We start from the raw sequence: 83,035 nt of genomic DNA, 5'->3' as shown, positions 1-83,035 counted from the left end.
GGGGGTAGGGCGTTTTCTGCAGGATCTGCAGGTTCGTGGCCTTCCCGAAGTTGGATGACGCGGTGGACGTGCCGCCCTGAACGAACCCGTCCGCGACCACCGACGACACCACCTTCAAGGCGTCCGTGACGATGATCGTCTGACTCGCGATCACGTGATCGCGGTCGATATCGGCTGCTGCGGAGATGCGGGCCGTTCCTGCAGCGATGCCCGTGACCCGTCCCTGCGAGTCGACAGTCGCCGCCGCGGGATTCGATGACGACCACGTCACGGAAGGCGAGACGGAGGCGCCGTCTGCTCGCGCGAAGGACGCGAGCATCGACTCGGAACGACGCGCTTCGATCGAGCTCCACGTCGTCCGCATGGCGGCCGAGGCGTGGCGAGTGACAGGGGCAGGTGATTCCGAGACGAGATCGGGACCGATGGCGCTGAACTCGTCGACTTTCGCAGTCCTGTCGCCGGCTCCATCACCGTGTACCGAGAGCTTCAAGTATCGATAGGGGGTCGGTGAGGTCCACAGCCAGGACCACTGTGCGGTCTTCGCGACCTTGCTCGTCCCTGTGAAGGCCGTCCGCCACGTCGAGTTGTCCTGAGAAGCGAGGATCTCGTACTTGGCCCCGAGCTGCGGAACGACGTCCCAGACGATCTCGACGTGTTTGACGGACACAGGACGGCCGTAGTCGAACGTGACGGACTGGTCCCCGCTCACCGCCCACGGTCCATTGACTCGGCCGTCGGAGAGGAGCGCAGTCGTGGCCTGCGAAGCGGTGGCCGTCACGCTGCGAGGACGGATCGCACCCGGATGAAGGCGGATGCTGTACACCGTCGGCGCCTTCCCTGCCTCGGTCACGGAGACGGTGGCGACGCCCGGGACCGCTCCGGCTTGCTTGATCTCGACGGAAGCGCCGCTGACCGAGGGCACTGCAGTGATCGTGGGAACGGCATCTCCGGCCGAGACGGGAACGGAGTACGAGGATCTCGACGGCCTGAAACCCTGCACGGATTCGCCGCCGACGGAGATGGTCTGAAGACCGCTCTGGGTGAGAGTTCCCGGCCAGCTGCTGAGAGGCGTCACGGAAGACGGCGACGGGATCTCGGTGCCGACGACAGGCACCAGTTCCACGGCGAGCGTGAAGTTCGACGCGCTCGGCAGGTGGATGGCCAGTTTCTTGACGCGCGGGACGACGGGTTGGCCTGTGGGCCACGGCGAAGCCGGCAAGGGCGTGGCTGCCATGTAGCTGAATGTCGGACCGTCTCCCGAGACGATCCGCGCAATGACCTGTTTTCCCTCTTGCGTGAGGACGGCGGAGCGGCCATCAGCGCTGACGGCGACGTCCGCGTTCGTGTGCATGAACCACCATGCGTCGGATGCTTTCGAGAGCGTCACCTCGTCCTGAACGAGGAGACGCTGCCGCGAATCGAGGAGCGACAGCCCTCGCTTCCACGACGAGACGAGCCCTGGATGCTCACCGTTCAGAGTGGCGATCGCGGATCCGCTCTCGGCATCCGAGCGCTTCAAGGCGACTGCGGACACGGAGGTCAGGGTCGGCAGGGCGGCGCCATTACCGAACGCGAGTGTGTTCTGGCCCTCCGGACGAGTCACGTAGTAGTCCCAGCGCGAACCGCCCGCCGCCGAATCCTCGAAACCTGCGAGATCGTAATTCTCCGGATTGGTCTCCGTCGCCCAATTCACCCCGAGAGCGTCGAAGGTGAAGTCGCCGTTGTCGAGATTCCCGTGAGACCGCCGAGCGCTGCTCGACGCCCTCATCGCGGCGCTCGAGGCGAGCTCATCCGTCCAGGACGACCGCAGCGTGGCGACGCCGACATCCTTGTACTCTGCGTCGAGCGGTAGTGCGTCCTGGGCTGCACGTGTGGTCTCGGTCGGCGGCTGGTACCACAGCATTGCGCGCGCGGAGATCTCGTCCCTGTCCTCCGCCCGCGAGCCACTGACGGCCCGCTCGACGAGACTTGCATCCTTGTAGAGCTTCGCGAGCCCCAAGAGCTGCAGAGTCATCGGGGAGTCCGGCCAGGCGTCTCCGAAGTTGAAGGAACGGCCGCTGGCGCCCGTCATTCGGACGGCGAACTGGCCCGTCCGCGCGAAGCCGGGGTTCGAGAGGATCCCCTGGTCGGAGCCTGTCGCCGAGACCAGCGCACTCGCCAACGTAGTCAGATACCCCGTCGCGTAGGACCAGTAGGAGATCCCCTCTTCGTAACCACCGTCGGAGTTGTAGCCGGCGAGGCCATTGGGCAGTGATGTCGACATCTTGGACAGGATCGTCTGCGACTCTGCGGGAAGTTCCGCCGAGAAGGAGAGGGCCGCGAGGGTGAGCCCCCCGTTGCTGATCACGTTCCAGTTCGTCTGCGTGCCTACCCAGTAGGACCCGGCGTTGTACTGCTCTATTCCGGGCTTCATTCCCAAGTTCTTCACTGACGTCGTCAGCTTCGTTCTGCGTTCGTTCGACCAGTACGGCTGCAGCCAGTCGTATCCGATCGCGAAAGCATGACTCATCTCCGCCGTGTCCAGGAAGTGCGACGGGTTCCAGTCCGGGAAGGTTCCCGCTGCTTCCAAGTCGGACCACAACCTCTCGGCATATCTGCTCTCGCCAGTCATCTGGTAGACGAAGGCAAGGGTGTAAGCGCGATCGACGAGCGTCTGGCTGACGCTGAGCAGACGTCCCCCGGTCTTGTCGTACCGCACCGTCGGCGCCGTCAGCATTCCGTCCGCAGTCCTCTTCAGCTGTCTGTACCAGCTGCCGAGTGTCGGTTGCGTCGAGAGCCGGCTCCGCATGTCTGCGAAGCCGGAGGCGTCGACGAGGAGTTTCGGATGCGACGTCTTGACAGCCGAGACGGAGACGCTCTTGACCTCGGTCACGGCGGCTTCCGCCGAATGCTGCGGAACCAGTACTGTTCCCGCGATCACGCCCACGAGAGCGATCGCACTCATCACCTTGACCGCCCTCATCCGCGCGAGGGGAGTTCTCGTACTGAGGCTTCGGCCTCTCGGACGCGCCAGAACTGCTCTGAGTGACATTCGTTCCTCTTCTCCGCTTGCGCGAAACGAGGAGGAGTCGAGGCGAGATCCTTCCGAAGAACGTCGAGAGCCGAAGGGCGTCCTCGATCCTCCTTTCTGAGGCTAGGTCGCACGTCCTTTCAGCAGAGCCCGGCAAACGAGTGCCAAGGCGGGCGAATAATCCTCGTCCTCCGGAGCGGTCGGCGGAAGAGCTCGAGAAGCGGAGACCCGATCGCGCGAGAGAGCCGATGAGAACTCGGCCGACTCTCACGACCGGGGTGCATTTCCTCGCCGAGTCCGCTCTCGGACCGAGGAGACGTCATCTCGACGTCGAGTCGAGTCGAGTCGTGCCCTTCAGGAGCGACGGCGATGGCCGCGCGCTACTCCACTCAGCTGGACTGCGAGCACCGTTGCTTCAGCGAGCAGCTCGCCCAGCACGGCGCCCGCAGGTCCCAGAAGCGAGGAGAACCCGAGGATCGAGGGCACCCCGACTATCGTCCCTGCCAACGCGCTGTATGCGATGACGTCGATGCGACGGAGTGCCACCAGGGCGAGGTTGCCCGTTGCGCGCGATGTGCAGACGACGAAGATCATCGCTCCGCACAGCGCCGCCACCTGCCAGGGGATGGTCGCGACGCCGGAGAAGATCAGCGATGAGGCGAAGGGTGCGATAGCTGTGAAGATTCCACCTGCTACGAGTCCGAATCCGGCATTGAGGAGAATCCCGCGGCGCGCGCGAGCCAGCCGCTCGTCCGCCGTCGATGCTCCGCCGACCCACGACTGCATGAGATTGGGAACGGCGATGAGAACGGTCAGATACATCCGCTGCAGGCGTTCCGCAGCGGCGAACACGGAGACTGCTCCGGGAGCGACGATCGAGACGAGCGCTACGGGGAGTGCGATGTAGACCGCGCTCAGTGCCCGTCCGCTCAAGGCGGCGAGTTGACTGCGGACCGTGCGTGCGAGCCTCCCAACGGAGAGCCTCTGGAAGTCCGCGAATCGGACTCCGGTCCGCTGGAGGCCGAGCAGGGGGGCCGCAACACCGGGCAGGATCAGAGCCACCGCGCCGTACACCCACAGGCCGAGTCCGCTCAACATGAGGAGGGAGGCGACGACGACGGCGATCACTCGGGGGATCGCGTCGGTCACGACCAGTCGCCCCGGCTCACGCGTACCCACGAAGAACCAGGACAGGCTCAGGCCGGCTCCTGCAGTCCCTGCCGCGACCAGGGCTCCTTCGACTCGGAACGAGTCAGCGAGGAGGAACGCGATGGATCCGGCCGCGACCGCCAGGGGTGCGTACACCAGCGCTTTCGTCGAGGACGACAGGGCGAGTGTCTGTCTCCTGTTCCGGAGAGAAGCGCGGGCGACCCGTTGCGGACCGTTCAAGCCCCAGCCGAGCTCGACGAGTACGGCCGCCGCTGAGCCGATGGAGGTGCCGATCGCGACGCTCTGCCACCCGGGATCGCCGAAGCGGGAGGTGATCACCGGCAGTGCCAGGAGTGGACTGACCGCGCTGAGCATGGGAACCAGGAGGAAGCCGACCAGGCTCTTGACTCTGCTCACCGGGTCGGATCTCCGCCGGATGCACGCCCCTTCACTGGGCGCCCTGACGCGACCAGCTGAGCCAGGCCCGCCCGCTCTTCGCCGCTGCCGCGTCGAGCTGATCCGCCATCTCCGCCGGGGTGACGAGTGCGGCTGCATCGACAGCACGTATCCAAGCGTAGACATCGCTCGTGTCGTCGACGAGGAGAGGCGAGTCTTCGCGGTAGAGGTCCCTCAAGCTGCTCTGGCGCGGGCCTACGAACGGGGTTCGACTCTCGAGTGCTCGTATGGCGATACCGCTCTGGTAGAAGCGCTTGTAAGGGATCAGCACCACTGCCGCGGTGTCGATGAGCGCGTCGAGCTCCTCCTCGCTTACATAGCCGTCGTGCACCTCCCACCCCTCGACAGCGGGCCACCCGCGGCCCCAGATCTCGAAGCCGAAACCGTTCGTCGAGCGAGGCAGTGCAGCGAGGAGTTGCAGGTCCCGGTCGGCCTTGAACTGGCCGAGGACTCGCACCGCTGTTCTGGGCGAGGTCTTCGCCGACGGCCGTGCACGGACAGGCAGGACGGGATGCGGGACAACTTCGGCCAGATCCGCCAGCCCCTGTTCCTCGAGGACCGCGAAGGCGGCGGAGCTGTGGACGATGGCCGGGCGACCGCTGAAGAGGCTGCGCGCAAGCATCCGCCAGAAGCGGGAGTAGCCGACAGCCCGTACGAGCGGCTTGGGGTCGTGGAGGACGACCCCTACCCTCACCCCTGCCAGCCCGAGCATTCGGAGCAGTGCGAGGTCGATGTATCCGAGAACCGGCCATGTGACGATGAGAGTGCCGCCTCCGTCGCGTCTGAGACGGTGTCCTTCGCGCCAGACCGCGACGATGTAGTCGCGTATCCACGCGATCCGGCCGTTCTGCGATGCGGAAGGTTCGAAGACGGTCGTCACCGTCACGCGTCCGCCCGCGGCTTCGAGTGTGTGCCGCAAGGCCTCCGTGTAATGCAGGAGAGTGCCTCCCAGCGAATTCACGACGGCGATTTCATTCTCCCGCCGGGCGTTCATTTGTCGTTCCCTCTCAGATGTCCGCGGTGAAGCCATTCGTCCGCCACGTAACGTCCCTGGCGTGCCGGCAGACTGCTGCGGACCTGGCTCCTGCTGAGCGGGGTGCGGAGGGCCTCGAGGATGCTTGCGGCGAGCCCGGTGACCAGCGCCGACTCATCGACCTCGACCTCGACGACGTGATGACCGTGCTGCGCCAGCCAGTCGGCGAGACCGGTCTGCCGGGTGGTGACGATGGTGAGACCTTGCGCGAGCGCCTCCTTGATCGGTAAGCCGATCTGCTCTCTCCACCGCCCGTGGGGGAGCGAGGGAGCGACGAGCACGGAAGCGTCTCGCAGGCGGTCGAGGACGGCCGTTCGCGGGAGACGTCCTTCGTACAGCCTTGTCGAAGGCGATTCGTCCGCCCATGCTCCGACGCGCGAGGACAGGGGACCCGGACCGATGATGGTGAGTCTCGCTCCATCCGAAGCACTCTCCACGAGCTCCCAGGCATCGAGAAGGACCTCGATCCCCTTGCGGGTCTCGAGAACGCCGATGAAGACGGCGGCACCCGATTCGGCCGTGGTGTCGATCGCGGCACTCGCTGAAGGCAGTTCTTGGACCGTCACGTTCTCGATGGATCCGACCAGGGGGATCGAGTGGTACACCGACCTCGAACCCTCGCTGGCGAAGGCGATCCGATCGATCATGACCGTCATGTAGAGACCCAGGGCACCCCCGAACAGCCGCGCCACCCACCGGGGAACCGGCCTGACGCCGCCTATCAGGGTCGGCAGATCATTGTTCTCCATCGCATAGGTCACGATCGTGCGAGGACGGCGGCGGAGGTGCCCGGTGAGTCGAAAGGCTGCTGCGATCACAGCCCCTTTCGGCAGGAACCTCATCCAGAGTGGTTCAGGCATCTCGAGGACGGTGCTTGTGGACCTCCAGAAGAGGCTCCACACGTCGCGAAGCGAGATCTTCTGAATCTCGTCAGGAACGTTCTCCCGATCGAGATCGTAGTTCTCAGTGAAATAGACCATCCTGGCGGGCGTCATCTCTCGATACCGCTCCAAATGGACTGCTCGCAGCTCCGGAACGAGACGGATCGAGTGCGGTTCAGGAGCAGTCAACGCAGCATGCCAGTGCGTCGACGCTTCTTGGGCAAGCGGATCGCCTCGAGAGCGGACTCGTAGCCGGCGCAGACGGCTTCCCACGAGTAGACGGAACGGCCGCGAGCGTAAGACTCCGAGCTCAGGCGCTCCTGGCGGGACTGATCGCGCATGAGGGAGCTGATCGCCGACACGATCGATGTCGGCGTCGGTTCGGCGAATTCCGCCGTGTCCGCGAGGACCTCGCGGTTGTACACCGTGTCACGCGCCACAGTCGGCGCCCCGCACGACATCGCCTGCACGAGAGCCGGATTCGTCCCTCCGACGCTGTGCCCATGGAAATAGACGCCCGCGTGCTGCCACAGAGCGAAGAGTTTGCGGTCGTCGCTGACGTGACCGAGCCAGGTGACCTTCTCCTCGGAGGCGGCCAGGTTCTCGGCCATCTCGTCGAGCTCGCCGCCGTAGCCGGAGGAGCCGACGATCACGACGGGCCACGTCTTGCCGATAGTTGCGGCAGCTTCCAGGAACTCGGGGACGGTGTTCTCGGGAACGAAGCGGGCGACGATCAGCACGTAGCCGCGGTGAGGAAAACCCTCGACTTCCGGAAGCGGCCCCGGGTCGTCGCCGCCGTAAGGGATGAACGTGCCGTCGCGCTTGAAGTCCTTCTTCCACCGCCGTGAGATCTCGACAGCGTCGTAGATCAGCTCGTCGCCGAACATCGCAGTCGCCTTCGCGCCACTGCGGAAGACGCCCTTCGCAAGCCGGCCCCATTTGGCGCGATCCCATTCGATCCCGTCGACGTTCACCGCGGTCGGGATGCCTCGCCCCCGGAGCAGCGGCAGCCAGAAGCCGTTGGCGACGTTCATCACCAGGGCGACATCCGGCTTGCGGCGGACGGCGTCCAGACATGCGGTGAGGCCGTAGGTGAGGGTGCTCAATGATTTGGACTCGATACCGCGTGTCACCCGAGTGCTCACCCGCGGATCGCGGCCGGGGTCGTCGTCCTTGGTCGAGCCGTCTCGGCCGTAGACCGTCACGTCCCAGCCCCGTTCAGCCAGGTACGGAGCGAGTCTGCGGACCGCGGTCTCGAAGCCTCCGTAGTAGCTCGGGTACCCGCGGGTCCCGATGATCGCAACGGACTTCGACATTCCGTCTCCGCCTCTCGATGAAGTGCTGGATGGATGGGTGTTGGGCGCGGACGTCCCGCTCGTGAGCGAGCCCGCCCCGGTCCGGTCGTTCAGCGGTGGCTTGTACAGCCGTCGCGCCTGCAGGATCTGCGCGGCCGCGGGAGCCAGTGTCCGTGCACCGTTGAGGCTGCGTCGCGCGATCGCCACCGCGAAGTCCCTGCGGCTCGGCCCGATCTCGGGGTGCTCGAGTCGGTACTCGCGCTCCGGAGGAAGGAGCGCCCGCGACACCAGGCGCGGCCGCTCGCTCCACGGTGCGGTCGTGATCGCCGCGAGCCACGCCGCGGCTCTGCCCGCACCGACGGAGGAGGCATGCAGATTCCATGCGGCGAGAGCGCGCGGGTCGAAGGGGGCTTCGGGCGTCTCGAGGCCGATCTGCTGCAGGAACGGTCGAAGGGTCTCGACGGACCCCGTCCTGGTTGCGAATTCGACGAGAACCTCCGCATCCAGATCCGCCCGGCCGCCGGACCACTCCTCGACGAGCTCGGCGAGTTCGGAGCGGTTGCGTGCGACGTGCATCTCGCGCAGGCAGTGGAGGGCGAGCATGGCGGAATTCGCGACGGGGTCAGCGCAGACCACCTCGGTCTCGGCGATCCGAGTGGTCCCTCGCCGGGCCCAGATCGTCTCGAAGACGTGTTTCTCCGGAGCGAGGAACCCGAGGAAGCCGTGGTGCACGTCGATGTCGCAGGGCCATTCCGGGTGGAAGAGAGTGACGGCGTGATTCTCCAGAATCCTCGGCACATCGGCGACGAACCTCTCCTGCCACCCTCGGAGTCGGAGTGCGGTGACGAGATCCCCGATCTTCTCAGGGTCGACGAGCACGTCGGCGTCGCTCGACATGCGAGGAGAGCGCAGCTTCTGCTCGGAGAGCACCGGACCCTTCACACAGAGCGACCGGACGCCGATGCTCTCAGCGACGTGCGCGGTGAGGGCATGGGCCAGTTGGACGGCCGTCGCGACGCCGAGCGCTCGTGCGTCACTCACGATGCCCTCCGTGCGGCGTCGACGGACGCTTCCGCCGCCGAGACGATGATGTGGGCGTCCGCCAGCTGTACGAGGAACGCGGAGACGTCCTCGAGGATCGCCGCCCGCCCTCTATTGAAAGCCCCGGCGAGGTGGCGAGCGATGTCCTCCTGAGAGGAGACGCCGTCGATCTCATTCCAGACGGCGAGAGCCGAGCCCGTGAGCACGAGGGGACGAGATTCCTCGTGGTCGAGCTCGAGGAGAGTGACCTTGGAGGTCTCCTCGATGACGGCGATCGATGCCGCCTTCCTCCATGCTCGACTACTCGCGGTCAACAGCCCACTCGCTCCGTATTCCACCTGGTGTCGTCAGTGCGCCGCGGTCTGAGCCGCGTACTTCGCCTCGGTCGCAGCCTTCTGCGGACGCCACCAGGACTCGTTCTCGCGGTACCACTTCACGGTCGCGGCGAGGCCGGACTCGAAGTCGGTGTAGCGGGGCTCCCAGCCGAGCTCGGAGCGCAGGCGGGTCGAGTCGATCGCGTAGCGGAGATCGTGACCGGGGCGGTCGGTGACGTGGTCGAAGGCGTTCTCGGCGAGGCCGAACTCGTCGAGGATCAGCGTGACGACCTCGAGGTTGTTCTTCTCGCCGTCGGCGCCGATGAGGTAGGTCTCGCCGATCTCACCGCGGTCGATGATCGCCCAGACACCGCTGTTGTGGTCGTCGACGTGGATCCAGTCGCGCACGTTCTCGCCGGCTCCGTAGAGCTTCGGGCGGATGCCGTCGATGACGTTCGTGATCTGGCGGGGGATGAACTTCTCGACGTGCTGGTAGGGCCCGTAGTTGTTGGAGCAGTTCGAGATCGTCGCCTTCACGCCGAACGAGCGGACCCAGGCGCGTACAAGCAGGTCGCTGCCGGCCTTGGTCGAGGAGTAAGGGCTCGAGGGGTTGTACGGCGTCTGCTCGGTGAACTTCGCCGGGTCGTCGAGTTCGAGGTCGCCGTAGACCTCGTCGGTCGAGATGTGGTGGTAGCGGACGTCGTGCTTCCGGACGGCCTGCAGCAGGGTGTAAGTGCCGATGATGTTGGTCTCGAGGAACGGGGCCGGGTCGTTCAGCGAGTTGTCGTTGTGCGACTCGGCGGCGAAGTGGACGACCAGATCGGACTCGGCGACGAGCCGGTCGACGAGATCGGCATCGGCGATGTCTCCCTCGACCAGGGTGATGCGGTCGGCGACGGGCGCGAGGGAGTCGCGGTTGCCGGCGTAGGTCAGCTTGTCGAGCACGGTGATCTCGCTGTCCGGGCGCTCGCTCAGCGTGAGGTGGACGAAGTTGCTGCCGATGAAGCCGGCGCCGCCGGTGACGAGGATTCGCACGAGTGCTCCTGCAGGTGGTGTGGGCTGGTGGACTGAGGGAACGGAGGCGGTGTCGCTCGTCATCGACGGTAGTGCAGGAGCGATGCGCGGCTCGTCGTCAGAACGACGAGGACTCGAGCGCGAGGAGCCGCTGGAGGTAGGCACCGTAGCCGCTCTTGACCAGCGGTGCGGCGAGCTCGGCGAGCGCGGAGTCGTCGATCCAGCCGTTGCGCCAGGCGATCTCCTCGATGCACCCGATCTTGAAGCCCTGGCGCTGCTCGATCACCCTGACGAACTCGGTCGCCTCGATCATCGAGTCGAACGTGCCGGTGTCGAGCCACGCGGTGCCGCGGTCCAGGACCTGGACGTTCAGCCGGTCGGCTTCGAGGTATCGCTCGTTGATCGTCGAGATCTCGAGCTCGCCTCGGGCCGACGGACGGATCGTCTTGGCGATCGCCACCACGTCGTTGTCATAGAAGTACAGTCCGGGTACCGCGTAATTGCTCTTCGGCCTCGCCGGCTTCTCCTCGATCGAGAGGGCGTGGAAGTCCGCGTCGAACTCCACCACGCCGTACGCCCGCGGGTCCGCGACCTGGTAGGCGAAGATCACGGCGCCCTCGACATCGGCGTTGGCGGCGAGGGCGGTGCCCAGCGCCGTCCCGTGGAAGATGTTGTCGCCCAGGACGAGTGCGACCGAGTCGTCGCCGATGAACTCCTCGCCGATCAGGAACGCCTGCGCGAGCCCGTCCGGCGACTCCTGCACGGCGTAGGAGAGCGACATTCCCAGCGAGGCGCCGTCGCCCAGCAGCGACTTGAACTGCTCGTTGTACTCGGGAGTGGTGATGACGAGGACCTCGCGGATCCCGGCCATCATCAGCGTCGACAGCGGGTAGTACACCATCGGCTTGTCGTAGATCGGCATCAGCTGCTTGGAGATGCCCTTGGTGATCGGCCAGAGCCGCGTGCCCGAACCGCCCGCGAGGATGATGCCCTTCACGAGGACACCCCGATCGCGGGGACGAGGGCGGGCGCGGAGGAAGCGGGAGGGGTCCCGATCGCCGAGGAGGAGGAGCGCTGATGGATCTGCACGGTGCTCGACACTAATCGCTGCGTGTTTCGTCTCCGTTGCCTGGCGCGCTCCGGGAGCGCTTTCCGAGGGCGAGGCCTGGCCCCCCTTCGTATGGCACGCGACGCCTCCAACGCTCGCGAAAATCCTCCGAGTATCATTGCCGCGTTATGGCACGCATCTACGACTGCTCCGTCGACACGGACCTCCTCACCGGCACTCGTCTCGCGCGGACGGCGATCGGGCGGGGTGAGCTGGTCGTCCTGCCGACCGACACGGTCTACGGAGTCGCCGCGAACGCCTTCGACGCCGCGGCCGTGCAGCGCCTGCTCGACGCGAAGGGACGTACGAGGCAGTCGCCTCCGCCCGTGCTCATCGGAGACGTGGCGGCACTCGACGCTCTCGCCGAGAACGTCCCCGACGCCGTGCGCGAGCTCGCGAAGGCGTTCTGGCCCGGCGGTCTGACGATCGTGCTGCACGCGCAGCCGTCGCTCATCTGGGATCTGGGGGAGACCCGGGGGACCGTGGCGCTGCGGATGCCCGACAATCCTGTGACGCTCGAGCTACTCGCCGAGACGGGGCCTCTGGCCGTGTCCTCCGCGAACCGGACCGGCCGTCCCTCCGCCACCACCGCCCAGGAGGCGTTCGAGCAGCTCGGCGACGCGGTCGACGTGTACCTCGACGCGGGGACTGCGGGGACCGGCTACGGGGAACGTCCCGCAGGAGCGAGCGAGTCGTCGACGATCGTCGACGCAACGGCGCTCAGCTTCGACGGCGGCACCCTGCGCATCCTGCGCCAGGGCGTTGTCTCCGCCGAGCGGATCCGCGAGGTGGTCGGTGCGCTGCTGCCCGGCGAGACCGACGACGTGCCGACGTCCGGCGACACCACCGAGGCGACGGACGACTCCGTCTCGACGGAGGCGCGGGACGAGCCGGCTCCCTCCGCCCGACCCGACTGGGCCTCCGGAGCGCGCCTGCAGGACGAGCCGAGCGGCACCGCGCGCCCCGACTCCGCCCCGGGTGAGTAGCCCGTGATCGCCTTCGTCCTCGTCTCGCTCGCCTGCGCGGTCGTGACGTTCGTTCTGTCCTTCGCGATCTGGCGGCTGGCCCTGCGCTACCGGCTCTATCCGAAGATCCGCAATCGCGACGTGCACACGCGGCCCACGCCCCGTCTCGGCGGGATCGCCATGTTCCTCGGGATGGTGGCGTCGTTCGGTATCGCCTCGCAGGTCCCGTACTTCCGGCTCGTGTTCGCGAACCCCGAGCCGATCCTCGCGATCCTCGGGGCGAGCCTCCTCATCGTCCTGATCGGGGTCGCCGACGACATCTGGGACCTCGACTGGACCACGAAGCTCGCCGGTCAGCTGATCGCGGCCGGTCTGATCGCCTGGAAGGGCGTGCAGATCGTGTCGCTGCCCATCGGCGGGCTCACGGTCGGATCGCCGTGGATGTCGCTGATCATCACGGTGCTCGCCATCGTCCTCGTGACCAACGCCCTGAACTTCATCGACGGCCTGGACGGTCTGGTCGCCGGCGTCGCACTGATCGCCAACGGCGTGTTCTTCCTCTACAGCTACCTGCTCGTCCAGCGGACGTCGCCCACCGACTACTTCAACCTCGCCTCGCTGATCGCGGTCGTGCTGGTCGGGGCGTGCGCGGGCTTCCTCCCGATCAACTGGCGGCCCGCGCGCATGTTCATGGGCGACGGGGGAGCGCTGCTCGTCGGGATGCTGATGGCCACGGCCGCGATCGCCGTCACCGGGCAGATCGACCCCGCTCAGTTGAAGGCGAAGGAGCTCCTGCCGGCGTTCATCCCGATCATCCTGCCGTTCGCGGTGCTGATCGTGCCGCTGATGGACTTCGGCCTCGCCGTGATCCGCAGGCTCCGCGCGGGGAAGTCGCCGTTCAGCGCCGACCGCAAGCACCTCCACCACCGTCTCCTCGACATGGGGCACTCGCACCTGCACGCTGTCCTGATCTTCTACTCCTGGACAGCGGTCGTCGCTTTCGGCTGCCTCCTGATCTTCGTCGTCGACGTGATCTGGATCCCGCTCGCGTTCCTCGGTGTCGGGCTGCTCGCCTGCACGGTCGTCACGCTCGCTCCACTGAGCCGCCGCAAGAAGCTCGAAGCCGCCGCCCAGTCGGCGGAGGCGTCCCCCGTACTCGATCCCCTCGACCGCGCGTCCGCAGCAGACCCGGTCGACACTCCGGTCGGCCTGCCGATCGGCCTGGACACCGCAGCGCCCTCCGCGGCGCGGAAGGAAGCATCATGACCGGAGACACCCCGGCCACCACCCGTCCCCAGCCCGCCTCCGTGCCCATCCTGCGCCGCACCCTCGTGCTGGGCGGCGTGTTCATCGCCGCTCTCGCCGTGGTCGGCGCGATCGTCGGCGCCCTGGTCGCCGGGGGAGAGGGCGCGATCGGCGCGCTCGTCGGGGCGGTCATCGGCGGAGTGATGGTCGCGCTCACGGCGGTGAGCATCCTGGTCGCGAACCGGCTCGACATCGGCGGCTTCTTCGCCGTCGTGCTCGGCATGTGGCTGGCGAAGTTCGTGCTGTTCGTCATCGCGGCCCTGGTCCTCCGCGACCAGCCGTGGCTGAACAGCACGGCCATGTTCGTGACGATCATCGTCGCGGTGCTCGGCTCACTCGCGATCGACGTCCTCGTGGTGTCGCGTTCGCGGATGCCGAACGTGAGCGACATCGCCAGGTGAACGCCACCCGTGCACTGTCTGAGAACGAGACGATTCGGCTCTCAGGCCGTTCTGTTGCTACAGTAGGGACGAATCCGCAGGCGAACGTGTGCCCGTCCTCAGGTCGTCTCATCGTTGATGTCGGTCGTCGAGTACGAGCGTCGTCCGAGCGGAAAGACCCCCACCTTTCGTCGTCGCGAGAGCGTTGTGTCCGAATGATGAAGATCATCCGGTTGCCGCGTGCCACGCCCCGAATTCCAGGAGCTAGCGCTGTTTGCTAACGCTGTGACCCTGTTGGTCTCTGCCTCGACCGGTGAGAGTGACTTCCACACCCCGTCGATCTCTGAGTTCTTCCCGCCCGGTTTCCTCTTCGTGGACACCCCCTTCGAGATCAACCGCGTCATGATGGTCCGCTTCATCGCGGTCATCGCGCTGATGCTGTTCTTCTGGCTCGGGACGCGCAAGATGCGCATCGTGCCCGGACGCTTCCAGAGCGTCGTCGAGATGGCCTTCGACTTCGTGCGCGTCACGATCGCGAAGGACATCCTCGGCGAGAAGGACGCACGCCGCTTCCTGCCGATCCTGGTGACGATCTTCTTCGCGATCATCGCGATGAACCTCACCGGCATCGTGCCGTTCCTCAACATCGCGGGAACGTCCGTCGTCGGCATGCCGCTCTTCCTCGGTCTGGTGGCCTACGTCACCTTCATCTACGCCGGCATCAAGGACCGCGGGATGGGCTTCTTCAAGAACGCCCTGTTCCCGCCCGGAGCCCCGTTCCTCATCTACTTCATCCTCACGCCGATCGAGCTGCTGCAGACGTTCATCATCCGTCCGCTCTCGCTCGCCCTGCGACTGGTCATGAACATGATCGTCGGGCACCTCCTGCTGGTCCTCTGCTTCTCGGCCACGCAGTTCTTCCTCTTCAGCTCGCAGGTCGACCCGGGCTTCAAGCTCTTCGGTGTCGTGACCTTCGCCTTCGGAGGCGCCTTCACGCTCTTCGAGCTGCTCGTCGCCGTCCTCCAGGCGTACATCTTCACTCTTCTCGCTGCGGTCTACATCCAGTTGGCCGTCGCCGAGGAGCACTGACACCTCAACTCACGGGCTCCCACCCGTTCATACGATCACCCCACTGAAAGGACCCACTCGTGGACTCAGTCACCGTTCTCGCCGAACTCACCGGCAACATCGCGACGGTCGGTTACGGCCTCGCAGCGATCGGCCCCGGCATCGGTGTCGGCATCGTCGCGGGCAAGACCGTCGAGGCGATGGCGCGCCAGCCCGAGATGGCCGGCCGCCTCCAGACCACGATGTTCCTCGGCATCGCGTTCACCGAGGTGCTCGCCCTCATCGGCCTCGCCACCTACTTCATCTTCGCGGCGTAGTCGTGTTCAGCACCGCTGTGAACATCGCTGCGGAAGAAGGTGACGTCCCCGCGGTCATTCTGATCCCGGAGTTCTACGACTTCTTCTGGTCGGGGGTGATCTTCCTCATCCTCCTGTTCTTCTTCTGGAAGCTGGTCCTGCCGCGCATCCAGAAGCTGCTCGACGCGCGGTCCGCCGCCATCGAGGGGAACATCGCCAAGGCCGACGAGGCTCAGCGCCAGGCGGAAGCCGCTCTCGAGAAGTACACCGCTCAGCTCGCGGAAGCGCGCGCCGAAGCCGGAGTGATCCGCGAGAAGGCCAACGCCGACGGCAACGCGATCGTGGCGGCGAAGAAGGAGCAGGCTCAGGCCGAGGCCGAGCGCATCCTGCACAACGCGCACGCCCAGATCGAGGCGGACCGTCAGGCCGCCGTCGTCGCCCTGCGCTCCGAAGTCGGAACCCTCGCCATCGACCTCGCCTCCGGCGTGATCGGCGAGAGCCTCAACGACGACGCGAAGGCGTCCGCGATCGTGGACCGCTTCCTCGCCGACCTCGAGGCCTCGGAGAAGGCGAACAGCTGATGGGGAGCGCGTCACGACAGGCCCTGGCTGCCGCGAAGGCGGAGCTGTCCGCGTTCCACGGCCACGTGTCGCTCGAGGACGCTCAGCAGCTCTTCGAAGCGGCGCGGGTCATCGACTCGCAGGCCCAGCTGCGTTCGGCCCTCTCGGACCCGAGCGTGGACGCGGCGACCAAGCGGGCTCTCGTGGCTCGCGTGTTCGCTCCGTTCGGGGTCAACGCGAAGCGCCTGCTGACCGTGATCGCGGGCCACCGCTGGTCGAGCCCGAGCGACCTCGTCGCCGGGATCGAGGAGGTCGGGGTCCGTGCGATCGCGACGTCCGCTCCGGAGGGCGTCTCGATCGAGCGCGAGCTGCAGATGTTCGGCGCGGTCGTCTCGTCCGACGCCGAGCTCGAGCTGGCTCTCGGCAGCAAGCTGGCCGCGTCCGACTCGAAGGTCTCGCTCGTCCAGCGCCTCCTCGAGGGCAAGGCCTCGGCTGAGACCCTCGCGATCCTCCGGCAGCTGATCGCGCACCCGCGCGGTCGCCGCATCCCGGAGCTCGTCCGATTCGCCGCCGGCGTCGTCGCCGACCAGGGCGGTTTCACCATCGCCACGGTCTCGGTCGCGTCCCCGCTCCCGCCGCACCAGCTCGACCGGCTCCGGTCCGCGCTCTCGCGGCAGTACGACCGGCCCGTCTCCGTCAACATGCTCGTCGATCCCTCCCTCCTGGGCGGCATGCGACTGCAGGTCGGCGACGAGGTCATCGACGGGACCGTGTCCGCACGGCTCTCCGACCTGAAGCTCCAGCTCGCGTCCTGACGGACGCACGTATCCTCAGGAAGCGGCTCGCGCCGCCTCCGACCTCCGCACCACCAGGTCAGGCCCCGACGACCGCTTCGGCTCGCACGGACCCAACGAATAGGAATTCCCATGGCAGATATCACCATCAGCCCGGATGAGATCCGCGACGCGCTGAAGGACTTCGTCTCGTCGTACGAGCCGGGCAAGGCCTCCACCACCGAGGTCGGCTACGTCATCGACGCCGCCGACGGCATCGCCCACGTCGAGGGACTCCCCGGCGTCATGGCCAACGAGCTCATCCGCTTCTCGAACGGAGTCCTGGGCCTCGCCCAGAACCTCGACGAGAACGAGATCGGCGTCGTCGTCCTCGGCGAGTTCTCCGGCATCGAGGAGGGCATGGAGGTCACCCGCACGGGCGAGGTCCTCTCCGTCCCCGTCGGCGACGGCTACCTCGGCCGTGTGGTCGACCCGCTCGGCAACCCGATCGACGGCCTCGGCGACATCGCCTCCGAGGGTCGCCGCGCTCTCGAGCTGCAGGCGCCCGGCGTCATGTCGCGCAAGTCGGTCCACGAGCCGCTGCAGACCGGCATCAAGGCCATCGACGCGATGATCCCCGTCGGCCGCGGCCAGCGCCAGCTGATCATCGGCGACCGCCAGACCGGCAAGACGGCGATCGCGATCGACACGATCATCAACCAGAAGGCCAACTGGGAGTCGGGCGACACGAACAAGCAGGTCCGCTGCATCTACGTCGCCATCGGCCAGAAGGGCTCGACCATCGCCTCGGTGAAGGGCGCGCTCGAGGACGCCGGAGCCATGGAGTACACGACCATCGTCGCGTCCCCGGCCTCCGACCCCGCCGGCTTCAAGTACCTCGCCCCCTACACCGGCTCGGCCATCGGCCAGCACTGGATGTACGGCGGCAAGCACGTCCTGATCATCTTCGACGACCTGTCGAAGCAGGCCGAGGCCTACCGCGCCGTGTCGCTCCTCCTGCGCCGCCCGCCGGGACGCGAGGCGTACCCGGGTGACGTCTTCTACCTGCACTCCCGCCTGCTGGAGCGTTGCGCGAAGCTGTCCGACGAGCTCGGCGCCGGATCGATGACGGGTCTCCCGATCATCGAGACCAAGGCGAACGACGTCTCGGCGTACATCCCGACCAACGTGATCTCGATCACCGACGGCCAGATCTTCCTCCAGTCCGACCTCTTCAACGCCAACCAGCGTCCGGCGGTCGACGTGGGCATCTCGGTGTCGCGAGTCGGCGGCGACGCCCAGGTCAAGTCGATCAAGAAGGTCTCCGGAACGCTGAAGCTCGAACTCGCGCAGTACCGCTCGCTCGAGGCTTTCGCGATGTTCGCGTCCGACCTCGACGCGGCATCGCGCCGCCAGCTCGCTCGTGGCGCGCGCCTGACCGAGCTGCTCAAGCAGCCGCAGTACTCGCCGTACCCCGTGGAGGAGCAGGTCGTCTCGATCTGGGCCGGCACGAACGGCAAGCTCGACGAGGTGCCCGTCCCCGACGTGCTGCGCTTCGAGCGCGAGCTGCTCGACTACCTGGGCCGCAACACGCAGGTCCTCTCCACGCTGCGCGACACCAACGTGCTCTCGGACGACGTCGTCGCCGAGCTGTCCCGTGCCGTCGACGGTTTCAAGCTCGAGTTCCAGACCGGCGAGGGCAAGCCCCGCGCCTCGGTCGGGCGCGAGGAGCACCAGGCGATCTCGGCCGACGAGGTCGGCCAGGAGAAGATCGTCAAGGGCCGTCGCTAACAGCGGCACCCCGGCGATTCGTCACACAAGGACTACAGGAGACACATGGGAGCGCAACTTCGGGTCTACCGGTCGAAGATCCGTTCGGCCCAGACGACCAAGAAGATCACTCGGGCCATGGAGCTGATCTCGGCCTCGCGCATCCAGAAGGCGCAGAACCGCGTCGCCGCCGCGGCTCCGTACTCGAACGCCATCACGCGGGCCGTTTCGGCCGTCGCGACCTACTCGAACGTCGAGCACCCGCTCACGACCGAGCGCGAGAAGCTCGACACGGCCGCGATCGTGATCTTCACCTCCGACCGCGGACTCGCGGGAGCCTTCTCCTCGAGCGTGCTCAAGGAGGCGGAGGAGCTGGCCTCGCTGCTGCGCAGCGAAGGCAAGGAGGTCGTCTTCTACCTGGTCGGCCGCAAGGCCAACGCGTACTTCTCGTTCCGGAAGCGCCCCAGCGTGCGCGTCTGGACCGGAGGCACCGACCAGCCCGTGTTCGAGACGGCGAAGGAGATCGCGGACGCGGTCGTCGAGTCGTACAACCTCGATGACGAGGAGGGCGGCGTGGACGAGATTCACCTCGTGTACAACCGCTTCGTCAGCATGGTGACGCAGCAGCCGACGGTCGTCCGTCTGCTGCCGCTCGAGGTCGTCGAGGGCGCGGAGGACCAGAACAGCGAGCTCTACCCGCTGTACGAGTTCGAGCCCGACCCCGAGACGGTTCTCGACCGCCTCCTCCCGGTCTACGTCGAGAGCCGCATCTTCAACGCGATGCTGCAGTCGGCGGCGTCGGAGCACGCGGCGCGTCAGAAGGCGATGAAGTCGGCGAGCGACAACGCCGACACGCTGATCAAGACGTACACGCGACTGGCCAACAACGCGCGCCAGACCGAGATCACGCAGCAGATCGCCGAGATCGTCGGCGGCGCCGACGCCCTGTCGTCCGCCAAGTAGACGGCTCACCTCCCAGACACGAAGACTCCGCGCCCCTGGTGCGGTGAGACCAAGAAGGAAGAAGCAATGACACTGACCGCACCTGAGGCGGCGACCGGGACTTCGGGCGGGGCCATCGGCCGCATCGCCCGCGTCACCGGCCCCGTCGTTGACATCGAGTTCCCCCACGACGCGATCCCCGAGGTCTACAACGCGCTCTACACGCACGTCGAGGTCGAGGGCGTCTCGAGCAAGCTGACCTTCGAGGTCGCGCAGCACCTGGGCGACGACCTCGTCCGCGCCATCTCGCTCAACCCGACCGACGGACTCGTCCGCGGCCAGGAGGTCCACGACACCGGCCTGCCGATCTCGGTTCCCGTCGGCGACGTGACCAAGGGCAAGGTCTTCAACGTGATCGGCGAGGTCCTCAACGCTGACGCCGACGGCAAGATCAACGGCGAGTCGTTCGAGATCACCGAGCGCTGGCCGATCCACCGCAAGCCGCCGGCGTTCGACCAGCTCGAGTCGAAGACCGAGTTGTTCGAGACCGGCATCAAGGTCATCGACCTCCTCACTCCGTATGTGCAGGGCGGCAAGATCGGCCTGTTCGGTGGAGCGGGCGTCGGCAAGACCGTCCTCATCCAGGAGATGATCCAGCGCGTCGCGCAGGACCACGGTGGAGTGTCCGTGTTCGCCGGTGTCGGCGAGCGCACCCGTGAGGGCAACGACCTCATCGCCGAGATGGAGGAGGCGGGCGTCTTCGACAAGACCGCCCTCGTCTTCGGCCAGATGGACGAGCCGCCGGGAACCCGCCTCCGTGTCGCCCTGTCGGCGCTCACGATGGCGGAGTACTTCCGCGACGTGCAGAAGCAGGACGTGCTGCTTTTCATCGACAACATCTTCCGCTTCACACAGGCCGGCTCGGAGGTGTCGACCCTCCTGGGCCGCATGCCCTCCGCGGTGGGATACCAGCCGAACCTCGCCGACGAGATGGGTGTGCTCCAGGAGCGCATCACGTCGACCCGCGGTCACTCGATCACCTCGCTGCAGGCGATCTACGTCCCCGCGGACGACTACACCGACCCGGCGCCGGCGACCACCTTCGCGCACCTCGACGCCACCACCGAGCTCTCGCGTGAGATCGCGTCGAAGGGCCTGTACCCGGCTGTCGACCCGCTCACCTCGACCTCGCGGATCCTCGACCCCCGCTACCTGGGCGCCGACCACTACCGCGTGGCGACGAACGTGAAGCAGATCCTGCAGAAGAACAAGGAGCTGCAGGAGATCATCGCGATCCTCGGTGTCGACGAGCTCTCCGAAGAGGACAAGATCACGGTGTCGCGTGCGCGCCGCATCCAGCAGTTCCTCTCGCAGAACACCTACATGGCGAAGAAGTTCACCGGTGTCGAGGGATCGACCGTGCCGCTCAAGGACACGATCGAGTCGTTCGACGCGATCACCAAGGGCGAGTTTGACCACGTGGCCGAGCAGGCGTTCTTCAACGTCGGTTCGATCTCGGACGTCGAGGAGAAGTGGGTCCAGATCCAGAAGGAGAACGGCTGACCATGGCCGGGACCCTGAAGGTCAGCGTCGTCTCCGCCAACGCGGAGGTGTGGTCGGGAGAGGCGAAGCAGCTCACGGCCCGCACCGTCGAGGGTGAGATCGGTATTCTCGCCGGCCACGAGCCGCTGCTCGCGATCCTCGCCACCGGCGAGGTGCGCGTCACCGCGGCCGACGGCACGCGCATCACCGCGCAGGCCGACGACGGATTCCTGTCCGTCGAGAACGACGTCGTCACGGTCGTCGCCCGCGAGGCGGCGCTCGTCTGAGACACCCGCCGCACTCCGCGGCACCGGAGGGGCCGGGCGATCATCACGATCGCCCGGCCCCTCCGTCGTGCGCCGTCCGCGGCGCGAGAACCTGCGAGGAGATCCGTGCACGTCCTGCTGCCGCCGTCCGAGACGAAGCGCTCGGGCGGATCCTCCGTCTTCGTACTCGAGGACCTGGCGTTCCCGGAACTCGCGGGGCGCCGACGAGAGCTGCGGGACGCGCTGGTGCGGCTCGCGCACGATCGCGAGGCGTCGGCGCGTGCTCTGAAGCTCGGGCCGCGGCAGCTCTCCGAGATCGATCGCAATGCGGCGCTGACGACGGCACCCGCGATGCCTGCGGTCGACCGCTTCGACGGGGTCCTCTACGACTCGCTGGACGCGGTGGGTCTGGGGGCGGCGGGGCGGGCTTTCCTCGGCCGAACCGTCCTGATCCAGTCCGCCCTCTGGGGGCCGGTACGGGCATCCGACCCGATTCCGGCGTACCGGCTCTCGCACGACTCACGAGTCCCGGGTATGCCGTTGAAGCGCTGGTGGGCGGCGGAAGCGGGTCGCGCTCTGGCGCCGCTGAGTGGTCTCGTGCTCGATCTGCGCAGCGAGGCCTATGCGGCGCTCGGACCGCTCTCGGGGGAGTCGCAGCGTTTCGTGCGCGTGCGGTCCCGGGGCGCCGACGGGTCGCTCCGCAATCTGAACCACTTCAACAAGCAGAGCAAGGGGCTCTTCGTCCGAGCACTGGCGGAGGACGACTTCGCGACCGACTCGATCGAGGAACTCGTGGAGTGGTCCGCGGGCCGGGGCTTCGAGCTCGGGGTCAACGCGCAGTCAGGGGAGCTCGACCTGGTCGTTCCCGAGGCGTGACGCTCAGTCGGCGGCTCGGAAGCATCCTGGGAGATGGTCGTCGACGATGCCGGCGGACTGCTGCAGGGCGTACATCGTGGTGGGGCCGACGAAGCGGAAGCCGGCCGAGCGGAGGGCGCGGGACAGGGCGAGTGACGAGGCCGTCCTGGTCGGCACCTGCTCGCGGGTCGCGGGCCTGCCTCCCGACCGGTCGTCGCGGAACGACCAGACCAGGCGGTCGAGCGCGCCGTCTCCCTCGCTGTCACGCAAGGCGAGCGTGGCCCGGGCGTTCTCGATCGTCGCCGTGATCTTCGGGCGATTGCGGATGATCCCCGGATCGGCCATGAGGCGCTCGACGTCGTCCTCACCGAACCCCGCCACCGACTCCAGGTCGAAGTCGTGGAAGACCTCTCGGAATCGAGGACGCTTCCGGAGGATCGTGATCCAGGAGAGGCCGGACTGGAAACCTTCCAGGCAGATCTTCTCGAGGAGAGGCCGGTCGCCGTGCAGGGGAACGCCCCATTCCTCGTCGTGGTACCGGCGGTACTCCGGATCCCGGCCTGCCCACGCGCAGCGGGCCGTGCCGTCCTCGTCGACGAGGATCCCCTCGTCGTCCGTCATCGGTGCGCGATCCCCTCGTGGTCGAGGAGCCACTTCTTCGTCGCGATCCCCTCACCACCGCTGTACCCGGTGATCCGGCCGTCCCCTGCGAGGACACGGTGGCATCCGACGATGATCGGAACGGGGTTGCGGCCGACGGCGCCGCCGATCGGGCGCCCGGAGTGGAGTCGTCCCGTCGCCAGGCCGAGTGCACCGTAGGAGGTGATCTCGCCCCAGCGGAGGGACTGCAGCGCCGTCCAGATCTCGAGCTGGAAGGCGGTGCCGGTGAGGCTCACCGGCAGGTCGAAGGAGCGGCGCGCTCCGGCGAAGTACTCGTCGAGCTGGTCGACGGCCGCATCGAGCACCGGATCGGTGCTCTCCTCGAGGTGGTCGTGGGGGAGCACGTCGGCCCGCGCGATCGCGAGCGACACGATCGCGCGGCCGTCGCTGCCGATCTCGATCCGGCCGAGCGGGCTCGCCGTGCGGCGCAGGTGGAGGGGAGTCGTTCTCATGCCCCGAGGGTATCCGCCGGCCGCGTGACCGACCGGCGGGAAACGGACATCGGTGGAGCGATCGACGAGGCCGCGTCTGGGGAGGAGGCAGCCGTTCGGTCCTCCACAGCGGCGGGCCGGACGCGGCTCTCCTCCACTGCGGGAGGAGAGCCGCCGGAGGGTCGCACCGGAGCGCCACTGTGCTCCCATGACTCCTCTCGACACGTCCCCGCCCCTCCACCACGGAGCGCTCCTGTCCCGCATCCCGCAGCTCGTCGGCTTCCAGCCGCGCGAGAGCGTCGTGCTCGTCCCGGTGCGTGACGGTGCGCCGACCGGTGCGCTCCGATTCGACCTGCCCGGAGGAGACCCGGTGCTCTCGGCCCGGGCCTTCCTCGGTGCGCTGGGTCGCTTCGGTCGCGCCGACTCCGTCGTCGCGGTGCTGTACGCGGACGATCCGGCGAGATCCGGCGCGGTCGCCTCGGCACTGCGGGCTCGCGCCCGTGAGACGTCGCTCACCTCGTTCGAGGCGATCGGTGCCGAGCCCGAGCCTGCACCGATCGTCGACCCGGCCGGAGGACTCCGGTCAGCGCGGAAGGCGGTGGCGGAGCAGGTCGACCTGCTGCTCGATCGGCATCCGCGGGCCGAGCTGCCAGGAGGGGACCGTGCGAGGGTGGAACAGCTGCTCCGGCGAACGGCGGACGGTCGGGAGATCCCACCCGGACCGGAGCTCACCGCTGCACTGATCGTGAGCGCGCAGCGTCCGGCCTGGGTCGAGCACGCCCTGACGATCCTCCTGGCACCACGGGCGCAGGCGCACCCGGATCACGTGGTCGAGGCGATCGCGCGCGTGGCGGATCTCGCTCCCCGGACCGAGCGGGCTCGCGTCCTCGTGCTTCTCGCAGCGCTGCACTGGTCGTCCGGCGACTCCGCCGCGGCACTCCGTGTCGCCCAGGAAGCGGGCCGCACGGACCCGCACGAGGAGGGAGGACGCCGTCTCCTCGCCGCACTCGAGTGCGGCGAGCGCCCGCCCTGGCGGTTCGCGCACGAGCGCGCCGCCTGAGTCGGCGACGCACGCGTGCCCTCAGAGACGGGCCCAGGCCTCCGTCAGAACGCCTCGCAGGATCTGCTCGATCTCGTCGAACTCCCTCGGACCCGTCGTCAGCGGCGGAGCGAGCTGGACGACCGGATCGCCGCGATCATCCGCTCGGCAGTAGAGACCCGCGTCGAACAGCGCCTTCGACAGGAACCCCCTCAGCAGGCGCTCCGACTCGTCGTCGTCGAAGGTCTCCTTCGTCGCCTTGTCCTTCACGAGTTCGATGCCGAAGAAGTACCCGGCTCCGCGCACGTCTCCGACGATCGGGAGATCGAGCAGCTTCTCGAGGGTCGAGCGGAAGACCGGCGAGTTCTCGCGGACGCGCTCGTTCAGCTTCTCCTCCTCGAAGATGTCGAGGTTCTCGAGGGCGACGGCGGCCGAGACCGGGTGGCCGCCGAAGGTGTAGCCGTGGGGGAAGGAGACCTGGCCATGGCGGAAGGGCTCGTACACGCGGTCGCTGACGATCGTCGCGCCGATGGGGGAGTACCCGCTCGTCATGCCCTTCGCGCAGGTGATCATGTCGGGGACGTAGCCGTACTCGTCGCAGGCGAACATGTGGCCGATGCGGCCGAAGGCGCAGATGACCTCGTCCGAGACGAGGAGGACGTCGTGGCGGTCGCAGATCTCGCGGACGCGCTGGAAGTAGCCGGGCGGGGGCGGGAAGCATCCTCCGGAGTTCTGGACCGGCTCCAGGAACACGGCGGCCACGGTATCCGGCCCCTCGAACTCGATCATCTCCTCGATCCGATCGGCGGCCCAGACGCCGAAGGCCTCGAGGTCGTCGCCGTGCTGGGGAGCGCGGTAGAAGTTCGTGTTCGGCACCCGGAAGCCTCCCGGGACCAGCGGCTCGAACATCGACTTCATCGCCGGGATGCCGGTGATGGCGAGCGCTCCCTGCGGAGTTCCGTGATAGGCCACGGACCGAGAGATGACCTTGTGCTTCCCCGGCTTCCCCTGGAGCTTCCAGAAGTGCTTGGCGAGCTTGAAGGCGGTCTCGACCGCCTCGCCCCCACCGGTGGAGAAGAAGACCCTGTTGAGATCGCCCGGAGCGTGGTCGGCGAGACGGTCGGCGAGCTCGATCGCGCTCGGCGTGGCGTACGACCAGAGCGGGAAGAAGGACAGCTCCGACGCCTGCTTGGCCGCGGCCTCGGCGAGTCGACGGCGACCGTGGCCGGCGTTCACGACGAACAGGCCGGAGAGGCCGTCGATGTACTTCCGGCCCGTGCTGTCCCAGATGTGGTGACCCTCGCCGCGCGTGATGATCGGCACCCCTGCGCCGGAGTCCATGACGGACTGCCGGGTGAAGTGCATCCAGAGATGGTCCTTCGCTTTCTTCTGGAGGTCGGCGTCGTCGATCGGGGCGGGTGCGTCGTCGGCTCGGAACGTCTCTCCGGCGTCGACCGCGTCGGTCGAGAAGGCTGTGTCAGTCATGGCTTACCGCGTTCCCCAGTTGTAGAACTGCTTGTGGAGTTTGAGATAGACGAAGGTCTCGGTCGAGAGGACGCCCGGCAGCGAGCGGATCTCCTGATTGAGCAGTGCGATGAGGTCGTCGTCGTTCTCGCAGACGACCTCGGCGAGGATGTCGAACGTGCCCGCCGTCAGGACCACGTAGTCCACGGCGGGGATGGCGGCGAGGCGATCCGCGACCTCGCGGGTGTCGCCCGTGACGCGCACCCCGATCATCGCCTGACGGTAGAAGCCCAACTGCATCGGGTCCGTCACGGCGACGATCTGCATGACGCCGGATTCTGTGAGCTTCTGGACCCGCTGGCGCACGGCCGCCTCGCTCAGGCCGACCGCCTTGCCGATCTCGGCGTAGGAGCGCCGCCCGTCGGCCTGCAGCTGTTCGATGATCGCCTTCGACACGTCGTCGAGCTGGACCGGGCGCTGCGCAGGAGGGCGGTTGGGACTCATGCGACGATCCTGGCAGTGCGGAACACTCGCAGCAAGTGATTCCGCACGCAGCGGGGGTGTGGAATCACGGATTCCCCCGTCGATCCGGCGCGCTCCCGCCGTCCGTGACAGTCGACGCCGCACGTCGGAACGGAGCGGAGCGCGTGCGAACGGGGTGGAGCACGGGCAGCAAGTAGCATCGGAGGGTTCCCCGCGCCCGGACGGCTGCGGGGGAGCTCAGACGAGGAGTCGCGATGACGCAGATCGGCCGCAGCCGCGCCAGCGTCACCGTGCCCGTCTCGGCCTGGAGCTCGGACACCCCGGCGGCCGAGGTGACCCTGGGGTGGGCGGCCCGCACGGACACCGGTCGGGTCCGCAGCGCGAACCAGGACAGCTACCTCGCGAAGACACCGCTCTTCGCCGTGGCCGACGGGATGGGCGGGCACGCGGCCGGGGAGATCGCCAGTGAGGCCGTCGTCTCGCGGCTGTCGGTCGCCGCGACGGGGACGACCGTGGGAGCCGAGGAGATCGATCGTGCTCTCCGCGACGCGGTCAGCGACATCGCGCGCCACTCCGAAGCGGCCGACCGTGGAACCGGCACCACGGTCACCGGAGCCGCGCTCACCGCCGTCGGGGGAGAGCCGTACTGGTCGATCTTCAACATCGGCGATTCCCGGGTCTACCTGTGGGTGCAGGGATCGCTCGTGCAGCTGACGGTGGACCACTCCGTGGTGCAGGAGCTGGTGGACGCGGGGCTGATCTCCCGGGACGAAGCGGACGTGCACCCCCACAGCAACGTCATCACCCGGGCGGTCGGCTTCCACGAGGCGCCTGTCCCCGACTACCGGCTCGTCCCGGTGATCGCTCCGTCACGCCTCCTGCTGTGCTCGGACGGGTTGACCAAGGAGCTGACGGACGCGGGGCTCGAGCACCTGCTGTCCTCGACCACGAGTGCCCAGGACGCCGTCGACGCGCTCGTGGATGCGGCCCTGGAGAACGGCGGGCGCGACAACGTGACGGCGATCGTCGTCGACGTGCTCGACGTGGTGGGCGACCCCGGCTGATCGCGGCCACCCGGCCGGTGCCGCGCCGTCGCCGGATAGCATGGAGGGAGGAAAGGGCGTTCTCGGTGATCTGCAGCACGTGTGGCTCCACCCTCGCCCCGGGGGCGATCCTCTGCGGTGAGTGCGGTTCCCCGGTGGCGACGCACGCGACCCGCGGGACGTCCGGTCCGACCGCGTCCGGGGACACGACGGTCCTCGATCCGTCACGGCGCGCGTGGCTGCCGGGCCTGGCGCCCGGGCGGCACCGACGGCCGGCCCCGGGAGCACCTCTCGCACCGCCGGCGCAGGGGCTCGTCCGGCTGAGCTTCGCCACCGGGCACCACGCCATCGTCACCGGCACGGGTCTCGTCGGCCGGCAGCCGCTGCCGGATCCGGGTGAGACCGTCCGTCACATCCTCGCGATCCCCGATGAGACGAGGTCGCTGTCGAAGACCCACCTCGAGTTCGGCTTCGACGAGGTCGGGCTCTGGGTGAGGGACCGCTGGTCGGCGAACGGCACGGTCCTCGTCGCTCCCGCCCAGGCACCGCTGCCGTTGGAGGCGGGGCGCCGCTACCGCGCCAAGATCGGCAGCCGACTGCTGCTCTCCTCCGTCGAGATGGCGGTCGAGCGGGTGGACGGCTCCTCCACAGGCTCCGGGCGACCGCCGATCCTCCGCTGACGCTCCACGGGCGTGCGTCCTCCGTTCTGATGGGGGGATGAACCACCTCCCCGAGCTCTCCGCGCCCCGACCGCCCGCTCCCGCGCCGCGTCCGCCGTTCCCGTGGATCGCTGCTCTCGCCCCGGTCGTGTAGGCGGCGGTCCTGTTCGCGGTGACGCGGTCGCCGACGGTGCTGGCGTTCGCCGCGCTGGGGCCGGTCGTCGTCATCGCCTCCTCCCTCGACGCGAAGCGCGTGCGACGCAGAACCGAGCGCGCCGAGGACGAGCGCTACGCGCGGGAGTCCGCCGCCTACGAGGAGGCGCTCGCGCAGTGGGAGAGGAACCGGCTCGCCGAGCTGCGGGCGGAGGCACCGGACGCGCGGGAGATCCTCCGAGGAGGGCTTCCCGCCGACACCAAGTGGCGGCGACGCGCGGAGGGATTCGCCGTGGTGCTGGGGAGGGGCGTGCTCTCGTCCGGGACCGGTGCGCCGATGGCGGAGGTGCCGCTGCGCACGCCGGCGACCGTGGGGATCGGAGTGGCGGGTCCTCCGGTGCTGACCCGCGCCTTCGCGCGGGGGCTCCTGATCCAGGCACTGGAGCTCGTCCCACCGGAGGAGCTCGCCGTCGTCCTCCCTCCGGGTCCGGAGTGGGACTGCCTGCGCAGCGCACCCCACGCGCGTGGCGATGCTTCGGGCGCGGTGTGGCGCGTGGTCGAGGTCGACGACGGCGCCGTGGGAAGCGAGAGCGAGCGGCTCGTCGTCCTGGCGAGCCGTTCCTCGGACCTGCCGCCTGCGTGCCGGTGCGTCGTCGAGCTCGGCGGGCCGGGCGGTGATCGGGTCATCGGAAGAGAGGCCGTCGGTCGGACGGAGGACCTGTCGGTCGGCTACGTCTCGATGCAGGAGGCGCGCCGCTACTCCGACGCTCTCGCCGGCGCGAGCTCCGCCGTGAGCGCACGCACTGTTCCGGACACCGTGAGCCTGGTCGAACTAGGGGCACTCCGCCGCGTCGGCGGCGGACCCGGTCTGCCCGTCGTCCTCGGCATCGGCGCGGACGGTCCGGTCGAGGTCGATCTCGTCGCCGACGGACCCCACGCGATCGTCGGAGGGACGACCGGCAGCGGGAAGAGCGAGCTGCTCGTGGCCTGGGTGCTGGCGCTCGCCGCCCGGTACGACCCGGCGGCCGTGACGTTCCTGCTGGCCGACTTCAAGGGCGGCGCGGGATTCGCTCCGCTCGCGGGCGTGCCGCACGTCACCGGAGTCATCACCGACCTCGATCCGCACGGTGCCGACCGCGCCTTCGCGAGCGTCGCGGCGGAGCTGCGGAGGCGGGAGGTGGTCCTGGCCCGTCACGGTGTGCCGGACATCGCACGTCTGCCGCGGGGTGCGCTGGCCCGCCTGGTCGTGGTGGTCGACGAGTGCGCGGTCGTCCTCGAGCGGTCACCGGACCTGCACCGCGCCTTCGCGGACATCGCGGCGCGGGGCCGATCGCTCGGTGTCCACCTCGTGCTGTGCACGCAGCGTCCTATCGGGGTCGTGCGCGACGCCGTGGCGGCGAACTGCGGGCTCCGGATCGCGCTGCGCGTGCACGACGCCGCCGACTCGCGGGCGCTGCTCGGCACGGATGCGGCCGCGAGGATCCCGCACGCCTCTCCGGGGCGCTGCGTCGTGTCCGCCGGTGGACGACGGACGCTCGTGCAGACCGCGCTCGCGGGGCCGGGAGACGTCCCACTCGCTATCGCGGCCGGCGACGCCGACGTGCCGGTCCACCGGCCGTGGCTCGATCCTCTTCCCTCGCATCTCGGCGTCCCGCCCGACGACCGCGCCGGTCTGCTGCTGGGTGTCGTCGACCGGCCGACCGAGCAGACCCAGGAGGCGGTCGTCCTGACTCGCCCCTTCCTTCTCGTGCTCGGCGCGGCCGGAACGGGCCGCACGAGCACTCTGCGGATGCTCGCCGAGCAGCTCGGCGCTCCTCCGGTGCTCGGTGCCGAGGACGCCGAGGAGATCTGGGACGAGGTGGTGTCCGATCGAGGGGGAGAGGCGCCCCTGCTGCTCGACGACCTGGACCTGCTGCTGCGTCGATGCTCGGACGAGGAGCGGCGCCGTCTGCTCGATTCGCTGCAGACCGCCGTGCGGGCGGGGCGGCGGCGGATCGTCGTCTCCGCGAGACGGACCACCGACGGGATCGCCGCGCTCCGCGACGGAGTCGACGACGTGCTGCTGCTGAGGGCTGCGAGCAGACAGGACCATCAGCTGCTCGCCGTCGACGGTGAGCCGTTCCGCTCCGAGCTCCCTCCGGGCGGGGGATGGTGGCACGGGGACCGGCTGCAGGTCTTCGAGTGCAGCCGGCCGACTCTCGCGCGTGAGCGGCGCCTCCCTCCTCCGCTACCGGTCGGTGCCGCCCGGGTGGCGATCCTCACGAACTCGGCGAGAGCGCTCCGCACGATGCTGGACGGTACGGCTCCCGTGCTCTCCGTCGAGGAGGCGCTCGCCGCGGACGGCGGGGAGCGCTCCTCGGTCATCCTCGGGACGGTCGCCGAGTGGGCGACCGCCCGAGGACTGCTCGCCGGGATCCGCAGGGACGGGGCCGTCGTGCTGGACGTGCCGCCGCTCGAGGCGCGGATCGTCCTCGGCCCGCTGCCGGTCGCTCCGCTCTGCACGCCCGGCAGCCTCGTGCTCGAGGAGGGCGGACGGTTACGGCGGTCGCGGTGGCCCGACAGCTCGAGGAACGAGGCGGCGACTTCGGGAATCCGTGGTCTGAAGGACGTATGAGCGCGGAATTCGTGACGATCATGTTTCCGAATGCCCGATTCCGTCCGTCGCGCGTCGACAGGCCGATCGGTGCTGTGCCAGTATTTCCCCACGTTCACGCCGGTGAGCACGCGCACCGACGAAGTCAGGAGCCGCAGCCATGACCCGTCCCCTCCCGAGGGATCCCGTCCTCCGCGAGGCGATCGCCGTCGCCCGCTCCCGGGAGCGCGAGCGGCGCGCGATGCTGTCACGGCGTGCCGTCCTCGGCGGACTGGGGCTCGGAGCGGGCGCGCTCGCTCTCGCCGCCTGCGCGCCGGTCAGCCGACCGGCTCCCACCGCGGCCGCCGACGGATCGGCCGCCGACCCGAGACTGGTCTGGGACAACTGGCCCGCCTACCTCGACGAGGACGACGACGGCGCCTACCCGACGCTGCTGGCCTTCGAGGAGCAGTCCGGGATCTCGGTCACCTACAACGTGGCGGTCGATGACAACAACTCCTACTACGGCAAGGTCAAGGACCAGCTGGCCCTCGGCCAGTACATCGGTGCCGACACGGTGTGCCTGACCGAGTGGATGGTCTCGCGGCTCGTCCGGCGCGGCTTCGTCCAGGAGCTCGACCACGCCAACATCCCGAACATCGCCAATCTGAGCGCCTCGCTCGCCAACCCCGACTTCGATCCGGGCCGTCGGCTCTCGCTGCCGTGGCAGGCGGGGTTCGCGGGGATCTGCTGGAACAAGGAGAAGCTGCCGGACGGACTGCGCAGCGTCGACGACCTGTGGGATCCGGAGCTGCGCGGACGCGTCGGCGTGCTGAGCGAGATGCGGGACACGATCGGACTCATCATGCAGGCCCAGGGCACGGACATCGCCGGGACCTGGGGCGACGACGAGTTCATGAACGCGATCGACGTCTTCCGCAAGCAGGTCGACGACGGCCAGATCCGCAACATCAAGGGCAACGCCTACCTCAACGACCTGCAGAACGAGGACACCCTGGCGGCGATCTGCTGGTCGGGCGACATCACGCTCATCAACGCGGAGGCGGGCGACAAGTGGGAGTTCGCTCTCCCCGACTCCGGCGGCACGCTCTGGAACGACACGTTCGTCGTGCCGATGGGCTCGAAGCGGAAGGCCAACGCGGAAGCCCTCATGAACTACTACTACGAGCCGGAGGTCGCCGCCGAGGTGGCCGCCTGGGTCAACTACATCACCCCCGTCGACGGAGCGAAGGACGCCATGGAGAGCATCGACCCGGAGCTGGCCGAGAACCAGCTGATCTTCCCCGACGAGCAGACGCTGTCGCAGGCGCACGTGTTCCGGACGCTCACGGCGTCGGAGGAGAAGGACTACCAGGCGGAGTTCCAGAAAGTGCTGCTGGGCATCTGATGGCGACGGGAACCTTCGCCGAGAGCGGCGCCGACCTCCAGCTGGTCGGGATCAGCAAGCAGTACCCCGGATTCACCGCCATCGACTCGCTCGATCTCACCATCCCCGCCGGCTCGTTCTTCGCGCTGCTCGGCCCCTCGGGCTGCGGGAAGACCACGACGCTCCGACTCGTCGCGGGGCTCGAGGAGCCCTCCGCCGGCCGGATCCTCATCGGCGGGGAGGACGTCACGGCGACGAAGACCTACCAGCGCCCGGTCAACACCGTGTTCCAGTCGTACGCGCTGTTCCCGCACATGTCGATCCTCGAGAACGTCGCCTTCGGGCTCAAGCGCCGGAAGATCGACGACCCCGTCGGCAAGGCGCACGAGGCGCTGCGACTGGTCGAGCTCGACCATCTCGCGCAGCGCCGCCCGGCCTCCCTCTCGGGCGGGCAGCAGCAGCGGGTCGCCCTCGCCCGGGCCATCGTCAACCGTCCGGCACTCCTCCTGCTCGACGAACCGCTCGGAGCCCTCGATCTCAAGCTCCGGCGGCAGATGCAGCTCGAGCTCAAGTCGATCCAGGAGGAGGTCGGCCTGACCTTCCTCCACGTCACGCACGACCAGGAGGAGGCCATGACCATGGCCGACACCGTCGCGGTGATGAACAAGGGCCGCATCGAGCAGATGGGCGCTCCGGAGGAGCTCTACGAGCTGCCGCGCACGGCGTTCGTCGCGAACTTCCTCGGCCAGTCCAACCTGTTCACCGGCGAGGTCGTGGGCTCGACCGACCGCGCTCTCACGGTCGAGGCGGGCGGTCACCGCATCACCGTCCCGGCGGCCCGGTCCGCGCGCACGAGCGGCGAGGTCACGATCGGCATCCGTCCTGAGAAGCTGCTGCTGCTCACCGAGGCGCCGGGGGACCTCCCCGACCGGAACGTGCTCGGGCCCGGTGTCGTCGTCGACGTGTCCTTCAGCGGCGTCAGCACCCAGTACACCCTCCAGATCCCCGGCCTCGGTCCCGTCGTCGTGTTCGCGCAGAACATGGTGTTCGGCCCGGTCGTAGGGGAGGGAGCGCAGGTCTGGGTGAGCTGGAGCACCGAGCACGGCTTCGGCCTCGCCGACGAGCCCGGCTCCGTGCCGCGCTTCGACGCCGACGACTCGACCCGCGCGATCGCGCTGCAGAAGCGCGGCCTGCTCGCCGGGCGAGCGGGAGCGTAGGGATGGCCTTCGCCGCGTTCGCGTCCGGACCCGCGAATCCGCTGGACGCGCCGGTCCGCAAGCGCTCGACCCTCGCGCTGGTCCTGCTGCTGCCGGGCATCGCGTACATGCTGCTGTTCTTCCTCGCGCCGCTGATCTCCCTGGTGCTCACATCGTTCCAGGCCGAGATCCCGGACGGCGACATCGGCGAGTACGCCCCCGGGTTCGCGTGGCAGAACTACCTCGTGGTGATGGCCGACTACTGGCCCCACGCGCTGCGGTCCTTCGGGTACGCCCTGATCGCGACGGTCCTCGCCCTCGTCATCAGCTACCCGCTCGCGTACTTCATCGGCGTCAAGGCGCGGCCGTGGCCGCTGCTGCAGAACCTGCTGCTGACCCTCGTCATCGCCCCGTTCTTCATCAGCTTCCTGCTGCGGACCCTTGCGTGGAAGCAGATCCTGGCGGACGAGAGCCCGCTCGTGCAGGGGCTCAAGGCCGTCGCGATCCTCCCGGCCGACGGCCACCTGACCGGGACGCCGATCGCGGTGATCTTCGGCATCACCTACAACTTCATCCCGTTCATGACGCTGCCGCTCTACACCTCGCTCGAGCGGCTCGACGTTCGGTTCCTCGAGGCGGGCTCCGACCTCTACGCCCATCCCGCCTCCGTGTTCTGGAAGGTCACCGTGCCGCTCTCGATGCCGGGCATCGTCTCGGGCACCCTGCTGACCTTCATCCCGGCGGCCGGCGACTACATCAACGCCAGCCGCGACTTCCTCGGATCCTCGCAGACGTCCATGGTGGGCAACGCGATCGAGGCCAACTTCCTCACGCTCGAGAACTACCCCGCTGCGGCGGCGCTCTCGATCGTGCTGATGGCCGTGATCCTCGTCATCGTCGGCTTCTACGTGAAGCGCAGTGGAACGGAGGACCTGCTGTGACCGCTACCGCCGATCGGCCCGTCGCCAGCGCGCAGGAAGCCCTCGGGGCCCCGGCGCCGGCGCCCGTGCGAGGCCCGCGCCGATTCACGGGACTGGGCCTGGGCGTCTACACCGCCCTCGCGCTGATCTTCCTGCTCATCCCCATCGGCTACACCTTCGTGTTCTCGTTCAACGACTCCGTGAAGAGCAACATCGCCTGGCGCGGGTTCACCTTCGACAAGTGGATCTCGGCGTGGACGAGCGAGGAGGTGATGACCGCCTTCGGCAACAGCCTGCTCGTGGGGGCGGTTGCGACCGTGCTCGCGACGGCGCTGGGCACGATGATCGCCATCGCGCTCGTGCGCTTCCGGTTCCGGTACCGGTCCGCGATCAGCCTGCTCCTGTTCCTGCCGATGGCGACCCCGGAGGTCGTCCTCGGTGCGGGACTCGCCGCCCAGTTCCTCACCGTGGGAGCGGAGAAGGGCCTCGTCACGATCATCCTGGCGCACACGATGTTCTGCATCAGCTTCGTGGTGGTGACGGTGAAGGCCCGCGTCGCGAGCCTCGACCCCAAGCTCGAGGAGGCGGGCCGCGATCTCTACGCCTCGCCCGGGCAGGTGTTCTGGCGGATCACGTTCCCGCTGCTGCTCCCCGGGATCCTCGCCGCGGCGCTGCTGTCCTTCGCGCTCAGCTTCGACGACTTCATCATCACGAACTTCAACTCCGGCTCGGTCACGACGTTCCCGAAGTACATCTACATCGCCGCGGCCCGCGGGATCCCGGCGGAGGCGAACGTCATCGCCTCGGCGGTGTTCCTGCTGGCCATCGTGATCGTCGTCGTCACCCAGGTGTCGTCGGCGGCGCGCGCCAAGCGGCTCGCGAAGGAGCAGTGAGAAGCGGCGAGGACGGGCGGCTCAGACGTAGGAGGCGCGGATCGCGCCGACCGGACGTCCGCCGCCCGTGACGACCGGGTTCAGGCGGACGAGCACCTCGTTCGCCGCTGCACGCTCGACCGTGCCCGCCTCGACGAGGAGCTTCAGCGCGACGACCGTCGCCGCGCGCAGGCTGCCGTCCAGGATCTTCAGCGCCACGGTCGTGCCGTCCGGCGAGGCCATGATCAGCACGCCCTCGGCGCCCAGCTTGGCGACGAGTCCGAGCCGCTCGATCACCACGGTGTTGTCGCGCCCCGGTCCGTCGAGCGCCCAGGCGTTCTCGAGGATCGCGTTCGTCAGCACCCCCGCCTGCCGGTAGAGGCCGAACGGCGACGACGGAGAGGAGGAGACGATCCGCGAGATCCCCTTCGCGAGTGCGGTCAGCGGCAGCGCGTGCACGGGTGCGCCGCAGCCGTCGATCGCCGTCCCCGCGATCCGCTCGCCGGTCAGCCGCTCGATCGTGTCGACGATGTGCTGCTGCAGCGGGTGGGTGCGCTCGAGGTAGTCGTCCGTGCTCCAGCCGTTCTGAACGCACGCGAGCAGCATTGCCGCGTGCTTGCCCGAGCAGTTCATGTAGAGCGGGTCCTTCGCCGCACCGGCCCGGAGGAGCTGCGCCCGGCTCGCGGAGTCGCTCGGCCAGTCGGCGGGGCACTGCAGCGCCGTGTGGTCGAGCCCCGCGCGGAAGAGCAGGTTCTGCACCAGGGCGACGTGCTGCGACAGGCCGGCGTGACTCGCCGTCGCGATTACGGCCTCCGCGGCGTTCAGCTCGACCCCGGCGGTCATGACGGCGAGGGCCTGGAAGGGCTTGAGGCAGGAGCGGGGGAGGATCGGCGCCGCCGGGTTCCCGAGGGTCCGGGCGACCCGGCCGTCGCTGTCGAGGAGGACGGCCGAGCCCGCGTGGCGGGATTCGACGAATCCCGAGCGCTCGACGACAGCGAGCTCGACGGACTCCGCGACGGTGAAGGTTCCTGCAGACATCCCCCCATCTTGCCCGACGGCCCGGCACCCCTCGTGCGGGGTCCGGGCCGTCGAGTGCGGAGGAGTCCCGTCAGAGAGTGGCGAAGGCGTCGCGGAGGACCGACACCGCGTCGTCGAGCAGCTCGTCGGTGAGGGCGAGGCTGGGCAGGAAGCGGACCACGTTGCCGTAGGTGCCCGCGCTGAGCACGAGGACGCCGTGCGAGGCCGCGTACTCGGTGATCGCGGTCACGGCCGCCGCGTTCGGGATCTTCGTGGTCGTGGCGGTGCCGGGCAGGACGAGCTCGATCGCCATCATCGCGCCGATCCCGCGCACGTCGCCGATGATGTCGTACTGCTCCTGCAGCTCTCGCAGAGCGGCACCGAGACGGGCGCCGATCCGGTCGGCCTCGGCGAGCAGCCCCTCGCGCTCGATGCGCTCGAAGACGGCGACGGAGGCCGCGGCGGCGACGGGGTTGCCGCCGAAGGTGCCGCCGAGCCCGCCCGCCTGCGCGGAGTCCATGATCTCGGCGCGACCCGTCACTCCGGCCAGCGGTAGCCCGCCCGCGATGCCCTTGGCCGAGAGCACGAGGTCGGGGACGAGGCTGAAGTGCTCGCTCGCGAACCAGGCTCCGGTGCGGGCCATGCCCGACTGGATCTCGTCGGCGACGAAGACGATGCCGTTCGCGGTGCACCACTCCTGCAGTGCCGGGAGGTAGCCCTCGGCGGGCACCATGAATCCACCCTCGCCCTGCACCGGCTCGACGACGAGGCAGGCCAGAGCGGAGGCTCCGACCGTCTTCTCGAGGTAGGAGATCGTGCGCTCGGCCGCCTCGGCGCCGGAGAGACCGTCGTGGTAGGGGTAGGAGCTCGGCGCGCGGTGGATGTCGCTCGCGAAGGGGCCGAAGCCGAGGCCGTAGGGCAGGGCTTTGAAGTTCATGGCCATCGTCAGGTTCGTGCGGCCGTGGTACGCGTGGTCGAGGACCGCCACCCCGGGGCGACCGGTGTGCTTGCGCGCGATCTTGACCGCGTTCTCGACCGCCTCCGCGCCCGAGTTGACCAGGACGGTCTTCTTGGGGAAGTCGCCGGGGGTGTGCTCGCCGAGCAGCTCGGCGACCCGGATGTAGGGCTCGTACGGCGTGACGGTGAAGAGGGTGTGCGTGAGGCGGCCGAGCTGCTTGGTCGCGGCGGCGACGACCGCGTCGTCCGTGTGGCCGATGGTGGTCACTCCGATGCCCGCACCGAGATCGATGAAGCGGTTGCCGTCGACGTCGACCAGGATCGCGCCGTGCGCACGGTCGATGTAGACGGGCAGGGCGGTGCCGACTCCCGTGGGCACCACGGCCAGGCGTCGCTCGTGCAGGGCCCTCGAGCGCGGTCCGGGGATCTCGGTCGAGACGAGCCTCTCCTGGGGGACTGCCGACGTGGGAACCTGGGGGGCGAGCGTGTCTGTCATGGTCCTGCGATCCTACCCGCGGCACTGCCGGGGGCAGGGGTCCAGACCGACGAGACCGGCCCGATCCAGCCAGGGGAAGAAGGAATCCGATGCAGATCGATCACCACTACGCGGTTTCCGTCGTCTGGGACGGCAACCGCGGCACCGGCACCAGCGGGTACCGCGACTACGGGCGGCAGAACACGGTGCGGGCGGAGGGACGCGAGGCGATCGCGGGGTCGGCCGACAAGCCCTTCCGCGGGGACGCCGACCGGTGGAACCCCGAGCAGATGCTGATCGCCGCCCTGGCGCAGTGCCACCTCCTCTCCTATCTCCACGTGGCCGTGAAGAACGGAGTGGTCGTCACCGACTACTCGGACGACGCGGTCGGCCGGATGGTGCAGGAGGGCGACGGAGGGCGGTTCGCCTCGGCGACCCTGCGCCCCCGGGTGACGGTCGCGGACGCATCGATGATCGAGCTGGCGCAGTCGCTGCACGGTGAGGCCGCACGACTGTGCTTCATCGCGAACTCCGTCGCCTTCCCCGTCGCGCACGAACCCGAGACGGTCGCCGCCGGCTGACCGTTCCCGCGGGGCTCAGCGGCGCTCGTGCGGCAGCGCGCGCCGGATGCGCTCGGCCGTGGTCGTCGGCGGCGACTCGTTGTAGACGCCGGCCGCTTCCTGCCCCGAGAGGGCGTGGATCGCGGTCATGACCTCGTCCGTGGCGTGCCGGCGGGCGCGACCGGAGTCGGCGGAGCCGTGCCGCGAGAGGTCGAGCGCGTCTCCGAAGCGCACCGTGATGCGGTGCAGGCGCGGGATCACCGATCCGACGGGCTGCAGCTCCTGAGTGCCGATCAGCCCGACCGGAACCACGCGGGCGCCGGTCGTCAGCGCGAGCCACGCCACTCCCGTGCGGCCCCGGTAGAGCCGGCCGTCGCGCGAGCGGGTGCCCTCGGGGTAGACGGCGAACGCCTCGTCGCGCTCGAGGATCGCGCGCCCGAGGTCGAGCGCCTCCTGCGCTGCCTGTCCGGCCCCGCGCTCGACCGGGACGGCGCCGACCGCCGTGAAGAAGGACCGGGAGAGTGCGCCGCGGGGTCCGGTGCCGGTGAAGTAGTCGGCCTTCGCGAGGAACTGCACCGGGCGCGGCGCGAGGAGCGTCAGCACGGGGGAGTCGATGAACGACAGATGGTTGGCGGCGAGGATCACGCGGCCCGTCAGCGGAACGTTGTCGCGCCCCTCGACGATCGGGCGGTAGACCACGCGGCCGACCCCGCCGATCGCGAAGCGGGCGAACCTCGCCGAGAGGCCGATGCCGGGTGGGGTCGGCGCGTCGTGGTCGTCGTCGGTCCGCATCCGCCCGACAGTACCGGCGGTCGCATGCCCCGCCGGTCATGCGCGCGACCGGCGGAAGGGGAGGCTCAGCCGAGCTGCGCGAGCGCCTCCTCGATGACCGACATCGCGTCGTCGATGAGCTCCTCGCTGATGACGACGCTGGGCATGATGCGCAGGACGCTGTCCCAGCTGCCCGCGTCGAGCGGGATGACGCCGTTCGCGGTCGCGTGCTTCAGGACCGCGGTGAGCGCCTCCGGATTCTGCTTCTTCGTGCCGGGGTGGACGAGCTCGACGCCGAACATGGCACCCTTGCCGCGCACCTCGCCGACGACCGGGAAGCGCTCGGCCCAGTCGCCGGTGCGCGCCCACAGCGCGCGCTCCACGCGCTGCGCCTCCTCGAGCAGGCCCTCGGTCTCGATGGCCTCGAAGGTCGCGAGCGCCGCCGCCGTCGAGACGGGGTTGCCGCCGAAGGTGCCGCCGATGCCGCCGGGCTGCACGGCGTCCATGATCTCGGCGCGACCGGTGACGGCCGCGAGCGGGAAGCCGCCCGCGATGCCCTTGGCGGTCGTGATCAGGTCCGGGACGACTCCGTGGTGCTCGATGGAGTACCACGCGCCGGTGCGGGCGATGCCGGCCTGGATCTCGTCGGCGACGAAGACGATGCCGTTCTCGGTGCAGAACTCGGAGAGGCGCTGGAAGTAGCCGGGCGCCGGGATGATGATGCCGCCGTCGCCCTGGATGGGCTCGACGAACAGCGCCGCGAGCTCCTGCGCGCCGATGTGCGTGCGGATGTAGTCGATCGAGCGCTCGGCCGCCTCCTCGCCCGTCATGCCCTCGGGGTCGCGGAACGGGTAGCTGATCGGGAGGCTGTAGATCTCGCCGGGGAAGGGGCCCATGCCGGCGCGCTCGGGCCAGGGGCGGTAGGTCATCGCCATGGTGAGGTTCGTGCGGCCGTGGAAGGCGTGGTCGAGCGAGGCGATCGCGCGGCGGCCGGTGTACTTGCGGGCGATCTTCACGGCGTTCTCGACGGCCTCGGCGCCGGAGTTCACGAGGATCGAGCGCTTCTCGAAGTCGCCGGGGGTGATCTCGGCGAGCTTCTCGGCGACCCGGACGTAGTTCTCGTAGGGGGTCACCGTGAAGAGCGTGTGGGTGAGCTTCTCGGCCTGGGCGGCGGCCGCGGCGGCCACCGCGGGGTGCGCGTGACCGATCGTCGTGACTCCGATGCCGCAGCCGAGGTCGATGAGGCGGTTGCCGTCGACGTCGACCAGGACGGCGCCCGAGGCGTGGTCCATGTAGATGTTCGCCAGGGTGCCCGCACCGCGCGAGACGCTCGCGACGCGACGCTCCTGCAGGGCGATCGAGCGCGGGCCGGGGAGCTCGGTGACGAGCGCGCGGGACTGGGGGACCGAGAATTCACGCATGCCCCAATCGTAGGCGGCGCTCCCGCGGGGGCGCTCCGACGCTCCGCGCCCAGGTCGTCCAGAGGCGCGTGGCGGACCATGGAGGCATCCCCGAACGTCGTCCGGCAGTACCGGACAGGAAAGGCACCCCGTGCGCAGAGCATTCGCGATCCTCGCCGTCGTCGGCGCGACCCTGGGCCTGACGGCCTGCACCGGCGGTGCGGAGGAGGCGGCGCCGAGCGCGTCGCCCACTCCGTTGACCTGCGTGTCGGAGGGGGACGCCTCGGCGGCCGTCGAGACGAGCGGCGACTTCGCGACGAAGCCGGTCACCGTCTTCCCCTCGCCGCTGAGCGTCGACGAGACCGAGCGCACGACCGCGATCGAGGGCACCGGCGACGAGGTCGAGGAGGGCGACACCGTCCTGGTCGACTACACCCTCTACAACGCGACGAGCGGAGCCGAGTTCTCGGCGAGCACCTACGCCTCCGGTGGCCGCGCCGCGTTCGCCGTCGACACCGACCAGTACCTCTCGGGCCTCGTGAAGGCCGTGAACTGCGCGACCGTCGGCTCGCGGGTCGTGGCCGTGGTGCCTCCGGCGGACGCCTTCGGCGACGCGGGCAGCGCCGACTTCGGCGTCGGGGCCGACGACTCGATCGTCATGGTGATCGACGTCGAGGCGATCGTCCCGACCACCGCGACCGGGGCCCCGCAGCCGCCGGTCGACGGCCTGCCCACCGTCGAGCTCGCCGAGGACGGCACCCCGACCGTCACGATCCCCGAGACCGACCCGCCGACCGAGTTGCAGCTGGGCGTCCTGAAGAAGGGCGACGGCCAGGTGGTCGCCGACGGCGACAGCCTGATCGTGCAGTACCAGGGCACCGTCTGGGGCACCGGCGAGGTGTTCGACCAGAGCTGGGGGACCGGCACGCCCGCCTCCTTCGGCACCGGCGACGTGATCGAGGGCTTCAAGGCGGCGCTCGTCGGGCAGACCGTCGGCTCGCAGGTGCTCGTCGTGATCCCGCCGGCCCAGGGCTACGGAGAGGCGGGCAACGCGAACGCCGGCATCTCCGGCACCGACACCCTCGTCTTCGTGATCGACATCCTCGCGGTGAGCTGACCCGGGAGCGGCTCTGCGCGCCGTGCCAGGATGGGCGGATGCGCAGGGTCATCATCCTCGGCTCGACCGGGTCCATCGGCACGCAGGCCCTCGACGTCATCGGGGCGAATCGCGACCGCTTCGAGGTGGTCGGCCTCGCCGCAGGCTCCCAAAGGGAGGCGGTGGCCGAGCAGGCCCGGGCGTTCGGCGTCGAGCACACCGCGTTCGGCGCGGACGAGGCGGAGCAGCTCGTCCGGAGCGTCGACGCCGACGTCGTGCTGAACGGCATCACCGGCTCGGTCGGGCTCGGCCCGACCCTCGCCGCGCTCGAGGAGGGGCGGAGCCTCGCCCTGGCCAACAAGGAGTCGCTGATCGTCGGCGGCGAGCTGGTCACCTCGCTCGCGGCCCCCGGTCAGATCGTGCCGGTCGACTCCGAGCACTCGGCGATCGCGCAGGCCCTTCTGGCGGGCGAGCACCGGGAGGTCCGCCGCCTGGTCCTCACCGCATCCGGCGGGCCGTTCCGCGGGCGCGACCGCTCCTCCCTCCGGGACGTGACCCCCGCCGAGGCGCTCGCGCACCCGACCTGGGACATGGGACTCGTCGTCACGACGAACTCGTCGACGCTCGTCAACAAGGGCCTCGAGGTCATCGAGGCGCACCTGCTCTTCGACATCCCCTACGAGCGGATCGACGTGACCGTGCACCCCCAGTCGGTCGTGCACTCGATGGTCGAGTACGTCGACGGCTCGACGCTCGCCCAGGCGTCGCCGCCGGACATGCGGCTGCCGATCTCCCTCGGCCTCGACTGGCCGCACCGCGTCGCAGGAGTCGGTGTGCCGCTGGACTGGACCCGCTCGCACACCTGGACCTTCGAGCCGCTCGACGAGGAGGCGTTCCCCTCCATCCGCCTCGCGAAGAAGGTCGGCGTCGCCGGGGCGTCGTACCCGGCCGTCTTCAACGCGGCGAACGAGCAGGCGGTGCAGGCGTTCCACGCGGGCCGGATCGGCTACCTCGACATCCTCGCGACGGTGGAGGCCGTCGTCGACGCGCACTCCGTCGACGGGGCGCTGACGAGGGAGTCGCTCGCCGCGGCGGAGACCTGGGCGCGGCGAGCGGCCGACGCGAGGATCGCCGCCGCCTGACCCGAGTCGGGCGCGCTGCCCGACTCATCGGGATCGTGCAGGCGCACCCCAGCGTGCACGCGTCGCTCCGGCCTACAGTGATGCGGTGGAATCCGTGCTGCTCTTCGTCCTCGGCGTCGTCATCATCGCCGTGGGCGTCGCCCTCTCGATCGCCCTGCACGAGGTGGGGCACCTCGTGCCGGCCAAGCTCTTCGGGGTGAAGGTCACGCAGTACATGATCGGCTTCGGCAGGACGATCTACTCGCGCCGCCGCGGCGAGACGGAGTACGGGATCAAGGCCCTGCCGCTCGGCGGCTACATCGCGATGATCGGCATGTACCCGCCGAAGCACCCCGGCGACCGGGTCGCGGAGTCGAGCACCGGCTTCTTCAACGGGCTGAACGGCAACGAGTCCGCACCCGAACCGCGACGCGGCGCCTACTCGACGATGATCGACGAGGCGCGGGCCGCCAGCGCCGAGACCATCGGCGAGGGGGAGGAGCACCGCGCCTTCTACCGCCTCCCGGTCTGGAAGCGGGTGATCGTGATGTTCGGCGGCCCCTTCATGAACCTCCTCATCGCGACCGTCCTCTTCACCGTGCTGCTGTGCGGCATCGGAGTGGCCCAGAACACCTCGACGATCTCCACCGTCTCGCAGTGCGTCGTCCCCGCTTCCCAGTCCAGCGCGGAGACCTGCTCGCCCGACGACCCGCTGGCTCCGGGCGCCGCGGCGGGGCTCCTTCCGGGTGACAGGATCGTCTCGATCGACGGCACCGCGGTCTCCTCCTGGGACGACCTGACCCCGATCATCCGCGAGTCGGCCGGCACGCCCCTCGCCGTGGAGATCGACCGGGACGGCACGAGCCTCACCCTCTCGATCACCCCCGCCGAGAACGAGGTGGCCGTGCTGGACGACGCGGGCAGCCCCGTGCTCGACTCCTCGGGAGCCGTCCGGACGCAGACCGTCGGCTTCATCGGCATCTCGCCAGCGCAGGCGCTGGTCCAGCAGCCGATCACCGCGGTCCCGGAGACCGTCGGGCAGAACGTCGCGAGCGTCGCCGGCGTGATCCTCAACCTGCCGCAGCGGCTGCTCGACGTGGCGCAGGCGGCCTTCGGCCCGGAGGAGCGCGACGCGAACGGGCCGATCAGCGTCGTCGGCGTCGGCCGCATCGCCGGCGAGATCGCCGCCTCCGACCAGCTGCCCGTGGTGTCGAAGGTGCAGACCATGGTGGGCGTGCTCGCCTCGCTCAACGTGGCGCTGTTCGTCTTCAACCTCGTCCCGCTGCTCCCGATGGACGGCGGTCACATCGCCGGAGCCCTCTGGGAGGGGCTGCGCCGACGCACCGCGAAGCTCTTCGGGAAGCGCGACCCGGGCCCGGTGGACATCGCGAAGCTCCTGCCGCTGACCTACGCGGTCGTGCTGCTGCTGGGCGGGATGAGCGCCCTGCTCATCTACGCCGACATCGTGAAGCCGATACGGCTGTTCTGATTCGCACGCCGGTCCCTGCCCGGCGTGCCGCGGTCGGCTTGTCGGGGTGGTTGCGTTCTCGAGAGCGTCCCGCGTACGGCTAGAACGGATCGCTCGCACGCGATCCGTCCGTTCGCCTCGCCTGCGGCGACGGCGGTCACGGGCGGCGTGCCGCGGTCGGCTCCGCAGGGTGGTTGCGTTGCCAGGAGCGTCGTGCGGTCGGCTAGAACGGATCGCTGGCACGCGATACGTCCGTTCGCCTCGGCTGCGGCGAAGGAGCTTCTCGGGCGGCTCGGGGCGGGCCGCTCTGTCCGCTGAGCGCCGCGGGAGTCGGGCGGCGGCTGGGAAGACGCGGCGAGCGGACGGAGGGTCGGGCGGCGCGCGTACGATGGGCGGGTGCCAGCAGTGAATCTGGGTCTTCCCAAGGTGCCCATGACCCTCGCCCCCCGCCGCAAGTCCCGCCAGATCAAGGTCGGGAAGGTGCTCGTGGGTGGTGACGCCCAGGTCAGTGTGCAGTCGATGTGCACGACCCCGACGACGAACATCAACGCGACGCTCCAGCAGATCGCCGAGCTCACCGCCTCCGGCTGTGACATCGTGCGGGTCGCCGTGCCGAGCCGCGACGATGCGGAGGCGCTGCCGATCATCGCGAAGAAGAGCCAGATCCCGGTGATCGCCGACATCCACTTCCAGCCCAACTACGTCTACGCGGCGATCGACGCCGGGTGCGCCGCGGTCCGCGTGAATCCGGGCAACATCCGCAAGTTCGACGACCAGGTCGGCAAGATCGCCGCCGCCGCGAAGGCCGCCGGCGTCTCGATCCGCATCGGCGTCAACGCCGGCTCGCTCGAGCCGAGCCTGCTGCAGAAGTACGGCAAGCCCACCCCGGAGGCCCTCGTCGAGAGCGCCGTCTGGGAGGCGAGCCTCTTCGAGGAGCACGACTTCCACGACTTCAAGATCTCGGTCAAGCACAACGACCCCGTCGTCATGGTGAAGGCGTACCGCCTGCTCGCCGAGCGCGGCGACTGGCCGCTGCATCTCGGCGTGACGGAGGCGGGCCCCGAGTTCCAGGGCACGATCAAGTCGGCCACGGCGTTCGGCATCCTCCTCGGCGAGGGCATCGGCGACACCATCCGCGTGTCGCTGTCCGCTCCGCCCGCGCAGGAGGTCAAGGTCGGTCTGCAGATCCTGCAGTCGCTCAACCTCCGCGAGCGCAAGCTCGAGATCGTGTCGTGCCCGAGCTGCGGTCGCGCCCAGGTCGACGTCTACACGCTCGCGAACGACGTCACGGCCGGCCTCGAGGGCATGAGCGTGCCGCTGCGCGTCGCCGTGATGGGCTGCGTCGTGAACGGGCCCGGTGAGGCCCGCGAGGCCGACCTCGGCGTCGCCTCCGGCAACGGCAAGGGCCAGATCTTCGTCAAGGGCGAGGTCATCAAGACCGTCCCCGAGGCCGAGATCGTGAAGACGCTCATCGAGGAGGCCAACCGCCTGGCCGCCGAGATGCCCGCGGACGACACCTCGACCGGTGCCCCGGTCGTCACCGTCGGCGCCAACTGAGTCGGAGCGGGGCGCGATCGTCGTGGTCCGCCCCGTCCTCCGCCTCGCGCTCACCGTCGTCGTCGCGACCCTCGCCGCGGCGGGCGTCGCCTCGCTCCGTCCGGCCGCGGCCGTGCGCATCGACGGCTGCACCGATCGCCGCACCGCCGCGGATCCGTTCGGCTGCGACCGCTGGGTGCTGACGGCCGCGTCGGGGGAGGGGCCCTACTCCGCCTGGGTGGAGGACGCGCGGGTCCGCCTGCGCACCGAGCGCGTGGACGGCTACGAGACCCTCGTGATCGGCACCGAGTGCTCGAGCGTCGTCGCTCCGTTCACGATCGACGCGGGCGTGCTGGCGCCGGAGGAGCCGCCCGTCTGGACGGACGGCTGCGGCGAGCAGCCCGGCCCCGCCGAGAACCGGCTGCTGGCCCTCCTCTCGGCCCCGGTCGAGATCGGCGGGACCTCGGAGGACGTCGTCCTGGACGGGGTCGGCGGGAGCCTGGTCTTCTCGCGGATCCCCGACTGACGGCGCCACCCGGCGCGCGGGCTCCGGATAGGATCGTCCCTCGTGGTTACCCGTCTGTCGCACCTGTTCGTCCGCACCCTCCGAGAGGATCCCTCGGACGCCGAGGTCGCGAGCCACCGCCTCCTCGTGCGCGCGGGCTACATCCGCCGCCAGGCCCCGGGCGTCTTCGCCTGGCTGCCGCTCGGCCTCCGGGTGAAGCGCCGCATCGAGCGGATCATCCACGAGGAGATGGAGGCGGCCGGCGCCCAGGAGGTGCACTTCCCCGCGCTCCTGCCGCGCGAGCCCTACGAGGCGAGCGGACGCTGGACCGAGTACGGCGACGGAGTGTTCCGCCTGAAGGACCGCAAGGACGCGGACTACATGCTGGCGCCCACCCACGAGGAGTTCTTCACCCTCCTGGTCAAGGACCTCTACTCCTCCTACAAGGACCTGCCCCTGTCGATCTACCAGATCCAGGACAAGTACCGCGACGAGGCCCGTCCCCGGGCCGGCCTCCTGCGCGGACGCGAGTTCACCATGAAGGACGCGTACTCCTTCGACCACACCGACGCGGGCCTCGATGCGAGCTACCAGCTGCAGCGCGACGCCTACGAGCGGATCTTCACCCGCCTCGGCCTCGAGTACGTGATCGTGCAGGCCGACGCGGGCGCCATGGGCGGCTCGCGGAGCGAGGAGTTCCTGCACCCGACCCCCGTGGGCGAGGACACCTTCGTCCGCTCCGCCGGCGGCTACGCCGCCAACGTCGAGGCGTACCGCACCCCCGTGCCCGAAGCCCGTCCCCTCGAGGGTCTGCCCGAGGCGCGCGTCTTCGACTCGCCCGACACCCCGACGATCCAGACGCTGGTCGACCTGGCGAACGATCGAGAGCCCCGCGCCGACGGCCGGGCCTGGACCGCGGCCGACACGCTGAAGAACGTCGTGCTCGCGCTCACCGCCCTCGACGGGAGCCGCGAGCTCGTCATCGTGGGCCTGCCGGGTGACCGCGACATCGACCTCAAGCGCGCGGAGGTCGCCTTCGCGCCCGCCGAGGTCGAGGCGGCCACAGAGGCCGACTTCGCGAAGCGCCCCGGTCTCATCAAGGGCTACATCGGCCCCTGGTCGCCCGAGGGCGCGGTGCTCGGCGAGGAGTCGGCCACCGGCGTGCGCTACCTGCTCGACCCCCGCGTGGTCGACGGCACGGCCTGGATCACCGGGGCGAACATCCCGGGGAAGCACGTCCTCGACCTCGTCGCCGGGCGCGACTTCACCGCCGACGGCGTCGTCGAGGTCGCGGACGTCCGCGCCGGCGATCCCGCTCCGGACGGCTCCGGCCCGATCGAGACGGCGCGCGGCATGGAGATCGGCCACGTGTTCCAGCTCGGCCGCAAGTACGCCGAGGTCCTGGGCTTGAAGGTCCTGGACGAGAACGGCAAGCTCGTCACCGTGACGATGGGCTCCTACGGCATCGGCGTCACGCGGATCCTCGCCGTCATCGCCGAGAGCAACCACGACGACCGCGGCCTGATCTGGCCCGAGAACGTCGCTCCGTTCGACGTGCACGTGATCGCGACCGGCAAGGACGCGGCTGCCCTCGCCCTCGCGGAGTCGGTCGGCGCCTCGCTCGAGAGCGCCGGGCGCGACGTGCTGATCGACGACCGACCCAAGGTGTCGCCGGGAGTGAAGTTCGGCGACGCCGAGCTGATCGGCGTGCCCGTGATCGTGATCGCCGGTCGCGGTGCGGCCGAGGGGATCGTCGAGCTCTGGGACCGCCGGACGGGGGAGCGCGAGCAGCTCCCCGTCGCCGAGGCGCTCGCACGCCTCGGAGCCTGACGGGTTCCCCTCTCCGGTCCCGGGTGCTCGACGCCGGGGTCCGCTAAGATCAATGGTCCCGACGCGCGGACCGGCTCCCGACGGAGCCGGCGCACCGCCGGCGTCGGGCGAGACTTCGACGTGGTCGCACTGTGCGACGCCAAGTGAATAGAGAGAAAGGCCCGCCGTGGACATCGACCTGAGCGTTCTGCGCCTCCTGGAGCGCGAGCGCGAGATACCCTTCGAGGAACTCGTGCAGATCATCGAGCAGGCGATCCTCACCGCCTACCTCAAGCACATCGGGCAGGCGGACGACGCCGACAAGGCCACCGCCGTGGACGCCCGCGTGCACCTCGACCGTAAGACCGGCCACGTGTCGGTCTTCGTCCCCGAGATCGACGAGGAGGGGGCCGTGATCGGCGAGTCCGAGGACTCGCCCCGCGACTTCGGCCGCATCGCCGCCTTCGCCGCGAAGCAGGTCATCAACCAGCGCCTGCGCGACATCGGCGACGAGAAGGTCCTCGGCGAGTTCAAGGGCCGCGAGGGCGACATCGTCGCGGGCGTCATCCAGCAGGGCCCGAACCCCAAGATGATCCACGTCGACCTCGGCTCGATCGAGGCGATCCTCGCTCCCGAGGAGCAGGTCCCGGGGGAGGACTACAGCCACGGGCGCCGGATCCGCGTCTACGTCACCAGCGTCAGCCGCGGCCAGAAGGGCCCCTCGGTCCAGGTCTCGCGCACGCACCCGTCGCTCGTGCGGAAGCTCTTCGCGCTCGAGGTGCCCGAGATCGCCTCCGGTGTCGTCGAGATCGTGTCGCTCGCCCGCGAGGCGGGGCACCGCACCAAGATCGCGGTCCGCGCGACCGAGCCCGGAGTGAACGCCAAGGGCGCCTGCATCGGCGAGCTCGGACAGCGCGTCCGCGCGGTCACCGCGGAGCTGAACAACGAGAAGATCGACATCGTCGACTACTCCTCCGACCTGCCCACCTTCGTCGCCAGCGCGCTGTCGCCGGCGAAGGTGACCAGCGCGTTCGTGATCGACCAGAGCCTCAAGGCCGTGCGCGCGCTCGTCCCCGACTACCAGCTCTCGCTCGCCATCGGCAAGGAGGGTCAGAACGCGCGACTCGCCGCGAAGCTGACCGGAGCGAAGATCGACATCCAGCCCGATTCGGTGATGGACGGGGAGTGATCCCCGAGCATCGGCCGTGCGGGGAAGCGCTCCCGCGGACGAGGGAGTAGAGTGGAACCCGTCAGAACGTGCGTCGGCTGCCGTCTGCGCGCCCCCCGGGCCTCTCTTCTGAGGCTCGTCCTCCGCTCGAACTCCCTCGCGGTCGATCCGCGCGCGGTTCGTGCTGGGCGGGGAGCGTGGCTGCACGACACGTACGACTGCTACGAACGCGCGGTGAAGCGCCACGCGTTCCCCAGGGCGTTCAAGACGCGCGAGAGCGTGGATCCGAGCGAGCTGGAGCAGTACATCACCCGCGGTTCGACCGGCCCGGTTCCTCCCCACGAGGAGCCGACACAGGGCGCGGTCGCATCGCAGAGAGAACAGGCAGAACGGCCCGTGAACTGATCATGAGCAACGACTGATGAGCGGCTCGAAATGAGATCCGTCCGTTTGTGATGGCCTGCCCCGTCTTGGGCGCAGGCCCAAGACAGGAGAGAAGTGGCAAAACCACGCGTACACGAGATCGCAGCCGAACTCGGCGTCGATAGCAAGGTCGCACTTGCGAAACTGAAAGAACTGGGCGAGTTCGTCAAGGGACCGTCCTCGAGCATCGAGCCCCCCGTGGCCCGCAAGCTCCGCCAGGCGCTCCAGGGCAGCGCGGGAACCTCCGCGCCGGCCCCGACCGCCACCAGCAGCGCCCGCCCCGGCGCGCCGCGCCCGTCCGGTGCGCGTCCGTCCGCCCCGGTCCCCGGCCCGGCCAAGCCGCCCGCTCCGGCGCCGGCTCCGCCGATGTCGGTCGCCGAGCGCCAGGCTCAGGCCCAGGCCGCACAGGAGGCGGCTGCCGCTGCCCGCGCGCAGGCCGCCGCCGACGCTCCGGCCGAGGCTCCCGCTGCTGCGGCTCCCGAGGCGAAGGCGCCCAGCGCCCCCGCCGAGAAGCCCGCTGCGAGCCCCGCCGCCGGTGGACCCAAGCCCGTCACCCCGCGTCCGGCTCCCGCCGCCAACCCCCCGCGCCCCAGTGGCTCCGGTGGTGCAGCGGGCGGTCCCGGTCGTCCCGGCGCGCCGCGTCCCGGCAACAACCCGTTCGCCAGCAACCAGGGCATGGGACAGCGTCCCGCCGCCCCGCGCCCCGGCAACAACCCCTTCGCCAGCTCGCAGGGCATGGGCTCGCGCCCGACCCCGAGCAGCATCCCCCGTCCCGCAGCCCCCCGCCCCGGCGCCCCGCGCCCCGGCGGACCCGGCATGGGCCAGCGTCCCGCGGGCTTCGGCCAGCGTCCCGGCGGTCCCGGTGGCGGAGCAGGACGTCCCGGCGGTGCCGGTCGTCCCGCAGGCGGCGGCTTCCAGCGTCCCGGCGGCGGCGCCCCCGGTGCCGGTGGCGGCTTCGCCCCGCGTCCCGGTGGCGGCGGCGGTCGCGGTCGCGGCCCCGGCGGTGGCACCGCAGGTGCCTTCGGTCGCGGCGGCGGCAAGAGCAAGGCCCGGAAGTCCAAGCGCACGAAGCGTCAGGAGTTCGAGCTCAGGGAGGCCCCGTCGCTCGGCGGCGTCAGCGTCCCCCGCGGCGACGGCAAGACGGTCATCCGTCTGCGCCGCGGCGCGTCGATCTCGGACTTCGCCGACAAGATCGAGGCCATGACCGGCGTGCCGGTGCCCCCCGGCAACCTGGTCACCGTCCTCTTCGCCCTCGGCGAGATGGCGACGGCGACCGAGTCGCTCGACGAGGCCACCTTCGAGGTGCTCGGCGGCGAGCTCGGCTTCAAGATCCAGGTCGTCTCGCCCGAGGACGAGGACAAGGAGCTCCTCGAGGGCTTCGGTCTCGACCTCGAGCAGGAGCTCGACGACGAGACGGACGAGGACCTCGAGATCCGTCCCCCCGTCGTCACCGTCATGGGTCACGTCGACCACGGAAAGACGCGCCTGCTCGACGCGATCCGCAACGCCAACGTCGTCGCCGGCGAGGCGGGCGGCATCACGCAGCACATCGGTGCGTACCAGGTGGTCGCGGAGCACGAGGGCATCGAGCGCCCGATCACCTTCATCGACACCCCGGGTCACGAGGCGTTCACCGCCATGCGAGCCCGCGGTGCCCAGGTCACGGACATCGCGATCCTCGTGGTCGCGGCGGACGACGGCATAATGCCGCAGACCATCGAGGCGCTGAACCACGCCCAGGCGGCCAACGTGCCGATCGTGGTCGCGGTCAACAAGGTGGACAAGCCCGACGCCAACCCGGCCAAGGTGCGCCAGCAGCTCACCGAGTTCGGACTGGTCGCGGAGGAGTACGGCGGAGACGTCATGTTCGTCGACGTGTCGGCCCGCGCCGGCACCGGCATCCAGGACCTCCTGGACGCCGTGCTGCTCACCGCGGACGCCGGTCTCGACCTGCGCGCCAACCCCAACAAGGAGGCACGCGGCGTCGCCATCGAGGCGAAGCTCGACAAGGGACGCGGCGCGGTCGCGACCGTGCTCATCCAGTCGGGAACGCTGCGCGTCGGAGACGCGATCGTCGCCGGAACGGCCTACGGCCGCGTCCGTGCGATGGCGGACGAGAACGGCAACGCCGTCCTCGAGGCCGTGCCGTCGCGTCCGGTGCAGGTGCAGGGACTCTCGTCCGTGCCCCGCGCCGGCGACACCTTCCTCGTCACCGAGGAGGACCGCACCGCCCGTCAGATCGCCGAGAAGCGCGAAGCCGCTCAGCGCAACGCCCTGCTGGCCAAGGCCCGCAAGCGCATCTCGCTCGAGGACTTCACCCGTGCTCTCGAAGAGGGCAAGGTCGAGTCGCTCAACCTCATCATCAAGGGCGACGTGTCCGGTGCCGTCGAGGCGCTGGAGGAGTCGCTCGTCAAGATCGAGGTCGACGACTCGGTGCAGCTGCGCATCATCCACCGCGGTGTCGGTGCGATCACGGAGTCGGACGTCAACCTCGCGACGATCGACAACGCGATCATCGTGGGCTTCAACGTCCGCCCCGACCCGAAGGCCCGCGAGCGCGCTGCTCGAGAAGGAGTGGACATCCGCTTCTACTCGGTCATCTACAACGCGATTGAAGAGGTCGAGAACTCGCTCAAGGGCATGCTCAAGCCCGAGTTCGAAGAGGTCCAGTCGGGTGTCGCCGAGATCCGCGAGGTATTCCGCTCCTCGAAGTTCGGCAACATCGCGGGCGTCATCGTCCGCTCCGGCACGATCACCCGCAACTCCAAGGCGCGCGTCATCCGTGACGGCGTCGTGGTGGGCGACAACCTCGCCATCGAGTCGCTGCGTCGTTTCAAGGACGACGTCACGGAGGTCCGTACGGACTTCGAGGCCGGTATCGGTCTCGGCAAGTACAACGACATCCAGATCGGCGACGAGATCGAGACGATCGAGATGAAGGAGAAGCCGCGAGGCTGATCCGACGCTCACGAGGAGGCCCGGGGTTCGCCCCGGGCCTCCTCCGTCGTTGGAGGGGGTCCTTCCGGTCGGCCTCGGGGCCGGTCGGGACGGCGGCGTCCTCTTCGCGCGCCCTTCCCGCGCCCTGCGGGCGCCCGCCAGACCCGAGCCGGGCACGCGAAGAGGACGCCGCCGCCCCTCCACTCCGGTGGGCGGCGCTCCACTCCTCGTGAGTCGACGTGCACCGGGCGAGATCCCTCGGACCAGCAGCGCATCTCTTCCGAACGGAGGAGCGGGCGGAACGCCTCGCGACGCCTCCTGGCTCGGGTCTGGCGGGCGCACCGCAGGTGCGCGGGAAGGAGGCGTCGCGAGGCGTTCCGTCTGCGACGTCCCCTCAGAAGCCCGACCGGCAGTCAAGGCGGGGAGCCGTCTCGCGGCGCGGGAGAATAATCAGAGGACGGGCCCGACGGCCCGTCGAGAGAGAGAAGAGGACCGGCTATGGCAGATCCGGCACGGGCGAGGAAGCTCGCCGACAGGATCAAGGTGATCGTCGCCAAGCGGCTCGAGCGCGGCATCCGCGACCCGCGGCTCGGCTTCGTCACCATCACGGACGTCCAGGTGACCGGCGACCTGCAGCACGCCTCGGTGTTCTACACCGTGTACGGCACGGACGAGGAGCGCACGGACTCGGCGGCGGCACTGAAGGCGGCCACGGGCATGCTGCGGACCGAGGTGGGCAAGAACATCACGTCGCGCCTGACCCCGTCGCTCGAGTTCATCCTCGACGCGGTCCCCGAGAACGCGAAGCACATCGAGGACCTGCTCGCCGCGGCGCGCAACCAGGACTCGCAGGTGCAGACGCTGGCGGCCGGCGCGAGCTACGCCGGCGACGAGGATCCCTACGTCAAGCCGCGCGAGGACGACGACGAGGACTGATCCACCGTACGGAGCACCGCGGAGCCCGTGGCGACGTCGACCGATTCCAGGACGACGTCGACACGGGCTCCCGGCGTGAGCGGGGACTGCACGTCGACCGTGATCTCGGGGTCGAGGAGCTGGACCGAGGAGCGCGTCCGCGCGGTCGTGACGACGACGCCCGAGAACGTCGTGCCCTCGCGGCCGCGGAGGATCGCGGCCTCGACGACGGCGGTGGCGGCTCGGGACGCGGCTCCGGAGCGGCGGTCGCCGGCCGCCATGAGCGCGGGGATCGCGGGCAGCGCGTCGCGGAGGCGGCTGGGCAGCTCCTCCTGGCGGCTGATCGCGAGGCAGACGGCCAGGCCGAAGCGGTCGACGAGGCGGCGCAGCGGCGCGGTGACGTGGGCGTACGGAGCGGCGAGCGCGGCCTGCTCCGGATGCTCCGGCCGTGTGCCGTCGAAGGCGGTGTAGCCGGCGCCGCGGAAGAGCGAGGCGGCCGCGTGCATCACGGCGAGCTGTGCCGGGTCGGTCGTGTCGAGGCGGCGGAGGTACGCGCCGTACGGCTCGTCGGCGGGCCACGGCGCGCCGAGCACCTCGGTGCGCGCTCGGAACGCGGCGACGGTCTCGTCGTCGGCGGGCGGCATGGTGCGCAGGATCCCGACGCCGGCGTCGAGCATCATCGAGGCCGCGGCCATCCCGGTCAGGAGCGACACCTGCGCGTTCCAGTCCTCGGACTCGAGCGGGGCGCGGCGCTCGACGCGGTAGGTGCCGTCCGCGGCGACGATCTCCTCCTCGGGCAGGGTGAGGCTCGCTCCGCCCCGCTCGGCCTCGCGGGCGCGGCGCTCCCGACCGAACCAGGGCAGCAGCGCGATCGAGGGGTGCAGGGTGCCGGAGTCGGCGTCGTGCTGCACGCCCTCGTAGTCGAGCCGGGCGACGCTGCTCACGAGAGCGCACTCGAGGCGCACGGAGCGGGGCTCCGCGTCCGGGCCAAGTTTGATCGTCCAGACGAGGGCGCGGCGCCGCTCGTCGGGCAGGAGTGAGGCCGTGCCCTCGGAGAGGACCGCCGGGTGCAGCGGGACGCGGCCGTCGGGCAGGTAGTAGGTCTGGCTGCGGCGGCGGGTCTCGGTGTCGAGCGCGCCTCCGGGGAGGATCACCGCGGGGACGTCGGCGATCGCGTAGCGGAGTACGGCGGCGGACGGGGAGCCCTCGAGGTGCACCGCCTGGTCGAGATCGAGGGAGCCGGGCGGATCGATCGTGACGAACGGCACGTGCGTCAGGTCGATCCGGCCCGCATCGTCGGCGTTCGCGTCGGCGGCCTCCGCCTCAGCCTGGGCGTCGGCGGGGAAGCCGCCCGGCAGATCGTTCTCGGCTCGGACCGCGGCCAGCGCGGCGTCGAGCTCGGAGTCGGGGCGGGGGAGGCGGAGACGACGTCGGGTCACGGCGCCACGCTACCGGCCTCCTCCGACCCGCCGGAGGCGATCAGGAGTGCGGGAGGAGGTAGCCCTCGTCCGGGGTCCCCGTGGCGAGGCCGTCGGCCAGCAGGCCGGACAGCGCTCGCTCCAGCTGCTCGGCGTCGGGCCACAGCAGGCTGACCTCGGCCGCGGTCACCGGCCGGTGGGCCGCCCGGAGCTCCGCGAGCACCAGGCCGCGCACCTGCCGGTCGGAGCCCTCGAACCTCTTCTGCCGCGCCTTGACCGGTCCGTGGTAGGCCGGGTAGCCCTCGGCGCGCCAGCGGCAGGAGTCGCGGATCGGGCAGACGTCGCAGCGCGGGGAGCGTGCCGTGCAGACGATCGCGCCGAGCTCCATCATCCCGGCGTTGAAGACCGCGGACTCCTCGACGTCGTCGGGGAGGAGGGCGTCCATCGCCGCGAGATCGGGCTTCGTGCGCGGCGGCCCCGGCTCGGCGACGCCGGCGACCACCCGGGCGATCACCCGGCGCACGTTCGTGTCGACGACCGGAGCCCGGCGTCCGTAGGCGAAGACCGCGATGGCGCGCGCCGTGTACTCGCCCACTCCGGGGAGGGCGAGGAGGGTGTCGACGTCGTCGGGCACGACGTTGCCGTGCTCGTCGGCGATCGCGACGGCGCAGGCGTGCAGGCGCAGGGCGCGGCGCGGGTACCCCAGGGACTGCCAGGCGCGGACCGCCTCGCCGGAGGGCACGGCGGCGAGATCGGCGGGCGTGGGCCAGCGGCGCAGCCACTCCTCGAGTCGCGGGACGACGCGGACGACCGGGGTCTGCTGGAGCATGAACTCGCTGACGAGGGTGCCCCACGCGGGGAAGCCCTCGCGGCGCCACGGCAGGTCGCGGGCGTCGGAGCGGAACCAGTCGACGATCGCGGGAGCGAAGGCGGCGGGCATCCCTCCAGCGTACGTGCTGCCGCGTATCGTGGACGGATGACGAAGTGGGCTCCGCAGAAGGCCGATGTGCTCGACGCGCTCGCGGCGGAGGTGCTGCACAACTACTCGCGCGGCAGGGTCGCGGTGGCGATCGACGGCGACGACCCGGCAGTGTCGTCGGCGTTCGCGGAGGACCTGGCCGCGGCGATCCGCCGGGCCGGCCACGGGGTCTTCGTCGCTCACCTGACCGACTTCCAGCGGCCCCGCGCGGAGCGCGACGACGTGTCGATCGCCGCGGAGGAGCGCGCCTACCGCCTGCGCTACGACTACGAGCTGCTGCGGCGCGTGCTGCTCGACCCGTTCAAGCTCGGCGGGAGCACGGGCTTCGTCCTGGCGGCCTTCGACGCCGTGCGGGAGGAGCAGCGGCAGCCGCGCTGGCGGACCGCCGGCCGCGACGCCGTGCTGCTGGTCGACGGCGAGTTCGCGCTCCGCCCGGAGCTGCGCGGCACGTGGAACCTCAGCATCCGGCTCGACACCCAGGAGCCGCCGGTCGACGCGGCCTACAGAGCGACCACCGATCCGCGCCGGCTCGCCCCGGTGCTGATCGACATCCGCGACCCGGAGCATCCGCGTCGCGTCTTCGCCGACTCCTGCTGACCGGATCCGCGCTCAGAGGGCGGCGGCGCGACGGACGACCTCGTCCGCACCGAGGAACGCACCGGATCGCTCGACCTCGTGCACGAGGTCGACGAGCAGCTGGTTGACCGGTGCCTCGCGGCCGAGTCGGTGGGCCGTTCGCACGACCGCTCCCGCGAGGTGGTCGATCTCGGTCCGCACGCCGCGCCGGACGCTCTGCAGCGTCGATCCGGGGTTCGGCACCTCGCCCATACCCTTGGCCATCCGCCGGGGCAGCAGCTCGACGACCGGCAGCGGTGCCGCGGCCAGCGCTCGGACCGCCGGGTCGGTCAACCCCTGCAGGGCACCGAAGCGGACGCCGGCGGCGAGGCCTGTTCGGGCCGCCTCCTTCATCGCCCGGGCGAGCAGACGGCGCAGGCGCGGATCCGCGATGGTCGCCTGCACGGACAGACCGGTGATCGCGGGCAGCGCGTTGACCTCGTTGATCAGGAGCTTGGTCCACTGCGCACCGAGGAAGTCGTCGGTGACCGCGACGGGCACCGCCTCACCCAGGACGGCGGCGGCCCGGCGGACCTCGTCGTCGGCGGGGCGGCCGGGGACGCCGAGCGTGGTGGTCGCCGGCGCCGTGACCGTGACGCGGCCGGGCTCGAGGTGGCTGGCCGCGAAGAGGGCGAGCGCTCCCACGAGCGAGGCGTCGCGGACCTGGCGGGACGCCGCCTGCAGTCCGTCGAGGCCGTTCTGGACGACCACGATCAGGGTGCCGTCGACCGTGCGGCGGTTCGCGCGGAGGGCGTCCTCGGCGTCCTGCGCCTTGGTGCAGAGGAAGGCGACGTCGGGGACCAGGTCGAGGGTCTCGCCCGTCCTGACCCAGGCGGTGTGCTCGCCCCACGCGCCGTCGAGGCGGATGCCCGAGCGGCGGATCGCGGTGAGGTTCGTGCCGCGCGCGGTCGCCTCGACATCGTGCCCGGCACGGTCCAGAAGGGCGGCGATCGTTCCGCCGACGGCGCCCGTCCCGAGTACTGCGATCCTCATCCGACCAGCCTAGGACGGAGCCGACGGGCGGCCGGCCTGCGCGGGGAGCTCCCGATCGGCGCGTGTATCCTCGCACCCGTGTTCGCGACCCCCACTCCTCCGGTGACGGCCCCGAACGGGATCCTCCTGCTGGACAAGCCCGGCGGCATCACCAGCCACGATCTCGTGTCGCGGACCCGGCGCCGCGCCGGGACGCGCAAGGTCGGGCACGCCGGGACGCTCGATCCCATGGCGACCGGGCTGATGATCCTGGGGCTCGGCCCGTCGACCCGACTGCTCACCTACCTCGTCGGACTCGACAAGCAGTACGAGGCGACGATCCGCCTCGGCGCCTCGACCAGCACCGACGACCGCGAGGGCGAGGTCCTCGAGACGGCCGCCGCCGCCGCGGTCGCCGCGATCCTCCCGGAGCAGGTCGACGCCGCGGTCTCGGACCTCACCGGAGCGATCGAGCAGGTGCCGAGCTCGGTGAGCGCGATCAAGATCGACGGGCGCCGCGCCTACGCCCGCGCCCGCGACGGTGAGGAGGTGGTGATCCCCGCGCGACCGGTCACGGTGAGCGCGTTCGACGTGCTCGCTCGCCGCGAGGTCGACGGCTTCCTCGACCTGGACGTGAGCGTCTCGTGCTCGTCCGGCACCTACATCCGTGCCCTCGCCCGCGACCTCGGAGCGGCCCTCGGCGTCGGCGGGCACCTCACCGCGCTCCGCCGCAGCGCCGTCGGCCCGTTCTCCGTTGCGCAGGCGGGCGTCATCGACGAGCTCGACGTCGCATCGGCACTCCTGTCGCCGACCGCCGTGGCCGGCGAGCTGTTCCCCCTCCTCCGCCTGGACGCGCAGGCGTCGGCGGACCTCGCGAACGGCAAGCGGATCCCGGTTCCGGAGTCGCTGCGCGAGTCGTCGGGGCTCCTCGCCGCGGTCGCCCCGGGGGAGCGGCTGATCGGCCTCGCCGAGCGGCGCGGTGCGGTGCTCAAGAGCGTCGTCAACTTCCCGACCGAGGACGTGCGGGCGGTCGCGCCGTGATCGAGTGGTTCACGATCGTCCAGGTCGCGGTCGCCGTCGCGGCCGGGCTCCTCTGCCTCATCCTCGGCCTCTTCGGCCGCCGGCCCTCGGACGTGTCCGTCGGCGCGACCGCGATCGTCGAGCTGCTGCTCATCGTGCAGCTCGCGGTGGCCATCGTGTCGCCGCTCGTCGGCAACGACCCCTCCGGCAGCCTGCCGGAGTACTACATCTACCTGATCTCGGCGCTGCTGCTGCCGCTCGCGGCCGGGTTCTGGGCGCTGATCGAGCGCACCCGGTGGAGCACCGTGATCCTCGGAGTCGTCTGCCTCTCGATCGCCGTCATGGTGTACCGGATGCACCAGATCTGGTTCGTCCAGGTCGCCTGATCACGCCGGGCCGGCTCCCGGCTCCGAGCGCCTACCATTGACCCTGCGATGTCCACACACTCCAGCGAGGCCGAGGATCGGGGCGCCTCCACCCCGACTCAGCCGTCCCGACCCGTCCGCTCCGCGCGCTCGAGGGGGGTCGGCAGCCTCCTCGTGGTCGTCTACGGGATCCTCGCGCTCGCCGCGACCGGCCGCTCGGTGTTCCAGATCATCGACCGCTTCGACGAGGCGCCGCTCGCCTTCTCGCTCTCGGCCCTCTCGGCCGTCGTCTACATCCTCGCCACCGTCGCGCTCGTCGCCCGCGGTGCCTTCTGGCAGCGGGTCGCCTTCGTCACCATCACGTTCGAGCTGGTGGGCGTGCTCGTCGTCGGGGCGATCAGCGTGCTGGCCCCCGAGATGCTCGGCCTGACGAGCGTCGATCCCTTCGGCCGCCAGTCGACGGTCTGGTCGGCGTTCGGCGCCGGCTACCTGCTCATCCCGCTCGTCCTGCCCGTGCTCGGGCTCTGGTGGCTGCGCGTGCAGGGCCGACGGGCGGCGCGGTGATGCGGATCGAGACGCGACCGGAGGATCTCGCCGGCATCGGTCCCTCCGCGGTGACGATCGGGAAGTTCGACGGCGTCCACTCCGGCCACCGCGCCGTCATCGGAACGCTGCACGAGCGGGCGCGCGAGCGCGGACTCGCCGCCGTCGTCGTGACCTTCGATCGCAACCCGCTGAGCGTCATCGCCCCCGAGAAGTGCCCGCCCGCACTCGTCGGCAACGAGCAGAAGCTCGAGCTCCTCGCCGGCACCGGAGTGGACGCGACGCTGCTGCTGACGTTCGACGAGGAGTTCCGCTCGTGGACGCCGCGCGAGTTCGTGCAGCGGATCCTGGTGGACGCGCTGGAGGCGCGGGTCGTCCTGGTCGGCTCCGACTTCCGCTTCGGGGCGCGCGGCGCCGGCGACATCGACCTCCTCCGGACGCTCGGCGCCGAGCACGGCTTCGAGGTCGAGCTGATCGACGACGTCCGCCCGGAGCACGGCCGGCGGGTGTCGTCCACCTGGATCCGGGAGCTCCTCGCCGACGGCGACGTGGAGCACGCGACGCGCCTGCTCGGGCACGAGCCGGTCGTCCGCGGCGTGGTCGTCCACGGGGCGAAGCGGGGGCGCGAGCTGGGCTTCCCGACCGCGAACCTGTCCCCGGAGTCGCAGGGCCTGATCCCGGCCGACGGCGTGTACGCCGGTCGGCTCACTGTCGAGGGGCGCACCTACCCCGCGGCGATCTCGGTGGGAAGCAACCCGACCTTCGTCGGAGTGCCGCCCAAGCAGGTCGAGGCGTTCGTGCTCGATCAGACGCTGGATCTCTACGACCGCGTCGTCGACGTGGCCTTCGTGTCGCGGATCCGCGGCATGGTCGCCTACGAGGGCGTCGAGCCGCTCATCCGCCAGATGAACAACGACGTGAGCCGGGTGCGCGTCGTCCTCGGCGAGTCCTAGCAGCGCAGGCACGTCCCGACGGCCTCCGCCGGTCCTAGCAGCGCAGGACGGACGGCACCAGCGGGGGAGCCTGCCAGGGCATCGGCGTACCGTGGCCGACATGAGCGAATCCTCCTCCGATCCGTCGCGCCCTCTGGCGCTCGTCACCGGTGCGACCGGCTACATCGGCGGCCGGCTCACCCCGCGACTGCTCGAGGCCGGCTTCCGCGTCCGCGTGCTGGTCCGAGACCCGCGCAAGCTCGCCGAGGTGCCCTGGGCCGAGCAGGTCGAGGTGGCGCAGGGCGACCTGGGCGATCCGGAGTCGCTGACCACCGCGTTCGAGGGCGTCTCGGTCCTCTACTACCTGGTGCACTCGATGGGCTCCGGAGCCGACCACGCGAAGTTCGAGGAGGTCGAGAGCCGGGCGGCGACGAACGTCGCCGAGGCGGCGCTCGCGGCCGGCGTCGAGCGGATCGTCTACCTCGGCGGACTGCACCCCGACGGCGAGAAGCTCTCGAAGCACCTGCGCTCCCGCGCCGAGGTCGGCCGGATCCTGATGGAGTCGGGCGTTCCGACGATCGCCCTGCAGGCCGGAGTGATCATCGGCTCCGGCTCCACCTCGTTCGAGATGGTGCGGCACCTCACCGACGTGCTGCCCTACATGCCCGCTCCGCAGTGGGTGCGCAACTTCATCCAGCCGATCGCGGTGCGCGACGTGCTGCACTACCTGATCGGCGCCGCCTCGCTCGAGGACCGCACGCTCAACCGCACTTTCGACATCGGCGGCCCCGACGTGCTGCGCTACGGCCAGATGATGAACGGCTACGCGGTCGAGGCCGGCCTGCCGCAGCGTCCCATCGCCTCCCTCCCGGTCTTCACACCCTGGCTCGCCTCGCAGTGGGTCAACCTCGTCACGCCGATCCCGCGCTCGCTCGCGGTGCCGATCATCGCCTCGCTGCAGTACGACTGCGTGGTGCGCGAGCAGGACATCCGCTCGCTCATCCCCGACCCCGAGGGCGGCCTCACGCCGTACCGCCGCTCGGTGCGGTTGGCGCTGGGCAAGATGCAGGCCGGCGAGATCGAGACGAGCTGGCAGAACGCCGAGGTCTCGGGCGCCCCGAGCGATCCGCTGCCGAGCGACCCGGAGTGGGCGGGCCACACCGTCTACGTCGACCTCAAGGTCCGCCGCACCGAGGCCGACGCGGCGAAGCTGTGGCGGGTCATCGAGGGGATCGGCGGCACGAACGGCTGGTACTCGTTCCCGCTCGCGTGGGCGATCCGGGGCTGGATGGACAAGCTGGTCGGGGGAGTGGGCCTGCAGCGCGGACGCCGCGACTCCGAGCGACTGCACGCCGGCGACGCGCTCGACTTCTGGCGCGTCGAGGCGATCGAGCGGCCGACGCTGCTGCGCCTGCGCGCCGAGATGAAGGTGCCGGGCGGAGCGTGGCTCGAGATGCACGCGGAGCCGGACGAGGGCGGCGGATCCGTCTACACGCAGCGTGCCGTCTTCTTTCCGCAGGGGCTCGCCGGACGCCTCTACTGGTTCGCGGTCCTGCCCTTCCACGGCATCGTCTTCAACGGCATGGCGAACCGGATCACGGCCACCGCGCTCGACTTGCCGGACGCGGGCGACGAGCGCTCCTCTGGCGGGCGCGGAGCGCAGCGGTGACAATGGAACGGCCGGAGAGCAGCGACACCGCTCCCGGCATCGATGAGAGGAGCACGATGAGCGATCTGTCGGACACGGACGCGGGGCGCGATCTCCAGCTGGGCACGGTCCTCTTCGTCGGGGACAGCATCATCCAGGCGGGCGCCTGGGACGGATGGCTGACGGCGTCGACGGTCGTCGACGAGGGCCACGGAGGAGCGACCACGGCCGACGTCGTGGCGCGCCTCCCCGAGCTCGTCGAGCAGGCCCCCGACACGGTGGTGCTGCTGGTCGGCACCAACGACCTCGCCTGGCACCGCACGACCGAGCACATCGTGCGCAACATCGAGACGATCGTCGCGACGCTGCGCCGCGACCTCCCGGACGTGCGGCTCCTGGTCAACTCGGTCCTGCCGCGCGGGCACGAGTTCGCGCCGCAGATCCGCGACGTGAACCGCCACCTGTGGCAGTTCGCGCCCACGGCGCACGCGGCGTACCTCGACCTGTGGCCCGTCTTCGCCACGGAGGACGGCGCGATGGACGACCGCTACAGCCCGGATCGGCTGCACCTGAACGAGGACGGCTACCGCGCCTGGCGCGAGGCGATGGGCCCCGCTCTGGACGCTCTGCTGCGGATGCCTCCGCGGACGCGCCCGATAACGCTGCCGTTCGACGAGTTCGCGCGGCCGAAGACGGCGTAGCGGCAGCTCTGAGCTCAGCTCAGCGCCGCAGCGAACTCCTCGAGGGCGTCGTCCGAGAAGAGCACGAAGCGCACCTCCTCGATCGGGTCGTCGTCGGTGGTCGCTCCTCGGACGGCCGCCACGGCGACCCGGGCGGCGTCGTCCATCGGCCAGCCGTACACGCCGGCCGAGATCGCGGGGAACGCGACGGTCCGCGCGCCGAGCCCGCGGGCCTCGGCGATCGACTCGGTGTACGCGGAGGAGAGGATCGCGGTGCGGTCCTCGCTGCGGGAGTGCACCGGCCCGACGGTGTGCACGACCCAGCGGGCGGGCAGCCGCCCCGCCGTCGTGGCCACCGCCGACCCCGCGGGGAGCCCGTCCCGGAGTGATCCCGCGCGCAGGCGACGGCACTCCTCGAGGATCTCGGGACCGCCCGCACGGTGGATCGCTCCGTCGACGCCGCCTCCGCCCAGGAGGGAGGAGTTCGCGGCGTTCACCACGACGTCGACCCGTTCGCGGGTGATGTCCCCGCGGAGCGCGACGAGCCGGGTCACGAGCGGTTGTTCGAGAGCTCGAAGATCTTCACGAGCTCGGCGATCGCCGCCTCGCGCGCCTCGCCGCCCTCGTCGAACATCGTCGTCACGTGGGTGCGCAAGTGGTTCTCGACGATCAGCTTGTTCAGCGAGCCGAGCGACTTCTGGATCGCGAGGGACTGCGTGACGATGTCGACGCAGTAGTCCTCGTTCTCGATCATCTTCGCGAGTCCGCGCATCTGCCCCTCGAGGATGCGCGCGCGGTGGAGGGACCTCTTCTTCAGATCGTCGATCACTCCGCCAGCCTACGCCGACTCGGCGGATACCCGCCGGGGGTATCCCACCCGCCGCCCCGTACGATCGAGGAGTGAACGCTGCTCCGTCCTCCCGCGGCCCCGCCGGCCGGTACCCATCCCGCGCCACGTCGAAGATGGCGCTGGCTCCCGGTGTGCTCGCGGCGATCGTCCTCCTCGCCGGACTCGCCCTCGTCGGCGGCGACGCGTACGACTTCGTGCGGTACCCGGTCGCGATCCTCGCCGCCGTGATCGGCTGGTTCGCGATCCAGGCGCGGGCGCTGCTCTGGTTGATCGGGCTCGTGCCGATCCTCGTGCTCTGGAACCCCGTGCTGCCGTTCGCGTTCCCGGACGCGGTCTGGTCCTCCCTCCACCTGGCGGCCGTCGGCGTCGTCGTCGCAGCCGGGCTGATCATCAAGGTGCCCGTCGCGGAGTGATCCGCCGCGCCTCCTCGGGGCGGGCCGCACCGGGTCGGGGTGTGCCGCACCTCCTCGGGGTATGATGAGGGCGCACCCGCGCGCCGGGGATGCTGCGACCGGGTCTCAGATCCGTTGCTCGGAGCTCCCGACGGCCACCGGGTGCACCGACGCACGACCGCCTCCACGGAGGCGACACAGCGGCGGCAATGCCGACGGTAGAGCCCGGGAACCCCTCCTGCGCCCCCGTCGAACGTCGAGGAGGAGCATGGCTCGCAGCGGCCAGCGTCAGTCCGGTGGTCAGACGCGTCGTACGAACGCGGCCGGGAGCAGGCCGCGCTCGCGGCCCCGCGGAGGCGACAACGCCGGGATCATCCCGATCCTCGCGCGACGCGTCCGCGAGGTGGAGGCGAAGGCGCAGAGCGGCAAGGTCGGCCCGACCAACCGCACGAAGTTCCTCGTCATCGCCCTGCTCATGCGCGAGGAGCGCAAGCGGGTCAAGGTCGACACCGAGCTCAGCGACGCTCAGCGCGCCGAGGAGATGAAGCGCCTGGACGGCATCGCGACGATCCTCGCGAAGACCGCGGCGCGCGACACGAGCCTGATCAGCCTCCTCGAATCGGAGGCGGGATACACGGCCGCCGCGCAGAAGCTGCGCCGCGACTGGCTGCTCGAGGCCGGCGCCGAGCTCACTCCCGACGAGCTGCTCATCGTGACCGAGCCGGAGCCCAAGCCGGAAGCGCCCGTCAACCAGGTCGTTCCGCCGTCGGTCCGCGCGCGTCAGCTCGCCAACCCGTTCCTCCCGCCGGACTTCTCGATCGCCGCCGCTCCGGCGCCGACCCGCCGTCGACTCGACGACTGGGAGCTGCTCGGACCGCTCTTCAAGGCGTTCGAGTACGGCGCCGGCGGACGCGCCGCGAGCATGGAGCTGCCCGAGCCGCCTACCCTCGACCGGGTCTCCCCGCGCGGCCGGGAGCTGATGGAGCACCAGGCGCGCTTCATCGAGAGCGCTCGGGAGGGGCACCGCAGCTTCCTCCTCGCCGACGAGCCGGGCCTCGGCAAGACCGCGCAGAGCCTGCTCGCCGCCTCCGTCACCGGGTCGTACCCGCTGCTCGCCGTGGTGCCGAACGTCGTCAAGATGAACTGGGCGCGCGAGGTCGAGCACTGGACGCCGCAGCGCCGCGCGACCGTGATCCACGGCGACGGGACGACCCTCGACGCGTTCGCCGACGTGGTCATCGTGAACTACGACATCCTCGACCGCCACCTGGGCTGGCTCGGGAGCATGGGCTTCCGCGGCATGGTCGTCGACGAGGCGCACTTCATCAAGAACCTGCGGTCGCAGCGGTCGCAGAGCGTGCTCGCGCTCGCCTCGAAGATCCGCGAGACCACTCCGGGTCACGATCCGCTGATGATCGCCCTGACGGGCACGCCGCTGATCAACGACGTCGACGACTTCCGCGCCATCTGGCGCTTCCTCGGCTGGATCGACGAGACGAAGCCCGGCACCGAGCTGATGAGCCGCCTCGAGGACACGGGCCTCACTCCGGCCGACACGGCCTTCTACCCGGAGGCGCGCGAGGCGGTCATCGATCTCGGCATCGTCCGGCGCAAGAAGATCGACGTCGCCGCCGACCTGCCGTCGAAGCGGATCGTCGACCTGCCCGTCGAGCTCGACGACGACCTCGGCCGCTCCATCCAGAAGGCCGAGCGCGAGCTGGGCGCCCGGATGCTGCAGCGGTACAAGGCCGTCACGGCCTCGATCACGCACGAGCTCGACACCGACGAGAGCGAGCGGTTCATCCGCATCGTCGCGCAGAGCGAGCTCGAGGAGTCGAAGTCGGCGAAGACCGGCGAGAACGTGTTCACGATGGTGCGGCGCATCGGCCAGGCGAAGGCCGCGCTCGCCGCGGACTACGCCTCGCAGCTCGCGCGCTCGGTCGGCAAGGTCGTCTTCTTCGCGAAGCACGTCGACGTGATGGACCAGGCCGAGGACACCTTCGAGAAGCGCGAGCTCGCCTCCGTCTCGATCCGCGGCGACCAGACGGCGACCTTCCGCCAGTCGCAGATCGACGCGTTCAACACCGACCCCGACGTCTCGGTCGCGGTCTGCTCGCTGACGGCGGCCGGAGTGGGCGTGAACCTGCAGGCGTCCTCGAACGTGGTCCTCGCGGAGCTGTCCTGGACGTCCGCGGAGCAGACCCAGGCCATCGACCGCGTGCACCGCATCGGTCAGGAGGAGCCGGTCACGGCGTGGCGCATCATCGCCGCACACACGATCGACGCCAAGATCGCCGAGCTGATCGACGCCAAGGCGGGCCTCGCCGCCCGCGCCCTCGACGGGGCGGACGCCGAGACCGCCTCGGCGGACACCGTTCAGCTGGACGCGCTCATGCACGTCCTCCGCGAGGCGATCGGCTGAGCGGAGCCGCGAAGAAGTCGCGCTCGAACAGGCTGGAGCGCAGGAACGCGTCGCGCATCGCGGCGCGTTCCGTGTCTCCGGCCCGGGCGGACGCCGCCTCGGTGATCGCGATCGCCCGCTCGGTCGCCGCTGCGAATCCGGGGTCGGCGTAGGTCGAGAGCCAGTCCTCGTAGGGATGGCCCGGCCGGTTCGCGGCCCCCAGTCGCTCGCCGATGTCGGCGTAGAGCCAGAAGCACGGGAGCAGCGCCGCGACGACCTCGCCGTAACCGCCCCTGGCCCCCACGGCTGTCAGGTGGTCGACGTAGCCGCGGGTGGCGTCGGACGGGCTCTCGGAGCGTCCGCCGAGGCGGTCGCGGTGCAGCTGAGCCTCCGTCGCGATCGCCTGCGCGGAGCTCTCGGCCCAGAAGACCTGCTCCTGGGCGGTGGGAGCCTTCTGCGCCGCGACGGCGAGCACGCGCGCGTACTCCGAGAGGTACAGCGCATCCTGGGCGAGGTACCACTCGAAGTCGTCCCGCTCGAGAGTGCCGTCGCCCAGCGCGGTCACGAAGGGCAGCGCGTCGATCGCGCGGCGCAGCGGCTCCGTCTCCTCCCAGACGGCGCTGCAGAACGGCGGGGTCCTGAGCCGGTGGAAGTGGTCGATCGGGCCGTTGCCGCTGCCGACCTCGAGGGCGTCGGCCGCGCGCAGGGCGCCGGTCAGCCACTCCTTCGCCTGTGTCAGCGCTTCGGCGAGATCGTCGGCCGAGGTGGAGCGTCCGGCGAGCAGCACGGCCAGGGCGGAGGAGAGCGAGCAGCCGGTGCCGTGCGTGTTCGCGGTGTCGACGCGCCGGCCGGGGATCTCGCGCACCTCGCCCTCGGGCGTGACCACGGCGTCCGGAGTCGAGGGGCCGTCGAGGTGGCCGCCCTTCACCAGCACGGCGGTGCCGAGGCTGCGGGCGAGCTGCGCGCCCTGCTGCAGCGCCTCGTGCCAGTCCTCTGCGGGCGCTGTCCCCGCGAGCACCGCGAGCTCGGGGAGATTCGGAGTGACGAGGTGTGCGCGACGGACGAGCCCGCGGACGCACTCCTCGGCCTCGGGGTCGAGCAGGCGGTGGCCGCTGGTCGCGATCATGACCGGATCGACGACGATCAGGGGCGGCTGCACCGTCTCGAGCCAGTCGAGGATCTCGGCGCCGATCGCAGCGGTCGCGATCATCCCGATCTTCACCGCGTCGATCTCGACGTCGTCGCTGACGGCGTCGAGCTGCTCGCGGAGGAAGGAGGTCGGGGGCAGATGGACGGAGCGCACGCCGTGCGTGTTCTGCGCGACGAGCGCGGTGACGACCGCCATCCCGTAGCCGCCGAGCGCCCCGATCGACTTGAGGTCGGCCTGGATGCCCGCGCCGCCCGTCGGGTCGGTGCCCGCGATGCTGAGCACGCGGGGGATCCGCGCGGTCATCGGTCCCACTCCGAGCGCAGGCTCCGAGCGGCGTCGGCGGGGTCGGCCGCCGTGCAGATCGCGGAGACGACGGCGAGCCCCGCCGCGCCCGCCGCCCGCAGGGGAGCTGCGTCGCGGGCGTCCACGCCGCCGATGGCGACGCAGGGGAGCGCAGTCGCGGCGGCGAGAGCGGCGAAGCCGTCGATCCCGAGCGGCGCCGGGTGGTCCGGCTTCGTCGTGGTCGGGCGGATCACTCCGACGCCGAGGTAGTCGACGGTGCCCGCGGGCAGGGCGTGGACGGCGTCGAGATGGGCGGTCGTGTTCGCCGTCAGCCCGACGACCGCGTCGGGTCCCAGCAGCGCGCGCGCTGCGGCGACGGGCAGATCGGACTGCCCGACGTGCACGCCGTGCACTCGGGCGCCGGCGAGCCGGGCGGCGAGGGCGACGTCGACGCGGTCGTCGACCAGGAGGGTCGTGCTGTCGTCGAGCACCTCGGCGACGGCCAGGACGAGAGCGAGCAGCTCGGCCGCGGAGGCGTCGTGGTCGCGGATCTGCACCGTTCGGACACCGCCGACGAAGGCTGCAGCGACCACCGCGGGCACCCCGCGCACCCCGCACTGCCGGGTGTCGGTGACCAGGTAGACGGAGAGGTCGAGGGGCCTCATGCGATCCTCGCCTCCTCCGCGACGACCGTCGCGTCGAGGGCCGAGACCGCGTCGAGCAGCGCCACGGCGAAAGATCCGGGGCCGGCCGACACGGAGGCCGCGTGCTCGGCCGCGAGGCCCCACACGACCGATCCCGCGACGGCGGCGCGCAGCGCTGCTGCGGGAGTATCGTCCGACGCCCCGAGGAACGCGGCCATCACCGCGCCGAGAGCGCAGCCTCCGCCGGTCACCCGGGTGAGGAGGGGGTGCCCGCCCGTGACGCGCACGATCGCGACCCCGTCGGTCACGAGGTCCACCGGACCCGAGACGGCGACAGCGGCGCCGGTGCGCAGCGCGAGCTCCTTCGCGGCGTCGAGCGCGTCCTCGGCGCCGTCGACCGCGTCCACTCCGCGCCCGCCGGCTCCAAGTCCCGCCAGCGCGAGGATCTCGGAGGCGTTGCCGCGGATGATCGAGGGCCGCAGGGCGACGATCTCGGCCGCGAAGGCGGTGCGCACCGGCAGCGGGCCGACGGCGACCGGATCGAGCACCCACCGGCCGCCGGCGGCGATCGCCTCGCGGGCGCCGGCGCGCTGCTCGGAACCGGGAGTGCCGAGGTTCACGAGCGTCGCGGAGGCGAGCGCGGCGAAGACCCCGGCCTCGCCGGGCAGGTCCGCCATCGCCGGACTGGCGCCCAGCGCGAGGAGGCTGTTGGCCGTGAATCCGGTCACCACCGCGTTGGTGATGCACTGGACGAGCGGCGCCTTCCGGCGCAGCTCCTCGAGGTCGCGGCCGACGGCGGCCCCGTCGAGGTCGTGGAGGGTCGGGTGGGCAGGCGTGCGAATGCTCATTCGCGACATCCCTTCGCTAGTACGAACTAGATCAGGTTCAACGGGTCTTCTCTCAGCCCTCTCGGGCACCCCGTGTCACTGCGCACGACCCTAGCAGCGGCTCCGACCCTCCCTGGAGGCCACGAGCACGGCGGGCGCGAGCGGGAGGAGCTCGATGTCCCGCGCCCCGCAGGGGCACTGCAGGTAGCTGAGGATCCCCTCGCTGGTCGGGTGGCGGGAGAGTCGTGTCCATCGGTGCTCGTGCATGCGCCGATCCTCACGTCATGCCTCGGTGACGTTCAACCATTACAGTCGGCGGATGAGCTTCGACCACCGCCACCAGGTCGGCCCGCGACTCGCGGCCGCGCTCGTGAACGCGGCGCCCGACGACGCGATCGAGCCGCTGCTGCGCGAGCAGGGCGTCCGCGAACCGGCGCTCGCTCCCTCCGCGACGCTCGCACTGCGGACCTGGGGCAGGCGGATGCGGGGCGTCTTCGCCGCGACCTCCGTCCAGGCCCGCTGCGACGAGGTGAACGCCCTGCTCGCCGAGGTCGCCGGGTCGCTGTTCGTCGCGACCCACGACGGCATGCCGCCGCACCTGCACCTCGTGCCGGACGACAGCGACGTCGTCACTCGCGTCCGCTCGGTGACCGCGGGCGGCCTCGCGTTCTTCGTGTCCTCCTCCGCCGGGCTCCGGATGGGCGTCTGCGCGCGCGAGAGCTGCGACAGGGTCTTCGTCGACGAGTCCCGGGCCGGTCGGCAGCGCTACTGCTCCGCGCGCTGCGGGAACACGGACGCGGTCGCGCGGCACCGCCGATCGGCGCGGTAGCGCTCAGTCCGTGCGGAGCGTGCTGTCGCCGCGATCGCCGACCACGACGCGGAGCCCGATCGGCAGCCGCTCGCGCATCGCGTCGACGTGGCTGATGAGTCCGATCGTGCGACCGCCGGACCGGAGCGCGTCGAGCGTGCCCAGCGCGGTCTCGAGGGTCTCGGCGTCGAGCGAGCCGAAGCCCTCGTCGATGAACATCGTCTCGAGCGTGATGCCGCCCGACTGCGCCGTGACGACGTCGGCGAGACCGAGGGCGAGGGCGAGCGACGCGAGGAACGTCTCGCCTCCCGAGAGCGAGGCGGGCTGGCGGCGCACGCCCGTGAACGCGTCGAGCACCTCGATCCCGAGGCCGGAGGAGGTGTTGCGGTAGGCGAGGGAGTCGTCGTGGAGCAGCGAGTAGCGGCCGCTGGTCATCGCGCCGAGGCGCAGGTTCGCCGCGCCCACGATCTCCTCGAGGCGGCCCGCGAGCGCGAAGGCCTCGAGATCCATGCGGCGGGTGTTCTGGCCCCGGCCGTCGATCGTCTCGGCGAGAGCACGCAGCTCCTCGTGCCGACGGAGCCGGCCCTCGAGCGAGCGCAGCCTGTTCTCGGCGAGGACGGACAGCTCGGCCAGTCGTGCGGCCCGGTGCTCGAGCACCGAGAGCCGCGAGCGCGCCTCGTCGCGGCGGGCGGAGGCGAGTCGGGCCGCTTCCTCGGCGCCGGCGAGGTCGACGGGGGTCGTGGGAAGCCCCTGCAGCTCGGGCTCCGCGAGCACCGCGTCGACGGCGGCCCTGCGCCGCTCGTGCTCGGCGACGACGGCCTCGGCCCGCGCGCGCTCGCCCGCGGTGAGCGCCGCCGCCTCGGCGGAGGCCGCGCTCGCGAATTCGCGCTCGGCGAGCACCGACTCGAGGTGCTCCTGCGCCTCGTCGGCCGCGCGGGTGCGCGCGACCAGGAGGTCCTCCGCCGCGACGAGGGCGTCGGCGACGCGGCGCCGCTCGGTCAGCTCGGCCACGCGGGCGGCGATGCTGTCGGCGCCGTCGCGCTGCGCCTCGACCCTCTCGAGGAGGGTCCGCAGCGCCTCGGCCGCGATCGTCGCCTCTCGGGTCAGCCGGTCGTCGTCGGTGCGGGCGCTCTCGCGGAGCGCGGTCAGCTCGTCGAGCCGGCGGCGCAGCGTGCCGCGCTCGCTCCGCAGGGCTTCGCAGCGCGACGCGGCGGCGCGGGCGGCGGCCAGCCGCTCGCGCCCCTCGATCAGCGCGAGGTCGAGAGACTCGGGGGTGTCCACGCCCGCCCGCTCCTCGAGCGCGGCTAGCGCGAGCGCCCCGGTGCTCTCGCGATCTCGGGCGCGGTCCATGGTTCGAGCGGCCGCGTCGACCGCCGCTCGGGCCCGGTCGAGGTCCTCGGTCGAGACCGGGGCGAGGTCGCCGTGCTCGGCCGGACGCGGGTGCTCGCGAGCACCGCAGACGGGGCAGGGCTCCCCGGGGATCAGGGCCGTGGCGAGCTCCCCGGCGAAGCCGGCGAACCGGCGGGAGACGAGGGCCGAGTGCTCGGCCGCGAGGTCGCCGTGCCGGCGTCCGGCCTCGGCGTAGGCCGAGCGGAGCGACGCGAGCGACGACGCGGCGGCCTCGCGCTCGGCGGCGGCCGCGATGCGTCGCTCCAGCGCGGCGAGCTCGTCGGTGCGGGAGGGGACGGTCGCCGCCTCGGGAGTGAGCGACTCCTCCTCCGCGGCGAGGGCGTCGAGCCGGACCGGCAGCTCCTTCAGCTCTCCCTCGAGCCGCTCGAGCGAGGCGAGAGCCTTCGCACGAGCGCGCTCGGCCCGCTCCACCGCCTTCCCGGCATCGGGGATACGGCGCTCCTCCGCGAGGGCGTCAGCCAGAGCCCCCAGCCGACGCCCGAGAGCCTCCGACCGCTCGGCGGCCCCGGCTCGCTCGGCGGGCTCCGCGAGCACGGCGCCGAACAGCTCGGCCGCACCGTCCCGCTCGGCGGCCGCCCTCTCGGCCGCGGTCCGGGCGGATGCCGCCGACCGGAGCACCGGGAGCACACCGTCTGCCCGACGCGCGAGCTCGACGCGCTCGCGCTGGGCGACGACGACGGCCTCGGCGACCGCCAGCTCCTCGCTCTCGCGCAGGGCCCGGGAGCGGCGATCCTGGGCGCGACGGAGGAGCGACGCGGCGTCGAGGGCCGCCCGCGCCTCGACCTGCGCGTCGTCGGCCCGATCGACCTCCGACCGCGCCTCGAGGAGCGCCGGCTCGAGTGAGGTGACGAGGCCGGCGAACCACGCCGCATCGATCGCCTCGGCCTCGTCCGTTCCGCCCAGTCGGCGCGCCTCATCGGCGAGGGCGGCGACGGCGGTTCGCTCCTCCTCCAGGGAGGCGGCGCTCTCCTGGCGCTGGTCGAGGAGGCGTCGGCGGAGCAGTTCGTAGCGCTCGGTCGCGAAGAGGGTGCGCAGCAGCTTCTGCCGGTCGTCGTTCTTCGCGAGCAGGAACTCGTGGAAGCGGTTCTGGGCCAGCAGGATCACCTGCAGGAACTGGTCCTTCGTCAGGCCGACGATGCGGCCGATCTCGACCCCCGTCTCCTTCGCGCTCGACGAGACGCCGCTCCAGGCGCCGCCGACGCATTCGAGCAGCGAGACCTTCGCCGCCTGCCTCGTCGTGCCGCCGCCGCGCTTGGCCGGGCGCTCGTACTCGGGGGAGCGGCGGATCCGGTAGAGCCGTCCGGCCGCCTCGAAGTCCAGCTCGGCGAAGGTCTCGTCCTCGGGGGCGCTGTGGTCGCTCCGGAGCCGCGCGGACGTTCCGTCGAAGCGGGGCACGGATCCGTAGAGCGCGAAGCTGATCGCATCGAGGATCGTCGACTTGCCCGCACCGGTCCGGCCGGCGATCAGGTAGATGCCGACGTCCTCGAGCCGGTCGAAGTCGATCTCCTGCGGGTCGCGGAACGGGCCGAGTCCGGCGAAGGCGAGGCGCCGGATCCTCACCGCAGAGCCTCGGCGTCGACCGCGGCGAGAGCGTCGAGGACCGTCTCGCGCTCGGCGTCCGACGCACCCCGCCCCCGCACGTGGGCGAGGAAGTCGTCGACGATCTCGACGTCGCTGCGCCCGCGGATCCGCTCGGCGTACGCGCTCGGTTCGGCGGCCGGAGCACTCGGCGGCCGGTGCTCGAGCGTCACGCAGCCCGGGAAGCGCGACTGCAGCCGCGCCATCGCGTCCAGGGGCCGCACCTCGTCGGTCAGCACCGCCGAGACCCAGTCGAGCTCCTTCCCGGCGAGCGAGGGGTCGACCAGCAGCTCGTCGAGCCGCCCCTCGATCACGCTGAGGCGGCGGGGGACCGGCAGCGCGGACCAGCGCACCTCCTCGAGCCCCTCGGCACCGAGCTCGACGAGCCAGCCGCCGCGGAGCTTCGCGGCCTCGCCGAAGGAGTAGTGCAGGGGCGCCCCGGAGTAGCGGACGTTCGGCAGCAGCTCGGCCCGCCCGTGGATGTGGCCGAGCGCCGCGTAGTCGGCGTCGGCGAAGTGGTCGACCGAGACGTAGTCGATGCCTCCTGCGGTGATGTCGCGCTCGACGGTGCCCGCGGGCGCTCCGACCGCGAAGCAGTGCGAGAGGACGACCCAGCGGCGCCCGGCGGCCTCGGCGGAGGCGCGGATCCGGCGCATCGCGAACGCGAGCACGTCCTCGTGCCGGCGCAGCGCCTCCTCCGGGTGCCGATGACGGTAGAGGGCCGGCTCGAGGTAGGGGATGCCGTAGACGCCGACCTCGCCGTGCTCGTCGCCGAGGACGACCGGCTCGCCGTAGGCCTCGGGATCGGTGAGGACGTGCACGCCCGACGTGCGCAGGAGGCCCGCCTGGAAGCCGAGGCGCGCGGGGGAGTCGTGGTTGCCGCTGGTGAGGACGACCTCGGCGCCGGCGCCGCGGATCGCCTCGAGCACACGCGTCAGCAGGGCGTAGTGCTCGCCGGCCGGCACCGCGGAGTCGAAGACGTCGCCCGAGACGAGCACCACGTCGACGGCCTCCTCGCGCACGGTCGCCACGAGCGCGTCGAGCACCTGCGACAGCGCGGCGACCGTGGAGTGGCCGTGGAAGGTGCGGCCGATGTGCCAGTCGGAGGTGTGGAGCAGCTTCACCGACGTCGTCCCTCCTGGCGTGCGGGGTGGCCCCCTCTCGTCCCTCCAGGCTACTGACGGCCTCCGACACGGGCCGACCGCCGGGCCGCGGGCGGGGGCACCCGCTCGGACATCTCCTGTTCACCCCGGGGTGCACAATGGGTCCTCGGCGAAGGCGGAAGGAGTCGATCGTGAAGCTTCCCCGCGTCCCCTCCCTCGGACTCGGCTCGCGCACCCGCGCCGCCGCCGAGGACACCGCTCCGATCGAGCGGCTCCTCCCGCCGCCAGCGCCGTCCCGCACGAGCACGGTCGACAACGCGATCTACCAGGACGGCCGCCGGATCGTCTCGCCGAGCAGCATCCCGGAGGCGCTCGCCGCCCTGCAGAAGCTCCCCGACGCGATGGCGTGGATCGGCCTGTACCGTCCGACCCAGTCCGAGCTCGCGGCGCTCGAGGACGAGTTCTCGATGCACCCGCTCGCCATCGAGGACGCGATCAGCGCACACCAGCGGCCCAAGCTCGAGCGCTACGGCAGCGACATGTTCGTGGTGCTGCGCGCCGCGAGCTACGCCGACCAGCGCGAGGAGGTCGATTTCGGCGAGCTGCACCTGTTCGTCGGCCCGAACTTCGTCGTCACGGTCCGCCACTCCGAGAAGCCCGATCTCTCCCTGGTGCGGCGCCGGATGGAGGCCGATCCCGAGCTGCTGCGGAAGGGCCCCGTCGCGGTCCTCTACGCGATCCTGGACGCCGTCGTCGACCAGTACTCGCCGGTCGTCGCCGGGCTCGAGAACGACATCGACGAGATCGAGGCGCAGGTCTTCGAGGGCGACCCGGCGGTGTCCCGGCGCATCTACGAGCTGAGCCAGGAGGTCCTCGACTTCCAGCGCGCGACGCGTCCGCTGACCGGCATGCTCGGCCGCCTCGTCACCGACTTCGAGGTCTTCCGCGAGGACGTGGAGCTCCGGCGCTACCTCCGCGACGTCGCCGACCACGTCGCCGTCGTCGACGAGCGCGTCGAGGGCTTCCGGACGACCCTCCGCGAGATCCTCGCGGTGAACGCGACCCTCGTCGCGCAGCGGCAGAACGAGGACATGAAGCGCCTCGCCGAAGCGGGCAACCAGCAGAACGACGAGGTCAAGCGCATCTCGGCCTGGGCGGCGATCTTCTTCGCCCCGACCATGATCTCGAGCGTCTACGGCATGAACTTCGACGTCATGCCGGAGCTGCACGTGGCGTGGGGCTACCCGGCCGCGCTGGGACTGATGGTCGCCTCGAGCGTCGTGCTGCACCGGCTGTTCAAGCGCTGGGGCTGGCTCTAGCCGACTCCGGACCCTAGTCCTCGGTCCCGGGCTCCGCGATCTTCTCCCCGTCGGCCCCGGAGGCGTCGCCGTCGGTGTGCAGATCGGTGTCGCCCGGGATGCTGAAATCGCTCAGCGGATCGAGCGGCTCGTCCGGCTCGTGGTCGGGGGCGCTGTCGGGGGTGCTGTCGTGACTGCTCATACCTGAACCCTACGAGCGTCCGACGAGCCGCTGCACGGCCGTCACCGGGATCGACAGCCACTCGGGACGGTTGCGCGCCTCGTAGATAGCCTCGTAGACCGCCTTGTCGAGCTCGAACGCGTCGAGGACGGCGCGGTGGGCCTCGACGGCGTCGCCCGCGCGCTCGGAGTAGCCCTCGAGGAACGCGGCCCGGCTCGCCGCGGCCCACTCCGCGCGGCTCGATCCGGGCGAGGACTGCTCGTGCGCTCCGGCCGCGTAGTCGAAGGAGCGCAGCATGCCTGCCACGTCGCGCAGGGCCACGTCGGGCATCCGGCGCTCGTTCATCGGCCGCAGCGGCTCGCCCTCGAAGTCGAGGAGCACCCAGCCGCGGTCCGGCACCAGCAGGACCTGACCCAGGTGGTAGTCGCCGTGGATCCGCTGCAGCAGCGGCCACGGAGCGCTCGCCGCGGCGCTGAACACGGCGTCGATCGCGTCGGAGTCCTCGGCGATCACCGGGACCTCGGACGAGGCGATGCGGAGGCGGCGGCGCATGGTCGCGACGATGCGCTCGACGACCTCGAGGGTCGCCTCCTCGGTCTCGAGCACGTCGGTGAGGGTCGCGTGCACCTCGGCGGTCGCGAGGCCCAGCGCCCGCGCGGGGCCGGTGAAGTCGGAGTCGGCGGCGACCGCCTCGAGGGCGACCCGCCACGCGTCCTGCACGCCGGGGAGGAACTCCTGCGCGAACGCCAGGTGTCCGAAGGCGCGGCCGGACGGCTCGCCCTCGTCGTCCCACTCGCCGGTGACGTTGCCGATCACCGGAGGCACGAGCGCGCTGCCCGCGGCGTTGAGCGCCGACTGCACGGTCACGTCGGGGTTGTCGCCGTGGTGCAGGGCGCGGAAGACCTTCACGATCACCGGCGTCCCGATCGAGCCGTCCTCGGCCGTGGTCGACACGATGATCGAGGTGTTCGACTGCTCGCCGCTGAGGACCTTCGACGAGGCGAAGGCGCCGATCACGGCACCGGGCTGCCGGTGGCCCTCGGCCCGGGCACCGCCCTCGGCGCCGTCCGTGTCGGAGCGGCCGCCGTCGGCGATCATCGCCAGCAGCGCCCGCGCGAAGAACGGGTCGCGCGGTGCGTCGTAGACCCAGCGCTCGCCGTCGGAGTAGACCAGCGCGTCCTCGAGGCCGGCGACCGGAGCGGAGTGGACCGTCACCGGTACCTGGTAGAGCACGGGGCTCGTCCCGGCCGTGTCGATGAACAGATGGTCGATCACCTCACCGCCGTCGGGGCGCAGCGTCCACGCGCCGCGCACCTCGAGCTCGGGGCGCCGCCCCTTGCTCGCGTACCACCTCTGGTCCGCCACCCATGCGGCGATCCGGTCGATCGACAGGCCTGCGCTCATGCTCTTCCCCTTCGTCGGCACCCCGAACCCTACGCGTCGGGGACGACACCCGGCTGGGGCTTGCGGCAGGACGCTGCGGTCCGGAGCGGCGCACCGCCGATCGGGGTCGAGCGCTCGCGTCGGCCCTCAGGACAGCCCGAGCACGTCGAGCGTCCACGCGTACTCGAACGCCACCTCGCGCCAGCGCTCGTAGCGCCCGCTCACGCCGCCGTGGCCCGCCGTCATCTCGATCTTGAGCAGTGCGGGTGCACCGACCTCGCGCAGCCGCGCCACCCACTTCGCGGGCTCCACGTAGAGCACGCGCGTGTCGTTCAGGCTGGTCGTCGCGAGGATCCGCGGGTACCGCACTCCCTCCCGCACGTTCTCGTAGGGGGAGTAGGACTTCATGTAGGCGTAGACCTCGGCGTCGTTCAGCGGGTCGCCCCACTCGTCCCACTCGATGACCGTCAGCGGCAGCGACGGATCGAGGATCGACGTGAGCGCGTCGACGAACGGGACCTGCGCGAGGACACCCGCGAACAGCTCCGGGGCGAGGTTCGCGACCGCGCCGACCAGCAGACCGCCGGCCGAGCCGCCCTGGGCGACGAGCCGCTCCGGAGTCGTGAACCCGGAGTCGACCAGGTGACGAGCGGAGTCGACGAAGTCGGTGAAGGTGGCCTTCTTGGAGAGCGTCTTGCCGTTCTCGTACCAGGAGCGGCCCATCTCGCCGCCGCCGCGCACGTGCGCGATCGCGAAGACGACTCCGCGGTCGAGCAGCGAGAGCCGGGGGATCGAGAAGCCGGGGTCGATGCTCGCCTCGTAGGAGCCGTAGCCGTAGAGGATCAGCGGAGCCGGGGCCGCGTCGGGATCCGCGGCGTCGCGGCGCCAGACCAGCGAGAGCGGGATCCGCGTGCCGTCCTGGGCCGTCGCCCACTCCCGGCGCTGGACGTACTCCTCGGGGTCGTAGTCGCCGAGCACCGGCTGCTGCTTGAGCACAGTGCGTTCGCCGGTCGCGACGTCGAGAGAGAGCACCGTCGAGGGGGTGACGAACGAGGTGTAGGCGAGCCGGAGGGACGTCTGCGCCCACTCCGGGTTGCCGGCCAGCCCCGCGTCGTAGAGCGGCTCGTCGAAGACGATCTCGTCCAGGGTCGCCGCAGCTCCGCCCTCGTGCAGGAGACCCAGCCGGGTCGCTCCCTCCGACCGGTACGAGACGACCACATGGCCGGCGAAGGCGTCGACCCCCTCGATCCGGCGGCCGGGCAGGTGCGGGACGACGACACGGCGCTGCGCGGCACGCTCGGCGGCGTCCAGGGAGAGGTCCGCCGGCTCCTCGACGATCTCGAAGTCGAGCGCGTCGTCGTTGTGCACGATCAGGAGGCGGTCGCGCCCGTCGAGAACGGCGTGCTCGACCTCGTACTCCACTCCCTCGCGCCGCGGCCAGACGGAGCGGAACTCGCCGGTCGGGTCCTGGGCGTCGAGCAGGAGGCACTCGCTGGTGATCTTGCTGCCGATCTCGATCACGAGGAAGCGGCGGCTGCGGGTGAGGCCGACGCCGATCCAGTAGCGCTCGTCGGGCTCCGAGAAGACGACGGTGTCGGCGGAGGAGTCGGTGCCGACCTCGTGCCGCCAGACCGTGTCCGGCCGCCAGGACTCGTCGACGGTCGGGTAGAAGACGAACCGTGCGTCGGCGCCGAAGGTCGCTCCGCCGCCCGTGCCCTCGACGACGTCGGCGAGGTCCTCGCCGGTCGAGAGGTCGCGGATGCGGAGGGTGTAGCGCTCGTCGCCCTCGACGTCGGTGCCGAAGAGCAGGTAGCGGCCGTCGGCGCTGATGTCGAAGCTGCCGAGCGAGAAGAAGTCGTGCCCCTCCGCCTCGGCGTTGCCGTCGAGGACGACCTGCTCGCCCGGGAGCTCGCCGCCCTCGCCGAGGGACGGCGGGGTCCAGTCGTCCGGTCCGCTGATCGGCGCGCGGCAGTGCACGGCGTACTGGCGCCCCTCGAACGAGCGCGAGAAGTACCACCAGCCGCCCTCGCGCACGGGGACCGAGAGGTCGGTCTCCTTCGTCCGCGAGCGGATCTCGTCGAACAGGCGCTCGCGCAGCGGGGCCAGGGGCTCGAGCACGGCGTCGGTGTAGGCGTTCTCGACCTCGAGGTGCGCGAGGACCTCGGGGTCCTCCTTGCGCCGCAGCCACTCGTAGTGATCGAGGACCGTGTCGCCGTGATGACGGCGTTCCAGGGGGATGCGGCGGGCGACGGGCGGGACGGGCGCAGTCATCCCCTCAGCCTAGGCCGGAGCGGCTCCTCGGCGCCCCCGGGTGCGCGGCACCGCTGCGCCGTGCGCAGAATGGACCATGCCGAGCGCGAAGAAGACGAAGAAGCCCGCTCCGACCGCGCAGCGCGCCTCGCACACGCAGACGGAGGTCGAGCGCAAGTACGACGTCGGCGCCGACACCGCGCTGCCCGATCTCGTGGGTGCCGGGCCGGTGGCCGGGAGCGTGAGCGAGAACCCGGTCGAGCTCCGTGCCGAGTACTTCGACACGTCCGGTCGCGCCCTCTCCCGCGGCCGCATCACGCTGCGCCGTCGCGCGGGCGGGGCGGACGAGGGCTGGCACGTGAAGCTCCCGGGCTCGGCGGGGCGCACTGAGATCCACGCGCCGCTGACCGAGTCCAGCGCGGTGCCCACTGTCATCCGCTCGGCTGTTCTCGGGCATGTGGGCCGCTCGCGGCTCGAGCCGCTCGCCCTCCTCGAGACCCGGCGCGGCATCACCCGCATCCTCGACGCGTCGGGTCGTCAGCTCGCCGAGGTCGCCGACGACCTCGTGGTGGCCGTCGACGCCCGCACCGGAGTCGAGCGGCGGTGGCGCGAGTGGGAGGTCGAGCTCGTCGACGCGTCCGGCCAGGAGGGCGAGGCCGTCCTCGACGCGATCGAGGACCGCCTGCTGGCGGGCGGTGCCCGGCCGGCCGAGAGCGCCTCGAAGCTCGCCCGCGCCACCGGGGGGCCGATCGACGACCGCCGACCCGCCCCTCGCGACGGGGGAGAGGCGGCGCTCGCCGCGATCGCCGCGCTCCTGCGCGAGCTGCGCGCGGTCGACCCCTTCGTCCGGCTCGAGGGCGAGAACGCCCTGCACCGGATGCGCACGCTCAGCCGGCGTCTGCGCAGCGTCCTCGCCGCCTCCCGCTCGGTGCTGGACCGCGCCGCGACCGACCCGATCCGCGACGAGCTGCGCTGGCTCGGCTCGGTGCTCGGCGCGGCGCGGGACGAGGAGGTGCTCGGGGCGCGGCTCCGGACCGACCTCGACGCCGCGGCCGAGCAGCTCCCGGCGGCGGCGGTCGCGCCCGGCACGATCCTCGAGGAGGTCGAGCGGAGGCACGGCGTCGCGGTGCGCCGCGTCGCGCGGACCCTGCGCGGCGGTCGCTACCTCGATCTGCTGGCCTCGCTGGACGAGCTCCTCGGCGACCCCCCGCGGCTCCCGAAGGCCGCGTCGAGCCCGAAGAAGCTCGTGAAGCGGTCGCTGAAGAAGGAGCTCTCGCGACTCGAGACGGCGAGGAGCGGACCCGACCGCCACGAGGTCCGCAAGGCGGCGAAGCGGCTGCGCTACGTCGTCGAGGCCTGGCGGTCCGTCGTCCCCTCGGCGGTCGGATCGACGATCCACCGCCTCGGCAGCGCGGCCGAGGACATCGCGGACTCTCTCGGAGAGCAGCGCGACGCCCTCGCGGCACGTCGTGCGCTGGGCGAGCACGCGGCCCGGGCGACCCGTCTCGGAGAGCCCGCCGCCGCCCTCGGAGTCGCCTTCGCCGAGGAGGGCCACCGTGCCCACGGTGCGGGACAGGCGGCGGAGGAGGCGTTCGCCCGATTCGACTCCCTGTCAAGGTGAACCCGCGGTAACGCGCAGGAAACGGGCGGCGGATAATGTGAATCATGCCTTCCGTCCGTGCTCTCCCGTCACCGCTCCTGCGTCCCCGCCATTTCGACCGCGACGACGTGGTCGTCCATGCCGGTCTGTTCTCGCTGGTGAACTCGAGTACGACGCCCAAGGCAGCGTGGACCGAGGATCTGATCGCGATCGGCGAGGTCCTCGACGAGGCCGAGTTCCCCTACCGCCTCATCCGCGGCACCGACGGATCGCCGTTCCTGGCCGTCGACCGCTCGCTCGGCACCGAGCTGGCCACTCTGCTCTCCCGTGCGTTCGCGACCGAGCCCTTCTACGTGAAGACCCTCGACAAGCGGGGCACCCCGCCGCACCTGGTCGCTGAGGGGATGATCGCGCCGTACCCGCGCGCCTACGTCTTCTCACTCTTCCGCCCTCGCGTCTCTTCGACCGGATCGCTCCGCTACGGCGCCCGCAGCGGCGTGCGCCTGGAGCTGTGGAAGGTGGGCGACGAGGAGATCACCACTCCTGCCGAGAACGCCCTCATGCGGAGCAGCCTGCCCGTCGCCGAGGCGATCGACGCGCACGTCGAGGCCTACGGCCGCACCTGGCCGACCTTCGAGGGCATGTTCGAGCCGCTCGTCAGCGACATCCGCTTCGACGTCGACATCGTCTTCTCCTGGGTCGACGGCACCGATCTCGAGTTCCAGCGCGCCCGGGCGGCCCGCATGGCCAGCTACGTCGTGGGCGAGGGCGACGACGCTCCCGCGCGCTTCCGTCAGATCGACGAGCTCAAGTACGCCCTGCGCAGCGTCTACATGTACGCGCCGTGGATCCGGCACATCTACATCGTCACCGACTCGCCGCGCCCCCGCTGGCTCGACGAGCACCCCGATGTGACCCTCGTGCGCAGCGAAGACCATTTCCGCGACCTCTCGGTGCTGCCCACCCACAACTCGCACGCCGTCGAGAGCCAGCTCCACCGCATCCAGGGCCTCGCCGAGCACTTCCTCTACTCCAACGACGACATGTTCTTCGGGCGACCGGTCGATCCGTCGATCTTCTTCTCACCCGGAGGGATCACGAAGTTCATCGAGGCCACGACGCGCATCGGCATGGGCGATTCCAACTCCACGCGCAGCGGTTTCGAGAACGCCGCGCGCGTCAACCGCCGCCTCCTGCGCGAGCGCTTCGGAGCGATGACCACCCGTCACCTCGAGCACGCGGCGACTCCGCTGCGCAAGAGCGTCATGAGCGAGCTCGAGGCCGAGTTCGAGCCCGAGTTCACCGCGACCGCCGCGAGCCGCTTCCGCTCCGCGAGCGACGTGTCGGTGACCAACTCGCTGTACCACTACTACGCGCTGATGACCGGCCGAGCGGTCGTGCAGGAGAACGCGAAGGTCAAGTACGTCGACACCACGATGCACCAGGGCCTGAAGGACATGAAGAAGCTCCTGAAGAACCGGGCCGTCGACTTCTTCTGCCTGAACGACGGCAGCTTCCCCGAGATCTCGGCGGAGGCACGCACGAAGGCCGTCATCGGGTTCCTCGAGGAGTACTACCCGATCGCCGCCCCGTGGGAGCGCGAGGACTGACCGTGCTCTGGACCGTCGGCGGCGCGGTCGTCGGACTGCTGCTCGGGATCGCGAGCTCGCTCGTGTTCCCGGGCATCGGAGTGGGTGCCGGCGTGGGTGTCGGCCTCGCGCTCGGCGCCGCGCTGGCCTTCGCCGGCCACCTGTTCGCGCGCGACCGGGAGCGGGGCCGCTCGGAGCGCTGAGAGCGGGCGCGGCTCGACCTCTCCGGGTGCGTGCCGACGGCGCTGCCCTCGAGGGTGTCGCTGCGCTCGACGACGGTCACTCTGCCATCGCGAAACGGCTGCTGCCCGGTACGCGGTCTCGATGAGCGGGGTTCGGTCGCTCCGCTTCGTCGCACCTTCCGCTCGCGTCCACAACGGAACCAGGTTCCGCTGCTGCGCACCGCTGTGCTGTCTCGCCCGCGCCGGTCGAGTACGACTCGTCCACCTGCGGCCCGTCCGCCTTCCCCTCGAGCACAGGGTCGGCGCACGTCGACATCGTCGATAGGGAGCGCTCGTCGATACGGAGAGCTCGTCGATTCCCGGGACGCCGTCCTCCTCCACTGCGACTGCTTCATCCTTCGCTGTGGACCCTGCCGCTGCAGGGGATCTCGATGAGCACGCTGTCGCGTCGGCAGGGGGATCGACCCGGACGACCCCTCGGGCAGCCGGGTCGCTTCACAGACGACCGCCCGCGCAGTCGTGGGCGGTTGCGTTCGGCGTTCGCCGGACACGGTGCGTCGCAGCCCGCTGGAGGTCGGCGACGAGCGCTGGAGTGCTCCTCTGCGCGCGCTCGAGAGGAGCGTCCCGGCCCTCCTCAGAACGGAGGGGGATCGCCTTCACGTCGCTGCTCCGGCGCTCCTCCGAAGAGTCGTGGCGGCGACTCCGACGACTTCGGCAATTCCGGTGGTTCCGGTGCGGTGGTGTGGTGTCGTCCGGTGGGGCTGGTCCACTCGAGGACGCCGCCTGGTCTGTGTCGGACCTGCCAGGTGGTGGTGTGGCGGAGTCGGTGCTGGTCTGTGTCGGACCTGCCAGGTGGTGGTGTGGCGGAGTCGGTG

The 83,035-nt window shown here is 70.7% G+C and carries 75 protein-coding genes, 1 pseudogene and 1 riboswitch; of the genes and pseudogenes, 45 read left to right on the top strand and 31 right to left on the bottom strand.

Annotation, left to right across the window (positions count from 1 at the left end):
• From ASF48_RS18175 to rfbA, 9 genes and pseudogenes are all read right to left on the bottom strand, one after another.
• Nucleotides 1-2,962, bottom strand: a 2,962-nt coding sequence (locus ASF48_RS18175; protein ID WP_162238052.1) for an Ig-like domain-containing protein, incomplete at its 3' end; no start/stop codon positions are given.
• Nucleotides 2,963-3,364: 402 nt separating this feature from the next.
• Entirely contained in the window at nt 3,365-4,498 is a 1,134-nt protein-coding gene (locus ASF48_RS18170) for a hypothetical protein (protein ID WP_157603245.1), read from the bottom strand.
• Nucleotides 4,499-4,607: 109 nt separating this feature from the next.
• Nucleotides 4,608-5,609: a hypothetical protein gene (locus ASF48_RS18165; RefSeq protein WP_055794720.1), complete on the bottom strand. Its 1,002-nt coding sequence runs from the start codon at nt 5,607-5,609 to the stop codon at nt 4,608-4,610.
• Complete coding sequence (locus tag ASF48_RS18160) at nt 5,606-6,643, bottom strand: glycosyltransferase family 4 protein (protein ID WP_055794718.1); 1,038 nt, start codon at nt 6,641-6,643, stop codon at nt 5,606-5,608. Before ASF48_RS18160 ends, ASF48_RS18165 begins: the two co-directional genes overlap by 4 nt.
• A gap of 71 nt (nt 6,644-6,714) precedes the next feature.
• A complete protein-coding gene (locus ASF48_RS19990; protein ID WP_230671375.1) occupies nt 6,715-8,031 on the bottom strand; it encodes a glycosyltransferase in 1,317 nt (438 codons plus the stop codon).
• A gap of 312 nt (nt 8,032-8,343) precedes the next feature.
• Nucleotides 8,344-8,754, bottom strand: a pseudogene (locus tag ASF48_RS20150) (nucleotidyltransferase family protein); the annotation flags it as partial.
• 107 nt (nt 8,755-8,861) lie between these two features.
• Entirely contained in the window at nt 8,862-9,071 is a 210-nt protein-coding gene (locus ASF48_RS20145; RefSeq protein WP_442965585.1) for a PqqD family protein, read from the bottom strand.
• 141 nt (nt 9,072-9,212) lie between these two features.
• The gene (gene rfbB, locus ASF48_RS18145) at nt 9,213-10,214 is read right to left on the bottom strand and encodes a dTDP-glucose 4,6-dehydratase (protein ID WP_055794715.1); all 1,002 of its coding nucleotides are present in this window, start codon (nt 10,212-10,214) and stop codon (nt 9,213-9,215) included.
• Nucleotides 10,215-10,311: 97 nt separating this feature from the next.
• Nucleotides 10,312-11,190 carry a glucose-1-phosphate thymidylyltransferase RfbA gene (gene rfbA, locus ASF48_RS18140; RefSeq protein WP_055794712.1) on the bottom strand — a complete coding sequence of 293 codons (879 nt, stop codon included), beginning with the start codon at nt 11,188-11,190 and terminating at the stop codon, nt 10,312-10,314.
• Nucleotides 11,191-11,429: 239 nt separating this feature from the next.
• On the opposite strand from rfbA, the gene ASF48_RS18135 reads away from it, so the two are divergent.
• From ASF48_RS18135 to ASF48_RS18080, 12 genes are all read left to right on the top strand, one after another.
• Complete coding sequence (locus ASF48_RS18135) at nt 11,430-12,287, top strand: L-threonylcarbamoyladenylate synthase (protein WP_082481777.1); 858 nt, start codon at nt 11,430-11,432, stop codon at nt 12,285-12,287.
• 3 nt (nt 12,288-12,290) lie between these two features.
• Nucleotides 12,291-13,532 carry an MraY family glycosyltransferase gene (locus tag ASF48_RS18130; protein ID WP_055794710.1) on the top strand — a complete coding sequence of 414 codons (1,242 nt, stop codon included), beginning with the start codon at nt 12,291-12,293 and terminating at the stop codon, nt 13,530-13,532.
• The gene (locus ASF48_RS18125) at nt 13,529-13,972 is read left to right on the top strand and encodes a hypothetical protein (RefSeq protein WP_055794707.1); all 444 of its coding nucleotides are present in this window, start codon (nt 13,529-13,531) and stop codon (nt 13,970-13,972) included. The genes ASF48_RS18130 and ASF48_RS18125 overlap by 4 nt, the downstream gene beginning before the upstream one ends.
• Nucleotides 13,973-14,236: 264 nt before the next feature.
• Complete coding sequence (gene atpB / locus ASF48_RS18120) at nt 14,237-15,040, top strand: F0F1 ATP synthase subunit A (RefSeq protein ID WP_055794705.1); 804 nt, start codon at nt 14,237-14,239, stop codon at nt 15,038-15,040.
• 59 nt (nt 15,041-15,099) lie between these two features.
• Nucleotides 15,100-15,336 carry an ATP synthase F0 subunit C gene (locus tag ASF48_RS18115; RefSeq protein ID WP_055794702.1) on the top strand — a complete coding sequence of 79 codons (237 nt, stop codon included), beginning with the start codon at nt 15,100-15,102 and terminating at the stop codon, nt 15,334-15,336.
• Nucleotides 15,337-15,338: 2 nt separating this feature from the next.
• A complete protein-coding gene (locus ASF48_RS18110) occupies nt 15,339-15,896 on the top strand; it encodes a F0F1 ATP synthase subunit B (protein WP_055794700.1) in 558 nt (185 codons plus the stop codon).
• Nucleotides 15,896-16,690, top strand: a complete 795-nt coding sequence (locus tag ASF48_RS18105) for a F0F1 ATP synthase subunit delta (RefSeq protein WP_055794698.1) — start codon at nt 15,896-15,898, stop codon at nt 16,688-16,690. The genes ASF48_RS18110 and ASF48_RS18105 overlap by 1 nt, the downstream gene beginning before the upstream one ends.
• Before the next feature lie 111 nt (nt 16,691-16,801).
• The gene (atpA, locus tag ASF48_RS18100) at nt 16,802-18,439 is read left to right on the top strand and encodes a F0F1 ATP synthase subunit alpha (RefSeq protein WP_055794696.1); all 1,638 of its coding nucleotides are present in this window, start codon (nt 16,802-16,804) and stop codon (nt 18,437-18,439) included.
• A 45-nt stretch (nt 18,440-18,484) separates the two neighbouring features.
• Nucleotides 18,485-19,381, top strand: a complete 897-nt coding sequence (locus ASF48_RS18095; protein WP_055794694.1) for a F0F1 ATP synthase subunit gamma — start codon at nt 18,485-18,487, stop codon at nt 19,379-19,381.
• Nucleotides 19,382-19,447: 66 nt separating this feature from the next.
• Nucleotides 19,448-20,923 (top strand): F0F1 ATP synthase subunit beta, encoded by a 1,476-nt coding sequence (atpD, locus tag ASF48_RS18090; RefSeq protein WP_055794692.1) that lies wholly within the window; start codon nt 19,448-19,450, stop codon nt 20,921-20,923.
• A gap of 2 nt (nt 20,924-20,925) precedes the next feature.
• Nucleotides 20,926-21,189: a F0F1 ATP synthase subunit epsilon gene (locus tag ASF48_RS18085; protein ID WP_055794690.1), complete on the top strand. Its 264-nt coding sequence runs from the start codon at nt 20,926-20,928 to the stop codon at nt 21,187-21,189.
• A gap of 105 nt (nt 21,190-21,294) precedes the next feature.
• Complete coding sequence (locus tag ASF48_RS18080) at nt 21,295-22,044, top strand: YaaA family protein (protein WP_055794688.1); 750 nt, start codon at nt 21,295-21,297, stop codon at nt 22,042-22,044.
• 3 nt (nt 22,045-22,047) lie between these two features.
• Here ASF48_RS18080 and ASF48_RS18075 read toward each other — a convergent pair whose 3' ends face one another.
• On the bottom strand, nt 22,048-22,644 hold the full coding sequence (locus ASF48_RS18075; protein WP_055794686.1) for a DNA-3-methyladenine glycosylase I: 597 nt from the start codon (nt 22,642-22,644) through the stop codon (nt 22,048-22,050).
• Nucleotides 22,641-23,135, bottom strand: a complete 495-nt coding sequence (locus ASF48_RS18070) for a methylated-DNA--[protein]-cysteine S-methyltransferase (RefSeq protein WP_055794684.1) — start codon at nt 23,133-23,135, stop codon at nt 22,641-22,643. Before ASF48_RS18070 ends, ASF48_RS18075 begins: the two co-directional genes overlap by 4 nt.
• A 187-nt stretch (nt 23,136-23,322) precedes the next feature.
• Between ASF48_RS18070 and ASF48_RS18065 the strand changes: the two genes are divergently transcribed.
• Nucleotides 23,323-24,174, top strand: a complete 852-nt coding sequence (locus ASF48_RS18065) for a DUF4192 family protein (RefSeq protein ID WP_055794680.1) — start codon at nt 23,323-23,325, stop codon at nt 24,172-24,174.
• Between the two features lie 21 nt (nt 24,175-24,195).
• Here the strand turns inward: ASF48_RS18065 and ASF48_RS18060 are convergent, their stop codons facing one another.
• Entirely contained in the window at nt 24,196-25,518 is a 1,323-nt protein-coding gene (locus ASF48_RS18060; protein WP_235577283.1) for an aspartate aminotransferase family protein, read from the bottom strand.
• Nucleotides 25,519-25,641: 123 nt separating this feature from the next.
• Nucleotides 25,642-26,121 (bottom strand): Lrp/AsnC family transcriptional regulator, encoded by a 480-nt coding sequence (locus ASF48_RS18055; protein ID WP_055794678.1) that lies wholly within the window; start codon nt 26,119-26,121, stop codon nt 25,642-25,644.
• A 233-nt stretch (nt 26,122-26,354) separates the two neighbouring features.
• On the opposite strand from ASF48_RS18055, the gene ASF48_RS18050 reads away from it, so the two are divergent.
• From ASF48_RS18050 to ASF48_RS18020, 7 genes are all read left to right on the top strand, one after another.
• Nucleotides 26,355-27,164: a PP2C family protein-serine/threonine phosphatase gene (locus ASF48_RS18050; RefSeq protein ID WP_055794676.1), complete on the top strand. Its 810-nt coding sequence runs from the start codon at nt 26,355-26,357 to the stop codon at nt 27,162-27,164.
• 134 nt (nt 27,165-27,298) lie between these two features.
• Nucleotides 27,299-27,823 carry a hypothetical protein gene (locus ASF48_RS18045; protein WP_055794675.1) on the top strand — a complete coding sequence of 175 codons (525 nt, stop codon included), beginning with the start codon at nt 27,299-27,301 and terminating at the stop codon, nt 27,821-27,823.
• Between the two features lie 151 nt (nt 27,824-27,974).
• Nucleotides 27,975-30,569: an FtsK/SpoIIIE domain-containing protein gene (locus ASF48_RS18040; protein WP_157603244.1), complete on the top strand. Its 2,595-nt coding sequence runs from the start codon at nt 27,975-27,977 to the stop codon at nt 30,567-30,569.
• Nucleotides 30,570-30,708: 139 nt separating this feature from the next.
• On the top strand, nt 30,709-31,935 hold the full coding sequence (locus tag ASF48_RS18035; RefSeq protein WP_055794671.1) for an ABC transporter substrate-binding protein: 1,227 nt from the start codon (nt 30,709-30,711) through the stop codon (nt 31,933-31,935).
• The gene (locus tag ASF48_RS18030) at nt 31,935-33,131 is read left to right on the top strand and encodes an ABC transporter ATP-binding protein (protein WP_055794670.1); all 1,197 of its coding nucleotides are present in this window, start codon (nt 31,935-31,937) and stop codon (nt 33,129-33,131) included. The genes ASF48_RS18035 and ASF48_RS18030 overlap by 1 nt, the downstream gene beginning before the upstream one ends.
• 2 nt (nt 33,132-33,133) lie before the next feature.
• Nucleotides 33,134-34,051, top strand: coding sequence for an ABC transporter permease (locus ASF48_RS18025; RefSeq protein WP_055794668.1), 918 nt, complete (start codon nt 33,134-33,136; stop codon nt 34,049-34,051).
• A 92-nt stretch (nt 34,052-34,143) separates the two neighbouring features.
• On the top strand, nt 34,144-34,923 hold the full coding sequence (locus ASF48_RS18020; RefSeq protein WP_200919693.1) for an ABC transporter permease: 780 nt from the start codon (nt 34,144-34,146) through the stop codon (nt 34,921-34,923).
• A 21-nt stretch (nt 34,924-34,944) separates the two neighbouring features.
• Here the strand turns inward: ASF48_RS18020 and ASF48_RS18015 are convergent, their stop codons facing one another.
• Together ASF48_RS18015 and gabT (ASF48_RS18010) are read right to left on the bottom strand one after the other, a co-directional pair.
• The gene (locus tag ASF48_RS18015; protein ID WP_055794664.1) at nt 34,945-35,940 is read right to left on the bottom strand and encodes an asparaginase; all 996 of its coding nucleotides are present in this window, start codon (nt 35,938-35,940) and stop codon (nt 34,945-34,947) included.
• Between the two features lie 70 nt (nt 35,941-36,010).
• A complete protein-coding gene (gene gabT, locus ASF48_RS18010) occupies nt 36,011-37,372 on the bottom strand; it encodes a 4-aminobutyrate--2-oxoglutarate transaminase (RefSeq protein WP_055794661.1) in 1,362 nt (453 codons plus the stop codon).
• An 89-nt stretch (nt 37,373-37,461) separates the two neighbouring features.
• Here gabT (ASF48_RS18010) and ASF48_RS18005 point away from each other — a divergent pair, with 89 nt between their 5' ends.
• Nucleotides 37,462-37,932 (top strand): OsmC family protein, encoded by a 471-nt coding sequence (locus tag ASF48_RS18005; RefSeq protein ID WP_055794660.1) that lies wholly within the window; start codon nt 37,462-37,464, stop codon nt 37,930-37,932.
• 15 nt (nt 37,933-37,947) lie between these two features.
• On the opposite strand, the gene ASF48_RS18000 is transcribed toward ASF48_RS18005, so the two are convergent.
• Both ASF48_RS18000 and gabT (ASF48_RS17995) read right to left on the bottom strand, forming a co-directional pair.
• Nucleotides 37,948-38,703, bottom strand: a complete 756-nt coding sequence (locus ASF48_RS18000; RefSeq protein ID WP_055794658.1) for a lysophospholipid acyltransferase family protein — start codon at nt 38,701-38,703, stop codon at nt 37,948-37,950.
• Between the two features lie 65 nt (nt 38,704-38,768).
• Complete coding sequence (gene gabT, locus ASF48_RS17995; RefSeq protein WP_055794656.1) at nt 38,769-40,103, bottom strand: 4-aminobutyrate--2-oxoglutarate transaminase; 1,335 nt, start codon at nt 40,101-40,103, stop codon at nt 38,769-38,771.
• A gap of 130 nt (nt 40,104-40,233) precedes the next feature.
• Here gabT (ASF48_RS17995) and ASF48_RS17990 point away from each other — a divergent pair, with 130 nt between their 5' ends.
• The 10 genes from ASF48_RS17990 to rbfA all read left to right on the top strand — a co-directional run bounded on the left by ASF48_RS17990 (nt 40,234) and on the right by rbfA (nt 53,081).
• Nucleotides 40,234-41,199, top strand: a complete 966-nt coding sequence (locus ASF48_RS17990) for an FKBP-type peptidyl-prolyl cis-trans isomerase (RefSeq protein ID WP_055794654.1) — start codon at nt 40,234-40,236, stop codon at nt 41,197-41,199.
• Between the two features lie 38 nt (nt 41,200-41,237).
• On the top strand, nt 41,238-42,320 hold the full coding sequence (locus ASF48_RS17985) for a 1-deoxy-D-xylulose-5-phosphate reductoisomerase (protein ID WP_055794652.1): 1,083 nt from the start codon (nt 41,238-41,240) through the stop codon (nt 42,318-42,320).
• Nucleotides 42,321-42,405: 85 nt separating this feature from the next.
• On the top strand, nt 42,406-43,788 hold the full coding sequence (locus ASF48_RS17980; protein ID WP_200931050.1) for a M50 family metallopeptidase: 1,383 nt from the start codon (nt 42,406-42,408) through the stop codon (nt 43,786-43,788).
• A gap of 375 nt (nt 43,789-44,163) precedes the next feature.
• Nucleotides 44,164-45,324, top strand: a complete 1,161-nt coding sequence (ispG, locus tag ASF48_RS17975; RefSeq protein ID WP_082481773.1) for a flavodoxin-dependent (E)-4-hydroxy-3-methylbut-2-enyl-diphosphate synthase — start codon at nt 44,164-44,166, stop codon at nt 45,322-45,324.
• 22 nt (nt 45,325-45,346) lie between these two features.
• A complete protein-coding gene (locus ASF48_RS17970) occupies nt 45,347-45,829 on the top strand; it encodes a hypothetical protein (RefSeq protein WP_055794647.1) in 483 nt (160 codons plus the stop codon).
• Between the two features lie 42 nt (nt 45,830-45,871).
• Complete coding sequence (locus tag ASF48_RS17965; protein ID WP_055794645.1) at nt 45,872-47,638, top strand: proline--tRNA ligase; 1,767 nt, start codon at nt 45,872-45,874, stop codon at nt 47,636-47,638.
• A 166-nt stretch (nt 47,639-47,804) separates the two neighbouring features.
• A complete protein-coding gene (gene nusA / locus ASF48_RS17960) occupies nt 47,805-48,806 on the top strand; it encodes a transcription termination factor NusA (RefSeq protein ID WP_055794643.1) in 1,002 nt (333 codons plus the stop codon).
• Nucleotides 48,807-48,857: 51 nt separating this feature from the next.
• Entirely contained in the window at nt 48,858-49,190 is a 333-nt protein-coding gene (locus ASF48_RS17955) for a YlxR family protein (RefSeq protein WP_082481770.1), read from the top strand.
• A gap of 93 nt (nt 49,191-49,283) precedes the next feature.
• Nucleotides 49,284-52,166 (top strand): translation initiation factor IF-2, encoded by a 2,883-nt coding sequence (infB, locus tag ASF48_RS17950; protein WP_055794641.1) that lies wholly within the window; start codon nt 49,284-49,286, stop codon nt 52,164-52,166.
• Nucleotides 52,167-52,643: 477 nt separating this feature from the next.
• Complete coding sequence (gene rbfA, locus ASF48_RS17945; RefSeq protein ID WP_055794638.1) at nt 52,644-53,081, top strand: 30S ribosome-binding factor RbfA; 438 nt, start codon at nt 52,644-52,646, stop codon at nt 53,079-53,081.
• On the opposite strand, the gene ASF48_RS17940 is transcribed toward rbfA, so the two are convergent.
• Together ASF48_RS17940 and ASF48_RS17935 are read right to left on the bottom strand one after the other, a co-directional pair.
• The gene (locus ASF48_RS17940) at nt 53,045-54,499 is read right to left on the bottom strand and encodes an RNB domain-containing ribonuclease (RefSeq protein ID WP_082481768.1); all 1,455 of its coding nucleotides are present in this window, start codon (nt 54,497-54,499) and stop codon (nt 53,045-53,047) included. The genes rbfA and ASF48_RS17940 overlap by 37 nt on opposite strands.
• A 40-nt stretch (nt 54,500-54,539) precedes the next feature.
• Complete coding sequence (locus ASF48_RS17935; RefSeq protein WP_055794636.1) at nt 54,540-55,418, bottom strand: A/G-specific adenine glycosylase; 879 nt, start codon at nt 55,416-55,418, stop codon at nt 54,540-54,542.
• Nucleotides 55,419-55,454: 36 nt separating this feature from the next.
• On the opposite strand from ASF48_RS17935, the gene ASF48_RS17930 reads away from it, so the two are divergent.
• Nucleotides 55,455-56,054, top strand: coding sequence for a hypothetical protein (locus ASF48_RS17930; protein ID WP_055794634.1), 600 nt, complete (start codon nt 55,455-55,457; stop codon nt 56,052-56,054).
• A 12-nt stretch (nt 56,055-56,066) separates the two neighbouring features.
• Here ASF48_RS17930 and ASF48_RS17925 read toward each other — a convergent pair whose 3' ends face one another.
• Nucleotides 56,067-57,065 (bottom strand): ketopantoate reductase family protein, encoded by a 999-nt coding sequence (locus tag ASF48_RS17925; RefSeq protein ID WP_055794631.1) that lies wholly within the window; start codon nt 57,063-57,065, stop codon nt 56,067-56,069.
• Nucleotides 57,066-57,143: 78 nt separating this feature from the next.
• Here ASF48_RS17925 and truB point away from each other — a divergent pair, with 78 nt between their 5' ends.
• The 6 genes from truB to ASF48_RS17895 all read left to right on the top strand — a co-directional run bounded on the left by truB (nt 57,144) and on the right by ASF48_RS17895 (nt 62,253).
• The gene (gene truB, locus ASF48_RS17920) at nt 57,144-58,085 is read left to right on the top strand and encodes a tRNA pseudouridine(55) synthase TruB (protein WP_055794630.1); all 942 of its coding nucleotides are present in this window, start codon (nt 57,144-57,146) and stop codon (nt 58,083-58,085) included.
• Complete coding sequence (locus ASF48_RS17915) at nt 58,082-58,450, top strand: hypothetical protein (protein ID WP_055794628.1); 369 nt, start codon at nt 58,082-58,084, stop codon at nt 58,448-58,450. Before truB ends, ASF48_RS17915 begins: the two co-directional genes overlap by 4 nt.
• 48 nt (nt 58,451-58,498) lie before the next feature.
• Complete coding sequence (locus ASF48_RS17910; RefSeq protein ID WP_055794626.1) at nt 58,499-58,993, top strand: hypothetical protein; 495 nt, start codon at nt 58,499-58,501, stop codon at nt 58,991-58,993.
• Entirely contained in the window at nt 58,993-59,925 is a 933-nt protein-coding gene (locus tag ASF48_RS17905; RefSeq protein WP_055794731.1) for a bifunctional riboflavin kinase/FAD synthetase, read from the top strand. Before ASF48_RS17910 ends, ASF48_RS17905 begins: the two co-directional genes overlap by 1 nt.
• 100 nt (nt 59,926-60,025) lie before the next feature.
• The gene (locus ASF48_RS17900) at nt 60,026-61,573 is read left to right on the top strand and encodes an SDR family oxidoreductase (protein ID WP_055794729.1); all 1,548 of its coding nucleotides are present in this window, start codon (nt 60,026-60,028) and stop codon (nt 61,571-61,573) included.
• 56 nt (nt 61,574-61,629) lie between these two features.
• A complete protein-coding gene (locus ASF48_RS17895) occupies nt 61,630-62,253 on the top strand; it encodes a GDSL-type esterase/lipase family protein (RefSeq protein WP_055794727.1) in 624 nt (207 codons plus the stop codon).
• A 14-nt stretch (nt 62,254-62,267) separates the two neighbouring features.
• On the opposite strand, the gene ASF48_RS19580 is transcribed toward ASF48_RS17895, so the two are convergent.
• Together ASF48_RS19580 and ASF48_RS19575 are read right to left on the bottom strand one after the other, a co-directional pair.
• On the bottom strand, nt 62,268-62,786 hold the full coding sequence (locus tag ASF48_RS19580) for an O-acetyl-ADP-ribose deacetylase (protein WP_055794623.1): 519 nt from the start codon (nt 62,784-62,786) through the stop codon (nt 62,268-62,270).
• Nucleotides 62,783-63,061, bottom strand: a complete 279-nt coding sequence (locus ASF48_RS19575; protein ID WP_055794622.1) for a metal-sensitive transcriptional regulator — start codon at nt 63,059-63,061, stop codon at nt 62,783-62,785. The genes ASF48_RS19580 and ASF48_RS19575 overlap by 4 nt, the downstream gene beginning before the upstream one ends.
• A 71-nt stretch (nt 63,062-63,132) precedes the next feature.
• Here ASF48_RS19575 and ASF48_RS19570 point away from each other — a divergent pair, with 71 nt between their 5' ends.
• Together ASF48_RS19570 and ASF48_RS17875 are read left to right on the top strand one after the other, a co-directional pair.
• Nucleotides 63,133-63,495 carry a DUF6804 family protein gene (locus ASF48_RS19570; protein WP_157603243.1) on the top strand — a complete coding sequence of 121 codons (363 nt, stop codon included), beginning with the start codon at nt 63,133-63,135 and terminating at the stop codon, nt 63,493-63,495.
• 247 nt (nt 63,496-63,742) lie between these two features.
• On the top strand, nt 63,743-65,896 hold the full coding sequence (locus tag ASF48_RS17875; RefSeq protein WP_055794618.1) for a DEAD/DEAH box helicase: 2,154 nt from the start codon (nt 63,743-63,745) through the stop codon (nt 65,894-65,896).
• Here ASF48_RS17875 and thiD read toward each other — a convergent pair.
• From thiD to ASF48_RS19825, 4 genes are all read right to left on the bottom strand, one after another.
• Nucleotides 65,865-67,328, bottom strand: a complete 1,464-nt coding sequence (thiD, locus tag ASF48_RS17870; RefSeq protein ID WP_055794725.1) for a bifunctional hydroxymethylpyrimidine kinase/phosphomethylpyrimidine kinase — start codon at nt 67,326-67,328, stop codon at nt 65,865-65,867. The genes ASF48_RS17875 and thiD overlap by 32 nt on opposite strands.
• Nucleotides 67,325-67,972 carry a thiamine phosphate synthase gene (gene thiE, locus ASF48_RS17865; protein WP_055794616.1) on the bottom strand — a complete coding sequence of 216 codons (648 nt, stop codon included), beginning with the start codon at nt 67,970-67,972 and terminating at the stop codon, nt 67,325-67,327. Before thiE ends, thiD begins: the two co-directional genes overlap by 4 nt.
• The gene (gene thiM, locus ASF48_RS17860) at nt 67,969-68,799 is read right to left on the bottom strand and encodes a hydroxyethylthiazole kinase (protein WP_055794613.1); all 831 of its coding nucleotides are present in this window, start codon (nt 68,797-68,799) and stop codon (nt 67,969-67,971) included. The genes thiE and thiM overlap by 4 nt, the downstream gene beginning before the upstream one ends.
• Nucleotides 68,791-68,882: riboswitch (TPP riboswitch) on the bottom strand. (Overlaps the previous gene by 9 nt.)
• 7 nt (nt 68,883-68,889) lie before the next feature.
• Nucleotides 68,890-69,045 (bottom strand): hypothetical protein, encoded by a 156-nt coding sequence (locus tag ASF48_RS19825; RefSeq protein ID WP_200931049.1) that lies wholly within the window; start codon nt 69,043-69,045, stop codon nt 68,890-68,892.
• Nucleotides 69,046-69,097: 52 nt separating this feature from the next.
• Here ASF48_RS19825 and ASF48_RS17855 point away from each other — a divergent pair, with 52 nt between their 5' ends.
• Nucleotides 69,098-69,607 (top strand): CGNR zinc finger domain-containing protein, encoded by a 510-nt coding sequence (locus ASF48_RS17855; protein ID WP_055794611.1) that lies wholly within the window; start codon nt 69,098-69,100, stop codon nt 69,605-69,607.
• Nucleotides 69,608-69,610: 3 nt separating this feature from the next.
• Here the strand turns inward: ASF48_RS17855 and ASF48_RS17850 are convergent, their stop codons facing one another.
• Together ASF48_RS17850 and ASF48_RS17845 are read right to left on the bottom strand one after the other, a co-directional pair.
• Nucleotides 69,611-72,556, bottom strand: coding sequence for an AAA family ATPase (locus ASF48_RS17850; RefSeq protein ID WP_055794610.1), 2,946 nt, complete (start codon nt 72,554-72,556; stop codon nt 69,611-69,613).
• The gene (locus ASF48_RS17845; protein ID WP_055794607.1) at nt 72,553-73,698 is read right to left on the bottom strand and encodes an exonuclease SbcCD subunit D; all 1,146 of its coding nucleotides are present in this window, start codon (nt 73,696-73,698) and stop codon (nt 72,553-72,555) included. The genes ASF48_RS17850 and ASF48_RS17845 overlap by 4 nt, the downstream gene beginning before the upstream one ends.
• A gap of 170 nt (nt 73,699-73,868) precedes the next feature.
• Here ASF48_RS17845 and ASF48_RS17840 point away from each other — a divergent pair, with 170 nt between their 5' ends.
• Nucleotides 73,869-74,996 (top strand): magnesium and cobalt transport protein CorA, encoded by a 1,128-nt coding sequence (locus ASF48_RS17840; RefSeq protein WP_442965584.1) that lies wholly within the window; start codon nt 73,869-73,871, stop codon nt 74,994-74,996.
• A gap of 13 nt (nt 74,997-75,009) precedes the next feature.
• On the opposite strand, the gene ASF48_RS19565 is transcribed toward ASF48_RS17840, so the two are convergent.
• From ASF48_RS19565 to ASF48_RS17830, 3 genes are all read right to left on the bottom strand, one after another.
• The gene (locus ASF48_RS19565; protein WP_157603242.1) at nt 75,010-75,177 is read right to left on the bottom strand and encodes a hypothetical protein; all 168 of its coding nucleotides are present in this window, start codon (nt 75,175-75,177) and stop codon (nt 75,010-75,012) included.
• Between the two features lie 9 nt (nt 75,178-75,186).
• On the bottom strand, nt 75,187-76,560 hold the full coding sequence (locus ASF48_RS17835) for a maltokinase N-terminal cap-like domain-containing protein (RefSeq protein ID WP_082481766.1): 1,374 nt from the start codon (nt 76,558-76,560) through the stop codon (nt 75,187-75,189).
• A 126-nt stretch (nt 76,561-76,686) separates the two neighbouring features.
• Nucleotides 76,687-78,810, bottom strand: a complete 2,124-nt coding sequence (locus ASF48_RS17830; protein ID WP_055794603.1) for a S9 family peptidase — start codon at nt 78,808-78,810, stop codon at nt 76,687-76,689.
• A gap of 76 nt (nt 78,811-78,886) precedes the next feature.
• Between ASF48_RS17830 and ASF48_RS17825 the strand changes: the two genes are divergently transcribed.
• Genes ASF48_RS17825 through ASF48_RS17815 form a run of 3 tightly spaced genes read left to right on the top strand, consistent with a single transcriptional unit; the run spans nt 78,887 to nt 82,181 of the window.
• Nucleotides 78,887-80,410, top strand: a complete 1,524-nt coding sequence (locus ASF48_RS17825) for a CYTH and CHAD domain-containing protein (protein WP_055794601.1) — start codon at nt 78,887-78,889, stop codon at nt 80,408-80,410.
• Nucleotides 80,411-80,454: 44 nt separating this feature from the next.
• The gene (locus tag ASF48_RS17820) at nt 80,455-81,999 is read left to right on the top strand and encodes a stealth family protein (protein ID WP_055794599.1); all 1,545 of its coding nucleotides are present in this window, start codon (nt 80,455-80,457) and stop codon (nt 81,997-81,999) included.
• Nucleotides 82,000-82,001: 2 nt separating this feature from the next.
• A complete protein-coding gene (locus ASF48_RS17815; RefSeq protein WP_056866880.1) occupies nt 82,002-82,181 on the top strand; it encodes a hypothetical protein in 180 nt (59 codons plus the stop codon).
• Nucleotides 82,182-83,035 lie beyond the last annotated feature (854 nt).

The organism is Rathayibacter sp. Leaf299, assembly GCF_001423055.1.
GTDB lineage: Bacteria > Actinomycetota > Actinomycetes > Actinomycetales > Microbacteriaceae > Rathayibacter > Rathayibacter caricis.
Note: the sequence above shows the minus strand (reverse complement) of the source record. Positions and strands in the feature narration are given on the sequence as shown.

What these genes read in the sequence shown, in the direction of transcription:
- ASF48_RS18165 (WP_055794720.1), bottom strand. Translation starts at nt 5,609, where the DNA reads ATGAACGCCCGGCGGGAGAATGAAATCGCCGTCGTGAATTCGCTGGGA.
- ASF48_RS18160 (WP_055794718.1), bottom strand. Translation starts at nt 6,643, where the DNA reads ATGACGCCCGCCAGGATGGTCTATTTCACTGAGAACTACGATCTCGAT.
- ASF48_RS18135 (WP_082481777.1), top strand. Translation starts at nt 11,430, where the DNA reads ATGGCACGCATCTACGACTGCTCCGTCGACACGGACCTCCTCACCGGC.
- ASF48_RS18125 (WP_055794707.1), top strand. Translation starts at nt 13,529, where the DNA reads ATGACCGGAGACACCCCGGCCACCACCCGTCCCCAGCCCGCCTCCGTG.
- ASF48_RS18105 (WP_055794698.1), top strand. Translation starts at nt 15,896, where the DNA reads ATGGGGAGCGCGTCACGACAGGCCCTGGCTGCCGCGAAGGCGGAGCTG.
- atpA (WP_055794696.1), top strand. Translation starts at nt 16,802, where the DNA reads ATGGCAGATATCACCATCAGCCCGGATGAGATCCGCGACGCGCTGAAG.
- ASF48_RS18095 (WP_055794694.1), top strand. Translation starts at nt 18,485, where the DNA reads ATGGGAGCGCAACTTCGGGTCTACCGGTCGAAGATCCGTTCGGCCCAG.
- atpD (WP_055794692.1), top strand. Translation starts at nt 19,448, where the DNA reads ATGACACTGACCGCACCTGAGGCGGCGACCGGGACTTCGGGCGGGGCC.
- ASF48_RS18085 (WP_055794690.1), top strand. Translation starts at nt 20,926, where the DNA reads ATGGCCGGGACCCTGAAGGTCAGCGTCGTCTCCGCCAACGCGGAGGTG.
- ASF48_RS18075 (WP_055794686.1), bottom strand. Translation starts at nt 22,644, where the DNA reads ATGACGGACGACGAGGGGATCCTCGTCGACGAGGACGGCACGGCCCGC.
- ASF48_RS18070 (WP_055794684.1), bottom strand. Translation starts at nt 23,135, where the DNA reads ATGAGAACGACTCCCCTCCACCTGCGCCGCACGGCGAGCCCGCTCGGC.
- ASF48_RS18065 (WP_055794680.1), top strand. Translation starts at nt 23,323, where the DNA reads ATGACTCCTCTCGACACGTCCCCGCCCCTCCACCACGGAGCGCTCCTG.
- ASF48_RS18060 (WP_235577283.1), bottom strand. Translation starts at nt 25,518, where the DNA reads ATGCACTTCACCCGGCAGTCCGTCATGGACTCCGGCGCAGGGGTGCCG.
- ASF48_RS18055 (WP_055794678.1), bottom strand. Translation starts at nt 26,121, where the DNA reads ATGAGTCCCAACCGCCCTCCTGCGCAGCGCCCGGTCCAGCTCGACGAC.
- ASF48_RS18050 (WP_055794676.1), top strand. Translation starts at nt 26,355, where the DNA reads ATGACGCAGATCGGCCGCAGCCGCGCCAGCGTCACCGTGCCCGTCTCG.
- ASF48_RS18035 (WP_055794671.1), top strand. Translation starts at nt 30,709, where the DNA reads ATGACCCGTCCCCTCCCGAGGGATCCCGTCCTCCGCGAGGCGATCGCC.
- ASF48_RS18030 (WP_055794670.1), top strand. Translation starts at nt 31,935, where the DNA reads ATGGCGACGGGAACCTTCGCCGAGAGCGGCGCCGACCTCCAGCTGGTC.
- ASF48_RS18025 (WP_055794668.1), top strand. Translation starts at nt 33,134, where the DNA reads ATGGCCTTCGCCGCGTTCGCGTCCGGACCCGCGAATCCGCTGGACGCG.
- ASF48_RS18015 (WP_055794664.1), bottom strand. Translation starts at nt 35,940, where the DNA reads ATGTCTGCAGGAACCTTCACCGTCGCGGAGTCCGTCGAGCTCGCTGTC.
- gabT (WP_055794661.1), bottom strand. Translation starts at nt 37,372, where the DNA reads ATGACAGACACGCTCGCCCCCCAGGTTCCCACGTCGGCAGTCCCCCAG.
- ASF48_RS18005 (WP_055794660.1), top strand. Translation starts at nt 37,462, where the DNA reads ATGCAGATCGATCACCACTACGCGGTTTCCGTCGTCTGGGACGGCAAC.
- ASF48_RS18000 (WP_055794658.1), bottom strand. Translation starts at nt 38,703, where the DNA reads ATGCGGACCGACGACGACCACGACGCGCCGACCCCACCCGGCATCGGC.
- gabT (WP_055794656.1), bottom strand. Translation starts at nt 40,103, where the DNA reads ATGCGTGAATTCTCGGTCCCCCAGTCCCGCGCGCTCGTCACCGAGCTC.
- ASF48_RS17985 (WP_055794652.1), top strand. Translation starts at nt 41,238, where the DNA reads ATGCGCAGGGTCATCATCCTCGGCTCGACCGGGTCCATCGGCACGCAG.
- rbfA (WP_055794638.1), top strand. Translation starts at nt 52,644, where the DNA reads ATGGCAGATCCGGCACGGGCGAGGAAGCTCGCCGACAGGATCAAGGTG.
- ASF48_RS17935 (WP_055794636.1), bottom strand. Translation starts at nt 55,418, where the DNA reads ATGCCCGCCGCCTTCGCTCCCGCGATCGTCGACTGGTTCCGCTCCGAC.
- ASF48_RS17930 (WP_055794634.1), top strand. Translation starts at nt 55,455, where the DNA reads ATGACGAAGTGGGCTCCGCAGAAGGCCGATGTGCTCGACGCGCTCGCG.
- ASF48_RS17925 (WP_055794631.1), bottom strand. Translation starts at nt 57,065, where the DNA reads ATGAGGATCGCAGTACTCGGGACGGGCGCCGTCGGCGGAACGATCGCC.
- ASF48_RS17910 (WP_055794626.1), top strand. Translation starts at nt 58,499, where the DNA reads ATGTCCACACACTCCAGCGAGGCCGAGGATCGGGGCGCCTCCACCCCG.
- ASF48_RS17905 (WP_055794731.1), top strand. Translation starts at nt 58,993, where the DNA reads ATGCGGATCGAGACGCGACCGGAGGATCTCGCCGGCATCGGTCCCTCC.
- ASF48_RS17900 (WP_055794729.1), top strand. Translation starts at nt 60,026, where the DNA reads ATGAGCGAATCCTCCTCCGATCCGTCGCGCCCTCTGGCGCTCGTCACC.
- ASF48_RS17895 (WP_055794727.1), top strand. Translation starts at nt 61,630, where the DNA reads ATGAGCGATCTGTCGGACACGGACGCGGGGCGCGATCTCCAGCTGGGC.
- ASF48_RS17875 (WP_055794618.1), top strand. Translation starts at nt 63,743, where the DNA reads ATGGCTCGCAGCGGCCAGCGTCAGTCCGGTGGTCAGACGCGTCGTACG.
- thiD (WP_055794725.1), bottom strand. Translation starts at nt 67,328, where the DNA reads ATGACCGCGCGGATCCCCCGCGTGCTCAGCATCGCGGGCACCGACCCG.
- thiE (WP_055794616.1), bottom strand. Translation starts at nt 67,972, where the DNA reads ATGAGGCCCCTCGACCTCTCCGTCTACCTGGTCACCGACACCCGGCAG.
- thiM (WP_055794613.1), bottom strand. Translation starts at nt 68,799, where the DNA reads ATGAGCATTCGCACGCCTGCCCACCCGACCCTCCACGACCTCGACGGG.
- ASF48_RS19825 (WP_200931049.1), bottom strand. Translation starts at nt 69,045, where the DNA reads ATGCACGAGCACCGATGGACACGACTCTCCCGCCACCCGACCAGCGAG.
- ASF48_RS17855 (WP_055794611.1), top strand. Translation starts at nt 69,098, where the DNA reads ATGAGCTTCGACCACCGCCACCAGGTCGGCCCGCGACTCGCGGCCGCG.
- ASF48_RS19565 (WP_157603242.1), bottom strand. Translation starts at nt 75,177, where the DNA reads ATGAGCAGTCACGACAGCACCCCCGACAGCGCCCCCGACCACGAGCCG.
- ASF48_RS17835 (WP_082481766.1), bottom strand. Translation starts at nt 76,560, where the DNA reads ATGAGCGCAGGCCTGTCGATCGACCGGATCGCCGCATGGGTGGCGGAC.
- ASF48_RS17830 (WP_055794603.1), bottom strand. Translation starts at nt 78,810, where the DNA reads ATGACTGCGCCCGTCCCGCCCGTCGCCCGCCGCATCCCCCTGGAACGC.
- ASF48_RS17825 (WP_055794601.1), top strand. Translation starts at nt 78,887, where the DNA reads ATGCCGAGCGCGAAGAAGACGAAGAAGCCCGCTCCGACCGCGCAGCGC.
- ASF48_RS17820 (WP_055794599.1), top strand. Translation starts at nt 80,455, where the DNA reads ATGCCTTCCGTCCGTGCTCTCCCGTCACCGCTCCTGCGTCCCCGCCAT.